This is a genomic window from Ostreiculturibacter nitratireducens (assembly GCF_032670585.1).
In the GTDB taxonomy this organism is placed as follows: Bacteria; Pseudomonadota; Alphaproteobacteria; order Rhodobacterales; family Rhodobacteraceae; genus Ostreiculturibacter; species Ostreiculturibacter nitratireducens.
Genome location: NZ_JAVQHL010000002.1, coordinates 1012591 through 1119137, shown reverse-complemented (window position 1 = coordinate 1119137; position 106547 = coordinate 1012591). Strand labels below are relative to the sequence as shown.

Annotated in this window: 118 protein-coding genes and 1 other RNA gene (2 of these 119 only partly in view); 52 read left to right on the top strand and 67 right to left on the bottom strand. The window is 66.6% G+C overall.

All coding sequences use genetic code 11. The features are described from left to right. The 3 genes in view from ABCN56_RS12825 to ABCN56_RS12815 are tightly spaced (at most 24 nt apart) and all read right to left on the bottom strand, a layout consistent with a single transcriptional unit that may run on beyond the window. Positions 1 to 386: the start of an SLC13 family permease gene (locus ABCN56_RS12825; protein WP_343081181.1), read on the bottom strand. Its footprint begins 1393 nt before the window's first position; 386 of the gene's 1779 nt are visible here — the first part of the coding sequence; its start codon is at positions 384 to 386; the stop codon falls past the left edge of the window. Positions 387 to 410: 24 nt separating this feature from the next. After that, positions 411 to 1340: a DMT family transporter gene (locus ABCN56_RS12820; protein ID WP_343081180.1), complete on the bottom strand. Its 930-nt coding sequence runs from the start codon at positions 1338 to 1340 to the stop codon at positions 411 to 413. Continuing rightward, a complete protein-coding gene (locus ABCN56_RS12815; protein ID WP_343081179.1) occupies positions 1337 to 2149 on the bottom strand; it encodes a TIGR00282 family metallophosphoesterase in 813 nt (270 codons plus the stop codon). Before ABCN56_RS12815 ends, ABCN56_RS12820 begins: the two co-directional genes overlap by 4 nt. A 105-nt stretch (positions 2150 to 2254) precedes the next feature. Here ABCN56_RS12815 and ABCN56_RS12810 point away from each other — a divergent pair, with 105 nt between their 5' ends. Further along, the gene (locus tag ABCN56_RS12810) at positions 2255 to 3361 is read left to right on the top strand and encodes an alpha/beta fold hydrolase (RefSeq protein WP_343081178.1); all 1107 of its coding nucleotides are present in this window, start codon (positions 2255 to 2257) and stop codon (positions 3359 to 3361) included. Here ABCN56_RS12810 and ABCN56_RS12805 read toward each other — a convergent pair. Further along, positions 3358 to 3939: a 5-formyltetrahydrofolate cyclo-ligase gene (locus ABCN56_RS12805; protein ID WP_425466099.1), complete on the bottom strand. Its 582-nt coding sequence runs from the start codon at positions 3937 to 3939 to the stop codon at positions 3358 to 3360. The genes ABCN56_RS12810 and ABCN56_RS12805 overlap by 4 nt on opposite strands. After that, complete coding sequence (gene mgtE / locus ABCN56_RS12800) at positions 3936 to 5318, bottom strand: magnesium transporter (protein WP_343081177.1); 1383 nt, start codon at positions 5316 to 5318, stop codon at positions 3936 to 3938. Before mgtE ends, ABCN56_RS12805 begins: the two co-directional genes overlap by 4 nt. A gap of 150 nt (positions 5319 to 5468) precedes the next feature. Between mgtE and guaD the strand changes: the two genes are divergently transcribed. Further along, positions 5469 to 6767 carry a guanine deaminase gene (gene guaD, locus ABCN56_RS12795; protein ID WP_343081176.1) on the top strand — a complete coding sequence of 433 codons (1299 nt, stop codon included), beginning with the start codon at positions 5469 to 5471 and terminating at the stop codon, positions 6765 to 6767. 12 nt (positions 6768 to 6779) lie between these two features. On the opposite strand, the gene ABCN56_RS12790 is transcribed toward guaD, so the two are convergent. From ABCN56_RS12790 to ABCN56_RS12780, 3 genes are all read right to left on the bottom strand, one after another. Continuing rightward, on the bottom strand, positions 6780 to 8117 hold the full coding sequence (locus ABCN56_RS12790) for an 8-oxoguanine deaminase (protein WP_343081175.1): 1338 nt from the start codon (positions 8115 to 8117) through the stop codon (positions 6780 to 6782). Between the two features lie 299 nt (positions 8118 to 8416). Then, a complete protein-coding gene (locus ABCN56_RS12785; protein ID WP_343081174.1) occupies positions 8417 to 9232 on the bottom strand; it encodes an inositol monophosphatase family protein in 816 nt (271 codons plus the stop codon). Between the two features lie 84 nt (positions 9233 to 9316). Then, positions 9317 to 9679, bottom strand: coding sequence for a helix-turn-helix domain-containing protein (locus tag ABCN56_RS12780; protein ID WP_343081173.1), 363 nt, complete (start codon positions 9677 to 9679; stop codon positions 9317 to 9319). A gap of 294 nt (positions 9680 to 9973) precedes the next feature. On the opposite strand from ABCN56_RS12780, the gene ABCN56_RS12775 reads away from it, so the two are divergent. After that, positions 9974 to 10939, top strand: coding sequence for an NADPH:quinone oxidoreductase family protein (locus ABCN56_RS12775; RefSeq protein WP_343081172.1), 966 nt, complete (start codon positions 9974 to 9976; stop codon positions 10937 to 10939). 15 nt (positions 10940 to 10954) lie between these two features. Here the strand turns inward: ABCN56_RS12775 and ABCN56_RS12770 are convergent, their stop codons facing one another. Continuing rightward, complete coding sequence (locus ABCN56_RS12770) at positions 10955 to 11797, bottom strand: LysR family transcriptional regulator (protein ID WP_425466098.1); 843 nt, start codon at positions 11795 to 11797, stop codon at positions 10955 to 10957. 138 nt (positions 11798 to 11935) lie between these two features. Between ABCN56_RS12770 and ABCN56_RS12765 the strand changes: the two genes are divergently transcribed. Both ABCN56_RS12765 and ABCN56_RS12760 read left to right on the top strand, forming a co-directional pair. After that, on the top strand, positions 11936 to 12139 hold the full coding sequence (locus tag ABCN56_RS12765) for a DUF1127 domain-containing protein (protein ID WP_343081170.1): 204 nt from the start codon (positions 11936 to 11938) through the stop codon (positions 12137 to 12139). Between the two features lie 115 nt (positions 12140 to 12254). Further along, complete coding sequence (locus ABCN56_RS12760) at positions 12255 to 13028, top strand: Bax inhibitor-1/YccA family protein (RefSeq protein ID WP_343081169.1); 774 nt, start codon at positions 12255 to 12257, stop codon at positions 13026 to 13028. Between the two features lie 133 nt (positions 13029 to 13161). Here the strand turns inward: ABCN56_RS12760 and rpmG are convergent, their stop codons facing one another. The 7 genes from rpmG to ABCN56_RS12725 form a co-directional block, all read right to left on the bottom strand. Continuing rightward, a complete protein-coding gene (rpmG, locus tag ABCN56_RS12755) occupies positions 13162 to 13329 on the bottom strand; it encodes a 50S ribosomal protein L33 (RefSeq protein ID WP_017928995.1) in 168 nt (55 codons plus the stop codon). Positions 13330 to 13505: 176 nt separating this feature from the next. Then, positions 13506 to 13897: RNase P RNA component class A (gene rnpB, locus ABCN56_RS12750), an RNA gene on the bottom strand. A 12-nt stretch (positions 13898 to 13909) separates the two neighbouring features. Further along, complete coding sequence (locus ABCN56_RS12745; RefSeq protein ID WP_343081494.1) at positions 13910 to 14572, bottom strand: N-acetylmuramoyl-L-alanine amidase; 663 nt, start codon at positions 14570 to 14572, stop codon at positions 13910 to 13912. A 13-nt stretch (positions 14573 to 14585) separates the two neighbouring features. After that, a complete protein-coding gene (locus tag ABCN56_RS12740) occupies positions 14586 to 15398 on the bottom strand; it encodes a hypothetical protein (protein WP_343081168.1) in 813 nt (270 codons plus the stop codon). 36 nt (positions 15399 to 15434) lie between these two features. Next, entirely contained in the window at positions 15435 to 16925 is a 1491-nt protein-coding gene (gatA, locus tag ABCN56_RS12735) for an Asp-tRNA(Asn)/Glu-tRNA(Gln) amidotransferase subunit GatA (protein WP_343081167.1), read from the bottom strand. Then, positions 16922 to 17209 carry an Asp-tRNA(Asn)/Glu-tRNA(Gln) amidotransferase subunit GatC gene (gene gatC / locus ABCN56_RS12730; RefSeq protein WP_343081166.1) on the bottom strand — a complete coding sequence of 96 codons (288 nt, stop codon included), beginning with the start codon at positions 17207 to 17209 and terminating at the stop codon, positions 16922 to 16924. The genes gatA and gatC overlap by 4 nt, the downstream gene beginning before the upstream one ends. Positions 17210 to 17244: 35 nt before the next feature. Further along, positions 17245 to 17898, bottom strand: coding sequence for a ceramidase domain-containing protein (locus ABCN56_RS12725; protein ID WP_343081165.1), 654 nt, complete (start codon positions 17896 to 17898; stop codon positions 17245 to 17247). 56 nt (positions 17899 to 17954) lie between these two features. Here ABCN56_RS12725 and ABCN56_RS12720 point away from each other — a divergent pair, with 56 nt between their 5' ends. Further along, positions 17955 to 18647 carry a metal-dependent hydrolase gene (locus tag ABCN56_RS12720; protein WP_343081164.1) on the top strand — a complete coding sequence of 231 codons (693 nt, stop codon included), beginning with the start codon at positions 17955 to 17957 and terminating at the stop codon, positions 18645 to 18647. A 76-nt stretch (positions 18648 to 18723) separates the two neighbouring features. After that, a complete protein-coding gene (locus ABCN56_RS12715) occupies positions 18724 to 19164 on the top strand; it encodes a hypothetical protein (RefSeq protein ID WP_343081163.1) in 441 nt (146 codons plus the stop codon). A gap of 21 nt (positions 19165 to 19185) precedes the next feature. Here the strand turns inward: ABCN56_RS12715 and ABCN56_RS12710 are convergent, their stop codons facing one another. Continuing rightward, on the bottom strand, positions 19186 to 19638 hold the full coding sequence (locus ABCN56_RS12710; RefSeq protein ID WP_343081162.1) for a nucleoside deaminase: 453 nt from the start codon (positions 19636 to 19638) through the stop codon (positions 19186 to 19188). Positions 19639 to 19737: 99 nt separating this feature from the next. On the opposite strand from ABCN56_RS12710, the gene ABCN56_RS12705 reads away from it, so the two are divergent. The 6 genes from ABCN56_RS12705 (at position 19738) to ABCN56_RS12680 (ending at position 26957) form a co-directional block, all read left to right on the top strand. After that, positions 19738 to 21288: a pseudouridine synthase gene (locus ABCN56_RS12705; protein ID WP_343081161.1), complete on the top strand. Its 1551-nt coding sequence runs from the start codon at positions 19738 to 19740 to the stop codon at positions 21286 to 21288. Positions 21289 to 21626: 338 nt separating this feature from the next. After that, entirely contained in the window at positions 21627 to 22538 is a 912-nt protein-coding gene (locus ABCN56_RS12700) for a 5-bromo-4-chloroindolyl phosphate hydrolysis family protein (protein WP_343081160.1), read from the top strand. Next, complete coding sequence (locus ABCN56_RS12695; protein ID WP_343081159.1) at positions 22535 to 23725, top strand: toxic anion resistance protein; 1191 nt, start codon at positions 22535 to 22537, stop codon at positions 23723 to 23725. The genes ABCN56_RS12700 and ABCN56_RS12695 overlap by 4 nt, the downstream gene beginning before the upstream one ends. Before the next feature lie 14 nt (positions 23726 to 23739). After that, positions 23740 to 24690 carry a DUF2927 domain-containing protein gene (locus ABCN56_RS12690; RefSeq protein WP_343081158.1) on the top strand — a complete coding sequence of 317 codons (951 nt, stop codon included), beginning with the start codon at positions 23740 to 23742 and terminating at the stop codon, positions 24688 to 24690. A gap of 26 nt (positions 24691 to 24716) precedes the next feature. After that, on the top strand, positions 24717 to 25841 hold the full coding sequence (locus tag ABCN56_RS12685) for an SPFH domain-containing protein (protein WP_343081157.1): 1125 nt from the start codon (positions 24717 to 24719) through the stop codon (positions 25839 to 25841). A gap of 3 nt (positions 25842 to 25844) precedes the next feature. After that, the gene (locus tag ABCN56_RS12680) at positions 25845 to 26957 is read left to right on the top strand and encodes a TFIIB-type zinc ribbon-containing protein (protein ID WP_343081156.1); all 1113 of its coding nucleotides are present in this window, start codon (positions 25845 to 25847) and stop codon (positions 26955 to 26957) included. Positions 26958 to 26991: 34 nt separating this feature from the next. Here the strand turns inward: ABCN56_RS12680 and ABCN56_RS12675 are convergent, their stop codons facing one another. Next, on the bottom strand, positions 26992 to 27414 hold the full coding sequence (locus ABCN56_RS12675; RefSeq protein ID WP_343081155.1) for an Hsp20/alpha crystallin family protein: 423 nt from the start codon (positions 27412 to 27414) through the stop codon (positions 26992 to 26994). Positions 27415 to 27565: 151 nt separating this feature from the next. Between ABCN56_RS12675 and ABCN56_RS12670 the strand changes: the two genes are divergently transcribed. Continuing rightward, positions 27566 to 28510 carry a carbohydrate kinase family protein gene (locus tag ABCN56_RS12670; protein ID WP_343081154.1) on the top strand — a complete coding sequence of 315 codons (945 nt, stop codon included), beginning with the start codon at positions 27566 to 27568 and terminating at the stop codon, positions 28508 to 28510. Next, complete coding sequence (gene dtd / locus ABCN56_RS12665) at positions 28510 to 28959, top strand: D-aminoacyl-tRNA deacylase (RefSeq protein WP_343081153.1); 450 nt, start codon at positions 28510 to 28512, stop codon at positions 28957 to 28959. Before ABCN56_RS12670 ends, dtd begins: the two co-directional genes overlap by 1 nt. 6 nt (positions 28960 to 28965) lie before the next feature. On the opposite strand, the gene ABCN56_RS12660 is transcribed toward dtd, so the two are convergent. From ABCN56_RS12660 to ABCN56_RS12600, 13 genes are all read right to left on the bottom strand, one after another. Then, entirely contained in the window at positions 28966 to 29463 is a 498-nt protein-coding gene (locus tag ABCN56_RS12660; protein ID WP_343081152.1) for a CAP domain-containing protein, read from the bottom strand. 75 nt (positions 29464 to 29538) lie between these two features. Continuing rightward, positions 29539 to 30462, bottom strand: a complete 924-nt coding sequence (locus ABCN56_RS12655) for a DMT family transporter (protein ID WP_343081493.1) — start codon at positions 30460 to 30462, stop codon at positions 29539 to 29541. 12 nt (positions 30463 to 30474) lie between these two features. Further along, entirely contained in the window at positions 30475 to 31470 is a 996-nt protein-coding gene (locus ABCN56_RS12650; RefSeq protein WP_343081151.1) for an MDR family oxidoreductase, read from the bottom strand. Positions 31471 to 31540: 70 nt separating this feature from the next. Continuing rightward, positions 31541 to 33055 (bottom strand): malonate--CoA ligase, encoded by a 1515-nt coding sequence (locus tag ABCN56_RS12645; protein WP_343081150.1) that lies wholly within the window; start codon positions 33053 to 33055, stop codon positions 31541 to 31543. A 114-nt stretch (positions 33056 to 33169) separates the two neighbouring features. Further along, positions 33170 to 34273 carry a hypothetical protein gene (locus ABCN56_RS12640; RefSeq protein WP_343081149.1) on the bottom strand — a complete coding sequence of 368 codons (1104 nt, stop codon included), beginning with the start codon at positions 34271 to 34273 and terminating at the stop codon, positions 33170 to 33172. A 75-nt stretch (positions 34274 to 34348) separates the two neighbouring features. Continuing rightward, positions 34349 to 34753, bottom strand: a complete 405-nt coding sequence (locus ABCN56_RS12635) for a hypothetical protein (RefSeq protein WP_343081148.1) — start codon at positions 34751 to 34753, stop codon at positions 34349 to 34351. Position 34754: 1 nt separating this feature from the next. Then, positions 34755 to 35972 carry a hypothetical protein gene (locus tag ABCN56_RS12630; RefSeq protein WP_343081147.1) on the bottom strand — a complete coding sequence of 406 codons (1218 nt, stop codon included), beginning with the start codon at positions 35970 to 35972 and terminating at the stop codon, positions 34755 to 34757. 132 nt (positions 35973 to 36104) lie between these two features. Then, positions 36105 to 36881 carry a PP2C family protein-serine/threonine phosphatase gene (locus ABCN56_RS12625; protein ID WP_343081146.1) on the bottom strand — a complete coding sequence of 259 codons (777 nt, stop codon included), beginning with the start codon at positions 36879 to 36881 and terminating at the stop codon, positions 36105 to 36107. A 1-nt stretch (position 36882) separates the two neighbouring features. Further along, entirely contained in the window at positions 36883 to 37956 is a 1074-nt protein-coding gene (locus tag ABCN56_RS12620; RefSeq protein WP_343081145.1) for an FHA domain-containing protein, read from the bottom strand. A 42-nt stretch (positions 37957 to 37998) separates the two neighbouring features. Then, complete coding sequence (locus ABCN56_RS12615; protein ID WP_343081144.1) at positions 37999 to 40263, bottom strand: serine/threonine-protein kinase; 2265 nt, start codon at positions 40261 to 40263, stop codon at positions 37999 to 38001. A gap of 245 nt (positions 40264 to 40508) precedes the next feature. Beyond that, positions 40509 to 42098 carry a substrate-binding domain-containing protein gene (locus ABCN56_RS12610; protein WP_343081143.1) on the bottom strand — a complete coding sequence of 530 codons (1590 nt, stop codon included), beginning with the start codon at positions 42096 to 42098 and terminating at the stop codon, positions 40509 to 40511. A 41-nt stretch (positions 42099 to 42139) separates the two neighbouring features. Then, entirely contained in the window at positions 42140 to 43762 is a 1623-nt protein-coding gene (locus ABCN56_RS12605) for a phosphate ABC transporter substrate-binding/OmpA family protein (RefSeq protein ID WP_343081142.1), read from the bottom strand. Positions 43763 to 44002: 240 nt separating this feature from the next. Then, entirely contained in the window at positions 44003 to 44905 is a 903-nt protein-coding gene (locus ABCN56_RS12600) for a DNA-binding protein (protein WP_343081141.1), read from the bottom strand. 137 nt (positions 44906 to 45042) lie between these two features. Between ABCN56_RS12600 and ABCN56_RS12595 the strand changes: the two genes are divergently transcribed. The 3 genes from ABCN56_RS12595 to ABCN56_RS12585 all read left to right on the top strand — a co-directional run bounded on the left by ABCN56_RS12595 (position 45043) and on the right by ABCN56_RS12585 (position 47752). Then, the gene (locus tag ABCN56_RS12595) at positions 45043 to 46323 is read left to right on the top strand and encodes a glycosyltransferase (protein WP_343081140.1); all 1281 of its coding nucleotides are present in this window, start codon (positions 45043 to 45045) and stop codon (positions 46321 to 46323) included. Continuing rightward, positions 46313 to 47026 (top strand): lysophospholipid acyltransferase family protein, encoded by a 714-nt coding sequence (locus ABCN56_RS12590; protein ID WP_343081139.1) that lies wholly within the window; start codon positions 46313 to 46315, stop codon positions 47024 to 47026. Before ABCN56_RS12595 ends, ABCN56_RS12590 begins: the two co-directional genes overlap by 11 nt. 117 nt (positions 47027 to 47143) lie before the next feature. After that, positions 47144 to 47752 carry a GcrA family cell cycle regulator gene (locus tag ABCN56_RS12585; protein ID WP_343081138.1) on the top strand — a complete coding sequence of 203 codons (609 nt, stop codon included), beginning with the start codon at positions 47144 to 47146 and terminating at the stop codon, positions 47750 to 47752. Positions 47753 to 47852: 100 nt separating this feature from the next. Here the strand turns inward: ABCN56_RS12585 and ABCN56_RS12580 are convergent, their stop codons facing one another. Then, positions 47853 to 49076, bottom strand: coding sequence for an OmpP1/FadL family transporter (locus ABCN56_RS12580; RefSeq protein WP_343081137.1), 1224 nt, complete (start codon positions 49074 to 49076; stop codon positions 47853 to 47855). A 211-nt stretch (positions 49077 to 49287) separates the two neighbouring features. Here ABCN56_RS12580 and rimO point away from each other — a divergent pair, with 211 nt between their 5' ends. The 3 genes from rimO to ABCN56_RS12565 all read left to right on the top strand — a co-directional run bounded on the left by rimO (position 49288) and on the right by ABCN56_RS12565 (position 51476). Continuing rightward, positions 49288 to 50658: a 30S ribosomal protein S12 methylthiotransferase RimO gene (gene rimO / locus ABCN56_RS12575; RefSeq protein ID WP_343081136.1), complete on the top strand. Its 1371-nt coding sequence runs from the start codon at positions 49288 to 49290 to the stop codon at positions 50656 to 50658. A gap of 95 nt (positions 50659 to 50753) precedes the next feature. Continuing rightward, positions 50754 to 50996 carry a CDGSH iron-sulfur domain-containing protein gene (locus ABCN56_RS12570; RefSeq protein WP_343081135.1) on the top strand — a complete coding sequence of 81 codons (243 nt, stop codon included), beginning with the start codon at positions 50754 to 50756 and terminating at the stop codon, positions 50994 to 50996. A gap of 102 nt (positions 50997 to 51098) precedes the next feature. Further along, positions 51099 to 51476, top strand: a complete 378-nt coding sequence (locus ABCN56_RS12565) for a hypothetical protein (protein ID WP_343081134.1) — start codon at positions 51099 to 51101, stop codon at positions 51474 to 51476. 90 nt (positions 51477 to 51566) lie between these two features. On the opposite strand, the gene ABCN56_RS12560 is transcribed toward ABCN56_RS12565, so the two are convergent. The 6 genes from ABCN56_RS12560 to ABCN56_RS12535 form a co-directional block, all read right to left on the bottom strand. Beyond that, the gene (locus tag ABCN56_RS12560) at positions 51567 to 51992 is read right to left on the bottom strand and encodes a c-type cytochrome (RefSeq protein WP_343081133.1); all 426 of its coding nucleotides are present in this window, start codon (positions 51990 to 51992) and stop codon (positions 51567 to 51569) included. A gap of 192 nt (positions 51993 to 52184) precedes the next feature. Further along, positions 52185 to 52547 carry a diacylglycerol kinase gene (locus ABCN56_RS12555; protein WP_343081132.1) on the bottom strand — a complete coding sequence of 121 codons (363 nt, stop codon included), beginning with the start codon at positions 52545 to 52547 and terminating at the stop codon, positions 52185 to 52187. 67 nt (positions 52548 to 52614) lie between these two features. After that, a complete protein-coding gene (locus ABCN56_RS12550) occupies positions 52615 to 52884 on the bottom strand; it encodes a DUF6455 family protein (RefSeq protein WP_343081131.1) in 270 nt (89 codons plus the stop codon). Then, the gene (locus tag ABCN56_RS12545; protein WP_343081130.1) at positions 52881 to 53240 is read right to left on the bottom strand and encodes a DUF6455 family protein; all 360 of its coding nucleotides are present in this window, start codon (positions 53238 to 53240) and stop codon (positions 52881 to 52883) included. Before ABCN56_RS12545 ends, ABCN56_RS12550 begins: the two co-directional genes overlap by 4 nt. After that, the gene (locus tag ABCN56_RS12540; protein ID WP_343081129.1) at positions 53237 to 54505 is read right to left on the bottom strand and encodes a DUF2254 domain-containing protein; all 1269 of its coding nucleotides are present in this window, start codon (positions 54503 to 54505) and stop codon (positions 53237 to 53239) included. The genes ABCN56_RS12545 and ABCN56_RS12540 overlap by 4 nt, the downstream gene beginning before the upstream one ends. A gap of 72 nt (positions 54506 to 54577) precedes the next feature. Further along, entirely contained in the window at positions 54578 to 55306 is a 729-nt protein-coding gene (locus ABCN56_RS12535; RefSeq protein WP_343081128.1) for a M48 family metallopeptidase, read from the bottom strand. 164 nt (positions 55307 to 55470) lie between these two features. Here ABCN56_RS12535 and ABCN56_RS12530 point away from each other — a divergent pair, with 164 nt between their 5' ends. After that, the gene (locus ABCN56_RS12530) at positions 55471 to 55707 is read left to right on the top strand and encodes a hypothetical protein (RefSeq protein ID WP_343081127.1); all 237 of its coding nucleotides are present in this window, start codon (positions 55471 to 55473) and stop codon (positions 55705 to 55707) included. A gap of 17 nt (positions 55708 to 55724) precedes the next feature. After that, positions 55725 to 56657 (top strand): hypothetical protein, encoded by a 933-nt coding sequence (locus ABCN56_RS12525; protein WP_343081126.1) that lies wholly within the window; start codon positions 55725 to 55727, stop codon positions 56655 to 56657. A gap of 6 nt (positions 56658 to 56663) precedes the next feature. Here the strand turns inward: ABCN56_RS12525 and ABCN56_RS12520 are convergent, their stop codons facing one another. Next, positions 56664 to 56936: a DUF167 domain-containing protein gene (locus ABCN56_RS12520; RefSeq protein ID WP_343081125.1), complete on the bottom strand. Its 273-nt coding sequence runs from the start codon at positions 56934 to 56936 to the stop codon at positions 56664 to 56666. Positions 56937 to 57047: 111 nt separating this feature from the next. Between ABCN56_RS12520 and ABCN56_RS12515 the strand changes: the two genes are divergently transcribed. Then, a complete protein-coding gene (locus ABCN56_RS12515) occupies positions 57048 to 58145 on the top strand; it encodes a class II histone deacetylase (protein WP_343081124.1) in 1098 nt (365 codons plus the stop codon). 12 nt (positions 58146 to 58157) lie between these two features. Here ABCN56_RS12515 and ABCN56_RS12510 read toward each other — a convergent pair whose 3' ends face one another. Continuing rightward, a complete protein-coding gene (locus ABCN56_RS12510; protein ID WP_343081123.1) occupies positions 58158 to 59258 on the bottom strand; it encodes an RCC1 domain-containing protein in 1101 nt (366 codons plus the stop codon). A gap of 141 nt (positions 59259 to 59399) precedes the next feature. On the opposite strand from ABCN56_RS12510, the gene ABCN56_RS12505 reads away from it, so the two are divergent. Together ABCN56_RS12505 and ABCN56_RS12500 are read left to right on the top strand one after the other, a co-directional pair. Beyond that, positions 59400 to 59978, top strand: a complete 579-nt coding sequence (locus ABCN56_RS12505) for a nitroreductase family protein (RefSeq protein ID WP_343081122.1) — start codon at positions 59400 to 59402, stop codon at positions 59976 to 59978. Further along, positions 59975 to 60685, top strand: a complete 711-nt coding sequence (locus ABCN56_RS12500; protein WP_343081121.1) for an EI24 domain-containing protein — start codon at positions 59975 to 59977, stop codon at positions 60683 to 60685. Before ABCN56_RS12505 ends, ABCN56_RS12500 begins: the two co-directional genes overlap by 4 nt. 10 nt (positions 60686 to 60695) lie before the next feature. Here ABCN56_RS12500 and ABCN56_RS12495 read toward each other — a convergent pair whose 3' ends face one another. Beyond that, entirely contained in the window at positions 60696 to 60986 is a 291-nt protein-coding gene (locus ABCN56_RS12495) for a DUF1467 family protein (RefSeq protein ID WP_343081120.1), read from the bottom strand. After that, the gene (gene mce, locus ABCN56_RS12490; RefSeq protein WP_343081119.1) at positions 60986 to 61390 is read right to left on the bottom strand and encodes a methylmalonyl-CoA epimerase; all 405 of its coding nucleotides are present in this window, start codon (positions 61388 to 61390) and stop codon (positions 60986 to 60988) included. The genes ABCN56_RS12495 and mce overlap by 1 nt, the downstream gene beginning before the upstream one ends. Before the next feature lie 163 nt (positions 61391 to 61553). Here mce and ABCN56_RS12485 point away from each other — a divergent pair, with 163 nt between their 5' ends. Beyond that, complete coding sequence (locus ABCN56_RS12485) at positions 61554 to 62273, top strand: response regulator (RefSeq protein WP_343081118.1); 720 nt, start codon at positions 61554 to 61556, stop codon at positions 62271 to 62273. Positions 62274 to 62297: 24 nt separating this feature from the next. Here ABCN56_RS12485 and ABCN56_RS12480 read toward each other — a convergent pair whose 3' ends face one another. Then, complete coding sequence (locus tag ABCN56_RS12480) at positions 62298 to 63008, bottom strand: GNAT family N-acetyltransferase (protein WP_343081117.1); 711 nt, start codon at positions 63006 to 63008, stop codon at positions 62298 to 62300. 188 nt (positions 63009 to 63196) lie between these two features. Between ABCN56_RS12480 and ABCN56_RS12475 the strand changes: the two genes are divergently transcribed. After that, positions 63197 to 63325 (top strand): hypothetical protein, encoded by a 129-nt coding sequence (locus ABCN56_RS12475; RefSeq protein WP_343081116.1) that lies wholly within the window; start codon positions 63197 to 63199, stop codon positions 63323 to 63325. 88 nt (positions 63326 to 63413) lie between these two features. On the opposite strand, the gene ABCN56_RS12470 is transcribed toward ABCN56_RS12475, so the two are convergent. After that, positions 63414 to 64103, bottom strand: coding sequence for a hemerythrin domain-containing protein (locus ABCN56_RS12470; protein WP_343081115.1), 690 nt, complete (start codon positions 64101 to 64103; stop codon positions 63414 to 63416). A 119-nt stretch (positions 64104 to 64222) separates the two neighbouring features. Between ABCN56_RS12470 and ABCN56_RS12465 the strand changes: the two genes are divergently transcribed. Then, positions 64223 to 65188, top strand: coding sequence for a LysR family transcriptional regulator (locus ABCN56_RS12465; protein WP_343081114.1), 966 nt, complete (start codon positions 64223 to 64225; stop codon positions 65186 to 65188). Here ABCN56_RS12465 and aspS read toward each other — a convergent pair. Continuing rightward, positions 65172 to 66953, bottom strand: coding sequence for an aspartate--tRNA ligase (aspS, locus tag ABCN56_RS12460; protein ID WP_343081113.1), 1782 nt, complete (start codon positions 66951 to 66953; stop codon positions 65172 to 65174). The two genes, ABCN56_RS12465 and aspS, sit on opposite strands and share 17 nt — an antisense overlap. 187 nt (positions 66954 to 67140) lie before the next feature. Between aspS and ABCN56_RS12455 the strand changes: the two genes are divergently transcribed. Further along, positions 67141 to 68367, top strand: coding sequence for a class I SAM-dependent methyltransferase (locus ABCN56_RS12455; protein ID WP_343081112.1), 1227 nt, complete (start codon positions 67141 to 67143; stop codon positions 68365 to 68367). Positions 68368 to 68511: 144 nt separating this feature from the next. Here the strand turns inward: ABCN56_RS12455 and ABCN56_RS12450 are convergent, their stop codons facing one another. Continuing rightward, the gene (locus ABCN56_RS12450) at positions 68512 to 69168 is read right to left on the bottom strand and encodes a CPBP family intramembrane glutamic endopeptidase (protein ID WP_343081111.1); all 657 of its coding nucleotides are present in this window, start codon (positions 69166 to 69168) and stop codon (positions 68512 to 68514) included. 333 nt (positions 69169 to 69501) lie between these two features. On the opposite strand from ABCN56_RS12450, the gene carB reads away from it, so the two are divergent. Next, positions 69502 to 72834 carry a carbamoyl-phosphate synthase large subunit gene (gene carB / locus ABCN56_RS12445; RefSeq protein ID WP_343081110.1) on the top strand — a complete coding sequence of 1111 codons (3333 nt, stop codon included), beginning with the start codon at positions 69502 to 69504 and terminating at the stop codon, positions 72832 to 72834. Between the two features lie 170 nt (positions 72835 to 73004). Then, positions 73005 to 73583: a thymidine kinase gene (locus ABCN56_RS12440; RefSeq protein ID WP_343081109.1), complete on the top strand. Its 579-nt coding sequence runs from the start codon at positions 73005 to 73007 to the stop codon at positions 73581 to 73583. On the opposite strand, the gene ABCN56_RS12435 is transcribed toward ABCN56_RS12440, so the two are convergent. The 5 genes from ABCN56_RS12435 to ABCN56_RS12415 form a co-directional block, all read right to left on the bottom strand. After that, positions 73580 to 74533 (bottom strand): 2-hydroxyacid dehydrogenase, encoded by a 954-nt coding sequence (locus ABCN56_RS12435; protein ID WP_343081108.1) that lies wholly within the window; start codon positions 74531 to 74533, stop codon positions 73580 to 73582. The two genes, ABCN56_RS12440 and ABCN56_RS12435, sit on opposite strands and share 4 nt — an antisense overlap. 9 nt (positions 74534 to 74542) lie before the next feature. Beyond that, positions 74543 to 74878 carry a tRNA-binding protein gene (locus ABCN56_RS12430; RefSeq protein WP_343081107.1) on the bottom strand — a complete coding sequence of 112 codons (336 nt, stop codon included), beginning with the start codon at positions 74876 to 74878 and terminating at the stop codon, positions 74543 to 74545. Next, on the bottom strand, positions 74875 to 75687 hold the full coding sequence (proC, locus tag ABCN56_RS12425) for a pyrroline-5-carboxylate reductase (protein ID WP_343081106.1): 813 nt from the start codon (positions 75685 to 75687) through the stop codon (positions 74875 to 74877). Before proC ends, ABCN56_RS12430 begins: the two co-directional genes overlap by 4 nt. 84 nt (positions 75688 to 75771) lie before the next feature. Next, positions 75772 to 76275, bottom strand: a complete 504-nt coding sequence (locus ABCN56_RS12420) for a type III secretion system chaperone family protein (protein WP_343081105.1) — start codon at positions 76273 to 76275, stop codon at positions 75772 to 75774. A 246-nt stretch (positions 76276 to 76521) separates the two neighbouring features. Next, complete coding sequence (locus ABCN56_RS12415) at positions 76522 to 76827, bottom strand: accessory factor UbiK family protein (protein WP_343081104.1); 306 nt, start codon at positions 76825 to 76827, stop codon at positions 76522 to 76524. A gap of 106 nt (positions 76828 to 76933) precedes the next feature. Between ABCN56_RS12415 and lgt the strand changes: the two genes are divergently transcribed. The 3 genes from lgt to pgeF are packed head-to-tail and all read left to right on the top strand — an operon-like array spanning position 76934 to position 79646. Next, positions 76934 to 77812 (top strand): prolipoprotein diacylglyceryl transferase, encoded by an 879-nt coding sequence (lgt, locus tag ABCN56_RS12410; protein ID WP_343081103.1) that lies wholly within the window; start codon positions 76934 to 76936, stop codon positions 77810 to 77812. After that, a complete protein-coding gene (locus ABCN56_RS12405; RefSeq protein WP_343081102.1) occupies positions 77809 to 78894 on the top strand; it encodes a class I SAM-dependent methyltransferase in 1086 nt (361 codons plus the stop codon). Before lgt ends, ABCN56_RS12405 begins: the two co-directional genes overlap by 4 nt. Continuing rightward, positions 78891 to 79646, top strand: coding sequence for a peptidoglycan editing factor PgeF (pgeF, locus tag ABCN56_RS12400; RefSeq protein WP_343081101.1), 756 nt, complete (start codon positions 78891 to 78893; stop codon positions 79644 to 79646). The genes ABCN56_RS12405 and pgeF overlap by 4 nt, the downstream gene beginning before the upstream one ends. Before the next feature lie 5 nt (positions 79647 to 79651). Here pgeF and ABCN56_RS12395 read toward each other — a convergent pair whose 3' ends face one another. Further along, positions 79652 to 80143, bottom strand: coding sequence for an Lrp/AsnC family transcriptional regulator (locus tag ABCN56_RS12395; protein ID WP_343081100.1), 492 nt, complete (start codon positions 80141 to 80143; stop codon positions 79652 to 79654). Between the two features lie 172 nt (positions 80144 to 80315). On the opposite strand from ABCN56_RS12395, the gene trxB reads away from it, so the two are divergent. Continuing rightward, positions 80316 to 81278, top strand: coding sequence for a thioredoxin-disulfide reductase (gene trxB, locus ABCN56_RS12390; protein ID WP_343081492.1), 963 nt, complete (start codon positions 80316 to 80318; stop codon positions 81276 to 81278). Here trxB and ABCN56_RS12385 read toward each other — a convergent pair. Then, complete coding sequence (locus tag ABCN56_RS12385; RefSeq protein ID WP_343081099.1) at positions 81256 to 81936, bottom strand: winged helix-turn-helix transcriptional regulator; 681 nt, start codon at positions 81934 to 81936, stop codon at positions 81256 to 81258. The two genes, trxB and ABCN56_RS12385, sit on opposite strands and share 23 nt — an antisense overlap. A 121-nt stretch (positions 81937 to 82057) precedes the next feature. Between ABCN56_RS12385 and ABCN56_RS12380 the strand changes: the two genes are divergently transcribed. After that, complete coding sequence (locus ABCN56_RS12380; RefSeq protein ID WP_343081098.1) at positions 82058 to 82864, top strand: class I SAM-dependent methyltransferase; 807 nt, start codon at positions 82058 to 82060, stop codon at positions 82862 to 82864. 200 nt (positions 82865 to 83064) lie between these two features. Next, positions 83065 to 84771 (top strand): bifunctional sulfate adenylyltransferase/adenylylsulfate kinase, encoded by a 1707-nt coding sequence (locus ABCN56_RS12375; RefSeq protein ID WP_343081097.1) that lies wholly within the window; start codon positions 83065 to 83067, stop codon positions 84769 to 84771. A gap of 75 nt (positions 84772 to 84846) precedes the next feature. Here ABCN56_RS12375 and ABCN56_RS12370 read toward each other — a convergent pair whose 3' ends face one another. The 3 genes from ABCN56_RS12370 to ABCN56_RS12360 all read right to left on the bottom strand — a co-directional run bounded on the left by ABCN56_RS12370 (position 84847) and on the right by ABCN56_RS12360 (position 86259). After that, positions 84847 to 85332, bottom strand: coding sequence for a cytochrome b (locus ABCN56_RS12370; protein WP_343081096.1), 486 nt, complete (start codon positions 85330 to 85332; stop codon positions 84847 to 84849). A 268-nt stretch (positions 85333 to 85600) separates the two neighbouring features. Continuing rightward, positions 85601 to 85828, bottom strand: a complete 228-nt coding sequence (locus ABCN56_RS12365; RefSeq protein ID WP_343081095.1) for a DUF1150 family protein — start codon at positions 85826 to 85828, stop codon at positions 85601 to 85603. Further along, positions 85828 to 86259 carry an Hsp20 family protein gene (locus tag ABCN56_RS12360; RefSeq protein WP_343081094.1) on the bottom strand — a complete coding sequence of 144 codons (432 nt, stop codon included), beginning with the start codon at positions 86257 to 86259 and terminating at the stop codon, positions 85828 to 85830. The genes ABCN56_RS12365 and ABCN56_RS12360 overlap by 1 nt, the downstream gene beginning before the upstream one ends. A gap of 181 nt (positions 86260 to 86440) precedes the next feature. Between ABCN56_RS12360 and ABCN56_RS12355 the strand changes: the two genes are divergently transcribed. Genes ABCN56_RS12355 through ABCN56_RS12345 form a run of 3 tightly spaced genes read left to right on the top strand, consistent with a single transcriptional unit; the run spans position 86441 to position 88272 of the window. Then, positions 86441 to 86659: a YdcH family protein gene (locus ABCN56_RS12355; protein WP_343081093.1), complete on the top strand. Its 219-nt coding sequence runs from the start codon at positions 86441 to 86443 to the stop codon at positions 86657 to 86659. 46 nt (positions 86660 to 86705) lie between these two features. Beyond that, the gene (purE, locus tag ABCN56_RS12350; protein ID WP_343081092.1) at positions 86706 to 87191 is read left to right on the top strand and encodes a 5-(carboxyamino)imidazole ribonucleotide mutase; all 486 of its coding nucleotides are present in this window, start codon (positions 86706 to 86708) and stop codon (positions 87189 to 87191) included. Beyond that, the gene (locus ABCN56_RS12345; RefSeq protein ID WP_343081091.1) at positions 87184 to 88272 is read left to right on the top strand and encodes a 5-(carboxyamino)imidazole ribonucleotide synthase; all 1089 of its coding nucleotides are present in this window, start codon (positions 87184 to 87186) and stop codon (positions 88270 to 88272) included. Before purE ends, ABCN56_RS12345 begins: the two co-directional genes overlap by 8 nt. 52 nt (positions 88273 to 88324) lie before the next feature. Here the strand turns inward: ABCN56_RS12345 and ABCN56_RS12340 are convergent, their stop codons facing one another. Next, positions 88325 to 89059 carry an alpha/beta hydrolase gene (locus ABCN56_RS12340; protein ID WP_343081090.1) on the bottom strand — a complete coding sequence of 245 codons (735 nt, stop codon included), beginning with the start codon at positions 89057 to 89059 and terminating at the stop codon, positions 88325 to 88327. A gap of 64 nt (positions 89060 to 89123) precedes the next feature. On the opposite strand from ABCN56_RS12340, the gene ABCN56_RS12335 reads away from it, so the two are divergent. The 3 genes from ABCN56_RS12335 to ABCN56_RS12325 are packed head-to-tail and all read left to right on the top strand — an operon-like array spanning position 89124 to position 90561. Beyond that, on the top strand, positions 89124 to 89567 hold the full coding sequence (locus tag ABCN56_RS12335) for an NUDIX domain-containing protein (RefSeq protein ID WP_343081089.1): 444 nt from the start codon (positions 89124 to 89126) through the stop codon (positions 89565 to 89567). Continuing rightward, positions 89564 to 90064 (top strand): GreA/GreB family elongation factor, encoded by a 501-nt coding sequence (locus tag ABCN56_RS12330; RefSeq protein WP_343081088.1) that lies wholly within the window; start codon positions 89564 to 89566, stop codon positions 90062 to 90064. Before ABCN56_RS12335 ends, ABCN56_RS12330 begins: the two co-directional genes overlap by 4 nt. Next, positions 90061 to 90561 carry a GNAT family N-acetyltransferase gene (locus ABCN56_RS12325; RefSeq protein ID WP_343081087.1) on the top strand — a complete coding sequence of 167 codons (501 nt, stop codon included), beginning with the start codon at positions 90061 to 90063 and terminating at the stop codon, positions 90559 to 90561. The genes ABCN56_RS12330 and ABCN56_RS12325 overlap by 4 nt, the downstream gene beginning before the upstream one ends. A 30-nt stretch (positions 90562 to 90591) precedes the next feature. Here the strand turns inward: ABCN56_RS12325 and ABCN56_RS12320 are convergent, their stop codons facing one another. The 4 genes from ABCN56_RS12320 to groES form a co-directional block, all read right to left on the bottom strand. Continuing rightward, positions 90592 to 91086 (bottom strand): GNAT family N-acetyltransferase, encoded by a 495-nt coding sequence (locus tag ABCN56_RS12320; protein ID WP_343081086.1) that lies wholly within the window; start codon positions 91084 to 91086, stop codon positions 90592 to 90594. A 33-nt stretch (positions 91087 to 91119) separates the two neighbouring features. Further along, on the bottom strand, positions 91120 to 92247 hold the full coding sequence (locus tag ABCN56_RS12315; protein WP_343081085.1) for a DUF8173 domain-containing protein: 1128 nt from the start codon (positions 92245 to 92247) through the stop codon (positions 91120 to 91122). 172 nt (positions 92248 to 92419) lie between these two features. Next, positions 92420 to 94063 (bottom strand): chaperonin GroEL, encoded by a 1644-nt coding sequence (gene groL / locus ABCN56_RS12310; RefSeq protein ID WP_343081084.1) that lies wholly within the window; start codon positions 94061 to 94063, stop codon positions 92420 to 92422. Positions 94064 to 94108: 45 nt separating this feature from the next. Next, complete coding sequence (gene groES, locus ABCN56_RS12305) at positions 94109 to 94396, bottom strand: co-chaperone GroES (protein ID WP_343081083.1); 288 nt, start codon at positions 94394 to 94396, stop codon at positions 94109 to 94111. A 167-nt stretch (positions 94397 to 94563) separates the two neighbouring features. Here groES and ABCN56_RS12300 point away from each other — a divergent pair, with 167 nt between their 5' ends. The 7 genes from ABCN56_RS12300 (at position 94564) to ABCN56_RS12270 (ending at position 100883) form a co-directional block, all read left to right on the top strand. After that, positions 94564 to 95559 (top strand): TraB/GumN family protein, encoded by a 996-nt coding sequence (locus ABCN56_RS12300; protein WP_343081082.1) that lies wholly within the window; start codon positions 94564 to 94566, stop codon positions 95557 to 95559. 315 nt (positions 95560 to 95874) lie between these two features. Next, positions 95875 to 96792, top strand: coding sequence for a manganese-dependent inorganic pyrophosphatase (locus tag ABCN56_RS12295; protein ID WP_343081081.1), 918 nt, complete (start codon positions 95875 to 95877; stop codon positions 96790 to 96792). An 87-nt stretch (positions 96793 to 96879) separates the two neighbouring features. After that, positions 96880 to 97761, top strand: coding sequence for a TIGR01459 family HAD-type hydrolase (locus ABCN56_RS12290; RefSeq protein ID WP_343081080.1), 882 nt, complete (start codon positions 96880 to 96882; stop codon positions 97759 to 97761). 133 nt (positions 97762 to 97894) lie between these two features. Further along, a complete protein-coding gene (locus ABCN56_RS12285) occupies positions 97895 to 98338 on the top strand; it encodes a MaoC family dehydratase (RefSeq protein WP_343081079.1) in 444 nt (147 codons plus the stop codon). A gap of 34 nt (positions 98339 to 98372) precedes the next feature. Continuing rightward, positions 98373 to 99311 (top strand): bifunctional riboflavin kinase/FAD synthetase, encoded by a 939-nt coding sequence (locus ABCN56_RS12280; protein ID WP_343081078.1) that lies wholly within the window; start codon positions 98373 to 98375, stop codon positions 99309 to 99311. Positions 99312 to 99364: 53 nt separating this feature from the next. Further along, the gene (locus ABCN56_RS12275) at positions 99365 to 99829 is read left to right on the top strand and encodes a YcgN family cysteine cluster protein (protein ID WP_343081077.1); all 465 of its coding nucleotides are present in this window, start codon (positions 99365 to 99367) and stop codon (positions 99827 to 99829) included. A 1-nt stretch (position 99830) separates the two neighbouring features. Then, positions 99831 to 100883 carry a threonine aldolase family protein gene (locus ABCN56_RS12270; RefSeq protein WP_343081076.1) on the top strand — a complete coding sequence of 351 codons (1053 nt, stop codon included), beginning with the start codon at positions 99831 to 99833 and terminating at the stop codon, positions 100881 to 100883. Here the strand turns inward: ABCN56_RS12270 and ABCN56_RS12265 are convergent. Further along, complete coding sequence (locus tag ABCN56_RS12265) at positions 100870 to 101670, bottom strand: alpha/beta fold hydrolase (protein WP_343081075.1); 801 nt, start codon at positions 101668 to 101670, stop codon at positions 100870 to 100872. The genes ABCN56_RS12270 and ABCN56_RS12265 overlap by 14 nt on opposite strands. Continuing rightward, positions 101670 to 102281: a 2-hydroxychromene-2-carboxylate isomerase gene (locus ABCN56_RS12260; protein ID WP_343081074.1), complete on the bottom strand. Its 612-nt coding sequence runs from the start codon at positions 102279 to 102281 to the stop codon at positions 101670 to 101672. Before ABCN56_RS12260 ends, ABCN56_RS12265 begins: the two co-directional genes overlap by 1 nt. Before the next feature lie 107 nt (positions 102282 to 102388). On the opposite strand from ABCN56_RS12260, the gene ABCN56_RS12255 reads away from it, so the two are divergent. Then, entirely contained in the window at positions 102389 to 103408 is a 1020-nt protein-coding gene (locus ABCN56_RS12255) for a ribose-phosphate pyrophosphokinase (protein WP_343081073.1), read from the top strand. Between the two features lie 10 nt (positions 103409 to 103418). Here ABCN56_RS12255 and ABCN56_RS12250 read toward each other — a convergent pair whose 3' ends face one another. The 4 genes from ABCN56_RS12250 to ABCN56_RS12235 form a co-directional block, all read right to left on the bottom strand. Then, positions 103419 to 103766, bottom strand: coding sequence for an H-type lectin domain-containing protein (locus ABCN56_RS12250; protein ID WP_343081072.1), 348 nt, complete (start codon positions 103764 to 103766; stop codon positions 103419 to 103421). 266 nt (positions 103767 to 104032) lie between these two features. Beyond that, positions 104033 to 104458 (bottom strand): F0F1 ATP synthase subunit epsilon, encoded by a 426-nt coding sequence (locus tag ABCN56_RS12245; RefSeq protein WP_343081071.1) that lies wholly within the window; start codon positions 104456 to 104458, stop codon positions 104033 to 104035. A 9-nt stretch (positions 104459 to 104467) separates the two neighbouring features. After that, positions 104468 to 105904, bottom strand: coding sequence for a F0F1 ATP synthase subunit beta (gene atpD / locus ABCN56_RS12240; protein ID WP_343081070.1), 1437 nt, complete (start codon positions 105902 to 105904; stop codon positions 104468 to 104470). A gap of 18 nt (positions 105905 to 105922) precedes the next feature. Continuing rightward, a protein-coding gene (locus tag ABCN56_RS12235; protein WP_343081069.1) for a F0F1 ATP synthase subunit gamma crosses the window boundary here: on the bottom strand, positions 105923 to 106547 show its 3' portion. The gene runs 248 nt beyond the window's last position; 625 of the gene's 873 nt are visible here — the last part of the coding sequence; the start codon falls outside the window, past its right edge; its stop codon occupies positions 105923 to 105925.

Below are 106547 nucleotides of genomic sequence, written 5' to 3'. Positions count from 1 at the left end.
ATGATCGGGATCGCGACGGCGACGACAGGGGTGTTGTTCATGAAGGCCGAGGCGGCGATGACGGCGAAGAACAGCCCGATGATAGTGCGCTTCGGCGCGGTCTGGGCATAGCGTTCGGCCATCCGCGTCATGGTCTCCAGCGCGCCGGTGCGCACGAGACCGCCCATGATGAGGAACATGAAGGCGATGGTCCAGGGCGCGGGATTCGACAGGACCTTAGTCGCCTCGTCGACAGGAAGGATGCCGGTGAAGATGAAGAGCGCCGCCCCCGACATCGCCACGACCTCGGCGGGGTAGCGCTCTGTCACGAAGAGAAGGAACATCCCCACGACGACGAGGAGCGTGAAAATGGCCTCTGTCTGGGCCGGCAGGGCAAGGTCTAGCATCGAATCCTTCGCGCGCGCATCGGCTCAGATATTAGCCGAGGGCCCGGGGGGCACAAGCGCGGCTGCGGCCGCCCGGCGGATCTTCCGGGGTTGAACGAGAAACATTCCCGCGAACATGAGCGCCAGGGACGCCCAGATCCAGCCGCTATAGGCCTCGCCCAGGATCGCCATGGCCCAGAGGACGCCGAAGCCCGTGACGAGGTAGGCGACCTGCACCGCGAAGACCGGGCCCGCGCGGCCGACCATGCCGACGTAGGCGGCATAGGCGAAGGCGTGGATCGCCGAGGAAACGACGATGGCCCAGTCCGGCGCTCGGAACACGGCGGGCGGGGTGATCCACTGGCCCGTCACGAATGCCAGCGGCACCGCGAAGAGGATGCCGACGACGGAGGCGCCCAGCAGCACCTGAATCGGGTCCATGCCGAATGTTCCCCATTTCGCGACGATGTTGCCCTCGAAGGCGTAGCAGAGCGGCGCGATCAGCGCGAGCGGCACGGCGGCCAGCATGGCGCGGTCGGGCAGGCTCGATCCCGGCACGACGATCATCAGGACGCCCGTCAGCCCCAGAACAAGCCCGGTAAAGCGGACCCAGCCGAAGCGGTCGAGCCGCATCAGAAGCGCGACAGGAAACGCGAGGATCGGCACGAGCGAAATGCAGATCGAAATGATCCCGGCCGGCAGATACACCGCCGCCTGGTAGGAGGCCGCGTTCGGAAGAACCGTGCCGATGAGCGCGACCACCGCGTAAAGCGCCAGCGGCGCGCGGCCGAGCGGAAGGCGCCGGCCGCGCAGCGCCGTGATGACGCCAAGGACGAACACGCCGATGGCGAACTGCCAGACGATGATCCCGAAGCCGCGATAGCCCTCCGAGACCGCGATCTTGGCCAGAGGCTGGGTGAAGCCCCACCCCGCCCCGATGCACAAAAGCGCGAGGAGCAGGGCCGCGCGGGTCATGGTGCGGCTGCTTCCAGCCGTCCTCCCACGCGGATCATCCGGATGCGCGTCGCGAGGCCGGTCTTGTCGTCGGTCTCGACATAGGTGCCCGACAGCGTCGCCTCTCCGTTCGCGGGGGTAAGCCTTTCCTTGCCCATGCCGGTGATGAACCGGCGCATGGGTTCAGCCCGGTCCATGCCGATGACCGAGTTGTAGTCGCCGCACATGCCGGCGTCGCTCTGGTATCCGGTGCCGGCCGACAGGATCTGCGCGTCGGCCGTGGGGATGTGGGTATGGGTGCCTACGACGAGGCTCGCCCGTCCGTCGCACCAGTGGCCCATCGCCATCTTCTCGGAGGTCGCCTCGCAGTGCATGTCGACGATCGTGGCCTGGGCGAGCCCGCCCAGCGGATGGGCGCGAAGGACCGCGTCCACGGCCGAGAAAGGATCGTCGAAGGCGCGCTTCATGAAGACCTGGCCCAGGGCCTGCGCCACGAGCACCTTCCGACCACCCTTGGCCTCGAAGAGCCGCGCCCCCTTCCCGGGGGCGGCCTTCGCATAATTGAGCGGCCTGAGGATGCGCGGCTCCTGCTCGATGAACTGCATCATGTCCTTCTGGTCGAAGGCATGGTCGCCAAGCGTCAGGCAATCCGCCCCGGCCGAGAGGATCGCGCGGGCGTGGTCCGGGGAAATGCCCATGCCGCCCGTGGCGTTTTCGCCGTTCACCACGACGAAATCGAGGCTCCACTCCGCCCTGAGCGTCGGAAGCCTCTGGGTGATCGCCGCGCGCCCCGCGCGGCCAACGACATCGCCGAGAAATAGGAGTTTCATGGCTTCTGCCTAGGGCCCCCACGCCCGAAGGGCAAGGGGTTGCCGCACCGACGGGGGGCGCCTAGGCTTCCCGGGGCGGCGCACAGGGCAATCGGAGGGCCTTGGATGCGAAATTTGCTTGCTGCGTTCGGCTATTTGTTCGGCCTCGTCTTCGCCCTCGCCGCTCTGTCAGCGTCCCTGAACGACACCCCTCGCGTCGCGGCCGTATTCGTGGCACTGGCCCTCCTGTGCCTTCCCTTCGCCGGAAGGATGTTCCGGCGGATGTTCGGCCGGCGCGGATGGATCTGGCGCGGAGCGACCGCGCTCGTCGCCATCGCGGGTCTCGCAGTCACGGCGGCTTCGATCGAGCGGACGTCCATCTACGGCAGCCCTGAAATCCGCGCCCGTTTCCACGCGATCTACGCCGAGAAGCTGGCCGAATGGCCTGTGCCTTACGAGGAGAAAATTGTCGGAACCCGCTACGGCCCGGTCCACGTGATCGCGAGCGGCGCGGAGGACGCGCCACCGCTGCTACTTCTGCACGCCTCGGGCGTGGCGGGCTGGTCGTGGAAGTACAACGCCGAAGAACTGTCGAGGAATTACCGGATCTACGCGATAGACCTCATAAGCGACGCGGGGCTCTCCGAATACGCGGACCTTTCGAACCGGATGCGGACGGGCAAGGACGAGGCCGACCACTACGCCGAAGTCGCGACGCTTCTTGGCGTGATGCGCGCCCCGGTCGTGGGAGCGTCCGAGGGCGGGTTCATCGCCACGAACTACGCGCTCCACTACCCCGAAAGGGTCGAGAAGCTCGTCCTCCTCGGCCCGATGGGCTATTCCGGAGCCACCCGCGCCGCGATCGCCATCACGCTCGCCCAGCTTTTCCCGGTGAAGCCGGTGCAGGACGCGACCTTCCGCTGGGCTTTCAGCGACAGCGCGAAGCTCCGGGCGGACTACGCCGAATGGTTCCCGCTGCTGATGTCCGGCACCTTCCCCGCGAAGGTCGCGCCCTGGCCCTTTTCGGCGGAGGAACGACAGGCGCTGTCCGTACCCACGCTCTTCGTCTTCGGCACGCGCGACAACGTCGTCGGCGATCCCGAGGCCGCCCGCGCCTCCGTCGCGGACGTCCCGGATGCCCGCGTCGAAGTGATCGAGGCGGGGCACCTGATGGCGGCGGAAAGGCCCGAAGCGGTGAACGCGCTGATCCTCGGCTTCCTCGGCGAGGACTAGAAGCTCAGCACTTCGCTTTCGGTGACGATGAAATCCAGGCGCTGGTCGGTCGGCTCGATCGGGACCTCGGGAAGTTCCTGCGCGCCAAAGGCGAAGCCGATGGCGACGACCGGGTGAAGCGCCTTCAGCCCTTCGAGCGTCCGGTCGTAGAAGCCCCCGCCATAGCCCAGCCGATAGCCGCGCCGGTCGAAGGCGACGAGCGGGACGATCAGGACCTCGGGGTCGATCCAGTTGCCCGTCTCCGGGATGAGCGCGCCGAAATCTCCGGTGACCATCGGCGCCGTGGCCGACCATTCCCGGAAACGAAGCGCCTGACCCGCGCCGAGGATCACGGGCACGCCGACCTGCCCCTCGTGCGCGGCCATCGCCGGCAAGGGGTCGATTTCCGTCCGCATGGGCATGTAGCCGGCAAGTGGTTTGCCGGCATAGGGCGCAAGCACCTCGGCGAGCCGCTCGGCCGCGCGCCCCTGCCCGGCAGCATGGGCAGCCTTCCGGGCGGCAAAGGCAAGCCGCCGAGCTTCGGTCTTCTGCTCGGTGAGGCTGAGTTCGGTCATCTGGTCGGGAAGTTCGAGGTTCATAGGAGGAATACCGCTGCGAGGCCAAGGAAGGCGAAGAAGCCCACCACGTCCGTAACTGTCGTCACAAAGGCACCCGACGCGAGCGCGGGATCGACTCCAATCTTGTCGAGTGCGACAGGAATGAGGATTCCCGCGAGCCCGGCGATCAGCAGGTTCACCACCATGGCCGCGGCGATCACGCCGCCGATTCCCGGCAGGCCGAACCATATCCAGCCGATGATCCCCATGACCACCGCGAAAATCAGCCCGTTCACGAGGCCCACGAGAGCCTCGCGCCGGACCACCCGCCAGACGTTCGACCCGGTGAGGTCGCGCGTCGCTATCGAACGGACCGCGACAGTCAGCGACTGCGTCCCCGCATTTCCGCCCATCGAGGCGACGATCGGCATGAGCACGGCCAGCGCCACGATCTGCGCGATGACATCCTCGAACTGCGCGATGACGATTGAAGCGATGATCGCCGTCGCCAGGTTCACGCCAAGCCAGGGCAGGCGCTGCTTCGTCGTCTCGATCACGCGGTCCGACAGGCTCCCCTCGCCGACACCGGCAAGGCGCAGGATGTCTTCCTCGTGCTCTTCGTCGAGAACCGTCATGGCGTCGTCGATGGTGATGACGCCGGCGAGCCGTCCGTCGTCGTCCACCACCGGCGCCGAGATCAGGTGGTACTGGTTGAAGGCATAGGCGACGTCGCCTTCCTCCTCGTAGACGGAAATCGTGCGAAAGCTGTCCTCGGCGAGGTCCCTGAGCATCACGTCGCGCCGCGACGACAACAGCTTGCCGAGCGTGACGTAGCCCACCGGATGCACCCGGGGATCGATGAGGATGACGTGGTAGAACTGGTCCGGCAGTTCCTCGGCCGAACGCAGGTAGTCGATCGCCTCGCCGACGGACCAGTGTTCGGGTGCCGTCACCACCTCGCGTTGCATGAGGCGGCCGGCGGAGTATTCCGGATAAGTCAGCGATTGCTCGACCGCCGCCCGGTCGCTTTCCTCGAGCGAGCTGAGGATGATTTCCTGCTGCGGCTCCTCGAGGTCCTCGATGAGGTCGACGACGTCGTCTGAATCAAGCTCGCGGACAGCCTCGGCCAGGACTTCCCGCGGCAGGTATTCGATCACCTCCTCGCGGATCGCCTCGTCGATCTCCGACAGGATCTCGCCGTCGATCTCGCCTGACCACAGCCGCAGAAGATCGCGCCGCTCGGACGCGCTCACCTGTTCCAGAAGGTCGGCGATGTCGGCGGCGTGGAGCGGCTCGAGAAGCTCGTTCAGTCGCGCGGTATCCTCGGCCTCGACGGCATCAAGGATCTGGTCGACGACACGGGAATCGAGGCCGTAGTCCTCGTCGTCCCACTCGTGCTCTTCCGCCTGGTTTTCGGCCATGAATGCTCCCTCGTCCGGGCTTGTTAGCCTCCCGCGCCGCGATTGCGCGGACCTTATCGGAAGGTGTTTCAAAGAAACAGAGGCAAGCGGCAAATTTACGTTGCCGCCAAAGCCCCCTAGTCTGGCCTCGACGGACAGGAGACCCGCAGCATGGAAGACCTGCTCATCGGCCAGACGCTCGCCTTCGCAGCCGATCCCTTCGCCGAAGGACCGGAGGCCGCGCGACATGTCTCGCGCGGCGCGGTTCTGGTGAGGGACGGCAAGATCGCCGTCACCGGCGACGCAGTAACACTTCGGGCCGCGCATCCCGATGCGCGGGTTCACGACTACGGAGAGGCGCTGATCTCGGCGGGCTTCATCGACGCGCACATGCACTATCCGCAGACTGGTATCATCGCGAGCTGGGGCAAGCGGCTGATCGACTGGCTGAACACCTACACCTTTCCTGAAGAGATGCGGTTCTCCGACCCCGCCTATGCCGCCGAGGTCGCGGGGCGCTACTTCGACCTCGCGCTGGCGAACGGCACGACCACGATGGCGAGCTACTGCACGATTCACCCCGAAAGCGTGGACGCCTTCTTCACCGCCGCGCGTGAGAGGGGGCTGCGCGCGTTTGCGGGCAAGACCTGCATGGACCGCAATGCTCCCGACGGCCTGCGCGACACCGCGCAGTCGGCCTACGACGACTCCAAGCGGCTCCTGGAGAAATGGCACGGGGTCGACCGCCTCTCCTATGTGATTACGCCGCGTTTCTCGCCGACGTCGACGCCCGCGCAGCTGGAGGCACTGGGCACCCTCTGGTCAGAGAAGCCCACCTGCCTGATGCAGACGCACCTGTCCGAACAACACGACGAGATCGAGTGGGTGCGCAGCCTTTTCCCCGACGCGCGCGACTATCTCGACACCTACGAACGCTTCCTTCTGCTCGGCCCCGGCGCGGTCTTCGGCCACGCGATCCACCTGACGGAGCGCGAGCGGGACCGGCTCTACGAAGTGGGCGCGAGCCTCGTCCACTGCCCGACCTCGAACACCTTCATCGGCTCCGGGCTCTTCGACATGGCGGGTCTCATGGCGCAGGGTCAACGGATCGGGCTCGCGACGGATACCGGAGGCGGGTCGTCCTTCTCGATGCTGCGGACGATGGCGGCCGCCTACGAGGTGGCGCAGCTTCGCCATGTCGCGCTGCATCCCGCGCAGCTCTGGTGGCTGGCGACGCAGGGCTCGGCCCGCGCGCTCAGAATCGAGGACAGGGTCGGCAACCTGATGCCGGGGATGGAGGCCGACATCGTGGTGATCGACCTCGCCTCCACGCCCGCCATCGCCCAGCGCGCGACCCGCGCCGGGGATATCTGGGAGGCGCTCTTCCCGACGATCATGATGGGCGACGACCGGGCGGTGAGGGCCGTGTGGGTGGGCGGGAAGCCCGTTGCCCCCGCCGAAAGGACCTGAGCGGCCGCGGGCTCACCCCATCAGCCGCCGCGCCAGACGGTTCTGGTTTTCCATGACCCGGGGCAGATCGATCGTCGCCACCTGCCCGGCCCGTACGACCTGCCGCCCCTCGACGAAAAGGTCGCGCACGCGCGCAGGCCCGCAAAGCACAAGCGCCGCCACCGGGTCCCAGGCACCCGCTGCCTCGACGCCAGAGACGTCCCAGATCGCGATATCGGCCCGCTTTCCAGGTTCCAGCGAGCCGCAATCGGTCCGCCCCAGCACCCGCGCGCCGCCGAGCGTCGCGATCTCCAGCGCCTCACGTGCGCTCATCGCATCCGCGCCGTTCGCCACGCGCTGCAGAAGCATCGCCTGCCGCGCCTCGCCTACAAGGCTGCCAGCATCGTTCGATGCCGAACCGTCGACGCCGAGCCCGACCTTCACGCCAGCATCCCTCATCGCCCGGACCGGCGCGATCCCGGACCCGAGACGGCAGTTCGAACATGGGCAATGCGCCACCCCGGTGCGCGACCGGGCGAATAGGTCGATCTCCGCCCCGTCGAGTTTGACGCAATGGGCATGCCAGACATCGTCGCCAGTCCAGCCGAGGTCCTCGGCATATTGCCCGGGCCGGCAGCCGAACTGCGACAGCGAATAGGCGATGTCCTCGTCGTTCTCCGCGAGATGCGTGTGAAGCATCACGCCCTTGTCGCGGGCGAGCAGCGCCGCGTCCCGCATCAGTTCCCGGCTGACCGAGAAGGGTGAACAGGGCGCCACGCCCACGCGGACCATCGCGCCTTCGCCCCGATCGTGGAAGGCGTCGATGACCCGGATGCAATCCTCGAGGATCGCGGGCTCCCGTTCCACAAGGCTGTCGGGGGGAAGCCCGCCCGCGCTCTCCCCGATCGACATGGCGCCCCGCGTCGCGTGGAACCGCAGCCCGATCTCGCGCGCCGCGTCGATTGTGTCGTCCAGCCGCGCGCCGTTCGGGAAAAGGTAGAGGTGGTCCGAGGTCAGCGAGCAGCCCGTCAGTGCAAGTTCCGCGAGCCCCACCAGCGCTGACACCCGTATCTCCTCAGGGCCCATCCGCGCCCAGATCGGGTAGAGCGTCTTGAGCCAGCCGAAGAGAAGCGCGTCCTGCCCGCCCGGAACTGCCCGGGTAAGGGTCTGGTAGAGATGGTGATGGGTATTGACGAACCCCGGCGTGACGACGCATCCCGCCGCCTCGAGAACCTCGCCCGATGAGGAAAGGCCATGCCCTACCCCGGCAACTACGCCGTCGCGGATCAGGACGTCGCCGCCGGCAAGCTCGCGGCGATCGGCATCCATCGTCACGACAACGGCCGCACCACGGATCAGGATTTCGCGCATGGAGTCCCCCTTCTCTCCGCCCCCTTCGGCGGATGGGGAAACGGGACCCGACAGAAGGGGGCTGAAGGACTCGGGCGCCGCATCCGCAAACTAGCGACGGCGCCGGACCCGACGCAAGGTTCCGGCCGCACACTTTCGGTTTCGATTGGCGATTTGACCGTCTCGGCGTCTTTCCGCCGCCGGAAATCGGTCTGCCTGCACCCCGGTCATCGGCCATGACTGACCGACGCGGCGACAAGGGGCCGCTCGGCTGACGGCACTCCTCCCGCCACTGCGTGCGCGGCGCAGGTTTGTCCCAATCAACCCTCGGGTGTCTTGCCGAGGATCGCCAGCGCAGCTTCGTGGACTTCCCTGTTCGCCGCCGCTAGGATACGCCCGCCCTGATGCGCGGGGCCGCCCTTCCAGTCGGTCACGATGCCTCCAGCAGCCTCGATGACAGCAATCGGGGCCTGCACGTCATAGGGCTGAAGGCCCGCCTCGACGACGAGGTCGATCTGCCCCAAAGCGACGAGAGCGTAGGCGTAACAGTCGGTCCCGTAGCGGGTCAGCTTCGTCCGGGCGGAGAGGCTGTGGAACGCGCGGCCCTCGGCCTCGGTTCCGACTTCGGGGAAGGTCGAGAACAGGATCGCGTCCGACAGCGGCCTTGGAGCGCGCGCACGGAGCGTGCGCTTGCCCATCGGCCCCGTGGCCTCGGCCACGCCGAGGCCGCCAGCAAAACGCTCGCCGATATAGGGCTGATCGATCAGGCCGTAGATCGGGCCGCGCGCGTCCGCGACCGCAATGAGGACACCCCAGGTCGGCGTTCCCGAAAGGTAGCTGCGCGTCCCGTCGATAGGGTCGATGACCCAGGTCAGGCCCGACGTTCCGGATTTCGCCCCGTATTCCTCGCCAAGGATCGCGTCGCCCGGGCGCATCCGTCCGAGGATCTCGCGCATCGCCCGTTCTGCCGCGCGGTCGGCGACCGTCACGGGATCGAAGCGTATTTTCTCTTTGTTTTCAGCCGAGAGTTCCGCGGTCCGGAAATGCGCGAGCGTTTCGACACGCGCGGCGTCGGCCAAGGCATCTGCCGTCGCGATCAGCGCAGCGCGGTCGTCATCAGAAAGGTCTACCCGCATCAACCATCAACTCCTCCGCCCCTCGCGGAGCGTAGCGGTAGAGGGCGCATCCCGGCCCGTCAAGCAGGCCGGGACGACAGGGGCTTACGCGGCGTCGGACAGAACGCGGGCGAGTTCGAAGAGCCGGCGGCGCTGAGCCTCCGGGATCGCGTAGTAGGACCGGACCAGAAGCAGCGCTTCCTTGTCCGCGAGGATGTCGCCCTCGACTTCCTGCCGGCGCGATGCCCGAGAGTCGATCCCCTCGAAGAAGAAGTTGATCGGAACGCCCAGAGCGTCTGCGATATCCCACAGCCGCGAGGCCGAGACGCGGTTCATGCCGGTCTCGTATTTCTGGATTTGCTGGAACTTGATGCCAACCTTGTCCGCAAGTTGCTGTTGAGTCATGCCAACCATCCACCGGCGGTGACGGATGCGTTTGCCGACATGGGCGTCAACTGGATGTTTCATGTACGGTCTCCCAAGCTCATGCCCAATCATACGAGATTTCCGTGTGGAATTCGCCCTCTGCGGGAGCCTTTTTGGCTATCCTTTTAGATAGGTCTTGCGGTCAGTTTACGCGCATAGCGTGTGCGGCACCGCCGGCGCCACAGGTTGTCCCGCAGCAAAACGAATCGCTTTTCCGGCGACGGTGGGCACCCGAAGCGAACCTCCGGTGCGTCCGAATGAGCGGATTTCGGCGCGACCTCTGGCAGAATCCCGCCGAATTCCCTAGCCCTTTCGGCATGGCAAAGGAGGACTGACATGCGCGCCCTGCAGATCGTCGAATTCGGAACGCAACCCAGGCTTGCCGAGTTGCCGAAACCCGTGCCCGGACCCGGCGAGGTAGCAGTGAGGATTGCGACCTGCGGGCTCAACTTCGCAGATCTCCTGATGATCGAGGGCCGATATCAGGAGCGCCCGGACCTGCCCTTCACGCTCGGCATGGAGCTTGCGGGGACCGTGCAGGCGGTCGGCGAGGGTGTCGACGCCCCCGCGCCGGGGACGCGCGTCGCGGTCTTCGCCGGACATGGCGGGCTTGCCGACTACGGTTGCTTCCCGGCCGAACGCTGCCTGCCACTGCCCGACGGCATGAGCTTCGAGCACGCCGCGGCGTTCCAGGTCGCCTACGGGACAAGCCATGTGGCGCTTCGCCACCGCGCGCGGCTCCAGCCGGGAGAGACCCTTCTCGTTCTGGGCGCGGCGGGGGGCGTCGGGCTCACGGCGGTCGAGATCGGCAAGCTGATGGGAGCGCGCGTGATCGCGGTCGCGCGGGGGAAAGACAAGCTTGAGGTCGCAAAGGCGGCCGGGGCCGATCACCTGATCGACAGCGACACGGCGGATATCAGGGCCGAGGTGAAGGCCCTTGGCGGGGCGGATGTCTGCTATGACCCGGTTGGGGGCGATCAGTTCAAGGCGGCACTGCGCGCGATGCGGCCGGAGGGGCGCATCATCCCCGTGGGCTTCGCGAGCGGGGAGGTGCCGCAGATCGCGGCGAACCATCTTCTCGTGAAGAACCTGACCGTGATCGGGCTCTACTGGGGCGGCTACCTGGCCTTCCGTCCGAAAGTCCTGACCGAGAGCCTCGCGGAGCTTCTGGGCTGGTATGCCGATGGCAAGATCAAGCCGCATGTGAGCCACACTCTTCCGCTGGACCGTGCAGAGGAGGCGCTTGAGCTACTCCGTGCCAGGAAATCGACCGGGAAGGTCGTCGTCACGATGGAGGCCTGAAGAGCGTCTTCGGCCTCAGTCCGCGCCGGAATAGGCGGCCCGCAATTGCGAGAGAAGGGCTTCCGCCGGCGCTCCGCCGAGGCCGCCCGGTGCACGGTAGAGGCAGATCGCGAGGCTCCCGAGCTGGGGCAACACGTTGCCAGGCTCGATCGCCGCGGTGCCCTCCGGCACGCCGCCCCGCAGCCGTGCCGAGACGGCAAGATCGGCGGCGACCGAAGCCTCCACGACCTGTTCGGACTTGCCGTCCACGGCCATTTCCCACGGGATTCCAGCAGCATCCAGCGCCGCGCGGGCGATCGGGCGGAAATAGCAGTCCTCGATGAAGCCAAGCCGCAGGGGACGGCGCTGCCACGCGGTGCCGTCCGGGGCTCCGATCCAGACGAGCTCGCGCCGCGCGATCACCTCGCCGCCCGTACCCGGGGTCGCCTCCGTCGTAAGGATCATGTCGAAATCGCCATGCGCGAAACCTTCCTTCAGCGGGATCGAAAACGACGAGACGAGGTTCACCCGAAGCCGCGGATAGTCGGCCGCGAGACGTTTCAGGATGCGCGGGATGTACGGGTAGACGATGTCGTGTGGCACGCCGAGGCGGATTTCACCTTCGTAGGCATCGTCCGTCAGACGTGACAGAGCCTCGTCGTTCAACTCAAGCATCCGGCGGGCGTAGCCCAGCAGCTGCTCGCCCTCTGGCGTGAGCGCGAGACGCCGCGCCGCGCGGGTGAAGAACGCCCGCCCCAAGCCCTCTTCCAGCCGCTTGATCTGCATGGAAACGGCCGACTGCGTCAGGTTCAGAAGCCCCGCGGCGCGGGTGACGCCGCCTGCTTCGGCGACGGTCACGAAAGCACGGAGCGCAGTCATGTCGAGATTTCGGGGCATATCAAGATCCGTGATACATCACGCCACAATCATTCGTTTCCATAAAGAACCACGATCGGCGAAAAACATCAAGCTTCCTGATGGAAGCGGAATTTTGGATCACCACTTATGGAGGATGAAATGGAATGGACACTTGTTTCCCGCAGTTTCCGGGGGTTTCACCCCTTCAGGTTCATCCGGCTCATGTCAGAGGCGGGGCGCCAGCGCCGGGACCTTGCACGGCTTGACGGGAGGCTTCTGGACGACGTCGGCGTCGACGAAAGTGCGGCGCGGGCCGAGGCGAAGCGGCCTGTCTGGGACGTGCCGCAGACCTGGCTGCGCTGAACGTCCGATTTCGGGAGCGTAAAACCTTGAAATGAACGGCCATGCAGCCGATATTTTCCGGCAAGGCGCGGCGGCACGAAATCGCCCGCCACGGGAAACGCAACTGGAGGCTTCAATGGCTGAATACAACACGATCCGCGCGGGCCAGGCCACGGCCGGTGCAGTCAGGATCGATGAGGGCCTTCGCGCCCATATGAACAAGGTCTACGGCACGATGTCCGTTGGCCTGCTGATCACCGCGCTCGCCGCGTGGGCGATCGCGGGGCTTTCGGTCACTTCGGCGCCGACGCCTTATCAGATCGGCGCGGACGAGTACCTCACCGGCCTTGGCGTCGCGCTCTACACGACGCCGCTGAAATGGGTCGTGATGTTCGCGCCGCTCGCGATGGTCTTCGGCTTCGGCGCGGTGCTCAACCGCATCTCCGCCGCCGGCGCGCAGATCTACTTCTACGTCTATGCGTCGCTGATGGGCCTGTCGCTCAGCTCGATCTTCCTGGTCTTCACCGGGATGTCGATCGCGCAGACCTTCCTCGTGACCGCGATCGCCTTCGCGAGCCTTTCGCTCTACGGATACACGACCAAGCGCGACATCTCGGGCCTCGGCGCGTTCCTCATCATGGGCCTCGTCGGGCTGATCGTCGCCTCGATCGTGAACATCTTCCTTGGTTCGCCCATCGTGCACCTCGCGATCTCGGCGATCGGCGTTCTGATCTTCGCGGGCCTGACGGCCTACGACACGCAGCGGCTGAAGATGGACTACATCCAGCACGCCCATCACGGCGATGCGGAATGGCTTGGGAAGTCGGCGATCATGGGGGCGCTGAACCTCTATCTCGACTTCATCAACCTCTTCATGTTCCTGCTGCAGTTCCTCGGCAACCGCGAGTGATCTGAGAGACATCCGAAGACAGAGGGCCGGGGTCTCCCCGGCCCTTTTTCATTGCGCCCTTCCAGGCCAGCGTCCGGACAAAGAAAAAGGCCGCGCATCTGCGCGGCCTTTGATCCTTCCGGACGGCGCGATCTTACTTGATCTTGCCTTCCTTGTATTCGACGTGCTCCCGCTTCACGGGGTCGTATTTGCGCACGACCATCTTTTCGGTCATGGTGCGGGCATTCTTCTTGGTCACGTAGAAGTGCCCGGTGCCCGCCGTCGAGTTCAGACGGATCTTGATCGTCGTCGGCTTCGCCATTGTCGTTCTCCTAGAGCCGGACGGCAGACCGCCCGCGAAGTCCTTTGAAGCCCGCCTTTTACCCGGGGCCGCGCCCGAGTCAACAGGCAAAACCGCCGTGGCGAGCAAAACATCGCGGCCACGCCGCGGGCGAATTGCCTTTTGCGGGCCATCTCCCCCATTGCGGTCGGGGAAACCTGCGCGGATGGCCTGTAAGCCGGATTCTGTAGGACGTTTCCGCCCTGATGACCATTCCTCTAGGCACGCCGTTGCCGACGCGCTCCAGCTGCCAACCCGGGTCTCTCGGGCCGAAGCTGCCCTGCGGCGGTATCGGTTGCCCGACCTGTCCCGCGCGAGACCCCTATTCGGCATTGCTCCCGGTGGGGCTTGCCGTGCCGGTCCGGTTGCCCGTCCCGCGGTGGGCTCTTACCCCACCGTTTCACCCTTACCCGTGCATGCACGGGCGGTATCTTCTCTGTGGCGCTTTCCCTCGGGTTTCCCCGGCCGGGCGTTACCCGGCACCGTTGCTTCATGGAGTCCGGACTTTCCTCGCGGGGCTCGCGCCCCCCGCGGTCATCCGGCCATCCGCGCGAGATGTCAGTTAGGAAGTCGTGACGCCCACGTCAACAGGGAAGCGGCGGGCGAGGTCATGGGCGAGCGCGCGGTCCTCAGGTGCCTCGGGCCCGCGCGCCCAAGGCCGGAAGCGCAAGCGGAAGGCGGCGAGAAGCGTCTCAGGGGGCGCCTCGGGGTAGCCGAAGGAGCGGAGCGAGGGAACGAGGGGCGCTTCGGGATCGCCCTGCCCCGGCCAGACGGACAGGCCAGAGAGCGCGAGCCGGCGCCAGTCGAAGCGGGGGCCAGGGTCGCGCTTGCGTCCGGGAGCCATGTCGGAATGGGCGATGACGCGCTCCTGCGGGATGCCGTGGCGGGCCATGACGTCGGAAAGAAGCCGCTCCAGCGCGGCCATCTGCCGCTCGGGAAACGGAGCGTCGCCGGTGTTGGCAAGCTCGATGCCGACGGAGCGGGAATTGACGTCCGTGACGCTGCCCCAGGCCCCTGCCCCGGCATGCCAGGCGCGGGCCTCCTCCGGCACCAGCGCCTCGGCCGTGCCGTCCTCGGCGATCAGCCAGTGGGCAGAGACCTCGGCCGACGGGTCGCAGAGGCGCACGCGCGCCTCGGCCGCCGTTGCCATCGCCGTGTAATGAATTACGATCAGGTCCGGCCGCGCCCCGCCCCGGCGTTCACCGTGGTTGGGCGAAGGATGCAGGCCGGTCACAGCGTCAGCCGCCGCGTGCGTTCCGGAACGGCCGCGGGTCCCAAGAGCAAGCGAAGCCGTCGCCATCTGGATCGAGGTTCTTCGGATCGCGCTCCGGTCCGCCGCGCTTCAGGAACGCTTCCTGGGCGAGGTCGGGGGAGGCGAAGGCGGCGCAGGCGCGTTCGTGAGACGACAGCGCCACGGCGCTGCGCCTGTAGATCGCCTGACCGGGCAGGTTCGTCGTCGCCAGCGCGAATTCCACGATGCTCGGCCCGATGTCAGCGGGACGCGCGGGCACGGGTGTCGGCGCGACTTCCTGGTATTGCGCACGGTTCGCTGCGATGCGCGCCTTGTCGCTCTCGATCGTCTCGCGGGACGAGACGGCCGCGAAGTTCTGTTCGTCCGAGATGCCTAAGTTGTTCGGAGCCGTGGCCGGCACCTGCGCGGGCGCAGACGCGGTTTCCATCGGCGCGGGAGCGGGCGTCATCGCCGACAAGGGAGCGCCGACCGGGGCAGCGGAGGCCGCAGCGGGTGCCGCGCCGGGACGGATCGCCGCCATCGCGTCGGCCGCGACGGACTGGGCGTCGCCCTGGGGCGGCGCGGCCGGGGCGGTCCCCGCGTAGGCAGGCGTCGCGTAATAGGGCGTTCCCGGGGTCACGACGACCGGCTGCCGCGGGAGCGCGGCGGCGCGCGCGCGCTGTGCGGCCTGAAGCTCCGCCTCGCGTTGGCGCTGATAATCGCCGTAGCTTTGGAAGCCCACGCCCCTGTCGGGGCTCGGTGCCGGTGCATCGCACGAGGCCAGCACCAAAGCGGACAGGACCGGAAGAAGAACCCGCATCGATCTACCTCTGAGGTTTTTCGGTTTTGGCGGCTCTTACCACCATTTCTCCGGCTTGGAAACAAAGCCCAGGGCGCGTTCCAGCACATAAGCGTGATTCAGCAGGTCGCCCTCTTCCCAGGGACGGCCGATGAGCTGAAGCCCGAGCGGCAGGCCCTGGCGGTCGAGCCCCGCAGGCACGGCGACACCCGGCAGACCAGCGAGGTTCACCGTCACGGTGAAGACGTCGTTCAGATACATCTGCACCGGATCCGCCTCCGCCATCTCGCCGAGGCCGAAGGCTGCCGACGGTGTGGCGGGCGTCAGGATCGCGTCAATTCCCGACGCGAATGCCTGGTCGAAGTCGCGCTTGATCAGCGTGCGGATCTTGCGGGCGCGGTTGTAATAGGCGTCATAGAAGCCGGCCGACAGCACGTAGGTCCCGATCATGACCCGCCGCTGGACCTCCTTGCCGAAGCCCTCGGCGCGGGTCTTTTCGTAAAGCTCGGTGACACCGTCGCCCTGCGCAAGCTTCGCGCGGTGGCCGTAGCGGACGCCGTCGTATCGAGCGAGGTTCGACGAGGCCTCCGCGGGCGCGATCACGTAATAGGCGGGCAGCGCGTATTTCGTGTAGGGAAGCGAGATGTCGACGATCTCGGCACCCGCGTCCTTCAGCATCGCCGCACCGTCGGCCCAGAGTTTCTCGATCTCGGCGGGCATGCCCTCCATCCGGTATTCCTTCGGAATGCCGATCTTCTTGCCGCGGATGTCGCCGGTAAGCGCCGCCTCGAAATCCGGAACCGGGATCTCGGCCGAGGTCGAATCCTTGTGGTCGGGTCCCGACATGGCCTGAAGCATGATCGCGGCGTCACGCACCGTCTTAGTCATCGGCCCCGCCTGGTCCAGCGAGGAGGCGAAGGCGACCGTGCCCCAGCGCGAGCAGCGGCCATAGGTCGGCTTGATGCCGACGATGCCGGTGAAGGCCGCTGGCTGGCGGATCGAGCCGCCGGTGTCGGTGCCCGTCGCGCCAAGGCAGAGGTCGGCCGCTACCGCCGAGGCGGAGCCGCCCGAGGAGCCGCCGGGCGTCAGCGGGGTGGCGTCGCCACTGCGGCGCCACGGGTTGACCGCGTTCCCGTAGCAGGAGGTTTCGTTCGACGAGCCCATGGCGAATTCGTCCATGTTGAGCTTGCCGAGCATGACCGAGCCCGCCTCTTTCAGCTGGCGGCTCACGGTCGATTCGTATTCGGGAAGGAAGCCCTCGAGGATCCGCGACGCGGCCTGCGATGGCACGCCCTCGGTGCAGAAGAGGTCCTTGATGCCAACCGGGATGCCGCACATGGCGGGCGCATCGGGGTCCGACTGCAGCCGCTCGTCGGCGGCCTGCGCTTGGGCATGGGCGATCTCGGGAGTCTTGTGGACGAAGGCGTTCAGCGCACCGGCGCCCTCGATCGACTTGAGGCACGCCTCGGTGATCTCGAGCGACGTGACCTCGCGCTTGCGCAGAAGATCGCGGGCTTCGGCGATCGTAAGGGAGTTCAGCGCGCTCATTCGACCACCTTCGGAACGGCGAAGAAGCCCTCGCGGGCATCGGGGGCGTTGGATAGGATCTGGGACTGGATGTTGCCTTCGGTCACAACGTCCTTCCGGCGCTTCAGCCGCATCGGCGTGACCGAGGTCATGGGCTCCACGCCCTCCACGTCCACTTCGTTCAGCTGTTCCATGAAGGTGAGGATGCCCGAAAGCTCGCGGGCGAGTTCGGGAAGATCCTCGGGTTTCACGGCGATGCGCGCGAGGTGCGCGACGCGGCGCGCGGTATCGGTGTCGATGGACATGGGGCCTGGCTCCGTCCTTTTGGTCGGCCCGGGATTTACGCGCTATGACGGCGGCCCGCAAGCATGTGGCGGGAATAGGTCTCGATCATCCATGCGAGCATGACGGCGTTGAGGATGTGCCACATGAAATGCGTGCCCATGGGAACTGTGGCGCAGAGCGGCCCGTCGAGTGTGCGGAAGGTCAGCGAAACGATGAGAAGCAGCGCGCCCATGGCCATCCCGCGCGCGGTTTCACGCGCACGCGGTCGGAGGAAGGCCGAGTAGACCAGGATGAGCACGGGAATCGGCGCGTAGCCCGCCGACGACCCGAGGAAACCCAGCCTGGCGAAGAGGGGAACCGCAAGGGCCGCGTAGGGGAAGAAGGCCAGCACACCGAGGAACGATCTGAGGGGCGAAAGGCCGAGGAAGTCGCGGTTGGCAGCGAAGATGTAGAGAAGGATGAACGCAAGGATCGGCAGGACGTCGGCGAGGCCCGCCCAGCGCTCCGCGAAGGTGTGGAAAAGGAAGGAGCCCACGCCGATGACGCCGAGAACCGCGCTCAGTGCGCGGGCCATGGGCAAGGGCGCGCGTCGCCACATGAGGATTGCGGCGGCCAGGAACGCCGCGTTCGTGACCGCGTTCACGGGCTCGGCCCAGAATTCCGGGCTCGTCCGTTCGCAATAGGCATCCACCCCAGCGCGCCAGTCCACTTCCAACCCCTGCCTTTTTCGCTAGTGTCTTAGCGAGACAATTGGGAGGCGAGTAGATGAAGATCACCTGGCTCGGCCATTCCGGCTTCCGCATCGAGATCGAGGGGGCGGTCCTCCTGGTCGATCCCTGGCTCGCCGGCAACCCGATGTTCCCGGAGGAACGGCGCGCGGAGGCGATCGAGGGCGCGACGCATGTCCTCGTGACCCACGGCCATGGCGACCATTCGAGCAACGCCGTCGCGATCTGCAAGGAGAAGGGCATCCCTCTCGTAGGGATCTACGACCTCGTGTCCTGGTGGAGCGAGAAGGAGGGGATCGAGGGGACGGGCTTCAACAAGGGCGGCACGGTGGACCTTGGCGGCGCCAAGGTGACGATGGTCAACGCAAGCCATTCGTCCTCGATCGGGGGGCCCGACGGCCCGATCTATGCCGGCCACGAGGCGGGCTTCATGATCGCGGGCGAGGGCCACGTGATCTACATCACCGGCGACACCACCATCATGGCCGACATGGAATGGATGGGGGAATACCACAATCCCGACATCGGCATCCTTTGCGCGGGCGGGCATTTCACCATGGACATGAAGGCCGCGGCCTGGGCGGCGAAGAAGTATTTCAGCTTCAAGACGGTGATTCCCTGCCACTACAAGACATTTCCGCTGCTTGCCCAGTCGGCCGACGAACTTAAGGCCCGGCTTCCAGGCGTCGAGGTGATCGAACCCGAGGTGCTGAAGCCGATCGATATCTGACCGGCGGCAAGCTTCCCGGAAAAAGCGTCCTTCGCCCGGCCCTGCGTTCGCGAAGGCACGATGACGGAGGGACAGGATGGACAGCCAAGGCTTCGCCTTCTGGGTGCTTCAGGGGCCGGGATGGCTTCTATTCGCCTATCTCGCCGTGGCGCAGTGCCTGTCGGCGCTCGATTACGATCTGGGAGTCCGCATGGGCACGCAGGAGCCCGAAGAGCGGATCACCAAGGTCGGAGTGGCCTTCTGGTGGGCGCTCGCCCTTGGCGATCTCGTATTCTACACGCCGCTGCTCGGTCTAGATCTGATCGGCCATGCGACGGGACGGGGCTGGGGCGAGGTCATCCTGGCCGCCGCGCTCGGCATTACCGTCTACTGGCCCATCGTGTCGCTGGCCACGGTGGCGAAGGCGCGCGCAGCGCCCGGATGGTCCCTGCCCAAGGAGCGCGATTACTGGATCGTCCTGCCGGTGATAGTGCTTTGGGCAGGTTGGGGCCTGTGGCACCTCGCGCGCATGGCTTGAGCGCTGCGCAACGTCGAACCGTCAGCGGCGGTCTGCGAAGAAGCTCTTCAGAAGCCGCTCGGCCTCCGCCGCGCCGATGCCGTCATAGACCTCGGGCGCGTGATGGCATTGCGGGTGGGAAAAGACCCGCGCGCCATGGGCGACGCCGCCCGACTTCGGGTCCGACGCACCGTAGTAGAGCCGCGCGATCCGGGCAAAGGAGATGGCGCCCGCGCACATCGGGCAGGGTTCGAGCGTGACGTAGAGGTCGTGCCCCGGAAGCCGCTCCGACCCCGCCTCGGCGCAGGCCGCGCGAAGCGCGAGCATCTCGGCATGGGCGGAAGGGTCGTTGAGCTCGCGGGTGCGGTTCCCTGCCGCCGCAACGACGCGCCCGTCGGGGGCGACGACGACGGCGCCCACAGGCACCTCGCCGCGAAGCCCCGCTGCGCGGGCCTCGGCAAGGGCTTCCTCCATGTAGCTCCTGAACCGGCTCATGGCCTCTCTTCGCCGAAGCCCCGCATTCACGCAAGCGCTTCCGGTTTGCCGCGCGAGGCGTTAGAAGGCGGCCTTCGGCAAGGCTGCGGGGTTACGGCGATGGGCGAAACAGGTGACAAGGGCGAACGCATCGCCAAGGCGATGGCGCGGGCCGGTGTGGCCTCGCGGCGCGACGCCGAGAAGATGATCCTCGCCGGGCGCGTCAAGGTGAACGGGGTAAAGGTGACGAGCCCCGCGCTGGACGTCCTGCCGACGGACAAGGTAACGCTCGACGGCAAGCCGATCGACGCGCCGCAGGAAACGCGGCTCTGGCTCTACTACAAGCCCATTGGCCTCGTGACCTCCGAGAAGGATGAAAAGGGCCGGCAGACCGTCTTCGACACGCTGCCGGAAGGGATGCCGCGCGTGATGAGCGTCGGGCGGCTCGACCTCAATTCCGAAGGTCTCCTGCTTCTGACGAACGACGGCGGGCTGAAACGGCGACTGGAGTTGCCCTCGACCGGATGGCTCAGAAAATACCGGGTGCGGGTGAACGGCCAGCCCAACAACGCAACCTTCGACCCCCTTCGCCGGGGCATCGTCATCGACGGCGAGGAATTCCAGCCGATGGAGGTGGCGCTCGACCGCCAGCAGGGGGCGAACGCCTGGCTGACCGTGGGGATCCGCGAAGGGAAGAACCGCGAGGTCCGGCGCGCGATGGCCGAGGTCGGGCTGATCGTGAACCGGCTGATCCGGGTCAGCTACGGGCCGTTCCGGCTGAACGAGATGCAGCCGGGCGATGTCGTCGAGGTGAAACGGCGCGTGCTGCGCGACCAGCTTGGCAGCCTTCTGACCGGAGAGGAGCCGCAGCGCGAAGGGTCCGAGCGTGCGCGCGGCGACCGGGGGGAAGGCAGGCCCGACCGCGGCGCGGCGCCGCGGCGGGACAGGGAGGGAGGCGAACGCCGCGACGGCGACAGGCCATTCCGGCCGCGTTCGCGCGACGAATCAGGCGCGGACCGCAAGCCGCGTGGGCCGAGGCCGGAAGGCGCCGGCGAGCGCGAGTGGAAACCCCGCGCACCGCGCACCGAGGGTGCGGACCGGAAACCGCGCGGGCCGAGGCCGGAAGGCGTCGGCGAGCGCGAATGGAAACCCCGCGCACCGCGCGCCGAGGGCGCGGACCGCAAGCCGCGCGGACCGAGGCCGGAAGGCGCCGGCGAGCGCGAGTGGAAACCCCGCGCACCGCGCACCGAGGGTGCGGACCGCAAGCCGCGCGGGCCGAGGCCGGAAGGCGTCGGCGAGCGCGAATGGAAACCCCGCGCACCGCGCGCCGAGGGCGCGGACCGCAAGCCGCGCGGACCGAGGCCGGAAGGCGCCGGCGAGCGCGAATGGAAACCCCGCGCACCGCGCGCCGAGGGTGCGGACCGCAAGCCGCGCGGGCCGAGGCCGGAGGGATCGGGAGACCGCGAGTGGAAACCCCGCGCACCGCGCACCGAGGGTGCGGACCGCAAGCCGCGCGGACCGAGGCCGGAAGGCGCCGGCGAGCGCGAGTGGAAACCCCGCGCACCGCGCACCGAGGGCGCGGACCGCAAGCCGCGCGGGCCGAAACCCGGCGGCAAGGGACCGGGCGGCCGCCCGCGCGGGCCGAAGCCGGGCGGGCGCGGCGAGCGCTGACGGAACACGATTGCGGAGAGCCTTCGCGCCCGCCATTGATGGGGCGTGGCGCCGAACGGCTCATTGGCGGGCAGAATTGCCTGAATCGCGAGCGCGGCGTCTGAAATAAGGGCGCTAGCGGCTGGCGGGATCATGCCCGTTGCGCAAAACGCCCAGCCGCGCGGGCCCAACGCACTGGCGCCACGGAGCCCGCTGGCTTATAGCTGAATTTGAGTATGTAGATCGGCTGGGTCAGGGGCGGTGATGTCCGGCACGGGATTGCAGAAACTTGCGTTTTTCCTTCTGCTGGCGCTGACTTTCTACGTCGCGGCCACCGGTGGTGGCACGGGAGGCGGCTGATGGCGGAACGGTTCGGCGGCCCCTACAGCCCGGATAATTCCCGGCGCGAGAAGCCGGGAACTCCCTCGCGGAAACACCCGTTCGAAGGGCGGCGCCCGACCCGCGCCGGCGGCCGGGTCAACATGCTCTTCTTCGCACCGTTTCCCTTGGTCCTGACCGCGTTCGGAGAGAACGCGGCGGGCCTTGCCGTCGACCTCGCGGCCTTCGGCACACTGATCCTGGCCGCCTGGCTCACCCGCGAGGGCGAGCTTGCCCACGAGGCCTACGAGGCGCGCAAGGTCGCCCGCCGCCCCGCGATCCCGCGAAAGATCTTCGCGAGCGTCCTGACGGGCGTGGGGCTCTTTCTCGGTGGGTTCGCTCCTGGAGTGAGCGTACTGAACCCGGTCATCTTCGGCCTGCTCGGCGCAGTCCTGCACTTCCTCGCCTTCGGACCCGATCCACTGAAGGACAAGGGCATGGAGGGCGTGGACCGCTTCCAGCAGCACCGCGTCGGCCGCGCCGTCGAGGAGGGTGAGAAATACCTGGCCTCCATGCGCGAGGCGATCCAGCGCGTCGGCGACCGGCACCTGATCCGGCGCGTGGAGCAGTTCCAGACCACTGCCCGCGACCTCTTCCGCACGGTCGAGGAGGACCCGCGCGACCTCACGGCGGCGCGCCGTTACCTCGGCGTCTACCTGATGGGCGCGCGCGATGCGACGGTGAAGTTCGCCGACATCTGGACCCGGACGAAGGACCAGAAGGCGCGGGCCGACTACGAAACCCTTCTGACTGACCTCGAGACGAACTTCGCCGCGCGCACCCGCACACTTCTTCTGGACGACAGGAGCGACCTCGACGTGGAAATCGAGGTCCTGCGCGACCGGCTGGCCCGCGAGGGCCTCAGCATCAACGGAAAGGGAGAAGCCCAATGACCGAGACCGTGCGCGATCAAGCCGCCGCCGACCTTGCGGCGATAGAGCAGGCTACGGCGGTGATCCTGCCCGAGCCCAAACCCGCCGAGGAAGTGGTTCCGCTGCAGAAGGCGCCAGCGGAAGTCGCCGATGAGATCCGCAAGCGGATGGGCGAGATCGACATGTCGGACACCGGGTCGATCGTCAATTTCGGCTCCACCGCGCAGGCGGAACTTCAGCAGATCAGCCAGGCGATGCTCACCGACGTGCGCAACAAGGACGCGGGACCTGCCGGCGACAGCCTGCGCGAGATCGTCACCACGATCCGCGGCTTCTCGGTGTCCGAACTCGACGTGCGGCGCAAGGCGTCGTGGTGGGAACGGCTTCTGGGGCGGACGGCCCCCTTCGCGAACTTTCTCGCGCGCTTCGAGAAGGTCCAGGACCAGATCGACCGGATCACGGACAACCTTCTGACGCACGAGCACAAGCTGCTCAAGGACATCAAGTCGCTCGACAATCTCTACGAGAAGACGCTCGATTTCTACGACGAGCTCGCGCTCTACATCGCGGCGGGCGAGGAGAAACTGCGGGAACTCGACACGGCCGTGATCCCCTCCAAGGAGGCCGAGGTGAATGCCGCGCCCGAGGATGACCAGGTGATAAAGGCGCAGGAACTGCGCGACCTTCGCGCGGCACGCGACGACCTCGAACGCCGGGTGCACGACCTGAAGCTGACGCGGCAGGTGACGATGCAGTCGCTGCCCTCGATCCGGCTGGTGCAGGAAAACGACAAGTCCCTGGTGACGAAGATCAACTCCACACTCGTCAACACCGTGCCGCTGTGGGAAACGCAGCTGGCGCAGGCGGTGACGATCCAGCGGTCCTCCGAGGCCGCCGTAGCGGTCAGGGAGGCCACCGACCTCACGAACGAGCTTCTGACGGCGAACGCGCGCAACCTTCGGCAGGCGACAAAGGCCGTGCGCGAGGAGATGGAGCGCGGGGTCTTCGACATCGAGGCGGTGAAGACCGCGAATGCCGAACTCATCGCGACGATCGAGGAATCACTCCAGATCGCCGACGAGGGCAAGCGGAAGCGCGCCGCGGCGGAAGCCGACCTGAAGAAGATGGAGGCGGAGTTGCGCGACACGCTGGCTGCGGCCAGAGCGAAACAGACCGGCCTCGGCGACGCGGTCGGCACCAGCGCCTGACAATCGGAGACGCGATGAACCAGAGCCCCATCCCCGGTAAGGCCCTCGGGCTCCTGCTGCTCCTGAGCGCCCTTTCGGGCTGCGCCGAGCTTGCCCAGCCGCCCGCCACACCGGCGCCGCCGCCCGAGGAGCCTGCGGCGCTCGAGGTCGCGCCCCGCTCGCCCGAGAGCGAGGCGATGGCGGTCTATTACCGGCGGGTCCAGACGAACCTGCTCGCGCAGGGGCTTCTGCGGACCGATGGCGGCGGAACGGACACACCATTTTCCACTCGGCAGCTCGTGGAGAACTTCGTTCGCATCGCGCTCTATGACGAGTACGTGACGGCGGGCGGCGGTCTCATCGCACGCCAGACGCCCTCGCGGCTCCGCCGCTGGGAAGAGCCGATCCGCATGTCGGTCGAGTTCGGCCCATCGGTTCCGCTGGCCCAGCGGGAAAAGGACAAGGCGGACATCGCCGGCTACGTCGCGCGGCTTGCCCGCTCCGCCCGCCATCCGGTCCGCATGAGCGACAGGAATCCGAACTACATCGTCCTTATGCTGAACGAGGACGAACGGCGGGCAATTGGCCCGCGACTGATGGAACTGGTCCCGGGCATCGACCGGTCTTCCGTCCGATCCATCGCGGACATGCCGCCATCGACCTTCTGCCTTGTCTTCGCGTTTTCGAACGGCTCGGGCTCCACCTATTCCAAGGCGGTGGCGGTGATCCGCGCCGAGCATCCCGACGCGCTTCGCCTGTCCTGCATCCACGAGGAACTGGCGCAGGGCATGGGCCTTGCCAACGACAGCCCGGCGGCGCGACCCTCGATCTTCAACGACGACGAGGAATTCGGGCTGCTCACGCGCCACGACGAACTCTTGCTGCGCATCCTCTACGACCGCCGCCTGAAGCCCGGCATGATCGAGGACGAGGCGCGGCCCATCGTCGAAGTCATTGCATCGGAACTTCTTGGCGGCGAGAGTTGAGCCGCGAGAGCCAATAGGAGGGTCCCATGGGCATTCTCGATTTCCTCACCGGCGAACTGATCGACGTCATCCACTGGACGGACGACACCCGCGACACGATGGTCTGGCGGTTCGAGAGGGAAGGCCACGCGATCAAGTATGGTGCGAAGCTGACGGTGCGCGAGGGCCAGGCGGCCGTCTTCGTGCACGAGGGCCAGCTTGCCGACGTGTTCACCCCGGGCCTCTACATGCTGGAAACCAACAACATGCCGGTGCTGACGACGCTTCAGCACTGGGACCACGGCTTCCGGTCACCCTTCAAGTCCGAGATCTACTTCGTCAACACCACCCGTTTCACGGACCAGAAATGGGGCACGAAGAACCCGGTCATCTGCCGCGACCCGGAATTCGGGCCCGTTCGGATCCGCGCCTACGGCACCTACACGCTGCGCGTCACCGATCCGGGCAGGTTCATGACCGAGATCGTGGGGACGGACGGGGAATTCACCTCGGACGAGATCAGCTTCCAGATCCGCAATATCATCGTGCAGGAGTTCAGCCGGGTGATCGCCGGATCCGGAATCCCCGTGCTCGACATGGCGGCGAACACGCTGGACCTCGGCAAGCTGATCGTGAAGGCGATCGAGCCCACCGTCGCGGCCTATGGCCTGTCGATTCCGGAATTCTACATCGAGAACGTCTCGCTGCCCGAGGAGGTGGAGAAGGTTCTCGACAAGCGCACCTCCATGGGGATCGCGGGCGACCTGACGCAATACACGAAGTTCGCCGCAGCCGAAGCGATGGGCGCCGCCGCGGCGCAGCCGGGTGGCGGCATGGGCGCCGCTCTCGGCGCGGGAATGGGCGTGGCGCTTGGCCAGCAGATGATCCAGCCGGGCCCCTGGGGTCCCGCGCCGCAGGTTGCCGCCGCGCCTCCGCCGCCACCTCCGCCGCCGGTAGAGAAGGTCTGGCACATCGCCGAGGCGGGGCAGACCAAGGGGCCCTACGGCCGCGGGCATCTGGGCCGCATGGTGACGGATGGCAGCTTCACCCGCGAGACGCTGGTCTGGTCCCCGGGCCAGGACGGCTGGAAGCCTGCGGGCGAGATCGCGGAGCTTGCCCAGCTCTTCACGGTGATGCCCCCTCCCCCGCCGCCCCCACCACCCGGAGCCTGACGAATGGCCCACGGGCCTTTGGAGGAATACCACTACCCCTGCGATCAATGCGGCGCGGACCTGCGGTTTGCCCCCGGGCAGACGCGGCTGGTCTGCGATCACTGCGGGCATGAGCAGGCAATCCCGGCCGCCGTCGGCCGCGGCACGGCGCTCGGCTTGCACGAGCTTGACCTGCGGGCGGGCTTGCGCAACGCGCTGATGGACGATGCGGTCGAGGACCTGAGGAGCATCTCCTGCCCGAACTGCGGCGCAGTGATCGAGTTGTCGGAGGAGGCGCATGCCGGCGAATGCCCGTTCTGCGCCACGCCCGTCGTCATCGACACCGGCGCCCGGCGTCAGATCAAGCCCCAGGGCCTCGTCCCCTTCTCGATAACGGAGGAGGAGGCGCGCGACTCGCTCGGTCGCTGGCTCCGAAGTCTCTGGTTCGCGCCGAACGGGCTGAAGGTCTATGCCCGCAAGGGCCGCCGCATGAACGGCATATACTCGCCCTTCTGGACCTTCGACGCCGACACCCGCAGCCGCTACCGCGGCCAGCGCGGGACGTATTACTACGAAACCCGCACGGTCACCGTCACGGTAAACGGCAAGCGCCAGCACCGGCAGGAACAGGTGCGCAAGATCCGCTGGACCCCGGTCTCGGGCCGGGTTGCGCGGCATTTCGACGACGTGCTGGTTCTTGCCGCGACAAGCCTGCCGCGAAGCTTCACCGACGCGCTGAAGCCCTGGGACCTTTCGGCGCTGGTGCCCTACCAGCCCGACTACCTCGCGGGGTTCCGGGCCGAGGGCTACACGGTTGACCTCGACGACGGCCATCGGATCGGCCGGGAGGAAATGGCGAGAGTGATCGAAATGGACGTGCGCCGCGACATCGGTGGCGACGCGCAGCGGGTGGAGGCGGTCGATACGGACTTTTCCGCCGAGACCTTCAAGCACATCCTCCTGCCGGTCTGGACCGCGGCCTACAAGTATGGCGGCAAAAGCTATCGGTTCGTCGTCAACGGCCAGACGGGAAAGGTCAGGGGCGAAAGGCCCTGGTCCTGGATCAAGATCGCCTTCGCCGTCCTCCTGGCTGCCATCGTCGCGGGCATCATCTTCGGGCTGAGCCAGAACCAGTGAAGGGGGCGGCAAAGACGCCGCCCCGCGACCCGCCTCACTTGCCCCGACTGATCGGGATGCGCTTGGCCTTGGCGGTTTCCGCTGGGCCTTTCTTCGGCACGACGACGGTCAGGACGCCGTCCTTGAGTTCCGCCTTCACCCCCGTCTCGTCCGCGTCGGGCGGCAGGCGGAAGGAGCGGCTGAACGACCCGTATTGGCGTTCGGAGAAGTACCAGGTTTCTCCCTTCTCCTCCCGGCTCGTGCGTTTTTCGCCCTTCACGGTCACGACACCTTCGTCCATGTGGACGTCGATGTCCTTCTCCTCGACGCCGGGAAGCTCCATCGCGATCCGGTAGGCTCCGCCGTCGGTCGACGCCTCGGAGGCCGGGGCGAAGAACTCGGCAAGCCGCGTGCCCATCGTCCGGAAGGGTTCGTAGAGTGAGGGCCAGAAGCCCGAAGTATGCGATTTCTCGACCATGACCTGTCTCCTTGTCGCGAAAATCACCGTGGATGCGCGACTGTCGCCACCGTGCCGACCCGACGCATTGACCTGCGTCAATCACCCCCCGGATTGCCCGCCGCGGGAGGTCAGGCTATAGCGGCAGGAACTCTGCACAGGGGAGGAGACGATGGCAGGCAAGACGATCCTGAGCTGCGGCGAAGCGCTGATCGACATGCTGCCGCGCGAGACGACGGCGGGCGAGGCGGCCTTCGCCCCCTACCCGGGCGGCGCAGTCTTCAACACGGCGGTCGCGCTTGGCAGGCTCGGTGCGCCATCGGGCTTCCTGTCGGGGCTGTCCACCGACCTCTTTGGCGAGATTCTGGAAGACTTCCTTTCCGCCTCGAAGGTGGACACGCAGCTTGCCGTCCGGTCCGACCGCCCCACGACCCTCGCCTTCGTCAAGCTCGTGGATGGCCAGGCCAGCTACGCCTTTTACGACGAGAACACAGCCGGACGGATGCTGACACCCGCTGACCTGCCGGCGATCCCAGAGAGCGTCGGCGCGTTGTTCTTCGGCGGTATCAGCCTCGTCGTCGAACCCTGCGGCGAGTTCTACGAAACGCTCATGCTGCGCGAGGCGAAGAAGCACGTGACGATGCTCGACCCGAACATCCGCGTGGGCTTCATCCGCGACGAGGTCGGCTACCGCGCCCGCGTCGACCGGATGATCGCGGCCGCCGACATCGTCAAGGTCTCGGACGAAGACCTGCGCTGGATCGCGGGCGAAGGCGGGATCGCGGATCTGGCGCGGGACATCCTGGCGCGTGGCCCCAGGGCCGTCTTCGTGACCGAGGGTGCGAAGGGCGCGCATGGCTTCGCGGGCGACGACGCGGTCTTCGTCCCGGGCCGCAAGGTCACCGTGGCCGACACGGTCGGCGCGGGCGACACGTTCAACGCGGGCATCCTCGCGGCGCTCCACGCGGCGGGCCGCCTCGACAAGACGGCGGTCTCCTCGCTGTCGACGGCGGACCTGACGGCGGCCCTGTCGCTTGGCAACCGCGCCGCATCCGTCACCGTCGCGCGCGCAGGCGCGAACCCGCCCTGGGCGGACGAACTTCCGGGAGAAGAATGATGCGAGCGCTTATCCAGCGTGTGACCGAAGCGTCGGTCACGGTCGAGGACCGGGTCACGGGCGAGATCGGGCCGGGGCTTCTCATCCTCATCTGCGCGATGGCCGGCGACGGCGAGGCGGAGGCCGACCGGCTTGCGGCCAAGATCGCGCGGCTCAGGATCTTCAAGGACGAAGCGGGCAAGATGAACCGCTCGATCCTCGACATCGGTGGCGCGGCACTCGTCGTGTCGCAGTTCACGCTGGCCGCCGACACGTCGCGCGGGAACCGGCCGGGGTTCTCCTACGCCGCTGCGCCGGCGGAGGGCGAACGGCTCTACGAATACTTCTCGGACCGGCTCCGCGCAGAGGGGATCACTGTCGCCAATGGCGAATTCGGCGCGGACATGGCGGTGCGGCTTCTGAACGACGGGCCGGTGACGATCTGGATGGACACGGCCGAAAAGGTCTGAGCGGCCCTAGCAGCCCTTCGCGAAAACCTGGACCCAACGCGGTCCGCCGCCCTGCCCCGGCCTCGGCGCGGCCAGCGCGATCCCGACCGACGTGACCCCACGAAGCAGGATGTTGCGCCGGTGGCCGCTCGATTTCATCCACAGGGCCATCGTGGCTTCGGCGCTGGAATACCCCATCGCGATGTTCTCGGCGGCAAGCGTCGTCCGGCAACCGGCCGCACGGATCCGCGCCTTCGGTCCGGACGAGCCGGCGAGGCGATGGCTGAACGTATCCGTCCTGACCATCGCGCAGGCATGGCCCTGGGCCGCCTTTGTCAGCGCCGAGGAGACCTTGAGTTCCGGAAGACCGCGGGCGCGGCGTTCGGCGTTCGTCGCGGCGATCGCCTTGGCGATCTCGGCCTGCGCGCCGACGGGAACCGCGCAGCTTTCGGCGCGGGCCGCCGAGAAGGCGCTCGCGACTAGCGCGGCGAGCGCAATGCTCTTCAGCATGGTCTTGACGGCCACGGCTTCACCTCGTTCCTTGCCCCGCCCCGTCCTGCAGGGGGCTTCCGGCGAGATTAACTGCGCGCGCCCCGCCTCTCAACCCTGCGGTGTCATGGACCGCCGCTGACGAGCGCGTTCCAGCCCAAGCCAATGCTCTCGCCAGATGATGAGGATGCCCGCGGCAGTCACGAGCGCGGCGCCGCCCAGCATCACGAGCGTCGGGACCTCATCGAAGACGAAGTAGCCCACGCCGAGCGCGAGAAGCATCGAGGAATATTCGAAGGGAGCGATGACCGAGGTATCGGCGTAGCGGTAGCTCGATGTCAGCAGGACCTGCCCGAGCCCGCCAAGGAAGCCCGCGAGCACAAGCATCACCGCGGTCCCCGGCGCCGGCATCACCCAGCCCCAGGGCAGCGTCACGAGGGACAGGATCGCGGCATTGACCGAGAAGTAGAAGACGATGGCAGAGGTCGTTTCCTTGTGGACGAGGCGACGGACGAAGACCTGGGCGAGGGCCGCGAAAACCGCTCCGGTCAGCACCACCATCGCGCCAAGCGCCTCCGTCGCGCCGGCCTGTTCGTCGGCCAGCGCAGTCAGGCGCGGCGACAGTATGATGAGGACACCTACAAGCCCGAGCATGACGGTGAAGATCCTGAAAGCGCGCACCTCTTCGCCAAGAAACATCGCGGCGAAGACGACGGTAAGCAACGGCGCCGCGTAGCCGATCGCCGTGACTTCCGGCAAAGGCAGAAGCCCGAGCCCGGCGAAGCCGAAGCCCATGGCCGCGGTTCCGACGACGGCACGCCAGATATGCCCCATCGGGTTCGATGTCCGCAGCCCCCCGCCGAGTTTCCGGGTGAATGCAAGCCAGACGAGGATCACGGGCACGGCGAAGGCCGAGCGGAAGAACACCCTTTCTCCGGGCGGAATCTCATCCGCCGTGGCCTTGATGAGGCTCGCCATTCCGACGAAGACCGCGACGGACAGGACCTTCAGGATTATGCCGCGCACCGGGTTCATTGCCACCGAGGCTCAGGCGTTGACGTCCACGACGACCCGACCACGGACCCCGCCCTTCAGGATCGCCGCGCCGAGGGCGGGAAGGTCAGGGAGCGTCGCGGGTTCGATCATCGCTTCGAGCTTGTCCATCGGCAATTCGCGCGCGATCCGACCCCAGGCGCGGACGCGGTCCTCGTAGGGCTTGCTGACGCTGTCGATGCCAAGAAGGTTGACGCCCCGGAGGATGAACGGGATGACAGAGGCCGGAAGCCCGGCGCCGCCGGCGAGCCCCACGGCAGCGACGGAGGAGCCGTATTTCATCTGACCCAGGACCCGCGCCAGCATCGCGCCCCCGACCGCGTCGATGCAGCCCGACCAGGTTTCGGATTCTAGCGGCCGCTTCACCGTCTCGGCCAGATCCGCACGCGGGACGATGAGTCCGGCGCCAAGGCCGCGCAGGTATTCCTCGGTCTCCGGCCGCCCGGTGACTGCCGCGACCTCGTATCCCAGATGTGCGAGGATCGCGACGGCGACCGAGCCTACGCCTCCCGCGGCGCCGGTCACGAGGACCGGCCCTTGCCCGGGCTTCAACCCGTGATCCTCGAGCGCCACGATGGCGAGCATCGAGGTGAGACCGGCGGTTCCAACCGCCATCGCCTGCCGCGTCGTGAGGCCGCCCGGCAGCGGGACGAGCCAGTCCGCCTTCACCCGCGCCTTCTGCGCGTAACCGCCCCAGTGGACCTCACCCACGCGCCAGCCGGTCAGGATCACCTTGTCGCCCGCCGTGTAGCGGGGATCCGACGAGGCTTCGACGGTCCCGGCGAAGTCCACGCCCGGCACATGGGGATACTTCCGGACGAGCCCGCCGCCCGAAGGCGACATGCACAGCCCGTCCTTGTAGTTCACCGTGGAATACTCGACGGCAACGGTCACGTCGCCTTCGGGAAGCTGCGCCTCGTCCAGGTGCTTGACGCCGACATGGACCTCGCCCGCTTCATCCTTCTCCACCACCAAAGCCCGGAAACCCATGTCGCCCTCCTGTTGTTCGCCGTTCCGTCCACGTTCGCCCCGAAGCGCGGCGATGTCCACCGCCGCCGCCCTATCCCTTGAATGCGGCCTCGTAGTCCTTGCGAAGGATGTTCTTCTGCACCTTGCCCATCGTGTTCCGCGGCAGTTCCTCCACGAAGACGATCCGCTTCGGCTGCTTGAACCTCGCAAGCTTGCCTGAAAGCGCGGCGCCAAGCGCCTCGGCAGAGGTCTCGGCCCCCGGATTCCGCACGACGACCGCCAGCACCGCCTCGCCAAAGTCCGGGTGCGGAACGCCGATGATGGCGCTTTCAAGGACCCCATCCTGTTCATCGATCAGAAGCTCGATCTCCTTCGGATAGACGTTGTAGCCGCCGGAGATGATCAGGTCCTTGCCGCGTCCGACGATGTGAACGTAGCCGTCCGCGTCAATCATCCCGAGGTCGCCGGTGATGAAGAATCCGTTCTCGCGCAGCTCCTCTCTGGTCTTGTCGGGCATCTGCCAGTAGCCCTTGAAGACGTTGGGGCCCCTGACCTCGATCATGCCGATTTCGCCGTTGGGCAGTTCCGCGCCCGTCACCGGGTCGGTGACCTTGAGTTCCACCCCCGGCAGCGGGAAGCCCACCGTTCCCGCCCGCCTGTCCCCGTCATAGGGGTTGGAGGTGTTCATGTTCGTTTCGGTCATGCCGTAGCGCTCGAGAATCCTGTGGCCCGTGCGCGCTTCCCACTGGCGGTGGGTATCGGCAAGGAGCGGCGCCGAGCCTGAGATGAAGAGGCGCATGTGTGCGACCAGATCGCGCGTCAGCCGCGGGTCGTCCAGAAGCCGGGTGTAGAATGTGGGCACGCCCATCATCGACGTCGCCATCGGCAGCCAGCGGATCACGGCATCGGCGTCGAACCTCGGCAGGAAGATCATCGGCCCGCCGACAAGCAGCATGATGTTGGTGGCCACGAAGAGACCGTGCGTGTGGAAGATCGGCAGCGCGTGCAGCAGCACGTCGTCTTCCGTGAAGCGCCAGTAATCCTTCAGGACTTCCGCGTTCGACAGAAGGTTCGCCTGCGTGAGCATCGCGCCTTTCGACCGGCCGGTGGTGCCCGAGGTGTAGAGGAAGGCCGCGAGGTCGTCTGGCTGCCGCTCAACCGTCGGGAATTCCGGCGGACGGCTCGCGGCGGCCTCGGCGAAGCTGCCCTCGCCCTTCGACCCGAGGGTCCTGAGTGTCGCGCCCGCCGCCTCCGCAACCGGCGCGAGCGCGGCCTCGCTGGACGGGTCGCAGAGGAACAGCTTCGCCCCGCTGTCTTCGACGAAATAGGACACTTCGGACGGCGTGTAGGCGGTGTTGAGCGGCAGGAATATCACGCCCGCCTGCGCACAGGCGGCGTAGACGGCAAGCGCGTCGGGCGATTTCGCCACCTGCGCGGCCAGCCGGTCGCCGGGTTCGAGCCCGAGCGCCGTGACCTCCCCGGCGAAACGCGCCGCTTGGGCGAGGAACTCGGCATGGGTAACGGTTTTCCCGTCGTCGAGCAGAAGAAACGGCGTCTGCCGCCCCTCGTGGCGACCGAAAAGCGCGTCATAGAGCGGGTTGGCCATAAGTCGCTATCCCTTCAGCGGTTCTTCCTGGCGGGACCTGGCTGGCGCCGCGCCGTCGCTGCCGAAGGTTTGCTGCGGGCCGGGCCGAGGGTCAACCCCGCGCCGCGCGCCCGGTCACTCTTCCCGCGCCCCCCCGGACAGCACGCTGTCCAGATCCTCCGGCGAGACGGTCGAGACGATGACTTCTTCCCCGTCGGAGAAATAGCAGAGCGAAGGCAGGTCAGCCGACCGCGGGCCCATGAGAACGAAGAACTCGCCCGGCATGGTCACGTCAAGGAAGGGACTGTTCATTCTGACCTGCCGCGCGACCTGCGTCGCGATATTGCCGATTGGAAACGCATCCTCGTCGCCCCTGAGCGCCGTCACCTTGCCATCGATGCTGGCGATGGCGCCGACACTGGCGTGATCCTCGCAGGCCTCGATCATCGCCCTCGGGCGCGACAACGCCTCGCCAAGGCCTGCCGCGGGCATGGTTTCCGGTTCTGCGGCGGGCTCGGCTTCCTCGATTGGTTCCGGTTGTTCTTCCTGTTCCGCCGCCTCCTCTGGCGCGGCCCTCAGTTCCTCATCCTCGCTGGGTGCGGCTTCGGGCTCCGCCTCGGGTCCAACTTCCTCCGCGGTCGCGTGCTCAGGCTCCTGTTCAATCTCCGCCTCGGCTTCGGGCGCCTCTTCCGGCTCCAGCGTGGGCTCGGGTTCCACCTCGGTCTCGGGCGCCGCTGCGGCCTCCGCCTCCGGTTCCTCTGCGGCCTCGGCTTCGTCTGCCGGCTCGGCTTCGGACTCCGTTGCCTGAAGAGCATCCACGATCTCGGACAGAGAGAAGCCAGCGCCAGCCGCCGCGCCTTCGGAGAGGGACGACGGGTCGGAACGGACGGCCAGACCGTTCCCGGAACCGTCCTCCACGAAGCCAATCAGAATTTCGCAGAGGCTCTGAAGTTCCTTCGACCTGCGCGACGCATCGACGCCCAGACGCTCCGCTGCCTCCCGTCCGGAGAAGCCGATTCCGAGAAGCCTGCGGTTGCCCGCCTCGACGAACAGCTCGCTTCCCCGGCCAAAGGAAAACGTCAGGCGTCGCGGCAGGATCGTTTCGCCGATCTCCATGATGAGCGCGCCGAGGTGGCCGGCCTCCGGAGTTGGGACAAGCGCGCGAACCGCGTCCCGGCCGGGCCGTGCGGCCTCGCTGGCTTCGAGAAGGAGTTCCCTGATCGTAGCGCGTTCCGTCACTGTGTCGCCTCCCGGTCCGTGCGGGGCCTCACGCGGCGCTCATGGCTGGTCCGTCTGCGCATGCTCACCCCCCACCTAGACCAGACCCGAGAATTCCGCGACTGCGGCGCGGGCCGCATGCAGCGCCCCGGCAGGATCCGCCGCGAATCCGCAAACGAAGCAGACGACATGGTTCGGCTCGCTCTCCAGACGCAGGTAGAGATGCAACCCATCGGTCCCGCCGACGACGATGTCCTGAAAATAGGGCGCGAGTTCCGCCTCTGTCCCCGTCGCGCTGCGGAGATCGGATTCGATCTGCACCGCCGGCCCACTGTCGAGGAAGTTCACCACGCCTGCGGCGAGGTTTTCCGTGAAGTCCTGCGAAGGTTCCTCGGACGCGTTGAACCCCAGCATCATGCCGAGCTCGAGGTCGACGTAGCCCACGAAATCGCAGCCCTCCACCGCCTGCCGCGCCGTCGAAAGCGCATTGTCGAGCGACATTTCAGCCCTCCTCCAGATGCGGCAACGCCCAGCCGAGGTCGCGGCCGAGTTGCAGGATGATACCCGCGGCGTCCAGGCAGGCCGCCATGCCGCCCTTTTCCAGAAGGTGACCAAGTTCGGCTGCGGCGGCCTTCATCTCGTCGCGGACCCAGGCTCCCTCTTCGGTCAGGGCACCGGGTGCGGAGAGATCCTCGCCAAGCGCTTCGGCCAGTTCGGCCGAGCGTGTGAGGAAAGCTTCCATTCGGAATTCGCCATCCTCCGAGGCGAGAGCCACAAGGTCGTCGAGCCGGCGTTGGAGATCGTCCCGCAAAACGGCGGCGGCGCTGGCCGGCGGCGAGGCCGTCTCGAGCCCGGGCTCAAGCTCGGACACTTCGGAGGGCTGGATCGCGACTTCGGCGAGAAACGCGCGGGCCGTCTCGATATCCGCCTCGCGGACGGCGCGGGCGGCGGCAAGAAGCTTGCCGACCATCGCACGGCCTCCGGCAGCGTCCCAGGCGGCGACGTCCTGCACGCTCCCACCCGGCGCAGCGGCCGCTGCCGCCGGCGTCGCCATCGTCACCATCTCGCGGAACTTCGGCAGGGCGATGGAGCGCAGCCGCTCGAGCGTCTTGTCGAGCGTGATGACCGCAAGCGTGACGTCCGTGTGCGTCACGGCAAGCAGGCTCGACTTCTGCAGTTTTGGGGGAACCAGCGACCAAAGCTGATCCTCCTCGGCGTTCCAGGCCCAGGCCGCATGCGTGCACCAGATCAGGACCTCGGCCCGCGCGGCGGTCCAGCGGACCTGTTCCGCCTGCCACTGGAGCTTGTCGAGCCCCGGCATGTCGATGAAGTTGATGAGCTTCAGGATTGGGTTCGGAAGCCGCAGTTCGACGAAATCCGGTCTCGCGCGGTATGCGACGCCCAGATCCCGCGGCGGCACGGCGAGTTCCTTTCCGTCCCACCAGCCGGCGCGCGCGGAAGGTGTTTCGGCATAGCTGAGGATAAGCGGCGGGCGGTGCCCGCTGTTCGCGTCGGGCAACGAAAGCTTCTCGCCGACGAGGAAGCCAGCCAGTTCCGTCTTGCCGGATGACGGCGGGCCGAGGAACGCGACCCGCACCGGATGTGAGAGCTTCAGCACGAGCCTCTCGGCCCGGGCGCGCAAATCTGCGGGCCCCTCGGAATCCGAGAGGAACCGCGTGAGACCCGCGATTTCCGCTTCGGCGCTCGGGAACTGGATCATGCCACTCCTTCCTCCGCGGCGAGTCCTCCTCGCACGGAGACTTCGTTCCCATTCTTCTTGCCACAGGCCGGAACGGCGCACAAAGCTGCAAGTGCAGGATGTGACGACGCTTTTTCAGCCCTGCGTGTCATCTCAGCCACTCGAGGAAAGCTTGACGACGACAAGCGCAACGTTGTCCTGTTCGGGATCGTCAAGCTCATTCACCGCCGCGAGGAGCGCACGCGCGGTGTCGTCGCTCGACTTCGCCTTGGTCTCGGCAAGGACTTGCACGATCTCCTCGTCCGTCAGGTACTGGATCCCGTCGCTCGCCGCGATGACGGTGTCGCCGGGCAGAAGCTTCGTGGGCATCGGCTTGCAGTCGATCATGGAAATCCGGGCCCCCATCACGACCGATCGCAGCAAGTTACGGTCTGGATGGTCGCGCGCGAGTTCGGGCGCAAGCTGGCCGGTCTTCACCATGAGGTCTATCTGCGGCCCCATCGAGTGATCCTCGTTGATCTGCCGCAGCGTGCCATCGCGGTAAAGGTAAAGCGGCGAGTCGCCGATCGAAATCCAGTAAAGCCGGTCCTTGAAGATCACCGGCGCGACCAGCGTCGAGCCCATCCCGTGCAGCGAAGAGTCCTCCGCCACCTGGGCGGCGATCGCCGCATTGGCCGTCTCCGCCGCACTCAGGAGCATGTCAGCGACCGCCCCCTCGAACACCTCAGGGGCGCCGGATTGAAACTTCAGTTCGGCGAAGACCTCTGTCACGACGATCTTGCTCGCGACGTCGCCGGCGGCATGGCCGCCCATGCCGTCACCAAGCACGGCAAAGCCGAAATCGGCACCAACACTGAAATCTGCGATCACCGCGTCTTCCTGGTAATCGCGCTGGCCCCTGCTCAGGGCCGTGGCAACATCATAATTCATATCAACCTTTTGCGGGCTCGGAATCTTTCTCCTCGTCAGCCCAAGTGAAGCCTTCGCCGCAAAGGGTTACAAGACGCAAAGTCGTTTCACCGATCCGGATCATGTCGCCGTTCTTCGCCGGCTCGGTGCTGAGAAGCGGGCGGCCGTTGAGGCGCACGAGGTTCGACTTGCCGCCGTGGCCGATGTAGAATTTCCGCTCCTCCTCGTCGAAGGCGATGGCGGCGTGGTTGGTCCGGGAAATGCTGAGGTCGCCGAAGTCGAGCTGGATGGCCTGCTCCTCGTCCCGCCCGATCTGCGACACGCCCGGCTGAAGGGCGAACGACTTGCCCTTGCCCGGCCCCCGCACGACCACGATCCAGCCAACCGGAAACAGCTGGCCCACCGCCTCCGGGCCGTTTGGCGTGCCGCTCAGGTGGATGTCATCGCTCTCGCCGTTGGAATGGTCGAAGCCGAGAAGCCGCGTCTTCACGCGGAGGGACCGGCGCCGGGCCGAGGCCGGCCGGACCGCATCCTCAGCGGGCGCCTCGGGCTCGGGCTGCGGCGCGACGGCTTCCGCCTCTTCCGTCACGAGGCTCCACATGCTGGGTGCTTCTTCCGGAACACCCAGCGCCTCCGGTTCGGGCTCCTGAGCCTCTGCCTCATCCGCGATTTCGAAGGCGAAGATGCTTTTCGGACCCTCGGCAGGCGCGGAAGGCGGCGCGGTTTCCGTCGGTTCAGCGCGTTCCACCCCGGCCCTCGCTTCCTCGGACGGAGAGAGTTCCGCGAAGACTGCCGCCGCTATGGAGGCCGCTGATTCGTCGTAGTTGTCGGGCTCTTCGGACACCGAAGGTCTGACGGCCTCTGCCTGGACCTCGCGCGCCACGGGTTCGTCCACGACTTTCGCCGCCTTCGGGGCCCGAAGCTCGTCCAGGTCCGGAGAAACGGCATCTTCCGCTTCCGGCTCGATCCAATCGAAATGTTTCTCGCCACGGCCGGTCGAAGCCGTTCGGCCCCGGCTGATGGCAAACAGTCTCTGCATCACCGACATCTTGCGTTCACCCTTCGCCTCTGTCCGTTTCCCGGAGGGATCCGCCATCGCCTTCCGGTCCTTCGGTTATTTTCACTGCCCGTCTTCGGTTCACTTCGAAACCTGTCCTTTTGTCGACAGCGCCATCGCTGCCCTGACGGGGGCACCGTCGCGCTCCACGTCGAAGATCACCGCGCTTTGCAGCGCCCGCGCCCTTTGGCCGATCAACGCTTCGATGGCATCGGGACCGTCGAGCCCCTCGCCCGTCTGCGCGTCGGCCAGAATGACATCGCCCACGCGAAGCCCGCCCTCGGTCTCTTCCGCGACAGCGGATACCGTGGTCCGCCAGCCACCGGAGGCCGCGCGCACCTCGAAGTTCACACCGTTCACCAGTTCCACGTGCCGCGCGTTCGTAACCGCGAGCGTCACTTCGCGGAAAGGCCCCGAAGGCTCGTCCTTGATCCGCAGCGGCACATAGAGGAACTCCTCCGCGCCGGAGCCGGCCAGGCCGCTCAGGATCTCGACGATTTCGCCCTCGCCGGAAACAAAGCTGCCAGCAACGGCAAAGATCACGGCGCCATCTGCAATCCAGGCGTTGACCTCGTCTGCCGACGCGTCGGGTTTCACTGCGGTGATCTGGGGAAAGCTGCGGCCCGCGATGGCCGTCGGGGCTGTCTCGAACGGCAGCGCGACCCTCCAGGTGGCCTCGGCGATCTGGTTTGCCGAAACGTCGACGCTGGTCTCCGGCTCCACCTGAGCATTTGCTTCCGGCTCGGTGCCGACGACCCTTTCGACGACGGGCTTTCGTGCGGGCTCCGCAGGGACGGTGCTCGCCACCTCCTTGACCGCCGCCACCTCTGCCACGACGGGAACGAGATTGAAGGCTTCTGCCGCGGAAATCTGCGGGGCGGACGCGCCTTGGGCCGATCCGGATTCGGGGGTTTGCGGGGCCGCTTCGGGGGGCGCCGCCGCGGCGGCCACTTCAGGTTCCGCCACCGCACTCGGCCCCTCCTGGGGGATCGCTGCGGACGGCGCGGCTGCCGGACCCGTCACGGCTGCCTGCGGCGCAACCGACGGTACGGCGACCGCGACCGCCTCGACGGACTGCAGCTTCGGATAGACGGTGATGGCGATCGACAATGCGACCAGCGCCGTCGCCCCGGCAAGAAGGGCCGCGCGGTTCTTCGCGCCTTTCCGGCCAGACGTGGGCGTCAGGGTCGCCGCGATGGACCGCGGATCGGCTTCGTCCTTCCCCGGCTTCGCTGCACCATTCCCGGCAGCCTGACGCGCGTCGCGGGCCGGCATCTTGGCCTTTGTCTCTGCGGCCTCCGCCACGGGCGGGCGCGCTGAAACCTTCTTCGTTTCCGCGGTTGCCGCCGGCTCCGGGCTGCCAGATTGTTTCGACCGAGGCTCCGAACGCGCCGCGCCGATGTCCTTGCGATCTCTCAGCGCTACGACCTTCAGACCGGGCCGCGTGTCGATCAGGTCGAGCCACTCCTGCGCGGATTGCAGCCGGTCCTTCGGCAGAACCCTGAGAGCCTTGTCGATCGCGGAGAGGAAATTGTCGGGATAACCCGAAACACGCCCGGCGAGCGGAACGTAGGGGTCCCTGCCCCCCTCGGCAATGGCGACCAGGCGGGCCTGGCTGTCGGGCGGAGCCTCACCGGAGATGAGATGATAGAAAGTCGCACCGAGGCCATAGAGGTCGCTCGACTGGTTCTGGAGGCTGCCCGAGACATAGAATTCCTGCGGCGAATAGCCTTCCTTCACGACCCGCATCGCCGACAGCGCCTTGCCGCCGATCGCCGATGCCTGCTGCCGCGCGGCACCGAAATCGATCAGGATCGGCTCTCCCTTCCTGTCGACGAGCACGTTGTCGGGAGAGATGTCGCGATGCAGCATCCCGTGTTCGTGGATGAAACCCACCGCGCCCAGGAGCTTGCGCAGCATCGCCATCACCTGGGGCGGCGTGATCGAGGCGCGGTCCGTCTCGATGATCTTGATCAGGTCCCGACCGTCGACATAGTCCATCGCCATGTAGGCGGTTTCGTTGTCCTCGAAGACCTGGTGGACACCGACGATGTGGGGATGGATGAGCTTGGCGAGGCTCTTCGCCTCCTGGACGAAGAGCCGCACGACCTTCTGGTATTCAGGCATGTGGGCGCGCGATCTCGGAGTCACGGTCAGGTCTTCCCGCCGGCACAGAGATCCGGGGAAGCATTCCTTGATGACAACGTCGCGATCGAGGCTGTTCTGGGCCAGATAAGTGATGCCGAAGCCGCCACTGTTGAGGAACTTCAGGATCGTGTACTGGCCGCGCAGGAGCTGCGTCCCCGGCTTCAGCTCGTCAGCGAAGCTGCGCTTCTCTTCCTCCAAGAATTCTCGAGGCACACCAACCCCCACTGTGAAAACGACCGAGAATCGGCTTGCGCCGCCAAGGCCGTAATTACCCGTCCCCTTATTGCAGGAAACCGATACAATTTATTGTTCAAAAAATGCCAACAATGAGGCAGGGGCCCGCGAAGTCCCGGAGCTTTCTGACGTGAAGCGAGCTTCAAGACATTGAATTTTTGAGTGTTTTCCGAGTGCCGCCATAACCTTCAGGCGGCCGCCGGGGTCGCCTATTTCACCCAGATCTCGACACGACGGTTAATGGAGCGGCCCTCGAATGTCTCGTTGCAGGCCACCGGAAGCAGCTCACTGTAGGCCTGCACTTCAACGGCGACACCATCCAGTTCTCCGCCCGTCGCGGCCGCCGCGATCTCGGCCGCCACCTGTGTAGCGCGTTCCTGCGCCAGCCGCTGGTTCACTTTGAACGAGCCACCACGATCGGCAAACCCGACGACATAGAGCTTCGAGGGCTTGGTCTTGCCGACATGGCGGACAAGCCTGATGAGGTCCCGGCGGGCACGATTGTCGAGAACGCTGGATTTCGGCGGGAAGCGGAAGGTCGTGGACAGACGCTCGACCTGTTCGAGTTCGGGAACAAGCGCAGCCAGCCGTTCCTGTGCGGCGGGCTCGACGGGCGTGGTCCGCAGTGCCTCGATACGTCCTGCGGCATAAGCCTCCCCCTCGGGCACGATCGACAGGTCGATGAAGCCCGATTTCGCGACCAGGCCGTCAAGTGCGGGACTGTCGAGGAAACCGGCGAATTCGTTCGCGACGTCGCTTGCGGCCCCATGCCGATAGGCGGTGACCTGCCGCACGAGCGGATATTCTCCGTTCTTGATCGTGAAGGGCGAGGCCGCAATGATGGCTCCGCATTCGTCCCGGATCGGGATCGCCCGGGCATTGCGGCGCAGATGGAACCCCGTGACGGCTATCCCGTGAGGATCGGCACTGACTGCCGCGGTGAGTTCCTCGGCCGAGGCAACGACCTTCGCAGCGGCTGACAGCGCCTTTTCCACCGGATCGAGCAGGAGAGCCGCGACGTCCTCCGACGCATCCGCATGCGCATAGATGCCGATCGGCGCGTCCGGCCCGCCCACTTCGGCCCAGTTCACGATCTCTCCGGCGAGGATGCCTGAAAGTTCCGCCATCGTGAGGCTCGGGACCGGGTTGTCGGGATGGGCGATGATCGTCAGACCGTCCAGCGCGACGAGGTCCTCCTGTTCGAAGCTCGTCAGGTCACCACCGCCTGCGTCCCTGACATTTCGGAGATCCGCCGGCGTCGCGGCCACTTTCGAGAAGGCCAGTTCGACCTCGCCCGCCGCGAGAAGGCCGAAGCCTTCGCCGTCCGCGACTTCCCGGATGCCGACCCGCGCGGTTACCGCGCCGGTCTCGTCATGAACCTGAATGGGCACCACCGATCCGGGCCGTATCGTTCCCGCGATATCGGCCTCCGCGACCGCCGCCCCCGCCTCGTCCAGAACCTCCGCGTGGCCTTCCTGACGCGCGGCGAAGCCGTCGAACAGGACCGGCACCAGCATCTCGGAAACGTCGGCCGGGCCGGAAAGGGTGAAATCGACGTCGGCTTGCCTGACGACCGGGCAGGCCTCCCCCTGGCAGGTGACGAGGCTCTGGTCGACCGTGATTTCCCCGATCGGCGTCGACAGAACCAGCTGGCCGCCCTCGGCGGAAAGGAGCGTTCCGGTGATGTCGATGCTGCCGTCCCCGGAAAGGATCCGCACTTCCTGCGCGCCGACAGGGCCGGCCAGGATCAGCGCCGCAAGAGAAAGCGATCCCAGAAGTGCCGCCTTGGAGTTCTTCATCTTCAACACCCCACGTCTCACGAGAGCCGCCTCGACCACGCTCACCGGATCCAGATCTCGACCCGCCGGTTGCTTGCGCGCCCACGCGGGCTGGAATTGCAGGCGACGGGCGAAATTTCACCGTATCCGACCGCGGAGAAACGGATGCCCTCGATCCCGGCTTCCGCCGCTGCCGCTTCGATCCACCGGATAACCTGCCCGGCGCGCTGTTCGCTCACGGCGAGGTTCGCGTCGAAAAGCCCCCGGTCATCGGTGAAGCCGACGGCGACGACCTCGGCGGGCGCACGCTGTTTCAGGTAAGCGATGAGCCGCGCGAGTTCGTATTGGCCGCGCTGATCGAGCGCATCCGAGCCCGGCGCGAAGCGGAATGTGGTGGTCAGGCGCTCATGGAGGCCCTGCTTGTCGATCAGTTCCTGCATCAGGCCCTTTTCGTAGGGGTCCGTCGCCGCCGCCGCCGCTGTGGCGAGCCGATCGGTCGCGTCGATCTGGATTTCGGACTGCACGTCACGCCCGACGAGCCCCGCCCTCTGGACGAGTTCGTCGGCCTCCGGGCCCAGGAGATAGTCGAGGAAAGCCTGGGCCTGCCCCTCCGGCTGCGGGAGGCTGTAGACATGGACGCGGCGGGCCAGGGGGTATTCCTCGGTCTTGATCGTGAAGGGCGAGACATAGAACGTCATGCCGCACTCGTTGGTCAGCGGAAGCGGGCGCGTGTCGCTCCGGCTCAAGTAGCTCACGATGCCGACGCCCGCCTCGTCGTTCGCCACCGCTTCGGTCAGTTCCTCCGTGTCGGCAACGATCCGGGACGAGGGCGCAAGCGTGATGATCCGCGCCGCATCCTGGTCCGCCGCCTTGCCGGACAGGAGCGCCTCGCTGATGGAATCGAAGGCACCCATGCCCTCGGCAAGCGAATAGACGTTGATCGGCCCCGGGGCACCGCCAAGTTCGGACCAGTCCGTGATCCGGCCCGCGAGAATGTCGCCCGCCTGTTCGATCGTTATCGCGCCGACTGCATTCTTCGGGTTCACGACGACCGCATAACCTTCCAGCGCCATGACCCGGTCCTGATCGGGGGACTCGAGGTCGCCGAGACCGGCCTCCGCAACCATCGCACGGGCCTTCCGGGTGGCGCGTTCGTTCTGGAACAGAAGCGATGCCCTGCCGGCCACCAGCGCCTCGACAGCCTCCATCCCGTTGGCCTCGAGGATGCCCAGATGCGCAACGGGCTGGCCGTCGTAGTCAACGAACGCAATGTGGCTCTTGCCGTCCTCGCCGGGCCCGGCGGCCGCCGGATCAACCGGATTTCCAGCCGCATCCGTCGCGATCGCCTCCGCGTCGAGGCTCGCCGCGTAACCCTCCGCGAGGATCGGGATCAATCCGCGGGCAAGACTGCTCTCGCTGGCGAGATCGAGGGCAAAGGCGGGTCCCCGCCGTTTCGGACAGCCGGAGCCCTCGCAGGTCACGAGTTTCCGTTCGATCTCGAATTCCCCGATCGCCGTCCGGACGACGAACATTCCGCCCTCGGCCGAAACCAGCGTGCCGCTGATGTTCAGCTGACTCTGCTTGCCTCTCAGCAGAACTTCCTGCGCAACGGCTGGCACCGGAAGGCCCAGGGATGTTGCGATCAGCAAGATCGCCAGATGCGGCATGGGAAAACGGGACGCCATCCTAACCTCAAGTGTCGACCGGGCGTGGCGAGCCCGCGCCACGAGCCCGGAACGGGGACTCCGACACCTCCTGAGACACCACGCAATATGGGCGACAATAAGGCCCGGCCAGCAGGGATTGGGGCCATTATGTGATCGGTCGACGGGGGCCGAAGCCATGAATTCCATGGGGTCTTCCGGGGCGATGAGCGGTTCCTTGATTGGCCTTTCCCCGCGCCGTCACTTGCACATGGCGCCGGCTCAGCCGCTTCCGGCGTAATGTTCTGCGCAGTCCTCTTCGCGCCCGCGAACGACTCGCCTTCCCTCCAGCTCTCCTCGCGTCTCGGTGACGATCGTGCAGCGCCCTTCGGGCCCCTCGCCCTCCTGGAAGTAGATCACGACCCAGTCGTCCGTCCGGCCGAGCCTGTGGGCAAGTTCCGTGTTCGAGTAGAGAACGGTGAAGTGCCAGTCGCCCTCGCGGGCATGCATGATCGGCAGCCACGCCTCGCCCGACGGGTTGAACCGCTTCGGCGCGATTTTCCTGAGCTTTCCCGCGGCCGCACGGTCGCGGTAGAGCGCATCCGCCTCCAGAAGCATCGCCACCGGCGGCTCCGACACCCCTTCGGCCCGGCGCCGTTGCAGCGGCCGGCCGAGCCGGTCCGCCAGAACCGCCAGAAGCGCCTTGCGCCTTCGCGGCCCTATCCCGGCGATCTTCGGCGTGCCGAAACTCAGCGCCGTCTCGAGCTGTTCTAGGCTTTCAAGGCCGTAGTCGTCCGCCAGGGTCTCGGCGAGTTTCGGCCCTATGCCCGGCAGCGTGCGGAAGAGCTTTTCCGGCGACAGTTCGCCCTTGAGCCGGTCGAGCTGCGCCCAGCGCCCGGATCTCAGCATCTCCGCGATCGCCCCGGCGATCCCCTTCCCGATCGTGGGCATCGCGACAAGTGCTGCCTGCCCACCCTCGTCGTGGATATCCCGAAGCGGGCGGGTTTCGGCGCCGACCGTTTCGGAAGCGGCGCGGTAAGCGCGGATGCGGAAGCCGTCCTCTCCCTGTTCATCGAGGAGGTCGGCGTAATCCGACAGCATACCGGCGATGCGGCGGTTCTCCTCGGGCACGGCGCGGTCTTCCGGACCTTTCGCGCCGGAAGCGGCCCCGGTCGTTCCCCCCATCCTGTGCCTCCCGCGAAGTTTGCACTAATGTTGGCCTCTGAGGCGCGCCCTTGCGTTGATGCAGGTCAACGCAAGGGCGCGCAGCACGGAACAGGTTGGGACTGTCAGACGGACGGGAGAGTACCGAGAACGGCTTCATGAATATCCTGATGTTCACCAACACCTTCCTGCCTCACGTCGGCGGGGTCGCACGCAGCGTGACGCTGGTGGCGAACGCGCTCCGTGAACGGGGTCACCGCGTTCTTATCGTCGCGCCGTCCTTCGAGGGCGGCGAGGAGGACAGCGAAGGGGTCCTGCGCTTCCCCGCGTTTCAGCAAGTGAGCGGATCTGACTATTCCGTCCCGATCCCCCTCAGCCGACGCATAGGCGACGAGATCGACGCGTTCGCGCCCGACATCGTGCATTCGCACCATCCGTTCCTTCTGGGCGACACGGCGCTTCGGGTCGCGGCCCAGCGTGGAATTCCGATCGTCGACACGAACCACACCCGCTTCGACCTCTATGCACGGAACCTGACCGTCGCGAAGGAGCGAATTGGCAGGGCGATGTGGAGCCTTGCCGTCGGCTACTGCAACCTTTGCGATGCCGTCGTGGCGCCAAGTGAAAGCATCCGCGAAATGCTGATCGAAAGGGGCGTCAAGCGGCCCGTTCGGGTGATCCCCACCGGCATCGTTCTGGAGGATTTCGCGAGCGGCGACCGCGCCCGGGCACGGCGACTGCTGGGCCTGCCGGAAGGCGCCTTCGTCGCGGGCCACCTCGGACGGCTCGCCACGGAAAAGAACCTCGACTACCTGGCGGAAGCGCTGATTGCGTTTCTGAAGGCCAATTCCATGGCCCATGTCGTGATCGCTGGCGAAGGAGACCTGAAACCCCGGATCGCGGCGCGGTTCCAGGACGAGGGCCTCGCATCGCGGCTACATCTGACGGGAATCCAGATGGGCAGCGACCTCCCGGATTTCTACGCCGCACTTGACGTCTTCGCCTTTGCCTCCCTTTCCGAGACACAGGGTATCGTGCTGAGCGAGGCGATGGCGGCGGGGTGTCCTCTCGTCGCGCTTGACGCGCCGGGCGCGCGCGAAGCGGTGGCGGAGGGCGAGACGGGCTTCCTTCTTGCCGAAGACGCATCCCACGCGGACTTCGCAGCGGCGCTGGGGCGGATCGCCGCGATGGACGCCGCCACCTACGGCGCGATGCGCGAGGCGGCGCTGCACCGCGTGAAGAGCTTTTCGGTCGAGGTGATGGCCGACCGCATGCTCGCGCTCTACCGGGACGTCATCGCGGCGCACGAACCGGAACGCGAAAGGGACGAAGCCGAGTGGAGCAGCGCATGGCGCGTGGTCGTCGCAGAGGGAGAGATCCTCTGGAATATCGTCCAGGCACTGGGCGAAGCCGTCCTTCCGGGTGGAAATGAAACCTGACGCCGCCCCAAGCCTGTCCGGGGCAGGCGACGGCGATAGCCTCGGCCTCAGCCTGCGGCAGCGGATTGTCGTCTTTCTTGCCACGACCCTCCTGCGACTCTGGGGCGCGTCGTTGCGTGTCGACCGGGCCGAGATCGCCCGCCTGGACCGTGTCCAGGCAGAGGGGCGGCCCTTCGTGCTGGCCTTCTGGCACGAGAAATACGTGCCGCTCTTCCTCTTCAGTCGCAACCGTGGAGCGGTGATCGTCGCCTCCCGATCTCCGCGCGGCCGCGTCATCGCCGGTATCGCCCAAAGCTACGGGAACCGCGCCCTCCTCACGCAAGGGGACGGCCACCACGAGGGGCTCGGCCGCCTCGTCGGCACGCTCAGCCGCGACGGCGGCTTCGCCGCGATCGCGGTCGATGGCCCACTTGGCCCCCGGCGCAAGGCGAAGTCCGGCGCCCTGCGCATCGCCGCGGGCCTTGGCACCTTCGCCCTGCCCGTGAGCTTCGAGGCCCGCCCGGCGCTCAGGCTGTCACGGCGCTGGGATCACATGGAAATCCCGCTGCCCTTCTCGCGCGTGAAGGTCCATGTGGCCGAGCGGCCGATCAGTCCGGCCGGAACCGGCAACGAAGCGATCCGGGCCGCGCAGGCGGAGCTGACCCAGGCGCTGAACGCCCTCGATTCGGAAGAAGCCTGCGCCGAAACCGCCCGGCAACCTTGAAATCCGGGCTATGCGCTTGTATCTGAAACGCTCCCGGCTAGAATGCCGTGCGAAACGATACAAGACCCGCGCGCCACGCCCTCTCGGCCGTGGCGGCCAACCCCGAAAAGGTCAGAAATGTCCTGGACCGACGAGCGCGTCGAGACGCTGAAAAGGATGTGGAACGAAGGCCAGTCGGCGAGCCAGATCGCCAAGGAGCTGGGCGGCGTGACGCGCAATGCCGTGATCGGAAAGGTGCACCGCCTTGGCCTGTCGAACCGCGTGGCCGGCGCTCCGCAGCCCGCGAAGGCGGAACCTGCGAAAGCCAAGGCCGAACCGGAACGTCCCGCCGCCGAACCGGCAACCGCTGCGCCGGAGAAGCCCGCGCGTGAACCGCAGCGCGCGGAGGCTCCGCAGCGCCCGGCCGCAGCGCCGGCCCCCGCGCCGCAAACGGCGCCGGCCGCGCGTAAGCCTATCGTGCCAGCCGGCCAACCGCTTCCGCCGCAGCCCTCGGCGGGCGAGATCAGCCCCGAGGCGATGGCCACGGTCCGGGAGGCGGAGAAGAAGGCGCGCAAGCTGACGCTCATGGAACTGACCGAACGGACCTGCAAATGGCCGATTGGCGACCCGGCGACCGAGGATTTCTGGTTCTGCGGCCTGCCCGCGCAAGCAGGCAAGCCCTATTGCGAGGCGCATGTCGGCGTGGCGTTCCAGCCGATGAGCGCACGGCGCGATCGTCGCAGGTAACGCGACGCAGCCGGGCCGACCGCCGGCCGGAAGACGACCGACCTACGAAAAAGGGGGCCATCATCGGCCCCCTTCTCTTTCTCGCGGCATGAAATGCCCGTCAGAACCTCCGCGTCCAGCCCACGGCGAGTTCGATCTGGTCCATGTCGATCGTGACCTCACCGGGCGGCACGGCCCCGGTGACCGAGTTGTTCAACGCGCAGACCGCCGCGAAATCGATCCTGTCGCTGGCGTTCAATTGCCACGACCCGCCGGCGGTGAAATGATGCTGCACCACGCCCGGCGCGATGACGTTGAGCAAGACGTCCTCCGCCCCGATCGGGTTGGTGGCATAGGCATAGCCGAAGCGCCAGGTCATCTGCGGGGATTTGCGCCACTCGACACCGATCTTCAGCACGTCCACGTCGTCCCAGCCGAACCCCGCGCCGCCGGGGGCACCCAACGGGCCCGCGTCGGTCGCGTTGCTCACGGCGGGAACGCCTGAATAGAAGATGCGCTGGTAGTCGAACATGACCGTCGTATCGGGCCGCGGATCGAAGGCGAGGCCGGCTGTGATCGAGGCCGGAATGTCGAAATCGCCGCCGCCCTCGAAGAGACCCGCGTACTTGTCGAACTTTGTCATGTTGAACTTGGTCTGGCCGGAGATACCCGCCCGGACGCCCGGCGCGATTTCCGCCTGGATGCCGGCGCGAAGACCGACACCCCAGGACAAATCATGGCCATTGTTGCTTAGCGCTGTCGGATCCACCGACATCCCGGCGAAGGCGCCAAGACCGCGCGCCTGGAATGACTGGATCGCAAGCGTGGGCGCGATACCCCAGGAAATCCCGTTGGTTTCCCCGGCATAGGTCGCCGAGAGGAATAGCTGCGCCAGGTCGACACCGGCCGGAGCTTCGCCGAAGATCGGATCCGAATAGCTCGTGTTCATCCCGCCGTTGCCGTAGGCTGCGAAGTTCAGCACGTGGCCGTTGGAAAGCGGGAGGTTGTAGGCGAAGTTCGGGATCGGGAATACTCTGTGACCGCTGCGATAAGATCCCGGCGCGACCATCGTCGTCCCGGTCGCCTCGTACCCCCGATCGGGCGCGAAGAGTTCGATCCCCATGCTGAGTTCCCGCCCGAGGCCCGCCACTGCCGCCGGGTTCAGGGCCGAGGCCATCGCGTCGCCGGCCGGCGCGGCGACGCCCGCCCCCGCCGTACCGCGTTGAACCGGGCCGTAGCCCAAGGCGAAGTAGCCTTCCGTCGCCATGGCCGGCGTCGCGATTCCGGCCACCGTGAATGCGAGGGCCGCCTTCAGTGCCCCCTCGCACGTCGTTCTTCTCAACATGTCCAGACTCCTCCCCTTATTCGCGGAGCGCCGCCTGGCCAGACAGTCTTCCCCGTGCATTTCGGGGGAGTGGCCCGCCGACGCCTGCAACGTGATACCCATCATGAAATCAGAATTTCTGAATTTGGGGTAGGAAATTCATCGCCGCGGCGCGGCATGCCGATTCATGCGGGGTCTTTTCGCGGGGCCTTCGCGCGTTTATATGCCGACCATGTCGCAAAACCCGCCCAATCTCCGCCCTGACCTTGCCCCAGCACCTGTCTTCGACGCCCCCCCGCGTGAAGGACAGCCGGTGATCGGCATGGTGTCGCTCGGCTGCCCCAAGGCGCTCGTGGACAGCGAGCGGATTCTCACCCGGCTCCGGGCCGAGGGCTACGCCATTTCACCCGACTACAAGGGCGCGGGCGCGGTGATCGTGAACACATGCGGTTTCCTCGACAGCGCCAAGGCCGAGAGCCTCGAAGCGATCGGCGAGGCGCTGGCCGAGAACGGCCGAGTGATTGTGACGGGCTGCCTCGGGGCGGAACCGGACTACATCACCGGCGCCCACCCGCAGGTGCTCGCCGTGACCGGGCCGCAGCAATATGAGGCGGTGCTGGACGCGGTGCACCAGGCGGTGCCGCCCGCGCCGAACCCGTTCGTCGACCTTCTGCCCGCCTCGGGCGTGAAGCTGACGCCGCGCCACTACAGCTACCTCAAGATCTCCGAGGGCTGTAACCACAAGTGCCGCTTCTGCATCATCCCCGACATGCGCGGCCGACTCGTCTCCCGCCCCGCCCATGCCGTCGTGCGCGAGGCCGAAAAACTGGTCGAAGCAGGCGTGAGGGAGCTTCTCGTCATCTCGCAGGACACCTCGGCCTACGGCGTGGACCTGAAGCACGCCGAGGCGAAGGGCCACCGGGCCCACATCACCGACCTCGCCCGCGACCTCGGGTCGCTCGGCGCCTGGGTGCGGCTCCATTACGTCTACCCCTACCCGCATGTGCGCGACCTGATCCCTCTCATGGCCGAAGGGCTGGTGCTTCCCTATCTCGACATCCCGTTCCAGCATGCCCACCCGGATACGCTGAAACGGATGGCGCGCCCCGCCGCGGCCGCGAAAACGCTGGACGAGATCGCCGCCTGGCGCGCGGCCTGCCCGGATATCGCGCTGCGCTCGACCTTCATCGTCGGTTATCCCGGCGAGACCGAGGAGGAGTTCCAGACGCTCCTCGACTGGCTCGACGAGGCGCAGCTCGACCGGGTCGGCTGCTTCCGGTACGAGAACGTCAAGGGCGCCCGCGCCAACGACCTGCCCGACCACATCCCCGACGAGGTCAAGGAGGAACGCTGGCATCGCTTCATGGAAAGGGCGCAGGCAATTTCCGAGGCGAAGCTCGCCGCCAAGGTCGGCACCCGTCAGGAGGTCATCGTCGACTCCGTCGACGAGGAAGGCGCGACCTGCCGGACCAAGGCCGACGCTCCCGAGATCGACGGGAACCTCTTCATCGACGAGGGTTTCGAGAACCTGAAGCCCGGCGACATCGTCACCGTCGAAGTGGACGAGGCGGGGGAATACGACCTCTGGGGACGCGTCGTCTGAAGACGCACATGGCTTCTGCGCATGAGCTTGGATCGGTCCGTTGACGGCCGCCCGGGCAGTTCTAGGTTGCGCCCGGCAATCGCAAGGAGAACGCCATGTCCGACGCCCCGATCATCGCCCAGAAGGGATCCTTCCCGGTAGAGCTCGAGGAGGGAAAGACCTACCTGTGGTGCGCCTGCGGCCGGTCGAAGACCCAGCCCTTCTGCGACGGCTCCCACAGGGAAACCAGCGTCAGGCCGGTGAAATTCGAGGCGAAGAAGACCGGCAAGGCCTGGCTCTGCGGATGCAAGCATTCGGGCAACAAACCCTATTGCGACGGCTCGCACAAAACTCTTTGACCGTCACCGGCCAAGCTGCCGAAATATGTGGCAATTTGTCGCGGGAGATGACTATCCTCCGCGCGCGGACAGAACGTCCGCGCAACACCAAGGGGACAGGAAATGAACATCTCCCGCGCGTTTCTGGTGACGGGTTCTTTGTATCTTATCGTGGGTATTCTTCTGGGCATGTACATGGGCGGATCGGGCAACCACACGCTCGCGCCAGTGCATGCGCATATCAACCTGCTGGGCTTCACGCTGATGACGATCTTCGGGCTCGCCTACGTCATGGTCCCGCAGCTCGCCGGCTCGTCTCTGGCGAAAGCGCATTTCTGGCTTCACCAGGCGGGCGCACTGATCCTGCTGGCGCTGCTCTTTCTCATGATGAGCGGCAGCGTGGCCGAGGCCACCGTCGGGCCGGTTATGCCAGTTGCCGAACTCGCCATTCTCCTCGGGGCGGTGACGTTCGCGATCAACCTCTACCGCAACGCGGCTTGAAAACATGTCCGGGCGTCCGCCCCATGACGGACGCCCGGATTTGAGCGAGGAATGGCCCGGAGAGTGCAACCCCCCGGTTTCTTCCGCTGCTTACTCGGTCACCTGGAGAGACTCGATGAAATAGACGACCGACAGGATCCGCCCCTCGACCACGTGGCGCGCGTCCTTCGGGTTGACCGCCCGGTCCTCCAGAGCCTGGGTCATGAAGAACTCACCCCAGATCGGCATGTCCGGATTGCCGTGACCCGCGATCAGACTGCGTCCGTCGATCGACTGGTAAACGGCCTCGAAGGGGAATTCGCCGCCATTGTCCTTGGCCAGGAGTTTCAGGTTCTTCGGCCGCCGCGCCAGCAATTCGCCCACAACCCCGTCACCACCGCCCTCAGCGCCGTGGCAGACCGAGCAGCGGTCGAGGTAGATCTCCTTGCCGAGTTCCGTATCCTGTGCAAGCGCAGGCGTCGCCGCGAGGATCGCAGCCACGGCCGGGATCAGTGCGGCGGATCTGATGTCCTTCATCGTTACTTCCTCCCTCGGATTTGTTTGCCTAGTACCTTAGCAAATTAGACACGCAGCGCCACCGGGACCTTGTCCCGGATCAAATCGGCGAGGATTTTTCCACATTTTCGGCAAGGTTAGCGCGAAATGAGCGCTGGCTCCGCGAATGCCTTTGACGCATCGTTGCCGCTGTCGACCGTCCAGATCCCATGCCTACCCGATCAGCACGACGGCCCAGGCCACCCCGCCCGCAAGCGCCGTGAGAGCGACGCCCGCGCTGCCGCAATCCTTGGCCTTCTTCGCACGGGGGTGTTCGGCGGACGAGACGTAATCCACGACCTCCTCGATCGCGGTGTTGAGAAGCTCCGCCGCGAGGAGCAGGAGCCCCAGCGCGAGGATCAGGGCGCGTTCGCCCGCCGTCAGGTCAAGGACGAATGCCAGCGTCGCCGAAAGGACGTTCACGATCGTCCATTGCCGCAACGTCTTTTCTGTCGCCCAGGCAGCCCGCCATCCTGCGATCGACCAGATCACGTTGTTGGCAAAGCGCCGGCCCTCGTTGCGCAAGAAACGGAACATCGCGATCCCTCTTCCGGCCCCTCAGGCAAGGCTACGCAAGGGAAAGTCCGCACACCAGCGGCTTGTCCTATTGAAGCTCGGCGAGTTCCGCGAGCGTCGCCGCATTGGCGCACTCGCCCGGAGGCGCCTTGGGGGCACCAGGGCGTTCCGAGAGATAGTCCAGGCAACATCTCTGCGAATCGCAGCTGCCACAACGTTCCACCATCTCCGCCAGATCGTTCCGAGTGAGGACCCCCTCGCGCAATGCGCCGGAAAGTCTGAGCCCCAGCCGTCGTGCCAGTCCGTGCGTCAACCAGAAGGGCATCGCGTCGGCGTTTCCCGCCATCATGATCGTCATTTCTCTGCTCCCTCCCTGCGCGCGGCGACCGCGCGCAGGCTCTCCATCAGCCCCCGGTTCCGGCAGTAGCCGGGCGCCTCCTCAGCGCCGGTTTCCGCGTGGTCGGCCAGCCAGCGCTGGCAGTCTTCGGGATCGGAACAGCCGGTGCAGCGAACCACCGCGCCGCGCCAGGTCTCCACCGGCAGGGTCCCGTCGGCCAGGGCCTCGTTGAGGTCCAGTCCAAGCTCCTCCCCCATTCGGTTCATTAGCGCGGCATGCCGGTTGATGGCTTTCGCTCCGAACATCGTGGCGTCCTCTCCCAAGTCCACGGTCCGAGCATCCGAAAGCCGCCGTTCGGACACCATGATCCAGATCAAGCCTCCCGCGCCGCCTTCGCCACCTCACCGGCAAGCCCGGCGACAAGCTCCTTTTCGCTATCGAGAACGAGAGCCGCGACGGCGAGTTCAAGCGCCCGCCGCGCCTCGGTGGCCGCGGCTTCGCCAAAGACCCCGGGTGCCATCTGCGCCAGCGCCAGAAGCGCCTTCTGCACGCGGATCTGGATCTCGATCAGCGCGGCGCCATCTCGGGCGATGGGTGCGAGCGAATCGTCCAGAAGGTCGTCCGGCTTCAGGGGAGGCACCCAGAGCCGGGGATAACGCACCTCCTCGGCCGGTTGCGGCTCGGCCCATAACGCGAGGAGCCTCAGCACCCGCCCGATCACGTCGATCGCCGTGCCGGGGTCGTTGACGCCGGGCGACAGCGCGCGGGAAGCGATTTCGGTAAGGACGCAGAGCCCGAAGCGCGGGTCGTTGTCGAAGCTCCTGCGATCGGCCACCGTGAACGCGGCGCGGACGCGCGCGGACGCCGCCTCGGGATCCTCGAACCCCGAGACGCGGACGAGCGGGCGGGCCGGATGGACGAAGGTCCCGGGCTGCGCCTCGAGGTAGACTTCGCCCCCGAAAGCCTCGGCGCAAGCGGACAGCGCGGCACTGTCGACATGCTGCACATAGCCCGTCTGGGTCGCAAGGATTGGCCGCGCGCCCTTCGGCACCCGGCCGGGATCGGTCAACGCATGACCGCCAAGAAACGTCGCTCCCCGCCGCTCCTTCATCGCCCGCGCCGCCGCCGCTTCGACCGCCTCGGTCGTCTCCCGGACCCGTCCGAAATGGGTCAGGTGCTCGATCCAGCGCATCACCGTCATGACCACCGCCGCCACGACCGCGAGCGTGACGGCAAAGAGCCCAACCTGCCCGCTCTCGTCATAGAGCCCAGATTTGAGTGCGATCAGCCCGACCAGCGCGAAGATGAAGGCGCCGAGAAAGGTCGCGAGCACCGTGTGCGTCGTGCGATCCTCGATCAGGAGCTGCGTGGCCCTCGGCGTGACGCTCGCCGAGGCCGCGGAATAGGCCTGCACCATGACCGAAAGCGAGAACGTGGTCACCGCGAGCATCGACGAGGCGAGGATCGTGAGGATCTCGTCCACCGCTTGCGCCCCGATCCGCTGCCCGAAAACCTCGGGAAGGAACTGGGCGACGGCAAGACCGGCAAGCGCCGCCACGACCGAAACGAAGGCGAACAGCACCGCCTGAAGCCACAGCTTCCGGGTCGCCAGCGCCATTAGCCAGAACCATTTCGAGGTCATGTCGACACGCCTCCCCGTCTTCCGAGCCAGCTTCGGCCAATGCTGCGGCAGGGGCCGGCGGGGCGCAAGGGCTCAGCGGAGGGAGGCGAGTGTCCGGCGAACGGTCGCGATCCGGTCCGCGTTCGGCGGGTGCGTGCCGAGGAAGCGGTTGCCGGGATCAGGGATGCGGTCGAAGAACGCCGCCCCGCGCAGCGGGTCGTAGCCCGCGCGGTAGGCGATCACTGTGCCAAGCTCGTCCGCCTCCAGTTCGAAGTCCTTCGAATAGCGGCGCGCGCCGATCGTCGCGCCCACGTCCTGCGCCGATCGGATCGCCGAGGCGTCGGCGCCGGAGGCCGCGGCGAGGACACCGCCCAGAAGCGCACCGGCCATTGCCTGCTGGCTCTGGCGGGGGATGTGCTTCTCGATATGGTGGGCGGCTTCGTGGCCCAGGATGAATGCGAGTTCATCCTGGTTGCGGGCCTCCGCGATCAGGGGCACCGTGAAGGCGATGATCGGCCGGCCGGTCCGGTCGAGCGTCTGGTAGGCGTTCGGGGGCTGCCCCGCCCGATCGTCGACGACAATGTTGAAATCGCAGACGATTCCCCGCGTCCGGGCCCGGCATTCGTCTTCGACGATCGGTTCCATTCGCGCCACGACCGACATGAAGTTCCGCGCCGCCACTTCCGGCGCGGGTCGTGGCCCGGCGGGATCGAAGCGGATATCCTCGGGGAGAGGGCGCGCTTGTTCGGGCGGGGCGTCGTAGCAGCCCGCAAGCGCCAGCACCGCCATGAAGGCAAGAGGGGAAAAACGGTTCAGTCCCATCCGACGCAACATCTCCTCCGCGCGTTTCGGGAAGGAAACTATCCCCGTCGCCAACGGCGGAAAAGACCTGCACGCGGGGCCTCACGCCGATGTGCGGAGCCCCGCGCACACAACGCCTGTCTCCGGGCATTGAGCCCCGCCGCGCGGCGCGCTACGCTCGATCCATGTTCACCATCGAGCACGAATTCGACGCGACCGTCATCACCCTCGTCGACGAGGGCGCCCCAAGTCTCCAGGAGGACGTGGTCATCCACGGCTTCGAGGATTGCGTGACGATCGAGCAATACGATCCACGCCGCGATGCGGTGGTGAAGATCACGCTGTCCACGCACCAGCTCCGCGAGCTCGCCGCGGCACTGAACCTGCCCGAGGGCGTCTACCGCATGACCCGCAAGGGCTGACCGGAGGCGGGCGCGCGATGTTCCGGCTTCTCATCGCGGCTCTTGCTCTCGCCTTTGCCTTGTCCCCGGCGCGGGCCGAAGTCACGCGTTACGGCGCTTTCAGTCACGACAGCGCCATGCCCCACGCGCTCATCTTCCGGGGAGAGATCGACCGCCTCACGCTGCGCGATTTCCGCGCCGCACTCAGCGACCATGACCTCACGCTCCTCGTCCTCGACAGCCCGGGAGGACGGATCTTCCCGGCGCTGACGCTCGCCTCGCGCATCCGCACGCACGGCCTTTCCACCCTCGTCCCGCCCGAGGCCGAATGCGCGTCGGCCTGCGCCTTCCTCTTCGTCGCCGGCGTGAAGCGTCATGCCGCCGGCCGGCTCGGCGTCCACCGTTTCACCTCGGAGGACTTCACCAGAGCGACCGTCGCGAACATCGAGGACGAGACCCAGGAAACCGTGTCCCGGATCATCTCGCTTCTTTCCGGGCAGGGCACCCCGCCCGTCTTCTTCATAAGGATGTTCGAGACCCCGAATTCCGGCATGTACTGGTTCGGCGCGAGGGAACTTGCCGAGGAAGGTCTGAACACCGGGGACAGCTTCGACGAAGACCTCGCGGCGCTCGCGAGAATCCGGCTTGCCGCCGAGGACGCGCGCCCCGCGCCTGCCGCGCCGCCCGGCCTTCCCCCGCCCGGAGCGCCGCCCGTCGTCGGCCCCGGCTTCGACTGCGCGACGGCCAGGACGCCGACCGACAGGCTGATCTGCGCCGAAGGCCGCCTTGCCGCTCTCGACCTCGCGCTCGTCAAGCGCGTGGAACGCCTTTCGCGGCAGATGACGCCCATGTCCGCGGCAAAACTGCGGTTCGATCAGCTTTCGTGGATGGCAAACCGAAACGCCTGCGCCGTTGATGCCACCTGTATCGAGGCCGCCTATGTCGAGCGACTGGAGCAACTCGGCTACTGACGCCCTTCAGGGCAAGAGGCGGAAGGTCTTTTCGCGCGACGAAGCCCCGCGCACGAGTTCGAGCCGCGTCTTGGCGACACCCAGCGCCTCCGCGAGAAGCTCCTGAACGGCGGCATTCGCCTTGCCGCCCTCCGGCGGCACCGTGACATAGACCCTGACCAGACCCTCTTCCGCCACGACGGCGTTGCGGGAAGCACGGGGCGTGACCCGCACGGCGATCTCTTCGCCCGGCGCGATTTCGGGGATGGCACCCGTGCTGTTTCTGGCCTTGCCGCTCATTCCGGCACTCTGCGGCGGGCGCGGCGCGTTTGTCCACCTCGCCCCCGCTTCCTGCTGGCCCGCCGGACCGGTCCCCGGTAGGCTGCGCGCGAACCGAAAGCCGGGGGAGCCATGACAACCGCATTCTTCCACGACGAACGCTGCCTCTGGCACCACGGCGGGCAATACGCGCTGACGATGAAGGCTGGGGGACTCGTCCAGCCCGGCGCGGGACTCCCGGAAAGCCCGGAAACCAAGCGGCGCCTCGTCAACCTCCTCGCCGTGACGGGGCTTCTGTCGGAAATGCAGGTGCAGTCCGCGCCAGAAGCGAGCCGCGAGGACCTGCTGCGCGTTCATCCGGCAAGTTACCTGGACGCCTTCAAGGCACTTTCGGACACCGGCGGCGGCGAGATCGGCCTCCGCGCCCCCTTCGGTGCTGGCGGCTACGAGATCGCGGCGCTGTCGGCGGGCCTCGCAAAGGGCGCGCTGATGACCGTTCTCGAGGGCCGGGCGAAGAACGCCTACGCCCTCTCGCGCCCCCCCGGTCATCATTGCCTTCCCGACTTCGCCAACGGCTTCTGCCTGCTGAACAACATCGGCATCGCCATTCGCGCGGCTCAGGCCGCGGGACTCGCCCGCCGCATCGCGGTCATCGACTGGGACGTGCACCACGGCAACGGGACCGAGGCCGTCTTCTGGCGCGATCCGGAGGTGCTGACGATCTCGCTCCACCAGGAACGGAACTATCCGCTGGACACTGGCGGGGCCGAGGCGCGCGGCGAGGGCAAGGGGCTGGGGTTCAACGCGAACATCCCGCTGCCCCCCGGCACCGGCCACGTGAACTACCTGGAAGCGATGGAGAGGATCGTGCTGCCTCTCCTCGCCCGCTTCCGCCCCGAGGCGATCGTTGTGGCCTGCGGCTACGATGCCTCCGCTCTCGACCCGCTCGGCCGCATGCTGGCGACTGCCGAAACATTCCGGTCGCTTACGCGCATGGCGAAGGATGCCGCCGAGGACCTTTGCGGCGGCCGCCTGGTCCTCGTCCACGAGGGCGGCTATTCGGAAGCGCATGTCCCGTTCTGCGGCCATGCCGTGCTTGAGGAACTGACCGGCAGCGCGACGCGCGCCCCGGACCCGCTTGCCGACACGCTTGCGACCCGCCAGCCGGGCCTGGAATGGCAAACGCATGTCTCCGCACATATCGGGCGGCTCGCGGACTACTATCTTTAGGCGTGGCCGGGCCTAGGGCAGCCCCGGCACCGGAGCGGCCTGGTTCGGGGTCATTCCCTTGATGAGCGGCGAGCCGAACAATTCCGCCGTTCCCCAACACATCACGCGCCCCCCTGTGACGGCGCAGCCGAAGACGGGTCCAAGGGCCACCCGCGTCGCCCCCTCGATTCCGGGCACTTCCTTGGGCAACTGCGCCATCTCGCCCACCTCGACCGGGGTGAAGAGCGGCGCCCCCCAGCAGATCACCTTTCCGCCCTGAACCGCACAGGCGTTGAAATAGCTTGTATCGAGGTCCTCGGCCTTTGTGATTCCATCTACCTCGCCGATCCCGGACCAGCCCTCTCCCAGGCGCGGTTCCTCCGTGCCGATCTGTCCCATGATGTTCGAGCCGAAACAGGTGACCTCGCCCGATGTGAGAATCCCGCAGGCGAAGTTCCGGCCGTTCGAAACCGTGCGGAAGGGGCCGGCGGCGTCCATGTCGAACAGGAGCGGCTCGCTTGATTCGTAGATGAAGGGCTTGCCCACCATCGTTGGGTTGTCGGACCCCCAGCAGGACAGCTGCCCGCTCCAGAGCACGACGCATGTGTTGTTGACGCCGGCCGAAACCGCCCGTGCACCGAGCACGTAGAGAACCCGCGTCGGATCCACTCTCGGCTCCCTGTCGCCGCAGCCGAGTTCCCCGCAGGGATTGTCGCCCCAGCACCAGACCTCGCCAGCTATCGAGATCGCGCAATAATGGACGAAGCCGAGGTCGACGGCCTTCACCCTCGGGAGCCCATCGATGCGGAACGGCTCCAGCGTCATGGTGAAATCGTCGTTCCGCAGGCTTCTCTGAAGATCGAAGCCCCAGCACCACAGATCGCCGCCATGATCCACTGCGCAGGCCCCGAAACGCCCCGTCGCGATGGTTTTGGCGGCCGGCAAGCCATCCACGGGCCAGGCACTGAACGGCAGTTCCAGCTCCGTGCCGGGGAAATCCCCCCAGCACCAGACCGCGCCGTCGTCGTAAAGCGCGCAGCCATGGGCTTCGGCAACGTCTATGTCGATGACCTCGGCCGCCGCCGCGCCGCTCGCGGGCAGCGCGAGGGCGAGAACTGCGCTGATGAGCCTCATGCCGGTTCCTCCCTGCAGGGAAGTCTGGGCCCTCGGCGTCCATGCGCAATGACCCAAGTCAAGCGCGACCGGAATACCTCGCGCCGGGGTTTGCCTTCGGCATGGGAGCTGCCATATCTGGCGCCAAGAAAGGAGCCCCCAATGCCCCAACCGAACCAGGCCGCGCTGGACTTCCTCTTGTCCCGCAGCTCGCGCCCCGCGAAGACGCTGAAGACGCCCGTGCCGACGCGCGACCAACTCCTGCCGATTCTGACCGCCGCCGCGCGCGTGCCCGATCACGGCAAGCTCGTGCCCTGGCGCTTCGTCGTCCTCGAACGCGCGGCGCTTCTGCGGCTGGCCGACCTTGTCCGCCGCCTCGGCCCCGGTCTCGGCATCGACCCGGAGAAGGTCGAGAAATCCGCGCTCAACTTCGGCGGCTCGCACCTCGCCGTGGCCGTGGTCTTCGTGCCCCGCGACAGCGAGAAGGTTCCAGAGGTCGAGCAGCTTCTCTCCGCCGGCGCGGCCTGCTTCTCGCTTCTGAACGCGGCGCTCGCCTCGGGTTGGGGAGCGAACTGGATCACCGGTTGGCCGTCCCATGACGAAGGCTTCTGCCGAGAGGGCTTCGGCCTCGCCGCCGGCGAAAAGGTTGCCGGGATCATCCATATCGGAACGGAAACCTCGGTACCGCCCGAACGCCCGCGCCCAGACGTCGCCGAGATCACCACCTGGATGACGGAATGATCGTCGGCGACTTCCTGAAGGCGCTCGGCCAGCTGTCCGACCGCCGCTTCCTGCGCGTGTTCCTGATCGGTGTCGCGCTGACGCTCGCGCTGCTCTTCGGGGTCTACGCGGGCTTCGTCCAGATCATCGACTGGGTGACGCCCGATCCGTTGACGCTGCCCTGGGTGGGCGAGGTGACCTGGGTCGATGACCTCCTCGGCTGGGCATCGCTCGCGCTGATGATCTTCCTGTCGATCTTCCTCATGGTCCCCGTGGCCTCGGCCTTCACCGGCTTCTTTCTCGAGGACGTCGCCGCCGCGGTCGAAGCGCGCCACTACCCCGACCTGCCCCCCGTTCCCCGCATACCCTTCTACGAGGCGCTGATTGACAGCCTGAACTTCTTCGGCGTCCTGATCGCGGCGAACACGCTCGCGCTGATCCTCTTCGCCTTGGTCGGCCCGTTCTCGCCGCTCGTCTTCTGGGCGGTAAACGGCTACCTGCTCGGGCGGGAATATTTCCAGATGGTAGCGATGCGCAGGCTGGGCCGGAAAGAGGCGAGCGCGTTGCGCCGCCGCTACCGGCTGCGGGTCTGGATCGCGGGCACGCTGATGGCCGCGCCGCTTACGGTGCCGGTCATCAACTTCTTCATCCCGGTTCTAGGCGCGGCGACCTTCACCCATTTCTTCCACCGTGTCCTGGCGGAAGACCGCGCCCGCGGCGGGCGCTGAGGGCGCCGGCTCAGTTCGACACCGCCGCCGGCTCCGGCCCGAGCCGGCCTAGCCAGTCGATGTCGTAGATCGACACCCAGCCCGAAAGGATGATCGCGGCAACGACCGCCCAGATCGCCGTCGCGACGATGGTGGTGATCTTCGCCTTGCGCACCACGCCCGCTTCGGAAGGCGCCGAGGCCGGGGTGCCCGGCACGACCTCACCCGACTCCTCCTGGCTCTCGAATCGGATCGGCAGGACCACGAAGAAGACCATGAACCAGATGACCGCGTAGAGGACGATGCCGCCGGTGAGGTTCATCAGACCTGCTCCAGTTCGATCAGGCAGCCATTGAAGTCCTTCGGGTGCAGGAACAGGACGGGCTTGCCATGCGCGCCGATCTTCGGCTCGCCGCTGCCCAGGACGCGCGCGCCCTCGGCCTTCAGCTTGTCGCGCGCGGCGATGATGTCCTCGACCTCGTAGCAGATGTGGTGGATGCCGCCCGAGGGGTTCTTTTCAAGAAACCCGGCGATGGGGGAATTCTCGCCCAGGGGATGCAAAAGCTCGATCTTGGTGTTCGGAAGCTCGATGAAGACGACCGTGACGCCGTGGTCCGGTTCGTCCTGCGGCGGGCGCACATTGGCACCGAGCGTCGTGCGGTATTGTTCCGCGGCCGCCTCGAGGTCCGGCACGGCGATGGCGACATGGTTCAAGCGTCCGATCATGGCTCCCTCCGGGTTGTCGCAGGACTTATGGGCAAGGGCGCGCGAAGGCGCAAGCGGCGCGTGGCCGCAGTTGGGCCAGCCCGTCGAATTAACCTGCCATTAGGCAAACCCGTTCTCTACTCCGAGTCGCAGACCAGGACCCGGAACGAGAGGAGGCTAAGGCATGAGCGACGATATGACTGGTTTCCTGACACAGCGATGCCAGACGGCGGACCGCCCACTTCAGGGAATGACCGTGCTCGTGGTGGAGGACAGCCGCTTCGCTTGCGAAGCGATGCGGATTCTCTGCCTGCGTTCCGGGGCGCGGATACGGCGCGCCGACTGCCTTCGCTCGGCGCGTCGGCACCTCGCGACCTACCGGCCGACCGTGGTGATCGTCGACCTTGGCCTGCCAGACGGCTTCGGCCAGGAACTGATCCGCGACCTGGCGGCGATGTCTGTGCGTGTGCCAGTGGTGCTCGGCACTTCCGGAAACGCGGATGGCGCCGAAGTGGCGCGCGAGGCGGGCGCGGACGGTTTTCTTGAAAAGCCGATCGAAAGCCTCGCGGCCTTCCAGGCGGCGATCCTGTCCGCGCTGCCATCGGCAGCGCGGCCCAAGGGGCCGCGCGCACTTGCAAATGACATCGTCACTCCCGACCCTCTCGCACTCCGCGACGATCTGAGCCTTGCCGCCGGAATCCTCTCGGAAAGCGGAGACGAGACCAGGCTGGACTATGTCGCGCAGTTCCTGTCGGGCCTTGCGATCAGCGCGCATGACGCTGCGCTGGAGGCGGCGGCGGCAGACCTTGCCCGCGACCGTCGGGCGGGCCGATCGACCTCCGGCGACGTGACCCGCATAACCGGTCTCGTACGGCAGCGCCTCGCCTCCGGCGCACGGTTCTAGGCTCGGCCAGAGAGCTTCGTGGCGTCAGCGCGCGAGGACGGGATCGGAAGCCACGCGGATCGGTGCCGTGAGTGACGAAAGGCCACGCCGCTGGCGCCCGGCCTCGTCGAAGTTCGCTGGTGCGAGCCACTCCCCGAAAGCGCCCTCAAGCGCCGCCCAGTCGCCATCCGCCACCGCAAACCACGCAGTGTCGCGGTTCCGACCCTTGACGACGGCAGCTTGCCGGAACACGCCTTCATAGCTGAAGCCCAACCTTTCCGCCGCCCGGCGCGATGGCAGGTTCAGCGCGTCGCATTTCCATTCATAGCGCCGGTAGCCCGCCCCGAAGGCCCAGCCCATCATCAGGAACATGGCCTCCGTCGCCGCCCGCGTCCGCTGCAGCCCGGGCGACAGGTTTATGTGCCCGACCTCGATCGACCCCGCTTCCGGCGTGATCCTGAGATAGCTCGCCACCCCGCCGAGAGTCCCCGTCTCGAGATCACGGATCGCGTAGAAGAAGGGATCCCCCCGCCCCGCCATCCCCTCTGCCCAGGCGCCGTATTCCGCCTCCGTGGCAAAGGGGCCATAGGGCAAGTAGTTCCAGACCGCGTCCGCATCGCGGAAGGCGCGCCAGAGACCCGGCGTATGGGCGCCCGGGTCGAGCCGCTCGAGCCGCGCCCAGCGCCCTTCCATCAACTCGGGTCCGGGCCGCTCGGGCGGCACCCAACCCGGCACGGGGAATCCGAATTCCGGCATCCTGCTACCCTCCGCCTTCGCCCGCACCTGCCTAATCCCGGTTCAAGGGAAAAGCCAATCCCGTTCAGTCGATTCGGGCGAATCGTCCAGAATCCGCACGAAGCTTTCCCAATTCATGCCGCATTTCGCGCCCAGCCTTGTCCCGCAAGCAGCTGCAAGGCTGCGAGGGGGACCAAGGAGTGAAAGCCATGCGCGAAAGGATCCGCAAGCTCGCCCGCGACGGAAAGCTCAGCGCCGCGGCCCACTGGACGGTCTTCGCGATCGGGCTCCTGTCACTGACCTTCTCGATCGGGGCGACGGCCGCCTCGGCTTTCTGAGAAGGTCCGCGGGCGCCGAGCCCGTGACCTGACGCACGACGGGCGGGCGCATTGCACCCGCCCGTCTGCTTTTCTCGCCCGCGCTGCCTCAGGCCGCAGCGAGCGCACGGCCGAGTCCGGCCCAGTCACCCGGCACCCATGGCGCCCCGCTGACCGCGGTCATCATTCCGGAGAAGACCTCGGTCGGCATGCCCGCCTGCATACCACCGACCATCTCGCGCCGCTCTGTCTCGGTCGCGGCGGCGAGCATCGCCCGCATGAAACGAACCATCATGTCGGGCTCGATGTCGGCGACGATCCGCTCCCGGATGCCGACGATCTCCTCCGGCGTGAAGTTGGCCTCGATCAGCGGCATCAGCTTGGTTTCTTCCTCGTGCATGTGGGCGAGGTCGTCCGCGACGAACAGGGCGAAGCGCTGGTACAGCCGGCGCAGCCGCTTCGGACGGTCGGCTCCGGCGCCTGCAACTTCGGCTGCCAGGCGCCGAAGTTCGACAAAGGATTCTTCGTGATGTTCGTGGTCGTCGCCTGCGTCATGGGTCGCTCCCGGGCAGCGGCTTTCCAGCGCCGTGTGGATTTGGTGGTTTTCATGAACGAGGTGGCTCAGGCTCATCTCGAGATGCTGTTCGAGGGCCTTGAGCGTCTCGGCCAGCGCCTTTTCGTCCGTCGGGTCCACGGACCCGAGCCGCACGAGCATGCGCGCGTTGGCAAGGCGGATGCCCTTGTGCACCCCGTAGTACAGGTCCTCGGCTTCGACCTTGACCGGCGTTTCAGCGTTCATTTCTTGTCTCCCTTGTCTTTGCCCGATCGGCCGGGCCGGATTGGGCTGCATTAGCCCATTCCCAAGTTGCGAAAACCCAGCGATACTCGGTTTCAGTCTCTGACATTTTCGGACAATCGATGGACCACCTACGGGCTATGCGCGTCTTCCTCAGGGTGGCCGAACTCGGAAGCCTGACGGCCGCGAGCGAGGATCTCGGCTATGCGAAGGGCGCGGCAAGCGCGATCCTGAAGGAACTCGAGCGCCACCTCGGTGTCCAGCTGGTCGAGCGCACGACGCGGAGCCTGCGCCTCACCGAAGACGGCCGCGCCTACGCGGAACGCGCACGGAAGATCCTCGACGACGTGACCATGCTGGAGGATGACATCGGCTCGGCCGAGCGTTCGCCGCGCGGGCTCCTGCGCGTGCAGATCCCGCCGGGACTTGCCCGCGCCATCCTGGCCCCTGCGCTTCCAAGCTTCATCGAGACTTACCCGGAAGTCGAAGTCCACATCCTGTCGCGCAACAGCTTGCCCGATTTTGTCGGAGACCGGCTGGATGCCGCAGTCTTCGCGGGCGAAGTGCCCGACCGCGATCTGACCGCGCGTTCCGTCGGCCGCCTGCCCGTCCTCACCGTCGCCTCGCCCGCCTACCTGGCGGCGCGGGGTGCGCCGAAGGTCCCCGCCGACCTCGCCAACCACGCCACCGTCGCGATCCTGTCCTCGGCGACCGGCGCCCCGGTTCCATGGCGGTTCCGGGAAGGCGAGGAAGCCGTCGTCCAAATGCCTGGGGGCCCGCTCGCCTTTGAAAGCGCGGAGGCGGGCGTCGCCGCCGCGAGCCGCGGCGGGGGGCTTCTGCAGGTGGCAAGTTACCTCGTCTACAACGAGATCCGATCGGGGCGCCTCGTCCCCGTGCTCAACAGCTTCCGGCCCCAGGGAGTGGAGTTGCGCATCCTGCACCCGCGCCACAGGCTGAAGCCCCGGAAGCTCCGGGTCTTCGAGGATTTCCTGATCGAACTCAACGAGACGACACGCCGAAAATGGCGCATCTCGGAGGCGGATTGGGACCCCGCGATCGGAGCCCCGACCTTCAGTCCTTCGGAATGACCCGAAGCCCAAGCTCGCGAAGCTGCTCGTTCGTGGGCTCGGACGGTGCGCCCATCATCAGGTCCTCGGCACGCTGGTTCATCGGGAACATGATGACCTCGCGGATGTTCTGCTCATCTGCGAGCAGCATCACCATCCGGTCGATGCCCGCGGCGCAGCCACCGTGGGGCGGCGCACCGTACTTGAACGCCTTGACCATCCCGCCGAAGCGCTTCTCGACCTCGGCCGCCGGGTAGCCGGCCAGTTCGAAAGCCTTGAACATGATCTCCGGCTTGTGGTTCCGGATCGCGCCCGACACGAGTTCGTAGCCGTTGCAGGCAAGGTCGTACTGGTAGCCGAGAACCGAAAGCGGATCGCCCTTCAGCGCCTCCATCCCGCCCTGCGGCATCGAGAACGGGTTGTGGCTGAAGTCCACTTTCCCGGTTTCGGGATCCTTCTCGTACATCGGGAAATCGACGATCCAGGCGAAGCGGAAGACGTTCTCTTCCGTCAGGCCAAGCTCGCGCCCGATCTCGTTCCGCGCGCGCCCGGCGACCGCCTCGAAATCGGCCGGACGGCCGCCGAGGAAGAAGACCGCGTCGCCCTTGCCGAGCTTCAGCTGCGTGCGGATCGCTTCGGTCCGCTCGGGGCCGATGTTCTTGGCGAGCGGCCCGGCGGCTTCCATGCCCGATCCGTCTTCTGCCTCGCGCCAGAAGATGTAGCCCATTCCGGGCAGACCCTGCTGTTGCGCGAAGGCATTCATGCGGTCGCAGAACTTGCGCGACCCGCCGCCCGGCGCCGGGATCGCGCGGATCTCGGTGCCTTCCTCGTTCAGGAGGCGCGCGAAGATCGCGAAGCCCGAGTCGCGGAAATGCTCGGAGACGATCTGCATCTTGATCGGGTTGCGGAGGTCGGGCTTGTCGGTCCCATACCACAACATCGAATCCTTGTAGGCGATACGAGGCCAGACCTTCGACACTTCGCGCCCGCCGCCGAATTCCTCGAACACGCCCTGGATCACCGGCTGCACTGCGGCGAAGACGTCCTCCTGCTCGACGAAGCTCATCTCGACGTCCAGCTGGTAGAAGTCCGTTGGCGACCGGTCCGCGCGCGGGTCCTCGTCGCGGAAGCAGGGCGCGATCTGGAAATACTTGTCGAAGCCCGCGACCATGATCAGCTGCTTGAACTGCTGGGGTGCCTGCGGGAGGGCGTAGAACTTGCCCGGATGCAGCCGCGACGGGATGAGGAAGTCGCGCGCGCCCTCGGGCGAGGATGCGGTGATGATCGGCGTCTGGAACTCGGTGAAGCCCACGTCCCACATCCGGTCGCGGAGCGATTTGACCACGCGCGACCGCAGCATGATGTTGTTGTGCAGGCTCTCGCGGCGCAGGTCGAGGAAACGGTAGGCGAGCCGGGTCTCCTCGGGGTATTCGAGATCGCCGAAGACCGGCAGCGGCAGTTCGTCAGACGGCCCGAGAACGTCCAGCGCAGTGATGTAGACCTCGATCTCACCGGTCGGGATCCTGGGGTTCACGAGCGCGGTGTCGCGCGCCTTGACACGGCCGTCCACGCGAATGACCCATTCCGCGCGCACTTTCTCTACCGCCTTGAAGGCCGGGCTGTCGGGATCGGCGAGGACCTGCGTCATCCCGTAATGGTCGCGCAGGTCGATGAACAGCACGCCCCCGTGGTCCCGCACGCGGTGCACCCAGCCCGAAAGCCGGACCTCCTGCCCCGCATGGGCCTTCGTGAGTTCCGCGCAGGTATGGCTGCGATAGGCGTGCATGGGTGCCCCCTTCGGACGGTCCTTTGTGGTCCGCGCCGATACACATTGACCGCGCGCGGAAGTCAAGGGAGCCCACGCGACCGGTCTTTCCGATGGCCTTTGATTCCTTGGGCGAAATCGTGCAGTATTATCAACGGACAAGGGACTGCGGCCCTCTTGGGCCGCGAATTCGCGCAAGGGTGGGGCAATGTGGGAAAAACTCCTTGACCACATGATGCGGCGGTTTGTGGTGCAGGGAAGCATCGATCTGGCCCTGCCCGACGGCACCTGTCGAAGCTACGGCGACGGCGGGGATCCGAAGGTTTCCGTGACACTCAACGATCCCGATTTGCCGAGGCGGATCGTTCTCAATCCCGACATGGCGGTCGGCGAGGCCTACATGGACGGAAAGCTCACGATCGCGAACGACGATCTCTATTCCTTCCTGTCCCTCGCCATCCTCAACAGGTCCAAGTCGTCCTTCGCGTGGTTCCAGCGCCCACTCGAAGCCTGGCGCCGAGCGCTGCGACTGACGCGCCAATGGAACCCGGTGGGCCGCGCGCGGTCCAACGTCGCGCATCACTATGACCTTTCCGGCACCCTCTACGATCTCTTTCTGGACGAGGACCGGCAGTACAGCTGCGCCTACTTCCGCTCCCCGGATGACACGCTTGAACGGGCTCAGATGCAGAAGAAGGCGCATATCGCCGGCAAGCTTCTGCTTGAGCCGGGCATGCGCGTCCTTGACATCGGATGCGGCTGGGGTGGGCTGGGCCTGACGCTCGCGCGCGACTTCGGCGTCAATGTCCTGGGGGTCACACTGTCGGAGGAGCAGCAGCGCGTCGCATCCGCACGGGCACGAAAGGCCGGGCTGGACGACAGGGTGGAATTCCGGCTGATGGACTATCGCCACGTCGACGACGTCTTCGACCGCATCGTTTCGGTCGGCATGTTCGAACATGTGGGTGTGCCGCACTACCTGGAGTACTTCACGCATGTGCGAAACAAGCTGACCGAAGATGGCGTCGCGCTGATCCACACGATTGGCCGGACCAGCCCACCGGGCGATACCAGCCCCTTCATCGCGAAATACATCTTCCCCGGCGGCTATGTCCCCGCGATGTCCGAAGTCATGAAGGCCGTCCAGAAGGCGGACCTCATTGCCACCGACATCGAGGTCTGGCGCCTGCACTACGCCGAGACGCTGAAGCACTGGCACAGCCGCTTCATGGAGAACGTCGACAAGGTGCGCGAAATCTACGACGACCGCTTCTGCCGCATGTGGCGCTACTACTTGATCGGATCGGAACTCACGTTCCGGCATGACAGGCAGGTCGTCTTCCAGTTCCAGCTTGCCCGCCACCAGGAAGCGGTCCCGCTGACGCGCGATTACCTCTACAAGGGTGAGGACCGCCTCAGCCACGCGGCGGAATAGCGGTCCGAAGAGACCTCGGCCTTCTGCATCTGCGATGACGCGCTCCTGTGCTTGCGGATCGACCTCCGCGAGGGAAACCCGCCATCCGAGGTCGGACTTCGGCGCACTCGCGGTACCTCTCGTTCTCGCGCGTGGCGCAGGCACTCAGAACGGCCTCCCGACGTTGCCGGAATAGAAGAGGATGCCAAGCCCAACGCCGAACACGGCCCAGCCCGCCACCGCGTGGAGCGCCAGGGCAAACGGGAAGCTTCGCCGCAACTCGTAGGCGGCCGCGAAGACCAGGCCGCCCGCGAAAGTCATCACGGCGACGATCCAGCTCCAGTACATCAGATGCGCCAGCGAAAACACTGCGGCGTTGATGACGATCGCGAACCTGCACCGAGGCAGCAGGGCTGCGTAGCGTCGGAAGAAGAGCGGTCGGAACAGAAGCTCCTGCGGCAGCGCGGAGAGCAGGGGATACAGAAGGAAGATCATCGCCAAGCGGGCCGGGTCCCGACGCGCCAGCGCGAATTCGGCTCCCGGCGCGATGATACGGATAACCGCGTAACCGACCGCTAGCGAGCTCAGCCCGAACAACGCGACCATGATCCAGTCCACCCGACCTTTCAGGAGGTCAAGCCACCTGAAGCCCGGCGTCCGGTGCAGGAGCGCGATTCCGACCAGGGTGACGGCGAACAGCATGGGAAACATCGTGGTGGGCGGAAGCGCGAAAGCCATCAGCAGCGGCACCACGACATAGAGGGTCGCGAATTCCGCGGCGAGTTGTGCCCTCCCCTTCGTGGCTGCCTCCGGCACCGACATGCTTGAGCCCCGCGACCGTTACCGGCAATCAACTAACACGGCAGGAGAGAGCCGCGATGACCTGAATCAACGCGCGGACTGCGGGACCGCCCCGCGCATCGCGGCGATTCTCGCCTTGATGTCCGGCGTTCCTCTGCGGCCGGGCAGTCTTCGACCCGCCATTCGATGCGACGCGGCCGCGGAGCGCCCCAAGGCTTTTTCAGGCGTTTTCGTCCTTCCTGCGCTCTTTGCGCTGGCCCCGGCCGCCGCTGGCCGCTCGCACCACCCTTCCGCTCTTGCGCCGAGCCGCTCCATGGCTATAACCCCGAGAAATTTGCGTCCGGGGGTCCGAACATGCCGAAAAGAACCGATATCAAGTCCATCCTGATCATCGGCGCGGGACCCATCGTCATCGGGCAGGCCTGCGAGTTCGACTACTCGGGCGCACAAGCCTGCAAGGCGCTCCGCGAAGAGGGCTACCGGGTGATCCTGGTGAACTCGAACCCGGCGACGATCATGACCGACCCGGGCATGGCCGACGCGACCTATATCGAGCCGATCACCCCCGAGGTCGTCGCCAAGATCATCGAGAAGGAACGCCCCGACGCGCTCCTGCCGACGATGGGCGGCCAGACCGGCCTCAACACCGCGCTGTCGCTCGCCGACATGGGCGTCCTGGAGAAGTTCAACGTCGAGCTGATCGGCGCCAACCGCCGCGCCATCGAAATGGCCGAAGACCGCAAGCTGTTCCGCGAGGCGATGGACCGGATCGGCCTGGAAAACCCGCGCGCCACGATCATCTCGGCGCCGAAGCTTTTCAACGGCAAGTACGACGTCAAGGCCGGCGTTGCGAAGGCGATGGAGGCCCTGGAGGACATCGGCCTTCCGGCGATCATCCGCCCCGCCTTCACGCTCGGCGGCACCGGCGGCGGCGTGGCCTACAACCGCGACGACTACGAGGCGATCTGCCGCTCCGGCCTCGACGCCTCGCCCGCGGGCCAGATCCTCGTCGACGAATCCCTCCTCGGCTGGAAGGAATACGAGATGGAGGTTGTCCGCGACAAAGCCGACAACGCCATCATCGTCTGCTCGATCGAGAACATCGACCCGATGGGCGTTCACACGGGCGACTCGATCACCGTCGCCCCGGCGCTGACGCTGACCGACAAGGAATACCAGATCATGCGCAACGGCTCGATCGCCGTCCTGCGCGAGATCGGCGTCGAAACCGGCGGCTCGAACGTCCAGTGGGCGATCAACCCCGCCGACGGCCGCATGGTCGTGATCGAGATGAACCCGCGCGTGTCGCGCTCCTCGGCGCTCGCGTCGAAGGCCACGGGCTTCCCGATCGCCAAGATCGCCGCGAAGCTCGCCGTCGGCTACACGCTTGACGAACTGGACAACGACATCACCAAGGTCACGCCCGCCTCATTCGAGCCGACCATCGACTACGTCGTCACCAAGATCCCGCGCTTCGCCTTCGAGAAATTTCCGGGCTCCAAACCCGAGCTCACCACCGCGATGAAGTCGGTGGGCGAAGCCATGGCCATCGGCCGCACGATCCACGAATCGCTCCAGAAGGCGCTCGCCTCGATGGAAACCGGCCTGACCGGCTTCGACGAGATCGCGATCGAGGGCGCGCCCGAGAAGTCGGCCGTCATCAAGGCGATCTCGGCCCAGACGCCGGACCGCCTGCGGCTCATCGCCCAGGCCATGCGCCACGGCCTGACGGACCAGGACATCCAGCACGCCACGTCCTTCGACCCCTGGTTCCTCGCCCGCATCCGCGAGATCGTGGAAACCGAGGCGCGCATCCGCCGGGATGGCCTGCCGCTCGACGAAAAGGGCCTGCGCGCGCTCAAGATGATGGGCTTCACCGACGCCCGCCTGGCAACGCTGACCGGCCGCGACGAGGCCCAGGTCCGCCGCGCCCGCCGCAACCTCGGCGTCCAGGCCGTGTTCAAGCGCATCGACACCTGCGCCGCCGAGTTCGAAGCGCAGACGCCATACATGTATTCGACCTATGAAGTCCCCGCGATGGGCGAAGTCGAATGCGAATCCCGCCCGAGCAATGCCAGGAAGGTCGTCATCCTCGGCGGCGGTCCGAACCGAATCGGCCAGGGGATCGAATTCGACTACTGCTGCTGCCACGCCTGCTTCGCGCTGACGAAGGCGGGCTACGAGACGATCATGGTCAACTGCAACCCGGAGACCGTCTCGACCGACTACGACACCTCCGACCGCCTGTATTTCGAGCCGCTCACCCTCGAGCACGTCCTCGAAATCCTGCGCGTCGAGCAGGAGGCCGGCACGCTGCACGGCGTCATCGTCCAGTTCGGCGGCCAGACGCCGCTGAAACTCGCCAACGCGCTGGAAGCCGAAGGCATCCCGATCCTCGGCACCACGCCCGACGCGATCGACCTCGCCGAGGACCGCGAGCGGTTCCAGAAGCTTCTGAACGACCTCGGCCTCAGGCAACCCGTGAACGGCATCGCCTCCTCGGACGAGGAAGCCCTCGCCATCGCGGAAAAGGTCGGATTCCCGCTGGTCATTCGCCCCTCCTACGTGCTGGGCGGCCGTGCGATGGAAATCGTTCGCGACATGGACCAACTCCGCCGCTACATCCGCGACGCCGTGACCGTCTCGGGCAAGAACCCCGTCCTCCTCGACAGCTACCTTTCCGGCGCGATCGAGGTCGACGTCGACGCGCTCTGCGACGGCACCAACGTCCACGTCGCGGGCATCATGGAACATATCGAGGAAGCGGGCGTCCACTCGGGCGACAGTGCCTGCTCGCTGCCGCCGCACACGCTTTCCGCCGACATCGTCGAGGAACTGAAGCGCCAGACCGTCGCCATGGCCCTCGCGCTCAAGGTCGTCGGCCTGATGAACGTCCAGTTCGCGATCAAGGACGGCACGATCTACGTCCTCGAGGTGAACCCACGCGCCTCGCGCACCGTGCCCTTCGTCGCGAAGGCCACAGACTCGGCCATCGCCTCCATCGCCGCCCGCCTCATGGCCGGCGAGCCCATGTCGGCCTTCCCGATGCGCCCCGCCTACCCGCAGGGCGTCGGCCCCGACACGCCGCTGCCGCTGATGGACCCGCTGACGCTCGCCGACCCGATCACGCCCTGGTTCTCGGTCAAGGAAGCCGTCATGCCGTTTGCCCGCTTCCCGGGCGTCGACACGATCCTCGGGCCGGAAATGCGCTCCACCGGCGAGGTCATGGGCTGGGACCGCAGCTTCGCCCGCGCCTTCCTCAAGGCCCAGCTGGGCGCCGGCACGCACCTGCCGGAAGCGGGCCGCGTCTTCCTGTCGGTCAAGGACATGGACAAGACGCCGGAGATGGCCGCCGCCGCCAAGGGCCTCGTGGAGATGGGCTTCGACATCATCGCGACCCGCGGCACCGCCACCTTCCTCGCCGAGAACGGCGTGAAGGCCGAGACCGTGAACAAGGTCTACGAAGGCCGCCCGAACATCGTCGACCGCCTGAAGGACGGCGAGATCTCCCTCGTGATGAACACGACCGAAGGCGCCCAGGCCGTCGCCGACAGCCGAGACATCCGCTCCGTCGCGCTCTACGACAAGATCCCCTACTTCACCACCGCCGCCGCCAGCATCGCCGCCGTCGCCGCGATGGAATCACGGCGGGAAGGCGAGGTGGATGTGAGGACGTTGCAGGGGTGAAACCGGTCCAGCGGACCGATTTCGGGCCCGAACGCTTCGTAGTCAGCCGAGACGGACGCAACGCTTGCGGGCCCGGAGTGAAAAACTGAGGGCCGGCCGGCGCGGCCCCGACAAAGCTCGGCGAAACCGCCGGTATTCGACTGCTCGCTCCAACTGCTGACCGCACCCCCATGGCCAAGCTCTATTTCCACTACTCGACCATGAACGCCGGGAAATCGACCCTGCTTCTCCAGGCGTCCTACAACTACATAGAGCGGGGGATGGCCACCTACCTCCTCACCGCCCGGTTTGACGACCGTGCCGGCGCCGGCCGGATCGGTTCCCGCATCGGGATCGGGGCCGAGGCCGATACATTCGACGCCCAGACGGACCTCTTCGAAAAGATCGCCGCCCGCAGGTCCGCCGGCGCCCTCGACTGCGTCTTTCTCGATGAAGCGCAGTTCCTGACCAAGGGCCAGGTCTGGCAACTCGCGCGCGCTGTCGACGACCTCGGCGTTCCGGTGATGTGCTATGGCCTCCGCGTCGATTTCCGGGGCGAACTTTTCCCCGGCTCCGCCGCCCTCCTCGCGCTCGCCGACGAGATGCGCGAGGTCCGCACGATCTGCCACTGCGGAAAGAAGGCCACGATGGTGGTCAGGAAGGGCGAGGACGGGAAGGCGCTAAAGGACGGCGCGCAGGTCCAGATCGGCGGGAACGAGACCTATGTCTCGCTCTGCCGCCGCCACTGGCGGGAAGCGACCGGAAACTAGACCCGGTTCGGGGGCGGCTCGCCGCGCGCGAAGGCGCGCAGGTTGTCGACCGCCATCATCCCCATCGCCGTCCTGACCTCAAGCGCCGCGGTCCCCAGATGCGGCAGCAGCACGACGTTGTCGAGCCGTCTCAGAGCCTCAGGCACCTCCGGCTCGAACTCGTAAACGTCGAGGCCGGCGCCACCGATCCGCCGCTCATTCAGCGCGGCGATCAGCGCGGCCTCGTTCACCACGTCGCCGCGCGAGATGTTCACGAGATGCGCATGCGGCCGCATCGCCGACAGCTCCTCGGCCCCGATCAGGTGGTGCGTCGTCGGACCGCCCGGCACGGCGACCACGACGATATCGGCCTCCGCCATCACGTCGGTGAGCGTTTCCAGCTGCCGCGCGGGAAGGTCGAGCGAGGACCGCGGAGACCGGTTGTAATACACGATCTCCATCCCGAATCCGAAATGGCAGCGCTGTGCGATCGCCTTGCCGATCCGGCCCATGCCGACGATGCCGAGCGTCTTGCCCGTGACGTGAAGGCCCAGCATCTGCGTCGGATGCCAGCCCTCCCACTTGCCGGAACGGACGAGCCTCTCGCCCTCGCCCGCACGGCGCGCCGACATCAGGATCAGCGCCATCGCGATATCAGCGGTCGCGTCGGTCACGGCACCGGGGGTGTTCGTGACCTCGATCCCCGCGGCGCGCGCCGCGGCAACGTCGATGTGGTTGTAGCCCACGCCGAAGTTGGCGAGGATCTTGCAGCGAGCGCCTGGCGCCGCGTCGAAGGCCGGCGCGCGGAACGCATCACCCAGCGTCGGAAGTATCGCGTCGTAGTCCCGCAGCGCCGCCGCCGCCTCCTCGGACGTCATCGGCCGGGTGTCATCGCGTACCGTCGCATCGAACTCGGCCCGTGCTGCGTCCAGAACAGCCTCGGGCAGGTTCCTCGTGATCAGGAGTTTCATTGCGTTTCCTCAGTAAAGACGACCGCCGAGCGGCACGTCATGGCCCGGTCCGATCAGCACGACCTCTCCGTCCTCGTCCGGCACGCCGAGAGTCAGCACCTCCGATTTCATCGGCCCGATCTGGCGCGGCGGGAAGTTTACAACGGCCAGAATCTGCCGCCCGACGAGTTCATCCAGCGTGTAGTGCTTGGTGATCTGGGCGGAACTTTTCTTCTCGCCGATCTCGGGGCCGAAATCGATCCAGAGCCTGTAGGCGGGCTTCCGCGCCTCGGGGAAGGGCTCTGCCCGCACGATCCGCCCGACGCGAATGTCTACCTTGAGGAAATCGTCGAATGTGATCGTCATTTGCCCAGCTCCCGCCCGCGATCCGCCGCCGCCTTTACCGCGGCCTTCAAGAGCGCCGGGAACCCCGTGTTCTCGTCCATGAGGACCTTGAGCGCAGCGGCTGTCGTCCCGCCGGGCGAGGTCACGTTCACGCGAAGCTGCGCGGGGTCCTCTGGCGCCGCCTCTGCCAGCGCCCCTGCCCCGGCCACCGTCGCCTTGGCCAGTTGCATCGCGAGGTCTGCCGGCAGGCCCTCGGCTTCACCCGCCGCGGCGAGCGTCTCGATCAGGTGGAAGACATAGGCGGGGCCAGAGCCCGAAACCGCCGTCACCACGTCCATCTGGTGTTCGCCTTCCAGCCGCACCACCTGCCCGACCGCCGACAGGAGCGATTCAGCCAGCGATATCTGCGGCTCACTGGCATTCGCGTTTCCGCAGATCGCGGTGATTCCCTTGCCGATCGCGGCGGGTGTGTTCGGCATCGCCCGGATCACCGGCGTCCGCGCGCCAAGCACCTTTTCGTAATGGGCGATGGTCGTCCCCGCGGCGACGGAGACGAAAAGCGTCTTGCCATTCCCCAAGGGCGCGAGGCGGGGCAATGCCTCGGCCATCATCTGCGGTTTGACGGCGATCAGCACGATTGCGGGGGCTTCGGGTAGTTCCTCGTTCAGGTGGATGCCGAGCCCCTTGAGCCAGTCCGAGGGATTCGGGTCCAGCACCCAGACCGACCCTGCCGGCAACCCGCCGGCCAGCCAGCCCGCGAGCATGGCCGACCCCATCTTGCCGCAGCCCAAAAGCACGAGGCCGCGCGTCGCTACATCCTGAAATTCCATTCCAACCTCCCTCGCCGGGAGGCGAAGATTACGCACTGCGGGAAAAAGTGGAACCCGTTTTTGACGCCGGACGCCGCAGAGGGATCAGGCCCTTCCGTAGGCCTCCGCGATGGCGATCTCCAGCGATTCCTCGGGGGTCTTGTCGCTCCAGGCCGCCAGTTGGAAGGCAGGGTAGAATCGTTCAGCCGCCATCACGGCCTGAACGATCAAACGATCGATCTGCTCGGGGCCGGCAACCTGGCCACCGGCAAGCACGAGGCCGTAGCGCCAGACCATCAGCCGCTGCTCGGCCCAGAACGTGAAGGCGCCGGACCAGACCATGTCGTTGGTACGGTTCAGAAGTTCGTAGAGGGCGGGAAGCTTTTCTTCCGGCGGCTCCATCTCGAACGTGCAGATGAGCCGAAGGGTCTCGTCCTGCGGAGACCATGCCAGCGTGATCGAGTAGGTCCGCCATTGGCCCTCGACCGCCATGGCGATCTGGTCTTCGGTCACCCGGTCGAAATCCCACTCGTGGTGTTCGGCGATATGTTCGACGAGGTCGATCGGGTGAAGCTCGTCCGTGTGAAGGAAATCCTCAGAAAGTGACATGCCCGGCCCCTTTGTCTCTAGCTTCCGGCGGGCGCGGACCCACCAGAAGCTGGGTGTTTTACAAGGGCCGGCGTTGCCCGCGCCGTGCCCTTACAAGATATGGTGGGGCATGGGCGCTGACCTGTAAAGCTTTATATGCGACGCGCACACACTAAGTTGTGGATGAAGCGTCCGGCACCGCAAGCGATACCCACGGATCATCCTCACGCCGCAATTTGCCGGCGAACCGAATCTGGTCGGGTGGTCTCAGTCGGTCTTCTTCGCGCGGCTCGAAGCCGGCTTCTTCTCCGCAGCGGCGGGTTTGCCACCCGCCAGAGCCGCCTCGAGCGCCGCCACCCGCGCGGCGAGCGCGGCGTTCTCCTCGCGTGCCTTCACGGCCATCGCGCGCACGGCATCGAATTCCTCGCGCGTGACGAAGTCGCGGTCGGCCATCCAGCGGTCGACCCAGCCTTTCATGGCCGTCTCGGCCTCGGTCTTGGCACCCTGAGCCACGCCCATGGCGTTGGTCATCAGTCGCGAGATGTCGTCGAAGAACTTGTTCTGGCCTTGCATCGCTTCCCTCCTCGGGCTTTGCCCCTATATGGCGACAGCGGGCGCCGTGGGCAAGGTTGACAGCGCGCGCGCCCCGCGCTCTTTGGCGCCCAAAGGAGGGCCCTCCATGCAGGCCGTCATCGAATTCCCCGGATTTAGGCCGGAGATCTTCACCATCCCGCTCTTCGGGACGGAGTTTTCGCTGCGCTGGTATGCGCTCGCCTACATCGCGGGGCTGCTCGTCGGCTGGCGGATCATCGTGGAATTGATGAAACGCCCCCATCTCTGGCCCGGCCGCAAGGCCCCGATGGAACCCAAACTCGCCGAAGAACTCCTCACCGCCATCGTCCTCGGGGTCGTCCTCGGGGGGCGTCTCGGGTTCGTTCTGATCTACCAGCCGGGCTATTACCTCACGCACCCGCTCGACATCCTCAAGATCTGGCAGGGGGGCATGAGCTTCCATGGCGGCTTCCTGGGCGTCGTGGTGGCTGGCCTCTGGTTCTGCTGGCGCCACGGCATCCCGGCGATGCAAGTTTCCGATTCGCTCTCCGCCGCAGTCGCCCCCGGCCTTCTCCTTGGCCGGATCGCGAACTTCATCAACGCCGAGCTCTGGGGCCGCCCCTCGGATCTCCCATGGGCGGTCATCTTCCCGGGCGATGCCGCGCAGGACTGCCCCGGCATCGTGGGACCCTGCGCGCGACACCCCTCGCAGCTTTACGAAGCGGGGCTGGAGGGCGTGATCCTGGGCCTCGTCGTCTTGGTCCTGATCCGCAGGGGCGCTCTCCACCGTCCGGGCCTCGTCACAGGGGTCTTCCTGATCGGCTACGGCCTGTCGCGCTTCATCGTGGAGTTCTTCCGGCAGGCCGACCCGCAATTCATCGCGGCCGACAATCCGATGGGATACGCAATCCACTGGGCCGGCTGGGGCCTGTCGATGGGTCAGCTTCTGTCGCTTCCGATGATCGCCGCGGGCCTCTTCTTCGCGCTCCGCGCCCGGAAGGCATGAACGACCTCGGCCGCCTCCTCGTCACCCGGATCCGGGCCGACGGCCCGATGCGGCTGTCGGACTACATGGCGGAATGCCTGATCCATCCGGCGCATGGCTACTATGCCACGCGCGACCCATTCGGGGCGCGGGGAGATTTCACCACCGCCCCGGAAATATCGCAGATGTTCGGCGAGATGCTGGGCCTCTGCCTCGCGCAGAGCTGGCTGGACCAGCGCGCGCCGTCCCCGTTCACGCTGGCCGAGATCGGCCCCGGGCGAGGCACGCTGATGGCCGACATCCTCCGGACGATCCGTGCCGCACCCTGCATGCCCGAGGCCGCGCGGGTTCACCTCGTCGAAGCCTCCGAAATGCTCCGTGCGCGGCAGCGCGAAACCCTCGCCGGGACCGGCATCAGCTTCCACGACCGGGTGGAGACGCTGCCCGAAGCTCCGCTCTTCCTCGTCGCCAACGAGTTCTTCGATGCCCTCCCGATCCGCCAGTTTCAACGTCAAGGCAACGGCTGGCGGGAGCGTGTCGTCGGGCTGGACGAGGAAGGGAACCTCGCCCCGGCTCTCGCGCCGCTCACCCGTTACGAGTTCCTGGAACGCAGGATCGCCGACACCCGCGACGGCGACATCGTCGAGGTCTGCCCCGCCGCCATCCCGACCGCCTCAGGAATCGCGGGACGAATCGCGCGGCACGGCGGTGCGGCGCTGATCGTCGACTATGGCGGATGGCACAGCCTCGGCGACACGTTCCAGGCACTGAAGGCCCACCAGCCCGTCGATCCCTTCGCCGAACCAGGCGAGGCGGACCTGACCGCCCATGTGGATTTCGAGCCCCTCGCCGAAGCGGCCCGCGCCGCCGGCGCAGAGGCCAGCGCGATGGTGCCGCAGGGCGTCTTGCTGGAACGACTCGGCATCACGGCGCGCGCGCAGAGGCTCGCGCAGGGTCTTGAGGGCGAGCGGCTCAGAAGCCATAGTGCGGCCCATCGTCGCCTCACCCACCCTGACGAGATGGGGGCGCTGTTCAAGGTGCTGGCCTTTCACCCGAAGGGCAGCCCGCCGCCCCCAGGACTGGAGCCAGTGACCGCGCCATGACGCTCGAAATCCTGACCTCGACCGCGCTGCGCCCGATCCGCCACGGGTTCTTCACGCGCAAGGGAGGCGCTTCCTCCGGGATCTTCGCCGGGCTCAACTGTGGCCATGGCTCTTCCGACCAGACCGAGGCGGTGGCGCTGAACCGTCGTCGCGTTGCTGAGGCACTTGAGGTTCCGCCCGACGCCCTCGTCGGAGTGCACCAGGTCCATTCGCCCGATGTGGTGACGGTCGAAGAACCGCTCACGGAACGCGTGAAGGCCGACGCGATCGTGACGCGCACCCTCGGGATTGCCCTGACGGTGCTGACCGCGGATTGCCAGCCCGTCCTCTTCGCCGACCCCGAGGCGGGAGTCATCGGCGCTGCCCATGCCGGCTGGCGCGGCACGCTTGCGGGCGTTCTGGAATCGACGATCGCGGCGATGGAGGCGCTTGGCGCCGAACGGGGGAACATCACGGCCGTGATCGGCCCGACGATCAGCCAACGCGCATATGAAGTGGGCCCCGAGTTCCTCGACGCCTTCCTCGCCGAGGATCCCGAATACGACCGTTTCTTCGCCGGGGGCGAGGGCGACCGCGCGATGTTCGACCTGCCGGGGCTCAGCCTCCACCGCCTGCGCGAAGCCGGCGTGCGCGAGGCCGAGTGGACGCGCCACTGCACCTATTCCGATCCTGACCGGTTCTATTCCTACCGTCGCTCCGTGCACCGGGGCGAGGCGGATTACGGCCGTCTGCTGTCGGCGATCAGGCTCTAGGCGGCCTACCCAAGCCGCTCCTCGACGACCTCGAATGGCACGCCGGGGTCGTCCTTGGCACAACGGATGACGAGCGAGGTCTTGACGCTCGCCACGTGATCGGCGCGCAGAAGTTCCTCCGTCAGGAAGCTCTGGAACGAGGACAGGTCCGGCGCCACGCATTTCAGGATGAAGTCGATCTCGCCGTTCAGCATGTGGCATTCGCGCACGAGCGGCCAGGCCCGGCAGCGCGCCTCGAAGGCCGACAGCGCGGCCTCCGACTGGTTGTCGAGGCCGACCATCGCGAAGACCGCCACCTCGAAGCCCAGTTCCCGCGGGCTCACGTCGGCGTGGTAGCCGCGGATGTAGCCTGCCTCTTCCAGCGTCCGGACCCGGCGCAGGCAGGGCGGCGCGGAGATTCCGACGCGGCTTGCCAGTTCCACGTTGGTCATCCGCCCGTCGGCCTGAAGCTCCGCCAGGATCTTGCGGTCAATCTCGTCCAGTTTCGCTCCCGGCATCGCGCGCCCTCCGATTTGCGTGCGGTTAGTACAATTCCACCGCCGCATGCGCAATAATATTTCGCGTCTGCGCAAGTTTTCAATACAGGACCCCGTGAAGCCTCGCGTCCCGGGGCTTTTCCCCGGCCGCTGGGCCGACTATATCGGCGCGGAACGGATTGGAGGCATGGCAATGGGCGACACTCGGCACACGAAGGTTCTGATCATCGGCTCCGGCCCGGCAGGCTACACGGCCGCGGTCTATGCCTCCCGCGCGATGCTCGAACCGGTCCTGATCCAGGGGATCCAGCCCGGCGGGCAGCTGACGATCACGACCGAGGTCGAAAACTGGCCCGGCGACAAGGAAGTCATGGGCCCCGAACTCATGTCCCGGATGGAGGAGCATGCCAGGGCGATGGGCGCCGAGGTCGTGTCCGACATCATCAGCTCTCTCGACCTTTCGAAGCGCCCCTTCACCGCGAAGGGCGACACCGGAACGACCTACACCGCGGACGCCGTGATCCTCGCCACCGGCGCCCAGGCGAAGTGGCTGGGCCTTCCTTCCGAAGAGAAGTTCAAGGGCTTCGGCGTCTCGGCCTGCGCGACCTGCGACGGGTTCTTCTACCGCGGCAAGGAGGTCGTGGTGATCGGCGGCGGCAACACCGCCGTGGAGGAGGCGCTGTTCCTGACGAACTTCGCCACCAAGGTCACGCTGATCCACCGCCGCGACTCGTTGCGCGCGGAAAAGATCATGCAGGAGCGCCTGTTCAAGAACCCGAAGGTCGAGATTCTCTGGAACCATACCGTCGAGGAAGTGCTCGGCACCGAACAGCCCTTGGGCGTCACCGCTGTCCGCGCCAAGCACGTCGACACCGGCGAAACGACCGACGTTCCCTGCGCGGGCTTCTTCGTAGCGATCGGCCATGCGCCGGCCTCAGAGCTCGTGAATGACCAGCTCGAGCTGCACAACGGTGGCTACGTCAAGGTGAAGCCCGGCACGACCGAGACCTCGATCCCCGGCGTTTTCGCTGCGGGCGACCTGACCGACCATGTCTATCGCCAGGCCGTGACCTCGGCGGGCATGGGCTGCATGGCCGCGCTCGACGCGGAACGCTTCCTTGCTTCGGTCGAGGCTACAGAGCCCGTGCCGGCCTGATTGACGAGAGCGTGCCGAGGTTCAGCCAGTCCGGCAGGGCCTCGCGCGCCGCGTGGTCGCCGATCGCTTCCAGCCGTTCCTCCGCCAGCGCGGTGCGCAGCGTGATGTCGCCACGGTATACGCGGATGAAATCCGTCACCGTCGCGGCAAGATAGAGGTCCGTGACCCCACCGGGGTCGTCGACGCAAAGCTGGCAGCGGCCATCCTCGTTCAGGAACCACCACAGCGCCTTGTGCGCCGGCTGGTCGGTGAATTCGATCCGCACCACCGCCCGCCCCCCGAAGGCATCCGCCCGCGCGCCGCGCTCGATCCCCCATAGCAGAAGATCCATGTCGATCTCGCCCGCCTCCAGCTCGCGCCGCGTCCAGCGCTGGCCCCAGACGCCCATCGCCTCGATGATCGGGGAGAATTCGCGGCCCGAAAGCGTGAGGTGGTAGCTGACGGCGCGCCCATCCTTGCGGCGTTCCAGGATGCCTTCCTTCTCCAGTTGCTTCAGCCGCTGCGACAACAGGGTCGGGGACATCATGGGGACGCCGCGCTGGATCTCGGAAAAGCGGTGCGCGCCCCAGGTGATGTTCCTCAGTATGAGCGGCGTCCAGCGCTGGCAGAAGACCTCGGCCGTTTTCGCGACGGGACAGAACTGACCGTAGCTGCGCATCTGACACTCCTTTCCATGCGGGCGAGGACCGGCCAGGGCCTTTTGCAAGGTTACTACAGAATCAGGACTATCGGTAGGCGCTACCCAATCGGTATCCTCCCTGCCGCGAAAGGAGGACCCAATGACCGCCATGACCAAGACTCAGGCGGGTCAGGTCGCCGCGACCGCCGCCGAGATCTACGACCGCGCATTCGTTCCCGCCCTGTTCGGCCAGTTCGGCCCGATGCTGGCCGAGGCCGCCGCAATTGCCGAAGGAGAATCCGTGCTCGATGTCGGCTGCGGCACCGGCGTCGCGGCCCTCGCCGCCGCCGAACGAGCCGGGCCGTCCGGGCAGGTGACGGGCGTCGACATCAATCCCGGAATGCTCGCCGTCGCGCGGGCCAAATCCCGTCACGTCGACTGGCGCCAAGCTCCGGCCGAGGCTTTGCCGTTTATGGATGGCAGCTTCGACGCCGTTCTGAGCCAGTTCGCGCTGATGTTTCTGGCGGATCGCGCGGGCGCGCTCCGGGAAATGGCCCGCGTGACCAGGCCCGGGGGCCGGATCGCACTTCTGGTCTGGGAATCGCTCGACCGCAGCCCGGGCTACGACAGGCTCGTGCCGCTGCTGCGCGAAGTCGTGGGTGACGAGGCGGCCGAAGCCCTCTCGGCGCCTTTCGTCCTGGGCGAGCCGGACGACATCGCGGCTGAACTCGACAAGGCTGGCCTGGCCGTGGCCGAACGTCGCATGCTGACCGGCACAGCGCGTCACGCCTCGCTGGACGACTGGCTGGACACTGAGATCGGCGGCTGGACGCTCGCCGACATGGTCTCGGCCGATCAGCTCCGCCGCCTCAAGGACGCGGCTCGGAGCCGGCTTGCGAGGCATATCGGTCCGGATGGCCGAGTCGCATTCCCCGCGCCGGCACATCTCGTGATCGTGCTTCCATAGGATTGTCAGATGGCGCGGCGCCCTTCCCGGAAAGGGCACCGCGCCGGTGACCACGTTCGCTGACGGCAGGGATTTTCGCACTTTTCGTCCGAAATGACGCGGATTTTTCCGCATGGCTTGAATTTCGTCCGTTTTCGGGTCTATGCCCCGCGCGAATGCGGCCGTTCCGCCGCGCCAGGTCTTGCAGAGGTTCCATCGGCATGTCTCTTCCAAATCTCGCTCCGATCCCGGAGCTCTACGTTTCCTATGAATCCGCTCAGAAGCTGAAGGAAGAGGCGGGGAACCTGCCCTCCTGGGATCTGACGCCCCGCCAGATCTGCGATCTGGAGCTCCTGATGAACGGGGGCTTCAATCCCCTGAAGGGCTTCATGACCGAGGAAGACTACAACGGCGTGGTCGAGAACATGCGGCTTTCGGACGGCACGCTCTGGCCGATGCCGATCAACCTCGACGTTTCCGAGGACTTCGCCGCGAAGATCGAGCCCGGTCAGGACATCGCGCTGCGCGACCAGGAAGGCGTGATCCTCGCGATCCTGTCGGTGACCGATCTCTGGACCCCCGACAAGGCGCGCGAGGCCGAGAAGGTCTTCGGCGCAAACGACATCGCCCATCCGTCGGTCAACTACCTCCACAACGCGGCGGGAAAGGTCTATCTCGGCGGTCCGGTCACCGGGATCCAGCCGCCGGTGCACTACGACTTCAAGGCCCGCCGCGACACGCCGAACGAACTGCGCGCCTATTTCCGCAAAGTGGGCTGGCGCCGCGTCGTCGCGTTCCAGACCCGCAACCCGCTGCACCGCGCGCACCAGGAACTGACGTTCCGCGCCGCGAAGGAGGCCCAGGCGAACCTCCTCATCCACCCCGTCGTCGGCATGACGAAGCCCGGCGACATCGACCACTTCACCCGCGTGCGCTGCTACGAGGCGGTGCTTGACCAGTATCCGGCCTCGACCACGACGCTTTCGCTCCTCAACCTCGCCATGCGGATGGGGGGCCCGCGCGAGGCGCTCTGGCACGGGATTATCCGCAAGAACCACGGCTGCACTCACATGATCGTCGGCCGCGACCACGCGGGCCCGGGCAAGAACAGCCAGGGCAAGGACTTCTACGGCCCCTACGAAGCGCAGGAGCTGTTCAAGAAGCACGCTGCGGAAATCGGGATCGAAATGGTCGATTTCAAACAGATGGTCTACGTCCAGGAGAAGGCCCAGTACTTCCCTGTCGACGAGGTTCCGGAAGGCGCGACCGTCCTCGACATCTCGGGCACCGAACTCCGCCGCCGCCTCGCCGAGGGGCTGGAGATTCCAGACTGGTTCTCCTTCCCCGACGTCGTGGCCGAACTGCGCCGCACCCGCCCGGCGCGCTCGAAACAGGGCTTCACGGTGTTCTTCACCGGCTTCTCCGGGTCGGGCAAGTCCACGGTCGCCAACGCGCTCATGGTCAAGCTGATGGAGATGGGCGGCCGTCCCGTCACGCTCCTCGACGGCGACGTCGTGCGCAAGCACCTGTCGTCCGAGCTTGGCTTCTCGAAAGAGCATCGTGACATCAACATCAAGCGCATCGGCTACGTCGCCTCCGAGATCACGAAGAACGGCGGCATCGCTCTTTGCGCTCCGATCGCGCCCTACACCTCGACCCGGCGGGCGGTGCGCGAGATGATCGAGCAATACGGCGCCTTCGTGGAGGTTCACGTCGCGACCTCGCTCGAGGAATGCGAACGCCGCGACCGCAAGGGGCTCTACAAGCTCGCGCGCGAGGGCAAGATCAAGGAATTCACCGGGATCTCGGACCCCTACGAAGTGCCGGAGAACCCGGAACTCCGCCTCGATACGGAAAACGTCGAGGTCGACAACTGCGCCCACCAGGTGATCCTCAAGCTCGAGGCGATGGGTCTCATCGCCGTCTGATGCTGGGCCACCCGGCAAAACGAAAAAGGCCCCGGCGAATGCCGGGGCCTTTCTTGTTCGGCGTTGCCGCCCGGATCACCGGGGGCGCATCCGCGCCATCAGGTTGTCCTTCAGGACGAACTGGTGGAACAGCGCCGCGGCCGCGTGGACGATGATCAGCGCGAGCGTGAGGTTCACCAACACCTCGTGCACCTCGCCCGCCTCGCGCACGCCGCCGAACCAGGCCATGAGACCCGAGAGGGGCAGCAGAACGAGAAGCACATAAAGCGCCATGTGCCCGAGCTTCGCCAGCTTGTTCAGAAGCGCGTTGCCTTCTGGCTGCGCCGGTGCGCCCTGCACGAACTTGACGAGTAGCCGGATGACCGTCAACGCGAGGATCGCGATGCCGACGAGCACGTGGACCCTGACCGTCGGGGCGACGTTGTCCATCCCGCCGGTTTCCTGGACCTGTCGCAGCGCCCTGCCCATGTCATCGGACACGATGTAGTTCACGGCGAACAGAACGAAGATCAGCCAGTGGAGCGCGATCTGGAGCTTGCTGTAGCTTTCACGGGTTTTCATGATTGGGACCTGTCTTGAACCTGTCTTCCGGTGCTGTGACGCACCCGCGCCCGCGGAGGAGCCTGGATACCTCCCCGAGCGCAATAGCCTGCAACACTCTGACAAGGTTACGCGCCGAAGGTGCAGGGCGCCATTTGACGCAGGACAGAATAAACGGCCTCTGCAAAGGAACTTGCAGGGCCGTACAGCCCTTCGGGATGCGGGCAGATCGCCTAAATTGTTCGGGAATATCAGGCGGCCGGTCGGGCCCGGCCGCCGAATGGAGTCCTCAGTGCACGCTCACCGGCGCCATGTCGTTCTGCCGGGCCAGGACGAAGGCCATCCGGCGGTCGGCGACCAGCGCGATGCGCGCGCCCGCAGCGTCGTGGAGTGCGTAAAGCGTCTCCAGCCCCCCGGCCTGCGCCTGCACCTCCTTGGGCAGGTCGGAAACGGAAACGGGGCGGATGTAAACAATGCGCTCGCCCGATTCGGGTCCGAAATCGTATTTGGCATTCATTACGCGTTCCTCCTTTCTTTCCCCCGGCTGATCGCGATCGTCTGCACCCTGGGCTCTGGCACGACCCGTTTCAGGTCCACGTGCAGAAGCCCGTTCTCGATCATCGCGCCGGCAACTTCGACGCCTTCCGCAAGCACGAAGCTGCGCTGGAAGGCCCGTGCGGCGATGCCACGATGCAGGTAGACGCGCTTGCCCTCATCATCGGACTGCTTGCCCCGGATCACGAGTTGTCGATCCTCGACCGTGATCGACAGGTCTTCCTCGCGGAAACCGGCGACGGCCAGCGTGATCCGAAACCCGTTTTCGGAAGATTGTTCGATGTTGAAAGGCGGATAGCCTTCGTTCGAGGATTTCGCGGTGCGTTCTACCAGGCGTTCGAGCTGGTCGAAGCCCAGAAGGAACGGATGCGCCCCAAAGCTCAGTTTCGTCATCAGGCAAGCCCTTCACGAAGCGACATTGCTGGTCGAGGCCCCGCAGACGGCGGCCCCGTGAGAACAATATGGGGACGCCGCGCGCGCCCGGCAAGGGTGCGGGGGCGAGCGTCAAGCTTCCCGCAAGGGCCGGGAATTGCTATACAACCCCGTGTAACTCCCGACTCGTCGAAGGCTTGCCATGAACGCGCCGATGGAACTCGAACCCACGGAGGTGCTCCGCGTGAAACTCTCGGGCCTGGTGCGCGAGCACCGGGACCTTGACGAGGCGATTCACGTCCTCGAAACCTCCGGGCGCGGCGATCAGCTGGCAATCCGGCGGCTGAAGAAGCGCAAGCTTCTTCTCAAGGACCAGATCTCGCGCCTCGAAGACCTTCTGACGCCGGACATCATTGCGTAAGGCCCCGCTCTGGCTATAGTGCGCGCCTCAAAGCAAGGGGACGGTGATGGGCGTGAGCGTCGGGATAATCATGGGCAGCCAGTCCGACTGGGCCACGATGAAGGAGGCCGCGCTGATCCTTGACGAGCTCGGCATCCCCTATGAGTCGCGGATCGTCTCCGCGCACCGCACGCCGGACCGGCTCTGGAGCTACGGCAAGGAAGCGGCGGGGCGTGGCCTGAAAGTCATCATCGCGGGCGCAGGCGGGGCGGCGCATCTTCCGGGCATGATGGCCTCGAAGACCCGGATCCCCGTGATCGGCGTCCCGGTGCAGACCAGGGCGCTCAATGGCGTCGACAGCCTTTACTCGATCGTCCAGATGCCCAAGGGCTATCCCGTCGCGACGATGGCGATCGGCGCCGCCGGTGCAGCGAACGCGGGGCTCATGGCCGCCGCGATCCTTGCCGTTTCCGACCCGGCGCTTGCCGAACGCCTCGACGCATGGCGCGACGCCCTTTCCGAATCGATCCCCGAAGAGCCCACGGATGACTGACACTGCTACTCCCGCGCCTCTCGCCCCCGGCGCGACCATCGGCATTCTCGGCGGCGGCCAGCTTGGCCGCATGCTTTCGGTCGCGGCCGCGCGCCTCGGCTTCCGTTGCCACATCTTCGAACCGGGCGAAAACCCGCCCGCCGCCGACGTGGCCCACGCCGTAACCACGGCGTCCTATGACGACGAGACGGCGCTCGCCGCCTTCGCCGGCTCGGTCGACGTCGTCACCTACGAATTCGAGAACATCCCCACCTCCGCGCTCGACTTCCTCGAATCGCGGCTGCCGATCCGGCCGAACCGCCGGGCTCTGGCGATCTCGCAGGACCGTATCCTGGAGAAGGACTTCCTCACCTCCATCGGCCTCGCCACCGCGCCGTACCGCGCGGTGAACAGCGCCGAGGATCTCGACGCCGCGCTGGCCGAGATCGGGACGCCCGCGATCCTCAAGACCACGCGGCTCGGCTACGACGGCAAGGGCCAGGCCCGGATCGACAGCCCGGAAGGTGCTCCGCACGCTCTGGCCGCGATGGCTGGCGCGCCCGCCGTCCTCGAGGGCTTCGTGAATTTCAGCCGCGAGGTTTCCGTCATCGCGGCGCGCGGCCTTCTTGGCGACGTGGCGGCGTTCGACCCCGGCGAGAACGTCCACCGCGGCGGCATCCTGCATACCACGACCGTCCCGGCGCGCCTTTCCGCGGCCGAACGCAGCGACGCCGTCCTCCTCGCCGCGCGCATCCTGAACGAACTCGATTACGTGGGTGTCATCGGCGTCGAGCTCTTCGTGACGCCGCAGGGCCTCCTTGTGAACGAGATCGCCCCGCGCGTTCACAATTCCGGGCACTGGACGCAGAACGGCTGCACGGTCGACCAGTTCGAACAGCATATCCGCGCGATCGCCGGCTGGCCCCTTGGCGACGGAAGACGCTATGCCGATGTCGAGATGACGAACCTCATCGGCGCCGACGTGGATCAGGTTCCCGCAATCACGCGCGAATCCAACGCGGCGCTCCACCTCTACGGCAAGCGCGAGGCAAAGCCGGGCCGCAAGATGGGCCACGTCAACCGGATCCTGACCCGAGGCTGAGCCGCCACTGCTTCTGACGGACAACAAGGGGGGCCGCACGGCCCCCTCCCCCTCACGGCCAGAGCCGTTCCACCGCCTGACCCCAGGTGAGCGCATGGTCGAACTGGCCGTTCCGCAGGAATTCCAGCACCTGGGCGATCACGAGGGGGTTCAGCATCATGAACGTATGCGTGACATGGAGCGTGATGTGATCGTTCATGCCGACGATCCGCGTGCTCTCGACGCTCACCTTCCCGTCGTCGGGACCCGGGATCAGCGAGGAATAGATCGGATTGAGCGACCGGTCCCCCGCGATCACGCCCAGCTCGAACCGCACGGCGCCCAGCAGGTTCGGCGTACTCCCCGGCCCCGTGCCAAGCTCCAGCCCCGCCGGGCCGTTGATCCATTCGAAGGCGTCCCAGTCGCCGAAGGCATCGACGATCTCCGACCCGCTGTTCGGCGGGGCAAGCATCACGACGCGGCCCATGTTCATCGACTGTGCCTCCTGCGCCCAGGCCCGCACGAGGATCCCGCCCATCGAATGCGTCACGAAGTTCACCCGGGCATCTTCGCCGCACTCCGCGACGGCCGGCACTACGTGTTCCCGCACCAGTTCGGCGATCCCTTCCTTCGTTGACGGGTAGCCCCGGTTGACCACCCGGTAACCCCCCGATTTCAGCGCGCCCTCGATTGCCGTAAGTGACACCTCGGTCCGCGCGAGGCCATGAAGCAGGACCACGCAATCCGCGGCCCGCGCAGGCAGCGCCGCCATCAGCATCCCGGTCAAGAAGAAAGCCAGCCGTCCCATGCGCTCCGAAATATGCATCGCGGGTCCGCTTGCCAATCCCCGCGCGCCGCGCCACGGTTGCGGGATGAAGCCCCGCTCGCCCCGCCTTTCCGCCCGCGCGCTGATCCTCTCCGGGGACCGGCTCCTGGTGGTCAACGCCTATCCCGAAGGCCGCTCCGATCTCTGGTGCGCCCCGGGCGGCGGGGTCCATGCCGGAACCTCGATCCCCGACAACCTCGTCCGCGAGATCCAAGAGGAAACCGGTCTCGAGATCGCGGTGGGCGACCCCGCGCTCGTCAATGAATTCCACGACCCGGACACCGGCTTTCACCAGGTCGACATCTACTTTCGCTGCACGCCCCTCGGCCCCCTGCCGGCGCACTGGACCGACCCGGAAGGCATCGTCAGCCAACGCCGCTACGTGACGCGCGCGGAACTCGCGGCCCTCCGCCACAAGCCCGATAGCCTCGCTGAGGCGGCTTGGGGCGCGGGCATCCTCTACGACCCCCTGGAAGTGATCGTTCGATGAGCCGAGCCTTCGTGAAGGAGGACGGGCCGGACAACGAACCGCTGCCCGACCTGCCCCTCAGCCCGCACCCGAATTACGTGACGCCGCGGGGCCTTGCGGCGCTGCGCGCCCGCCTTGCCGAGACGCAGGCCGAACTGGCCCGCCTTCGCGCCCGCGCCGAAAGGCTCGACCGGCTGCCGGAGAAAGCCGCTGAGCGCGACATCAGGTATCTGGAGGCGCGGCTGCGCAGCGCGATCCCGGTGGACACTGCGTCCCAGCCAAGGGACGAGGTCGCCTTCGCCGCCCGCGTCACCGTCGCGGACGAGGAGGGGCACGAATCGTCCTACGAGATCGTGGGCGAAGACGAGGCGGACGCGAGCCTCGGCCGCATTGCACCCCATTCCCCCCTCGCTCGCGCGCTTCTCGGCGCGAATGTGGGCGACGTCGTCGAATGGCGGAAGCCATCCGGCCGGGAGGAGATCGAAGTCGTCGCCATCGATTATCCGGAGGCGGAATGAGCTTCGCCATCCGCCCGCTTGAGCCACGGGCCGACCGGGACCTGGTCAACGACCTCTTCCGCCGCTCGGCCGACTACGTGCGCCTCGAGCGGGGGGAGGAGCCTGGCGAGACGCTGGCCGATGAGTTCTTCGATGACGCCCCTCCCGGCGCGGACCCGGCGAAGTCGCTCAAGTTCGGCCTGTTTCTCTCCGACGGCACCCTTGCCGGCATCGCGGACGTCGGCTTCGACTTCCCCGAGCCCGGTGACGCCTTCCTCGGCCTCCTGCAACTCGCGACAGACGCGCGCGATCAGGGCCTCGGCGCCGCGTTCCTGCGCCACATCGAGGCAGCCGCGAAGGATCGCGGCGCCCCCCGCCTGTTCATCGCCGTCCTCGACGAGAACCCGCGCGGCCGGGCGTTCTGGGATCGGGAGGGCTTCGCGGTCGCGCTCGCCAACAGCAGGGTTCGGCTCGGCTCGAAGGAGCATGTCGCCACACGCATGGTGAAACCCCTGTGAAGCGGCCGAGGTCGCGCAGCCCGGATCGCCTCACACGGCGGCAAAGGCCGGGGCGTATCTCAATTCCGCAATTGCCTCGGCTTCCGTAAGCGGTCCGCCATTCAGGATGCGGACGCCGGTATAGGCGATCGGATAGGGCGAGGACATCCGCGCCGCCGCCGCGACCGAGAAGCCGAACCGGCCGTAGAATTCGGGATCCCCCAACACCACCGCTGCCTGCGCGCCGGAGTCACGCGCCTCGCCGAGGAGCGCGCGTATCAGCCCGCTGGCGATACCCCGGCGCTCGAAGCCAGGCAGCGTTGCGACCGGCGCGAGCGCGACCCAGCCCTCCGGCCCTGCCATCCGGCTCGTCATCGCGTGGCCTACGATCGCCCCCGCCGAATCCTCTTCCACCAACTCGGCCTGGACCGCTCCGTCGCTCCGAAGCGCAGCGACGAGCGCCACCTCCTCCGTTCCGCCGAAAGCGGCGGTCAGGAGCTTGTCGATCTCCGCATGATCCTCTGGGCGGACTTGGCGTATCGGCATGATCTGCCCTTCCAGCCTCGGGACGGCGCGCGCTCAGGCGACCGTCCGGACGAAGAAGGCCGGGCGCAACTGTCTCAGCGTCAGCGCGCCCACACCGGCAAGCGTCACGGCCAACACGAAGAGCCAACCGAGGAACGGGATCAGGCCGATGACCCCCGCGACAAGCGCACCGGCAGCCGCGGCGAGCGCCCGCGCGCCGAAGGTCTGCGGCTCACCCCGGCCGATGCCCAGCATCAGGCCCACGCCCAGCGCGTAGGCGCCGATCACGTAGCCCACGAACCCCGCCAGAAGCGCTGCGATGATCGCGGCGGGAGTGATCAGCAACCCGATCAGCGTCATTGCCAGAAGGATCGCCGCCCCGGAAAGCGTCGAGAGCGCGAGGAATCCGAACCACACCGACCGGAGCGGCGCGGCGAGGACCTGCCGGCGGAGGCCGGCGAGCGGCCCGGGCAGAAGCGCCGCGATCAGGGCGGCGAGGATCGCGATAAAGATCACGCCGCCGAGGAAGTTCAGTGTGTATTGCCACCAGCTGAACGGCCTCAGCGCCTCAGGCATCCCCTCCGGGCCCCATTCCTCGACCTTGACCCGAGTGATGCGCTCAGCGGGAACCACGGTTTCCGGAACTTCGATCTGGCCCACTGCCTTCTCGTAGAGAGTGAGCTTGCCGTCCACCCGCGCACGGGGCCCGAAGATCACGTTCCGCCCCGCGATATGCGCCTCCCCCGCGATGGCCGAGTCGATCCGGATCTCATCTCCCGCGAGGCTGGCGTAGCCCGCGACCGGGGCTGCCAGTGTCACGTTCGCGCCTGAGGCGCGAAGGTCGCCGCCGACGGCGCCCTCTACCTGCACGTCATAGCCCGCCAGCGAGGCATCGCCTATGACCTGCCCGGTGACGGTGACCTCCATCCCGGCGGCGTAGACCTCGCCCGCCCGAGCGGCGAGAGTGACCTTCCGCCCGGCAAGATGTGCGGTCCCGTCGATCGGGGCCGCCGACGTGACGCTTTCCCCCGCCATGAAGAGGTCGTCGACCCCCGTGCCGTCGTGAACCACGGTGCTCCCCGCCATGAACTCGTCGTCTCCGATGCGGGTCATCGCCTCGTCCTGGGCAAGCGCCGCCGAGGCCAGGAAAGTGGCCAGTATCGTCAGTAAAATGCGTGTCATCAACCTATCCTCCCTGCGAAGGTCGCAACGAGGATGCCCCGATCCGCCGCGCCGCGCCTTGCCGCAGATCAAGAGGGGAAGGCCGTGACCCGTAAGTGCCGGGCGGTTCGGGAAAAAAGAAAAGAGGCCCCGCGCGGGGGCCCCTTCCTGTCTGTCCGAACGGACGGTCGGCTTACATCATGCCTTCCATGCCGCCCATGCCGCCCATGCCGGCGCCAGCGCCCGCACCCTTCGGCTCGGGCTTTTCGGCGACCATGGCTTCGGTGGTGATGAGCAGACCGGCAACCGAGGCCGCATCCTCGAGTGCGGTGCGCACGACCTTCGCGGGGTCGATGACGCCGAACTTGAACATGTCGCCATATTCCTCGGTCTGAGCGTTGAAGCCGAACTTCGCGTCATTCGACTCGCGCACCTTGCCGGCAACGACCGAACCGTCGACGCCCGCGTTTTCAGCGATCTGGCGCAGCGGCGCTTCGAGCGCGCGGCGGACGATCGCGATGCCGGCATCCTGGTCGCTGTTGACGCCCTTGACGCCGTCGAGCTTCTTGGCGGCCTGGACCAGAGCCACGCCACCGCCCACGACGATGCCTTCCTGCACCGCGGCGCGGGTCGCGTTCAGCGCGTCATCGACGCGGTCCTTGCGCTCTTTCACTTCGACTTCGGTCATGCCGCCGACGCGGATGACGGCGACGCCACCGGCGAGTTTCGCAACACGCTCCTGCAGCTTCTCGCGGTCGTAGTCCGAGGTGGTTTCCTCGATCTGCGTGCGGATCTGGGCCACGCGGGCTTCGATCTCGGCCTTGTCACCGGCACCGTCGACGATCGTCGTGGTGTCCTTGTTGATCGCCACCTTCTTGGCGCGGCCAAGCATGTTGATGCCGACGTTCTCGAGCTTCATGCCGAGGTCTTCGCTGATGACCTGACCGCCGGTCAGGATCGCGATGTCCTGGAGCATGGCCTTGCGGCGGTCGCCGAAGCCCGGAGCCTTGACGGCAGCGATCTTCAGACCACCACGCAGCTTGTTGACGACGAGCGTGGCGAGAGCTTCACCCTCGACGTCTTCCGCGATGATGAGGAGCGGCTTCTGCGACTGGATGACCGCCTCGAGCAGCGGGACCATCGGCTGCAGCGAGGAGAGCTTCTTCTCGTGCAGGAGGATGTAGCAGTCTTCGAGCTCCGCGATCATCTTGTCGGCGTTGGTCACGAAGTAGGGCGACAGGTAGCCGCGGTCGAACTGCATGCCTTCGACGACCTCGGTCTCAGTCTCGAGGCCCTTGTTCTCCTCGACGGTGATGACACCCTCGTTGCCGACCTTCTGCATCGCGTCGGCGATCTGACGGCCGATCTCGGCCTCGCCGTTCGCGGAGATGGTGCCGACCTGCGCGACCTCGGCCGAGTCGGCCACCTTGCGCGCCGCAGCCTTGATCTCTTCCACGACCTTGTGGGTCGCGAGGTCGATGCCGCGCTTGAGGTCCATCGGGTTCATGCCCGCGGCCACGGCCTTCATGCCCTCGCGGACGATCGCCTGGGCGAGAACGGTCGCGGTCGTGGTGCCGTCGCCGGCCTCGTCGTTGGTGCGCGAGGCGACTTCTTTCACCATCTGCGCGCCCATGTTCTCGAACTTGTCGGAAAGCTCGATTTCCTTGGCGACCGACACACCGTCCTTGGTGATGCGCGGCGCGCCGAACGATTTCTCGATCACGACGTTGCGGCCTTTCGGGCCCAGCGTCACCTTCACCGCGTCGGCGAGGATATTGACGCCTTTGAGCATCCGGTCGCGGGCATCGGAATCGAACTTGACGTCCTTAGCAGCCATTTTCGCTTGCTCCTGGTTGTCTGGATTTCAGTGTTTCGGCGGATCTCAGGCGATGACGCCGAGAATGTCGCTTTCCTTCATGATCAGGAGTTCCTGACCGTCGAGCGTGACTTCGGTGCCCGACCACTTGCCGAAGAGAACGCGGTCGCCCGCCTTCACCGACATCGGGATCAGTTCGCCCGAATCCTTGCGTGCGCCCTCGCCCACGGCGACCACTTCGCCCTCGGCCGGCTTTTCCTTGGCGCTGTCGGGGATAATCAGCCCGCCTTTGGTCTTTTCGTCGCTCTCGACACGCTTGACGACGACACGGTCATGCAGCGGTTTGAATGCCATCTGGCAACACTCCCTAGGTTCCAGGTTTCAACTGTTGGCACTCACTGTGTGCGAGTGCTAACGGCGCGGATTTAGGATGCACATTCACGTGAGTCAACAGCGCTGGACGCGAAAAAATCACTGCCTCGCTCTGGAAATGGCGCTGCCTCCGTGCCAGCGTCCTGCGGATGCTGAAGCACCTCTTCCTCGCCTTCGCCTTCTTCTTCTCGGCCGGTCCCGTCACCGCGGCCTGCGAGGGGCGGAACCTGCTTGGCGATCTTCCACCCGACCAGCGCGCCGCGCTTGATGCCGCGGTCGCCGCGGCGCCCTATGCCGCCGGCAATCACTGGATCGCGCGGAAATCCGGCTCCACCATCAACGTGATCGGGACCTTCCATCTCTACGACGAACGGATGGAAGGCCCCATTACCGGCCTCGACCCGGTGATCCGCGCCGCCGACGCCGTCTACCTCGAGGCCACCGACGCCGAGATGACGCAGCTGCAGCGGGAAATCGGCCGCAATCCCGACATCCTCGTCATCCCGCATGGCGACCATACGCTCCCCGAGCTTCTCGCCCCCGACGAATGGGCACTCCTGTCCGAAGAGATGCGCGCGCGCGGCATTCCGCCCTTCATGGCGGCCAAGTTCCGGCCCTGGTACGTGACGATGCTTCTTTCCATGCCACCCTGCGCGATGGAGACGGTCACCCAGCAACGCGAGGGGCTCGACCAGATGGTGATGGGTGTGGCCGAAGCGGCAGGAGTGCCGACGCACCCGCTTGAGGAATTCGACACCGTCTTCCAGGTCTTTCTGGCGCTGTCGGCGGAGGAACAGATCGACATGGTCCGCGCGACGCTGCCGCTCGTCGCCCAGGCCGAGGACCTGTTCGTCACGATGACGGAAGCCTATTTCACCGAAGAACACCGCCGCATCTGGGAACTCTCCCGGCTGCAGGCCGTCACCGCAGCGGGGGCGGACAGCGGGAAGATGGAAAAGGACTTCGCGCTGATGGAGGAGGCACTTCTGAACGGGCGCAACCGCGCGTGGATGGAGGTGATCCTGCCCGCCGCCGAGAACCGGTCCATCGTCGTCGCCGTCGGGGCAGCGCATCTGTCCGGCGAGGAAGGCGTGCTGAACCTTCTGGCCGAAGCGGGCTACGAGCTCGGGCGCCTTCCGTTCTGAACCGCCTCTGCCGGCCAATCCGGCGCGTCGGCGGCATTGCCACCAGCGCGCTTTCCTGAAGGATACCCGCGCCGGCCGGATCAGGGGCAAGGACCGCGCTCGGGGGCTCTGGCGGGGACAACCGTCTGGGGGCGTTTTGTCGCCCTTTCGCTGCGCAGTTGGCCCGACTTGCCGATCCACCTCTGGAATCGAACGCACTTTCAATAGCTTGCCCGGAATTCTGCGGATGAATACCCGGGCCCGCCGCCCCCGTGACATTCCTGCGGCCCCGCCCTATAAAGCCGGCGATTTCCAGAACCGATAACGGACGCTCCCATGATCAAGGTTTTCGGCCACAAGGCCCCCGACACCGACTCGACCGGCTCGCCCATCATCTGGGCGTGGTACCTTTCCGAGGTCAAAGGCACCCCGGCGAAGGCCGTTCTTCTCGGCGAGCCCAACACCGAAGCCGCCTTCATGCTGACCCGCTGGGGCTTCGACAAGCCCGAGATCATCGCCGACGTTTCCGCCGATGACACCTGCGTCGTCGTCGACACCAACAACCCGGCCGAGCTTCCTGCTTCGATCAACGACGCGAAGGTCGTCCAGCTGATCGACCACCACCTGCTCGCCGGCGGCCTCAAGACCAAGACGCCGATCGACATCACGATCCGCCCGCTCGCCTGCACGGCGACCATCATGTACGACCTGATGGGCGACGACGCCGGCAAGATGCCCGAGGCGATCAAGGGCGCCATGCTTTCCTGCATCCTCTCCGACACGCTCGAGTTCCGCTCGCCCACGACGACCGACCATGACCGCGCCGTTGCCGAGAAGCTCGCCGCGGACCTCGGCATCTCGATCCCCGATTACGCGGGAGAGATGTTCGCGGCCAAGTCCGACGTCTCGGAATTCTCTGATGCCGAACTCCTGCGGATGGACTCGAAGGAATACGAAGTGGGCGGAAAGCAGCTTCGCGTTTCGGTGCTCGAAACGACCGCGCCCCAGGTGCTTCTCGACCGGAAGGCGTCGCTGATGGAGGCGATGCCCGGCGTCGCGAAAGAGGATGGCGCGGATCAGGTGCTGCTCTTCATCGTCGACATCCTGAAGGAGGAGGCCACGCTCCTCGTCCCGAACGACCTCGTGAAGCAGATCGCCGAGGCGAGCTTCCCCTGCACCGTCACCGGCGACGCCGTCGTGCTGCCGGGGATCATGTCGCGGAAGAAGCAGATCATCCCGGCCCTGAAGATCTGATCGAACGTGGCGCCGGGGGGCAAATCCCCGCTTCGGCCCTGCCTGCGGCCGCTCCCTGCGCCGCCCGTCCCTCGGAAGAGATCCGCCATGACCCGCCTGATCCAGTCGCTCGCCGAAATCTCATCGACCTACGAGGCGCTGTTCTGCGACCTCTGGGGTTGCCTGCACAACGGCCGTGCGCCGTTTCCGGCGGCGGTCGCGGCGCTTCAGGCATTCCGCAAGAAGGGCGGCAAGGTCGTCCTGATGACCAACGCTCCGCGCCCGAACGAGCGCGTCGTGGCACAGCTCGACCGGATGGGGGTGCCGCGCGATGCCTGGGATTTCGTCGTCTCTTCCGGTGACGCGGCGCAATACGCGCTTTTCACCGGGGCAGTTGGCCAGAAGATCTGGCATCTCGGCCCCGAGAAGGACGACAGCTTCTTCACCTCGCATCCCGAGGGCCTCGCCGATCCCGTCGAAATCACGCGCGTCCCGCTGGATGAGGCGGAGGGCATCGTCTGCACCGGCCCCTTCGACGAGATGAATGAGGTGCCGGAGGACTACCGCGCGCGCTTCCTCTACGCCAAGACCAAGGGGCTGCCGATGCTCTGCACCAACCCCGATCACGTCGTTGATCTTGGCGAAACCCGCATCTACTGCGCCGGCGCCCTTGCCGCGCTTTACGAGGAAATGGGGGGCGAGGCGCTCTATTTCGGCAAGCCGCACCCGCCGATCTACGACCTCGCCCGGCGCCGCCTTGCCGCGCTTGGGCACGAAATCCCAGACAGCGCGATCCTTGCCGTGGGCGACGGGATCTTCACCGACATCAAGGGCGGCATCGGAGAGGGTATCGACACGCTCTTCATCACCGGCGGGCTCGCGGCGGACCAATTCGGGGACGATCCCGAAGCGCCGGATGCGGCGATGCTCGATGCCTGGCTCGACGGGAAGCAGCTTTCGCCGACCTATGCGATAAGCAAGCTGCGCTGATCGGAGCCCCGGCAAGCCAGCAACAAAGTTGCGCAGTCGACGCCACGGTTGACAAATTATTGCTCGCCTGTCTTGCCCGGAGATGCCGGGGCCGTTATGCTGCACTGCAACATGGAATACGGGATTCGGGATGATGCTCGACAACAGCCCACGCGGAACGATCTGCATCGAGGACCTCGAGATCGGCATGACGCGCTCGCTCCGGAAGGTCGTCACCGACCGGGATATCGAGCTGTTCGCAGAGGTGTCGACGGACCGCAACCCGGTGCATCTCGATGACGAGTACGCGCGCGACACGATCTTCGAAGGCCGCATCGCGCACGGCATGCTGACGGCGGGGCTGATCTCCGCCGTGATCGGGGAACAGCTCCCCGGACACGGGACCGTCTATCTTGGCCAGAGCCTCAAGTTCATGGCCCCGGTTCGCCCCGGCGACATGGTCAAGGCAGAGGTGAAAGTCACCGCGATCGACCACGCGCGGCGGCGTGTCACCCTTGAAACCCACTGCGCCGTGGGTGATACGGTGGTCCTGAAAGGCGAGGCGCTGGTTCTGGCGCCGAGCCGGAAGTTCGACTGACAACGGGCGGGCCCTCCCCGCCGGACGGGGGCCGATGCGCACCATCACCACCTGGACGGGCCTACGCCCTGAAGACCGCGGCGCTTCGGTCGCGATGGGCAATTTCGACGGCGTCCATCTCGGCCATCAGGCCGTCATCGACCTCGCCCGGACGGAAGCAAAGATCCTCGGCGCACCCCTTGGCATCGTCACGTTCGAGCCGCACCCGCGCGAAGTCTTCGCCGCCGAAGCCCCCCCTTTCCGGCTCATGAACGCCGAAGCACGCTCGCACCGGCTGGAAAAGCTCGGCGTCGACGTCCTTTACGAACTGCCCTTCGACCCGCGGCTTTCCGGAATGGACCCGGAACGTTTCGCCCGCGAGGTTCTCTCCGAGGGGCTCGGTGTCGCCCACGTGACCGTGGGCGAGGATTTCCGCTTCGGGAAACACCGCGCGGGAAAGGTCTCGGACCTATCGATGTTCGGCGCGGAGATGGGTTTTGGCGTCACGAGGGCGCGCCTCGTGAAGATCGGAGGCGAGGAAATCTCGTCCACTGCGATCCGGTCCGCGCTGTCCGAAGGACGCCCCCGCGACGCGGCGCATATGCTCGGCCACTGGCACCGGATCGAAGGCGAGGTCCTGCACGGCGACAAGCGCGGGCGCGACCTCGGATTTCCCACGGCCAACATGAGCGTCGAGGGGCTGCACCTGCCGCGTTTCGGCGTCTACGCCGTCCTGGCGGACGTTCTGACCGGCCCCAATGCCGGATCCTTCCACGGAGTCGCGAGCCTCGGCGTCCGGCCGATGTTCGGCGAGAACCGGCCGAATCTCGAAACCTTCATCTTCGACTTCGAGGGCGACCTTTACGGTCAGCACCTGTCGATCGCACTGGTGGAGTTCCTGCGCCCGGAGATGACCTTCGAGGGCCTTCCCGCGCTGATCACCCAGATGAAGCGCGATACCGATCGCGCGAAAGAGATCCTCGGCCGGATCTGACCCTTGCCCGCTGCACCCTTTCCTTTCCCTCCTCCATGCCCCACCTTTCGGTCATGAAAGACGACAAGCACCGCGACCGCCTGCGTCCGGAGTTCTGGAAACTCCCCCTCAACTCGCTCACGCCGCGCGAGTGGGAGGCGCTATGCGACGGCTGCGGGAAATGCTGCCTCAACAAGCTCGAGGATGCCGATACGGGCGAGATTGCGTTCACGCGCATCGCCTGCCGGCTGCTCGACGGCGAAACCTGCCGTTGCGGCCAATATGAGAAGCGCAAGACCTTCGTGCCTGAATGCGTCGTGCTGACGCCGCAAACGATCAAGACCTCGGCCTACTGGATGCCCTCCACTTGCGCATACCGGCTGCGTCTGGAGGGCAAGCCTCTCTTCGACTGGCACCCTCTCATCTCGGGCGACCCGGACAGCGTCCACAAGGCGGGGCAGTCGGTGCAGGGATGGACGGTGCCGGAATACGAGGTGCCGGACGAAGAGTGGGAAGACTACATCATCGAGGACCTCTGACATGTTCTTCGCCTCCGACAACACCTCCGGTGCCGCACCCGAGGTCATGGCCTCGGTCGTCGCCGCGAACGAGGGCTATGCGACGCCCTACGGCAACGACCCGATCATGGACCGCGTTCGCGCGCGCATCCGCGAGGTGTTCGAGGCCCCTGAGGCCGCCGTCTACCTCGTCGCGACCGGAACCGCCGCCAACGCCCTGTCGCTTGCGATCCTGACCCAGCCTTGGGGAGCGGTCTTCTGCCACCGCAACTCCCACGTCGAAGAGGATGAATGCGGTGCGCCCGAGTTCTATACCGGCGGCGCGAAACTCGTCCTAATCGACGGCGAACATGCGAAGATGACGCCCGAGGGGCTTCGCCGCGCGCTGAAGTTCACCGCGCGCGCGGGTGTTCACAACGTGCAGCGCGGCATGCTGACGCTCACGAATGCGACCGAGAACGGGACGGTCTACTCCCCGGCCGAGGTCAAGCAGCTGTCCGGGATCGCCAAGGGCTATGACCTCCCTGTCCACATGGATGGCGCAAGGTTTGCCAACGCGCTCGTCTCGGCGGGTTGCTCGCCCGCGGAGATGACGTGGAAGGCGGGCGTGGACGTGCTTTCCTTCGGCGGCAGCAAGAACGGCTGCATGGGGGTCGAGGCGGTCGTGATATTCGATCCGGCCAAGGCCTGGGAATTCGAGTTGCGGCGCAAGCGCGGCGGGCATCTCTTCTCCAAGCACCGCTACCTGTCAGCCCAGATGGATGCATACCTGGCCGACGGCCTGTGGCTTGATCTGGCGGCGCGCGCCAACCGGGCGGCCGCTGCGCTTTCAGCGGGGATACGGCAGATCCCGGGAGCGCGGCTCGTCCACCCGACGGAGGCGAATGCGGTCTTTGCCGCCTGGCCCCGCGGCGGGCACCGGAAGGCGATTGAGGCCGGAGCGAAGTACTATTTCTGGCCTTTCGACCAGTCTCTCGATGGACCGGACGAGGAACCGCTTTCTGCCCGGCTCGTCTGTTCGTGGTCGACGACGGAAGAGGACGTGGAACGCTTCCTCGCCCTTATCCGCGACTGAGGTTGACCTCGATCAGCCCTGCCACCTGGGACGGGTGCGTGATGGGCAGCATATGGCCGGCGCCCTGAACGTCCGCGACGCCCACGTCCGGAAGCCGTGCGGCGATCTCCTCGCTGATGCGCCAGATGATGGAGGGCGAATTCTCGCCCCGGATCAGCATGACCGGCACCGATAGCGATTCCAGGGCGCCCGGTTGCAGGATGCCTCCGGCGTCATCGACGTTGGCGGGATTGCCCGCCGAAATCAGGTGTATGCGTTCCTCCGTGTAGGAGCGGCTGCGAGGCGAAAGGCTTTCCCACTCCACCCCCGTCCCCCAGACGCGCGTGAACTCCCGCGCTGCGGCGGAGCGGTCGCCGGTCTCGAGCGCCCGCTGGTAGGCGGCCATCTCCGCAAGATGCTCGTCCCACTCCGGGAAGCCTCGGGCGGCGGCAAACAGGACGGGCTCGATCAGCGTCAGCGTTCGAACCATCTCCGGCACCGCGAACGCAAGTTGCAGCGCGGCGACGCCGCCCACCGAATGGCCGATCAGGTCCACGGGACCGTCCATGAAAGAGGCCGCGATCTGGGCCGTCAGCGTCACGAAATCCCCCCGACCGTCCCAATCCGCTGACTGGCCGTGGCCGGGCAGGTCGAATGCGGTGATGGCAAGCGTGCCCCGAAGCTCCTCGGCCACGCCCTTCCAGGCCCCGGAATGGGCGAGGGAGCAATGGATCGCCACCGCGCGGCGCGGCCCCTCGCCCAGTACCTGCCAATAGATTTCCTGCCCCGCGCGCAGGTCCTTCGGCATCAGAGCCGCCCGGACAGATGGGCGTCGAGATCGTCCAGGCGGTCCTGACCCCAGAACCTTTCATCCCCGTCGGTGATGTAGAAGGGCGAGCCGAAGACGCCCCGGCTCACCGCCTCCTCGAGGTTCGCGGCGTAGGTTTCCGCGCCCAGAAGCAGCCCCTTGTCCGCCAGGGATGGGTCGAACCCGGCCGAAGACAGCACGTCGCGGACGACCTCGTCCTCGGCTATGTCGCGGTCTTCTGCCCAGCAGGCGCGAAGAAATCCGTGGGCGAGCGCGCCTAGGTCGCCTTCGGCTCCCTTCGCCTTCGCGGCCTGAGCCGCGATGATCGCGTAGCTGGAGGGTGCCGCGTTCGTCGGAAAATGCGCAGGCTGTGCGTTGATCGGCAGACCCGCTTTGCTTGATTGCCGCCTTATCTCCTGCAGCCGGTATTCCCTGCGGCTCTCATGCCGATCCTTGAGCGCAACGCCTCCCGTGCGCGAGAAGAGCGCCGCGATATCGACGGGCTTGTATGCAATCGTCGCCCCGTGCCGCGCCGCGATTTCCTCGAGCTTGGTCCCGGCAAGGTAGGTGAACGGCGACACAGTTGAGAAAAAATAGTCGATATGGGGCATCTCGGGGCTTTCTTGTCGCGCTTCGGTTTGCGGGCAGGCTAGCCCGGTGCTAAGCGGGGTGCAACGCCACGAATCCGCCGCCAGGCGCCGACCTAGGGACCCCGCTCATGCCCGCAATGACCGAGCCGAAACTGATTTCCGGCAACGCCAACCGCACGCTCGCCACGGCAATTGCCCGGCGCATGTCGATGCACCGGGGCATGTCGGTCAACCTCGTCAACGCCCGGGTGGAACGGTTCAACGACCAGGAGATCTTCGTCGAGGTCTTCGAGAACGTCCGCGGCGAGGACATGTTCGTGGTCCAGCCGACCTCGAACCCGGCGAACGACAACCTCATGGAACTGCTGATCATCGCCGACGCGCTGAAGCGTTCCTCGGCCGAGCGGATCACCGCGGTCATGCCCTACTTCGGCTATGCGCGGCAGGACCGCCGAGCCAAGGCCCGCACGCCTATCTCGGCGAAACTCGTCGCGAACCTCCTCACCGAGGCGGGCATCGACCGTATCCTCACGCTCGACCTCCACGCCGCACAGATCCAGGGGTTCTTCGACATTCCCGTGGACAACCTCTACGCCGCGCCGATCTTCGCGCTGGATATCGAGCATCACTTCAAGGGGAAACTCGACAAGGTCACGGTCGTGTCGCCGGACGTCGGCGGCGTGGCGCGCGCGCGCGAACTGGCGCAGCGGATCGGCTGCGGCTTGGCAATCGTCGACAAGCGCCGTACCCGTCCCGGCGAAGTCGCCGAGATGACTGTCATCGGCGACGTCCAGGGCCAGACCTGCATCATCGTTGACGACATCTGCGACACGGCCGGAACGCTCTGCAAGGCGGCGGAGGTGCTGATCGACAACGGCGCGACCGAAGTGCACAGCTACATCACGCACGGCGTGCTGTCCGGCCCCGCGGTCGAAAGGGTGACGAACTCCAAGATGAAGAGCCTCGTCATCACGGATTCGATCGAGGCGACGGAGGCGGTGCGCGCCGCCCCGAACATCCGCATCGTTCCCACCGCACCGCTTTTCGCTCAGGCGATCCTGAACATCTGGAACGGTACCTCCGTATCCTCGCTCTTTGACGCGGAGACGCTTGGCCCGATCTATGAGGGGATGTATTCGCGGGGCTGATAGGGGCGCGTCAAACGTCCCAATCTCCTTCGCCACTGACCTCTCCAATCGCCATCCAGTCGGCCCGGATACGCGCTACGCGCGTGTCCCCCCAGGTACGAAACACGATCTCGAACCCGGTTTCAGTGACGCAATCGGACGATATGTCGGCGCGCTGGTTTGCTGCGCTGTCGAAGTCCCACATGGACATCGCCACGTGTACGACCGGAGGATTCCGGTAGGTTTCGGAAAAGGCGACTCTGCGCCGGGTCTCCCGGGCCCCGCCCCCGGTCCACATCTCGCCCCCGTCCTTGAAGTCGGAAAACAGGACGAGGGAGCCTTGGTCCACGCCAAGTATGTGACTCGACAAGCGCCGCATGGTTACTCCACCTAGCTGCCCTCGGATCTGGCACGCAATTCGGGCAACAAAAAGTTAAAATACAAGCTCGAATTGGGGCTCCGCGAGCAATCCAGACACACGCGAACGGCGCTGGAACGTCTTTCGATCGGCACCCTCCCGCAGGGTGCGCCTGATGCTTTTCGGCCCTGTCGCGCGAGGCATTCGCGGTCCGCGTCCCGAGGCCGAAAAAAAGGGCGGCCCCGCGAGGAGCCGCCCTGTTTCTTCGCTACGCGCGTCCCGTCGTGTCAGGGCGCCGGCGAGATGCCGATGTGGTCACCCATCGCGACCATGTCGGCCATCAGCTTCGCGGCATCGTCGATCAGGTCGTGGTGCCCGGCTTCCTTGGCAGCGCGCAGAGCTTCGCTCGCGCGCTCGACGAAGCGCTTAACGATCTCGGGCGTGACCTCGCTGACGTGCAGCGCCTCTTCGGCGAGGAGCGTCGTCCCGGCCGAGGAGATCTCGGCGAAGCCGCCGGTCACCGCGTAATCGTCAGACGATCCGTCCGCCTTGATGATCCGGAGCACGCCCGGACGCAGGGTCGTGATGAGGGGCGCATGGCCGGGCATCGCGGTCAGGTCGCCGTCGGTGCCCGGAATGCGGACCTCGCGCGCCTGGAGCGAGGCGAGCCGCCGCTCCGGGCTGACGAGGTCGAACTGCATCGTGTCGGCCATCTCGCCCCCTTACGCCGCTTCCGCGGCCAGACGCTGCGCCTTGGCTTTCACTTCCTCGATGTCGCCAACCATGTAGAAGGCGGCTTCCGGCAGGTGGTCGTATTCGCCCGCGACCACGGCCTTGAACGAGGCGATGGTCTTTTCGAGCGGAACCTGCACACCGTCGGAACCGGTGAACACCTTCGCAACGTCGAACGGCTGGGAGAGGAAGCGCTGGATCTTCCGGGCGCGGGCCACGGTCAGCTTGTCCTCTTCCGACAGTTCGTCCATGCCGAGAATGGCGATGATGTCCTGCAGCGACTTGTAGCGCTGGAGGATACCCTGGACGTCACGGGCAACCTGGTAGTGCTCTTCGCCGACGATCTGCGGGTCGAGGATCCGCGAGGTCGAGTCGAGCGGGTCCACGGCCGGGTAGATGCCGAGTTCCGAGATCGCGCGCGAAAGCACGGTCGTCGCGTCGAGGTGGGCGAACGAGGTCGCGGGTGCCGGGTCGGTAAGGTCGTCGGCCGGAACGTAGATGGCCTGCACCGAGGTGATCGAGCCGGCCTTCGTCGAGGTGATGCGTTCCTGCAGCGCGCCCATGTCGGTGGCGAGCGTCGGCTGGTAGCCCACGGCCGAAGGAATACGGCCGAGAAGCGCCGACACTTCCGAACCGGCCTGGGTGAAGCGGAAGATGTTGTCGACGAAGAACAGAACGTCCGTACCCGACTGGTCGCGGAACTGTTCCGCGAGCGTCAGGCCCGTAAGCGCCACGCGGGCACGCGCCCCCGGAGGCTCGTTCATCTGACCGTAGACCAGCGCCACCTTCGACTCTTCGAGGTTGTCGATGTTGATAACGCCCGACTCGATCATCTCGTGATAGAGGTCGTTGCCCTCGCGGGTCCGTTCACCAACGCCGGCGAACACCGAGAAGCCCGAGTGCACCTTGGCGATGTTGTTGATCAGTTCCATGATGAGAACCGTCTTGCCCACGCCGGCGCCGCCGAAGAGGCCGATCTTGCCGCCCTTGGAGTAGGGAGCGAGAAGGTCGATGACCTTGATGCCGGTGACGAGGATTTCCGATTCCGTCGACTGTTCGGCGAATTCCGGTGCCGGCTGGTGGATTGCCCGCGCTTCGGTCTTGGCGACGTCGCCCTTTTCGTCCACCGGCTCGCCGATGACGTTCAGGATCCGGCCCAGCGTGGCGTTGCCGACGGGCACGGTGATCGGGCTGCCGGTGTCGGTCACGACGGCGCCGCGCACGAGGCCCTCGGTCGCGTCCATCGCGATGGTCCGCACGGTGTTCTCGCCAAGGTGCTGGGCGACTTCCAGCACCAGCCGCTTGCCCTGGTTTTCGGTTTCAAGCGCGTTGAGAATCGCCGGCAGGTGGTCGTCGAACTGCACGTCCACGACGGCGCCGATGACCTGCGTCACCTTGCCCGTTGCTGCTTTCGGTGCTTTTGCCATGTCGTATCTCCGGTTCCGTCAGAGCGCCTCGGCGCCCGAAATGATTTCGATGAGTTCCTTGGTGATCGCAGCCTGGCGCGAACGGTTGTACTGGATGGTCAGCCGGTCGATCATGTCGCCCGCGTTGCGGGTGGCGTTGTCCATCGCGGTCATCCGCGCGCCCTGTTCGGAAGCCCCGTTCTCAAGGAGCGCGGTGAAGACCTGGGTAGCCACGCCGCGCGGCAGGAGGTCGGCAAGGATGCCTTCCTCGGAGGGTTCGTAGTCGTAAAGCGTGCTGGCTTCGCCTGCGCCTTCTTCGAAGACGGCGGGGATCACCTGCTGCGCCGTCGGGACCTGGGCGATCACCGACTGGAAGCGGTTGAAGAACAGCGTCGCGACGTCGAACTCGCCGGCCTCGAAACGCTTGATCAGGTCGCGCGCGATGCCTTGGGCGGTGTCGTAGCCGATGCGCTTGACCTCCGAGAGGTCGACATGCGCGACGAAGAGCTTCGCGTAGTCACGCTTCAGCTGCTCGCGGCCCTTCTTGCCGACGGTGATGATCTTCACCGTCTTGCCCTGCGATTGCAGCTCGGCGATCCGGGTCCGCGCGAGGCGCACGATCGTCGAGTTGAAGCCGCCGCAGAGGCCACGCTCCGAGGTCATG

What these genes read in the sequence shown, in the direction of transcription:
- ABCN56_RS12245 (WP_343081071.1), bottom strand. Translation starts at nt 104,458, where the DNA reads ATGGCCGACACGATGCAGTTCGACCTCGTCAGCCCGGAGCGGCGGCTC.
- ABCN56_RS12465 (WP_343081114.1), top strand. Translation starts at nt 64,223, where the DNA reads ATGGACCACCTACGGGCTATGCGCGTCTTCCTCAGGGTGGCCGAACTC.
- ABCN56_RS12335 (WP_343081089.1), top strand. Translation starts at nt 89,124, where the DNA reads ATGAAGCCCCGCTCGCCCCGCCTTTCCGCCCGCGCGCTGATCCTCTCC.
- ABCN56_RS12605 (WP_343081142.1), bottom strand. Translation starts at nt 43,762, where the DNA reads ATGGCGTCCCGTTTTCCCATGCCGCATCTGGCGATCTTGCTGATCGCA.
- mce (WP_343081119.1), bottom strand. Translation starts at nt 61,390, where the DNA reads ATGATCGGACGCTTGAACCATGTCGCCATCGCCGTGCCGGACCTCGAG.
- ABCN56_RS12530 (WP_343081127.1), top strand. Translation starts at nt 55,471, where the DNA reads ATGTTCACCATCGAGCACGAATTCGACGCGACCGTCATCACCCTCGTC.
- ABCN56_RS12360 (WP_343081094.1), bottom strand. Translation starts at nt 86,259, where the DNA reads ATGACGAAACTGAGCTTTGGGGCGCATCCGTTCCTTCTGGGCTTCGAC.
- ABCN56_RS12680 (WP_343081156.1), top strand. Translation starts at nt 25,845, where the DNA reads ATGGCCCACGGGCCTTTGGAGGAATACCACTACCCCTGCGATCAATGC.
- ABCN56_RS12495 (WP_343081120.1), bottom strand. Translation starts at nt 60,986, where the DNA reads ATGAACCTCACCGGCGGCATCGTCCTCTACGCGGTCATCTGGTTCATG.
- ABCN56_RS12695 (WP_343081159.1), top strand. Translation starts at nt 22,535, where the DNA reads ATGACCGAGACCGTGCGCGATCAAGCCGCCGCCGACCTTGCGGCGATA.
- ABCN56_RS12385 (WP_343081099.1), bottom strand. Translation starts at nt 81,936, where the DNA reads ATGCGCAGCTACGGTCAGTTCTGTCCCGTCGCGAAAACGGCCGAGGTC.
- ABCN56_RS12365 (WP_343081095.1), bottom strand. Translation starts at nt 85,828, where the DNA reads ATGAATGCCAAATACGATTTCGGACCCGAATCGGGCGAGCGCATTGTT.
- ABCN56_RS12525 (WP_343081126.1), top strand. Translation starts at nt 55,725, where the DNA reads ATGTTCCGGCTTCTCATCGCGGCTCTTGCTCTCGCCTTTGCCTTGTCC.
- rpmG (WP_017928995.1), bottom strand. Translation starts at nt 13,329, where the DNA reads ATGGCGAAGCCGACGACGATCAAGATCCGTCTGAACTCGACGGCGGGC.
- ABCN56_RS12655 (WP_343081493.1), bottom strand. Translation starts at nt 30,462, where the DNA reads ATGAACCCGGTGCGCGGCATAATCCTGAAGGTCCTGTCCGTCGCGGTC.
- ABCN56_RS12355 (WP_343081093.1), top strand. Translation starts at nt 86,441, where the DNA reads ATGAACGCGCCGATGGAACTCGAACCCACGGAGGTGCTCCGCGTGAAA.
- carB (WP_343081110.1), top strand. Translation starts at nt 69,502, where the DNA reads ATGCCGAAAAGAACCGATATCAAGTCCATCCTGATCATCGGCGCGGGA.
- atpD (WP_343081070.1), bottom strand. Translation starts at nt 105,904, where the DNA reads ATGGCAAAAGCACCGAAAGCAGCAACGGGCAAGGTGACGCAGGTCATC.
- ABCN56_RS12270 (WP_343081076.1), top strand. Translation starts at nt 99,831, where the DNA reads ATGTTCTTCGCCTCCGACAACACCTCCGGTGCCGCACCCGAGGTCATG.
- ABCN56_RS12265 (WP_343081075.1), bottom strand. Translation starts at nt 101,670, where the DNA reads ATGCCGAAGGACCTGCGCGCGGGGCAGGAAATCTATTGGCAGGTACTG.
- ABCN56_RS12485 (WP_343081118.1), top strand. Translation starts at nt 61,554, where the DNA reads ATGAGCGACGATATGACTGGTTTCCTGACACAGCGATGCCAGACGGCG.
- ABCN56_RS12370 (WP_343081096.1), bottom strand. Translation starts at nt 85,332, where the DNA reads ATGAAAACCCGTGAAAGCTACAGCAAGCTCCAGATCGCGCTCCACTGG.
- ABCN56_RS12775 (WP_343081172.1), top strand. Translation starts at nt 9,974, where the DNA reads ATGCGCGCCCTGCAGATCGTCGAATTCGGAACGCAACCCAGGCTTGCC.
- ABCN56_RS12565 (WP_343081134.1), top strand. Translation starts at nt 51,099, where the DNA reads ATGAACATCTCCCGCGCGTTTCTGGTGACGGGTTCTTTGTATCTTATC.
- ABCN56_RS12710 (WP_343081162.1), bottom strand. Translation starts at nt 19,638, where the DNA reads ATGAGCCGGTTCAGGAGCTACATGGAGGAAGCCCTTGCCGAGGCCCGC.
- ABCN56_RS12275 (WP_343081077.1), top strand. Translation starts at nt 99,365, where the DNA reads ATGAAAGACGACAAGCACCGCGACCGCCTGCGTCCGGAGTTCTGGAAA.
- ABCN56_RS12670 (WP_343081154.1), top strand. Translation starts at nt 27,566, where the DNA reads ATGGCAGGCAAGACGATCCTGAGCTGCGGCGAAGCGCTGATCGACATG.
- ABCN56_RS12635 (WP_343081148.1), bottom strand. Translation starts at nt 34,753, where the DNA reads ATGTCGCTCGACAATGCGCTTTCGACGGCGCGGCAGGCGGTGGAGGGC.
- ABCN56_RS12375 (WP_343081097.1), top strand. Translation starts at nt 83,065, where the DNA reads ATGTCTCTTCCAAATCTCGCTCCGATCCCGGAGCTCTACGTTTCCTAT.
- ABCN56_RS12610 (WP_343081143.1), bottom strand. Translation starts at nt 42,098, where the DNA reads ATGAAGAACTCCAAGGCGGCACTTCTGGGATCGCTTTCTCTTGCGGCG.
- ABCN56_RS12690 (WP_343081158.1), top strand. Translation starts at nt 23,740, where the DNA reads ATGAACCAGAGCCCCATCCCCGGTAAGGCCCTCGGGCTCCTGCTGCTC.
- ABCN56_RS12820 (WP_343081180.1), bottom strand. Translation starts at nt 1,340, where the DNA reads ATGACCCGCGCGGCCCTGCTCCTCGCGCTTTTGTGCATCGGGGCGGGG.
- ABCN56_RS12555 (WP_343081132.1), bottom strand. Translation starts at nt 52,547, where the DNA reads ATGTTCCGTTTCTTGCGCAACGAGGGCCGGCGCTTTGCCAACAACGTG.
- ABCN56_RS12765 (WP_343081170.1), top strand. Translation starts at nt 11,936, where the DNA reads ATGGAATGGACACTTGTTTCCCGCAGTTTCCGGGGGTTTCACCCCTTC.
- ABCN56_RS12810 (WP_343081178.1), top strand. Translation starts at nt 2,255, where the DNA reads ATGCGAAATTTGCTTGCTGCGTTCGGCTATTTGTTCGGCCTCGTCTTC.
- lgt (WP_343081103.1), top strand. Translation starts at nt 76,934, where the DNA reads ATGCAGGCCGTCATCGAATTCCCCGGATTTAGGCCGGAGATCTTCACC.
- ABCN56_RS12395 (WP_343081100.1), bottom strand. Translation starts at nt 80,143, where the DNA reads ATGCCGGGAGCGAAACTGGACGAGATTGACCGCAAGATCCTGGCGGAG.
- ABCN56_RS12645 (WP_343081150.1), bottom strand. Translation starts at nt 33,055, where the DNA reads ATGGCCAACCCGCTCTATGACGCGCTTTTCGGTCGCCACGAGGGGCGG.
- ABCN56_RS12700 (WP_343081160.1), top strand. Translation starts at nt 21,627, where the DNA reads ATGGCGGAACGGTTCGGCGGCCCCTACAGCCCGGATAATTCCCGGCGC.
- ABCN56_RS12415 (WP_343081104.1), bottom strand. Translation starts at nt 76,827, where the DNA reads ATGCAAGGCCAGAACAAGTTCTTCGACGACATCTCGCGACTGATGACC.
- ABCN56_RS12330 (WP_343081088.1), top strand. Translation starts at nt 89,564, where the DNA reads ATGAGCCGAGCCTTCGTGAAGGAGGACGGGCCGGACAACGAACCGCTG.
- ABCN56_RS12455 (WP_343081112.1), top strand. Translation starts at nt 67,141, where the DNA reads ATGTGGGAAAAACTCCTTGACCACATGATGCGGCGGTTTGTGGTGCAG.
- ABCN56_RS12405 (WP_343081102.1), top strand. Translation starts at nt 77,809, where the DNA reads ATGAACGACCTCGGCCGCCTCCTCGTCACCCGGATCCGGGCCGACGGC.
- ABCN56_RS12740 (WP_343081168.1), bottom strand. Translation starts at nt 15,398, where the DNA reads ATGCGGGTTCTTCTTCCGGTCCTGTCCGCTTTGGTGCTGGCCTCGTGC.
- ABCN56_RS12340 (WP_343081090.1), bottom strand. Translation starts at nt 89,059, where the DNA reads ATGGGACGGCTGGCTTTCTTCTTGACCGGGATGCTGATGGCGGCGCTG.
- ABCN56_RS12715 (WP_343081163.1), top strand. Translation starts at nt 18,724, where the DNA reads ATGGACAGCCAAGGCTTCGCCTTCTGGGTGCTTCAGGGGCCGGGATGG.
- ABCN56_RS12780 (WP_343081173.1), bottom strand. Translation starts at nt 9,679, where the DNA reads ATGAAACATCCAGTTGACGCCCATGTCGGCAAACGCATCCGTCACCGC.
- ABCN56_RS12285 (WP_343081079.1), top strand. Translation starts at nt 97,895, where the DNA reads ATGCTCGACAACAGCCCACGCGGAACGATCTGCATCGAGGACCTCGAG.
- ABCN56_RS12815 (WP_343081179.1), bottom strand. Translation starts at nt 2,149, where the DNA reads ATGAAACTCCTATTTCTCGGCGATGTCGTTGGCCGCGCGGGGCGCGCG.
- dtd (WP_343081153.1), top strand. Translation starts at nt 28,510, where the DNA reads ATGCGAGCGCTTATCCAGCGTGTGACCGAAGCGTCGGTCACGGTCGAG.
- mgtE (WP_343081177.1), bottom strand. Translation starts at nt 5,318, where the DNA reads ATGGCCGAAAACCAGGCGGAAGAGCACGAGTGGGACGACGAGGACTAC.
- ABCN56_RS12570 (WP_343081135.1), top strand. Translation starts at nt 50,754, where the DNA reads ATGTCCGACGCCCCGATCATCGCCCAGAAGGGATCCTTCCCGGTAGAG.
- pgeF (WP_343081101.1), top strand. Translation starts at nt 78,891, where the DNA reads ATGACGCTCGAAATCCTGACCTCGACCGCGCTGCGCCCGATCCGCCAC.
- ABCN56_RS12580 (WP_343081137.1), bottom strand. Translation starts at nt 49,076, where the DNA reads ATGTTGAGAAGAACGACGTGCGAGGGGGCACTGAAGGCGGCCCTCGCA.
- gatA (WP_343081167.1), bottom strand. Translation starts at nt 16,925, where the DNA reads ATGAGCGCGCTGAACTCCCTTACGATCGCCGAAGCCCGCGATCTTCTG.
- ABCN56_RS12280 (WP_343081078.1), top strand. Translation starts at nt 98,373, where the DNA reads ATGCGCACCATCACCACCTGGACGGGCCTACGCCCTGAAGACCGCGGC.
- ABCN56_RS12420 (WP_343081105.1), bottom strand. Translation starts at nt 76,275, where the DNA reads ATGTCACTTTCTGAGGATTTCCTTCACACGGACGAGCTTCACCCGATC.
- ABCN56_RS12805 (WP_425466099.1), bottom strand. Translation starts at nt 3,939, where the DNA reads ATGAACCTCGAACTTCCCGACCAGATGACCGAACTCAGCCTCACCGAG.
- ABCN56_RS12255 (WP_343081073.1), top strand. Translation starts at nt 102,389, where the DNA reads ATGCCCGCAATGACCGAGCCGAAACTGATTTCCGGCAACGCCAACCGC.
- ABCN56_RS12600 (WP_343081141.1), bottom strand. Translation starts at nt 44,905, where the DNA reads ATGGGGGGAACGACCGGGGCCGCTTCCGGCGCGAAAGGTCCGGAAGAC.
- ABCN56_RS12500 (WP_343081121.1), top strand. Translation starts at nt 59,975, where the DNA reads ATGATCGTCGGCGACTTCCTGAAGGCGCTCGGCCAGCTGTCCGACCGC.
- ABCN56_RS12290 (WP_343081080.1), top strand. Translation starts at nt 96,880, where the DNA reads ATGACCCGCCTGATCCAGTCGCTCGCCGAAATCTCATCGACCTACGAG.
- ABCN56_RS12295 (WP_343081081.1), top strand. Translation starts at nt 95,875, where the DNA reads ATGATCAAGGTTTTCGGCCACAAGGCCCCCGACACCGACTCGACCGGC.
- ABCN56_RS12770 (WP_425466098.1), bottom strand. Translation starts at nt 11,797, where the DNA reads ATGACTGCGCTCCGTGCTTTCGTGACCGTCGCCGAAGCAGGCGGCGTC.
- aspS (WP_343081113.1), bottom strand. Translation starts at nt 66,953, where the DNA reads ATGCACGCCTATCGCAGCCATACCTGCGCGGAACTCACGAAGGCCCAT.
- ABCN56_RS12720 (WP_343081164.1), top strand. Translation starts at nt 17,955, where the DNA reads ATGAAGATCACCTGGCTCGGCCATTCCGGCTTCCGCATCGAGATCGAG.
- ABCN56_RS12440 (WP_343081109.1), top strand. Translation starts at nt 73,005, where the DNA reads ATGGCCAAGCTCTATTTCCACTACTCGACCATGAACGCCGGGAAATCG.
- ABCN56_RS12550 (WP_343081131.1), bottom strand. Translation starts at nt 52,884, where the DNA reads ATGACGATCATGATGGCGGGAAACGCCGACGCGATGCCCTTCTGGTTG.
- ABCN56_RS12430 (WP_343081107.1), bottom strand. Translation starts at nt 74,878, where the DNA reads ATGACGATCACATTCGACGATTTCCTCAAGGTAGACATTCGCGTCGGG.
- ABCN56_RS12320 (WP_343081086.1), bottom strand. Translation starts at nt 91,086, where the DNA reads ATGCCGATACGCCAAGTCCGCCCAGAGGATCATGCGGAGATCGACAAG.
- ABCN56_RS12675 (WP_343081155.1), bottom strand. Translation starts at nt 27,414, where the DNA reads ATGGTCGAGAAATCGCATACTTCGGGCTTCTGGCCCTCACTCTACGAA.
- ABCN56_RS12325 (WP_343081087.1), top strand. Translation starts at nt 90,061, where the DNA reads ATGAGCTTCGCCATCCGCCCGCTTGAGCCACGGGCCGACCGGGACCTG.
- groL (WP_343081084.1), bottom strand. Translation starts at nt 94,063, where the DNA reads ATGGCTGCTAAGGACGTCAAGTTCGATTCCGATGCCCGCGACCGGATG.
- ABCN56_RS12435 (WP_343081108.1), bottom strand. Translation starts at nt 74,533, where the DNA reads ATGAAACTCCTGATCACGAGGAACCTGCCCGAGGCTGTTCTGGACGCA.
- ABCN56_RS12595 (WP_343081140.1), top strand. Translation starts at nt 45,043, where the DNA reads ATGAATATCCTGATGTTCACCAACACCTTCCTGCCTCACGTCGGCGGG.
- ABCN56_RS12650 (WP_343081151.1), bottom strand. Translation starts at nt 31,470, where the DNA reads ATGGGTTTCCGGGCTTTGGTGGTGGAGAAGGATGAAGCGGGCGAGGTC.
- ABCN56_RS12535 (WP_343081128.1), bottom strand. Translation starts at nt 55,306, where the DNA reads ATGGGACTGAACCGTTTTTCCCCTCTTGCCTTCATGGCGGTGCTGGCG.
- ABCN56_RS12620 (WP_343081145.1), bottom strand. Translation starts at nt 37,956, where the DNA reads ATGGCGGATCCCTCCGGGAAACGGACAGAGGCGAAGGGTGAACGCAAG.
- ABCN56_RS12345 (WP_343081091.1), top strand. Translation starts at nt 87,184, where the DNA reads ATGACTGACACTGCTACTCCCGCGCCTCTCGCCCCCGGCGCGACCATC.
- ABCN56_RS12785 (WP_343081174.1), bottom strand. Translation starts at nt 9,232, where the DNA reads ATGCGGGTAGACCTTTCTGATGACGACCGCGCTGCGCTGATCGCGACG.
- ABCN56_RS12250 (WP_343081072.1), bottom strand. Translation starts at nt 103,766, where the DNA reads ATGCGGCGCTTGTCGAGTCACATACTTGGCGTGGACCAAGGCTCCCTC.
- ABCN56_RS12510 (WP_343081123.1), bottom strand. Translation starts at nt 59,258, where the DNA reads ATGAGGCTCATCAGCGCAGTTCTCGCCCTCGCGCTGCCCGCGAGCGGC.
- gatC (WP_343081166.1), bottom strand. Translation starts at nt 17,209, where the DNA reads ATGTCCATCGACACCGATACCGCGCGCCGCGTCGCGCACCTCGCGCGC.
- ABCN56_RS12625 (WP_343081146.1), bottom strand. Translation starts at nt 36,881, where the DNA reads ATGAATTATGATGTTGCCACGGCCCTGAGCAGGGGCCAGCGCGATTAC.
- ABCN56_RS12790 (WP_343081175.1), bottom strand. Translation starts at nt 8,117, where the DNA reads ATGCGCGAAATCCTGATCCGTGGTGCGGCCGTTGTCGTGACGATGGAT.
- ABCN56_RS12590 (WP_343081139.1), top strand. Translation starts at nt 46,313, where the DNA reads ATGAAACCTGACGCCGCCCCAAGCCTGTCCGGGGCAGGCGACGGCGAT.
- groES (WP_343081083.1), bottom strand. Translation starts at nt 94,396, where the DNA reads ATGGCATTCAAACCGCTGCATGACCGTGTCGTCGTCAAGCGTGTCGAG.
- ABCN56_RS12685 (WP_343081157.1), top strand. Translation starts at nt 24,717, where the DNA reads ATGGGCATTCTCGATTTCCTCACCGGCGAACTGATCGACGTCATCCAC.
- ABCN56_RS12520 (WP_343081125.1), bottom strand. Translation starts at nt 56,936, where the DNA reads ATGAGCGGCAAGGCCAGAAACAGCACGGGTGCCATCCCCGAAATCGCG.
- ABCN56_RS12470 (WP_343081115.1), bottom strand. Translation starts at nt 64,103, where the DNA reads ATGAACGCTGAAACGCCGGTCAAGGTCGAAGCCGAGGACCTGTACTAC.
- trxB (WP_343081492.1), top strand. Translation starts at nt 80,316, where the DNA reads ATGGGCGACACTCGGCACACGAAGGTTCTGATCATCGGCTCCGGCCCG.
- rimO (WP_343081136.1), top strand. Translation starts at nt 49,288, where the DNA reads ATGTCGCAAAACCCGCCCAATCTCCGCCCTGACCTTGCCCCAGCACCT.
- ABCN56_RS12260 (WP_343081074.1), bottom strand. Translation starts at nt 102,281, where the DNA reads ATGCCCCATATCGACTATTTTTTCTCAACTGTGTCGCCGTTCACCTAC.
- proC (WP_343081106.1), bottom strand. Translation starts at nt 75,687, where the DNA reads ATGGAATTTCAGGATGTAGCGACGCGCGGCCTCGTGCTTTTGGGCTGC.
- ABCN56_RS12475 (WP_343081116.1), top strand. Translation starts at nt 63,197, where the DNA reads ATGCGCGAAAGGATCCGCAAGCTCGCCCGCGACGGAAAGCTCAGCGCC.
- ABCN56_RS12705 (WP_343081161.1), top strand. Translation starts at nt 19,738, where the DNA reads ATGGGCGAAACAGGTGACAAGGGCGAACGCATCGCCAAGGCGATGGCG.
- ABCN56_RS12315 (WP_343081085.1), bottom strand. Translation starts at nt 92,247, where the DNA reads ATGACACGCATTTTACTGACGATACTGGCCACTTTCCTGGCCTCGGCG.
- ABCN56_RS12760 (WP_343081169.1), top strand. Translation starts at nt 12,255, where the DNA reads ATGGCTGAATACAACACGATCCGCGCGGGCCAGGCCACGGCCGGTGCA.
- ABCN56_RS12515 (WP_343081124.1), top strand. Translation starts at nt 57,048, where the DNA reads ATGACAACCGCATTCTTCCACGACGAACGCTGCCTCTGGCACCACGGC.
- ABCN56_RS12450 (WP_343081111.1), bottom strand. Translation starts at nt 69,168, where the DNA reads ATGTCGGTGCCGGAGGCAGCCACGAAGGGGAGGGCACAACTCGCCGCG.
- ABCN56_RS12505 (WP_343081122.1), top strand. Translation starts at nt 59,400, where the DNA reads ATGCCCCAACCGAACCAGGCCGCGCTGGACTTCCTCTTGTCCCGCAGC.
- ABCN56_RS12380 (WP_343081098.1), top strand. Translation starts at nt 82,058, where the DNA reads ATGACCGCCATGACCAAGACTCAGGCGGGTCAGGTCGCCGCGACCGCC.
- ABCN56_RS12300 (WP_343081082.1), top strand. Translation starts at nt 94,564, where the DNA reads ATGCTGAAGCACCTCTTCCTCGCCTTCGCCTTCTTCTTCTCGGCCGGT.
- ABCN56_RS12630 (WP_343081147.1), bottom strand. Translation starts at nt 35,972, where the DNA reads ATGATCCAGTTCCCGAGCGCCGAAGCGGAAATCGCGGGTCTCACGCGG.
- guaD (WP_343081176.1), top strand. Translation starts at nt 5,469, where the DNA reads ATGGAAGACCTGCTCATCGGCCAGACGCTCGCCTTCGCAGCCGATCCC.
- ABCN56_RS12540 (WP_343081129.1), bottom strand. Translation starts at nt 54,505, where the DNA reads ATGACCTCGAAATGGTTCTGGCTAATGGCGCTGGCGACCCGGAAGCTG.
- ABCN56_RS12585 (WP_343081138.1), top strand. Translation starts at nt 47,144, where the DNA reads ATGTCCTGGACCGACGAGCGCGTCGAGACGCTGAAAAGGATGTGGAAC.
- ABCN56_RS12480 (WP_343081117.1), bottom strand. Translation starts at nt 63,008, where the DNA reads ATGCCGGAATTCGGATTCCCCGTGCCGGGTTGGGTGCCGCCCGAGCGG.
- ABCN56_RS12560 (WP_343081133.1), bottom strand. Translation starts at nt 51,992, where the DNA reads ATGAAGGACATCAGATCCGCCGCACTGATCCCGGCCGTGGCTGCGATC.
- purE (WP_343081092.1), top strand. Translation starts at nt 86,706, where the DNA reads ATGGGCGTGAGCGTCGGGATAATCATGGGCAGCCAGTCCGACTGGGCC.